Source organism: Streptomyces sp. NPDC006384 (assembly GCF_042870695.1).
Classification (GTDB): domain Bacteria; phylum Actinomycetota; class Actinomycetes; order Streptomycetales; family Streptomycetaceae; genus Streptomyces.
This window is the reverse complement of record NZ_JBIAHR010000011.1, coordinates 168,645-267,215: the sequence shown is the minus strand read 5'-3', so window position 1 is coordinate 267,215 and position 98,571 is coordinate 168,645. Positions and strand designations below refer to the sequence as shown.

The window sequence follows — 98,571 nt, the reverse complement described above, 5'->3', positions numbered from 1 at the left end:
GTCGGGGTGGTCCTCGCCCAGCACCCGCACCCGCACCCGCAGCGTCCGCTCGAACAGCGGGATGGCCCGCGCCAGATCACCCGCCGCGCGGTAGGCGCCGGCGAGGTTGTTGCGGGAGGACAGGGTGTCGGGGTGGTCCTCGCCCAGCACCCGCACCCGCACCCGCAGCGTCCGCTCGAACAGCGGGATGGCCCGCGCCAGGTCCCCGGCCGATTCGTAGGCGCCGGCGAGGTTGTTGCGGGAGGACAGGGTGTCGGGATGGTCCTCGCCCAGCACCCGCACCGCATCGTCCAGCGTCCGCTCGAACAGCGGGATGGCCCGCGCCAGGTCCCCGGCCGACTGGTAGGCGTAGGCGAGGTTGTTGCGGGAGGTCAGGGTGTCGGGGTGGTCCTCGCCCAGCACCCGCACCCGCACCCGCAGCGTCCGCTCGAACAGCGGGATGGCCCGCGCCAGATCACCCGCCGCGCGGTAGGCCTCGGCGAGGTTGTTGCGGGAGGTCAGGGTGTCGGGGTGGTCTTCGCCCAGGACTCGTAGGCAGGTGGTGTGTGCGCGGTCGAGGTAGGTAATGGCACGGCGGAGTGTTCCCTGGTCTTTGAGGAAACCGCCGGCGTAGCTGAGCAGGCGGGCCGTGGTGTGGGTGTCGGTGTCGGTGTCGGCGTGGCGGGCGAGGGCGTCGACGTGGGGCAGCAGTTCCCGCCACAGCGGCCAGTTGGCCGGGTTGTTCCAGTCCCGTGGCAGGACGGTGTGCAGACGGCCGGTGGCGTGCTGGCGGGCCTGCTCGATCTGTTCGGGGGTGCGGTGGGGGTGGCCGGGCTCGGGGGTGCGGGCGACGGCCTGGACCAGACGGTGCACCGACACCGTGCCCGCGGCCGGGTCGACGGTGAGCATCCCGTACGCCGACAGCACCCCTACCCCCTCCCACATCCCGCCCCCGCCATCCCCACCATCCCCGCTGTCCTGGCTGTCCTGGCTGTTCTGGTCTGGGTCTGTCGCGGGGAGGAGGGCGGTGGGGATGTGGTCGGGGGCGAACCAGGCCAGCACGCGCAGCAGGCCGGCCGCCTCGGGCTGGATCTGGGAGACACGGTCCAAGGTGACGTCCCAGATCCGGGCGATGGTCCGCTCCGCAGGGGTGTTCACCGCGCCCCGGCCCAGCATCCGGCCCGGCTGCCGGGCGAGGAGCTCACGGTAGGCGCGGGGGGTGATGAACGGGTTCTGCGCGAGGTAGGCGCCCGCCTGCTCCACGGCCAGCGGAAGATGCCCGAGTTCCTCGCACAGACCGGCGGCACCGCTCATGTCCCGGCCCGGGTGATCAGCCACGGCGATGCGTGTCAGCAGCTTCAGCGAGTCCTCGGGATCGAGGACGTCCAGACGTACCACGGTCGAGGCCCCCGCCGCGCTCCAGCCGGTGGTGAGACGGGAAGTGATCAGAAACCGGCCGCCACGCGCCCGGCCGACCAGAGCGGCGATGTCGGCGGGGTCTTGCACATTGTCCAGAACAACGAGCCAGCCGGTGTGGCAGGCCAGCCACTGCAGGCCCCACTCGGCAAGGGCTTCCACCGGCAGGACACGGGCCAGGAGAGGCTGCAGGGCGACGGCCAGGTCGGCCAGCCCCTGCTGCACACCGGCCGGACTGTCCGCGGTGAACCAGCGCACCGGCACATACCCGTGCGCACGCGTCGCAGCCCAGTGAGCGGCCAGGGTGCTCTTCCCGATCCCGCCCAGCCCCGACACCGCCTGCACCAACGCCACCCCCACCCCCTCCAACGCCGCATCCAACTCCCCCAGCTCACCACCACGCCCCACAAACAAACCAGGATGGAAGGGGTGAGCGTCGAGGCCTGCGCGTGCCGGTACCTCGGTTGGTGGGTGGGCTTCGGGGGGCAGGTTGAGGGTGATGGAGTTGTCGATTCCGGTGACGGCCTTTGCTCCGTGGGTAGCGGTCGCGTTTCCGCTGCCTGTCACCTCCTGCCAGGTGCCGGCCGCAGGATCCGCGGAGACCGGGCTGCCGCCCGCGCCGGCATCGGCGACGCGCACCTCTTCACCGCCAGCATCGTCGCGCGGCGCGGACACGGCGACGCCTGGGCCGGGTCTGCCGTCGCTGCGTCCGCGCCGAAACCACCGGACCATGCCGCCCCGCCTCTCGTCCATGCTGTGTCTTCCCGCCAGCCCGTCGGCCCTCGGGTGGTTGCCGCGTCCTACCGGTTGTCGTTGACGATGCCGGTGACGGCGCTGGAGCCCGCTCCGGTGGCCTCCGCGTTTCCGGTGTGGGCTGCCCGTGCCGGGCCCCGGCGGCCGGGACCGGTGTTCTTCACGCCGGTGACCGCGCTGCCCCCGTCCTGGGCGACCGCGGTGCCCGTCGCGAACGCTGAGTCACCAGCCGTGGCGGCGGCGAACGCCACCAGCTCCCGCAGTTCGGTCACCGCGCGCTGCCGGCCTTCCTCGTCGAGGCCTTCGAGCAGTGCCTCGAACCGGCCCGCCCACACGCCCTCCTGCCGCAGCCGCAGTGCTGCGGCGTCACCGGATCCGGAGGTCGCGGGAAGGAGGGTCTGCGCGGTCGCCTCCAGCCGCTCCAATTCCGCTGCGGCCCGCGTGCTGTCCCCGCGGCCGAAGATCTCTGCGACGCGGCGCCTCAGCCCCGTCCACGCGTCCGTCCCTGCCGCCTGCACTACTGCGCTGCCCCCTGCCGCGGCCAGCGCCGTCAATCCCTCAGCCAGCACAACCCACACCCCTCGCTCACGACGTTCCAGCCGCCCGGTTGGCGGCCCGGACACCATCACAGCGTTTCTTCTGTCAACACGCGGCACAAACAGCAAGAGTTCCCGCATCCGATCCGCCTCCCCGCTCATGTGAATGAAGGACGCTCCACCCTTCGCTGTGCGGAGGAGACCATTCCGGACATGGCAGGGCTGACAGCACCTCACAATGAGGCCCTGCCAATACGTCACAGGGCGAGAAAGGGGCCGGTATGCCGGCATGGGTGAAGTACACGGTGATCCTGGCTGCGGTGGTGGGGATCGTCTCGACTCCGCTGGTCTGGCTGCTCAACGGCCCGGACACCGGGCAGATGGTCGGCGCTGTGGTGCAGGCGGCGACCGGGGTGGCCGCCCTGGTCTGGGCGGTGATGCAGCAGCCGCAGACGGCATCCGAGCAGTCGGCCATCGACACCGGGGATGCCCGGGCCACCGGCGGCGGCGATGCCAACACCGGCAAGCGCCGCTCCGGCGCAACAGGCGGCGGCCCTGCCCGGGCGGAGCGCACCGGCAACGCCACGGCGAACGGCCCCGGCAGCAGGGCCAACACCGGCATCGACAACAGCTGAGCCACCCCGTTACAAGCCGCGCCCCCGACCGCCGACCGTGGGGCAGGTGTGCTCGCTGGTGACGTGCGCACGCCTCGGGGCGGGCTTGAACCATGGTGCGCCGCGGCCCGTCTACGACGGACCCATGACCGGCGTCACCGCACCACACGAGAGGCACACCGTGGCACGACCTGAACGGCACCACAACCACGAAAGTGCTGGCGATAGCGCTGCCGGACACCTCGAACATCACCCGCCCGCAGGCACCGCAGCGCCGGGCGCCCCAGGCGGACAGAACCCCTACCGAGCCGATGTCGTCACGTCGGCAGCACAGCCTGTCAACGGCCATGTGGTTCTCCCCAGAGTGTGAGGTCTCACGAGATCTTGGACAGTTTGGCCCCAGAAGATGCTGGACGTCACCGGTAGATGCTGGACAGCCGCTACTTCCTCGTGCGCGCGACCGCCTTGAACTGCCTGATCGGCTTGTCGCTGGTGCGGGCGTGGGTGGACAGTTCGACGTCGCCGTCCAAGACACGGAAGACGGTGTCCTCGATGAGGATGGTCACGGCTTTCCCGACGTGAGCCCGGCCGATCCGCAGACGCTGGCCGCCAACCATCACCACGCCGTCCGCGGGCACTTTACGCTGAGCCTTCAGTGCCTGCGCCGACGGCGGGATGATCGCGGTGCGCGGGCTGCGAGCTCCACTGATCTGGGCTCGTTGCTCCGGTGGGATGGGCGCGGGCAGCGTCTTGACCACGCGGCCGTCGGCGATGACGTGCATCAGCTGGCCGTCGAACCGCAGGGTGACCTGCTGTCCGGCGAGCTGGGCCGCGAGCTTGACGCGCTGCCCGCCCAGTCCGACGTCACCGTCCCGGCCGACCAGCCGGTCGACCTCAACCACGAGCGGGGCCCGCGGCGCGTCGGGCAGGGCGGGCGCCGCTGGTTCGGGGCCGGCGATCCGTCCGCCGCGCTGCACCAGCGCCTTCAGGTCGGCCGCGGTGAACTGGGAGGTGCGGGTGCGGGCGAGTTCGCCGTCGATGAAGACGTGGATGCTGCGCTCGTCGGCCCAGACGGTGGCGGTGCGTCCGCCCAGCGCGGCGGGGAACTTCAGCTGCTGGCCAGAAGGCAGACACAGCCTGCCGATCGGCGAGATGAGCGCCTCGAACTCCACTGCCCTGATGTGGGATTCATCGACGGGCAACCGCGGTGAGGGCAACAGCGCGGACAGCTGCAGCGCCAGCAGCTCGGCCGTCGCAGGCGTTGCCTCGTCCTGCGGTTCGGGCAGGTGGACCTCGTGCCGGTCCCGTTTCGGGTCTTTGGCCGTGGGGCGGAACACGGTGGCGGGCACGGCCATGTCGAGGGCCTGGTGCGGCCGGCTGTGGTTGTAGCCGTGCACCCAGGCGTCGATGGCGGCCTGGGCTGTTGCCTGGTCCGCGAACGGGCCGACGTGGTCGAGCAGTTCGCGCCGCAGAGACTTATGGAACCTCTCGATCTTCCCGGTGGTGGTCGGTGATCGGGGTTTGGTCAGTCGGGCGGTGATGCCGTTCTCCCGGCAGATCCGCTCGAAGAGGACCTCGGCCGGGACTGGCTTGGTGAAGCGGCCAGTGAACTGCTTGCCGTTGTCGGTCAGCACTTCCGACGGCACCCCGTAGGTGGTCATAGCCTCGGCAAAGGCGGTGCACACCGCGCGGCCGGACGGCTCGGCGACCACCTTGGCGATCACGATGAACCGTGAGTGGTCGTCGATGCCGGTGACCAGCTTGCACTCGCGCCCGCTTGCCAGGAACACCCCGCCCATGATGTCCAGCTGCCACAGCTGCATCGGGGCGTCGCGCTGCCAGCGGCGGTAGACGCGGCGATGGTTCTGCTCCTGGTGGTTGATCAGTCCGTGTCGGGTCAGGATCCGGTGCACGGTGGACCGGCCGGGCACTGGCACCAGCCCGCGCCGGCCCAGCTCGTGGACGATCCGGCGGGCGCCCCAGCGGGGGTAGGAGCGGCGCAGTTCGCAGACCAGGGCCTCGACTTCGGCAGGCACCTGGTGCGGCGAGACGTGCGGTCGGCGCGACTTGTCCACCAGAGCGTCCAGCCCGCCAGTGTGGTATCGCTCGACCCAGGTGTACACCGACTGTCGCGACGCACCGAACTGACGGGCCACCTGCACGACCGGCGCCCCGTCCAGCACCTGGAGCACCGCCCGGTAGCGGTGCTCGGCCATCCACCGCCGGTCGTCCACCGGTTCCGGCTCACGCGTTTCCGTCATGGAAGGACCAACGAGTCACGGTCGTCCAGGATGTGCCGAGACCGTCAAATATGCCGCGGGACCGTCCAGCATCAACCGGGACAGAACTGTCCAACAACCCGTGGGACTTCACACTCTGGGGAGAACCACATGGCCGTTGACACCCGGGATCTCGGGTTCATGTCCTCTCCGCGCGAGCGGAGGTGAGCCGGTACCGCGGTCCCGGTCGCTGGTTCTTCGCCTGTCCTCTCCGCGCGAGCGGAGGTGAGCCGGCCCACTCTCACGCCGCCCGGCCTGCCAGGTTGTTCTCTCCGCGCGAGCGGAGGTGAGCCGGACGTGCCGTACGCGCTCGGGCTGATGGCCGCGTCCTCTCCGCGCGAGCGGAGGTGAGCCGCAGACCGACGACGCGATCCCGACCGCCGTCCGGTCCTCTCCGCGCGAGCGGAGGTGAGCCGCAGACCGACGACGCGATCCCGACCGCCGTCCGGTCCTCTCCGCGCGAGCGGAGGTGAGCCGCGGGCCTGGCAGTCGTTCAGGACGCTGCTGTAGTCCTCTCCGCGCGAGCGGAGGTGAGCCGCGCATGATCGAGGGCGCGTGGGTGGTCGCTGAGTCCTCTCTGCGCGAGCGGAGGTGAGCCGATGACGGGCAGGTTGTACTTCTCCACGATGGCGTCCTCTCCGCGCGAGCGGAGGTGAGCTGCACTACGTAGACCCGGGTCTCGGTGCTCGGATGTCCTCTCCGCGCGAGCGGAGGTGAGCCGGGTCCCCGCCCTCGGGGATGCCGTACTTGTCCGTCCTCTCCGCGCGAGCGGAGGTGAGCCGCCGGCTTTCGACCTGATCAAGTCCGGGGTCGGGTCCTCTCCGCGCGAGCGGAGGTGAGCCGGAGGACGGGGCGATCACCCGGATCTCGGTCCAGTCTTCTCCGCTCGAGCGGAGGTGAGCCGATCACGAGGGCTTCGCGGCACGGGTCGGTGTTGTCCTCTCCGCGCGAGCGGAGGTGAGCCGGCCGTCATCATCGACGCGTGGTCCTGGCTGAAGTCCTCTCTGCGCGAGCGGAGGTGAGCCACCTCGTCCCCCTCCAGCTCATAGACGGTCCGCGTCCTCTCTGCGCGAGCGGAGGTGAGCCGATGAGCGTCGTCGCGTTCTGCAGCGTGGCGATGTCCTCTCCGCGCGAGCGGAGATGAGCCGCAGGACGAAGTCGCGGGCTTCGAGTGGACGATGTGCTCTCCGCGCGAGCGGAGATGAGCCGGCGGACCCCTGGACCAGGGGAACTGCACGTAGCCCTCTCTGCGCGAGCGGAGGTGAGCCGGACGTCCAGACGGTCATGGACCACGACCGCGGGTCCTCTCCGCGCGAGCGGAGGTAAGCCGGCGGTGGTGGTGGCGTCACCGCGGGCGCTGCCGTCCTCTCCGCGCGAGCGGAGGTGATCCGTCGGCTGTGGGACGGTCGCCTCGCGGCGTGTTGCCCTCTCCGCGCAAGCGGAGGTGAGCCTTCCGCCGGTCGATGCTCCCCGGCGAGATGACGTCCTTTCCGCGGAGGTGAGTCGCTGTGCCCGTCTTCGGCCGTGAGGGTAGCGCCGTCCTCTCCGCACGAGCGGAAGTGAGCCGTCGCTGCTGATGGGGTTGCCCGTCGGCGCGATGTCCTCTCTGCGCGAGCGGAGGTGAGCCGATCGTGAGGGGCGGGACCCAGGAGACTGCCACGTCCTCTCCGCGCGAGTGGAGGTGAGCCGGGGTCCCAGTACCTCGACCTGCCGTTCCCGATGTCCTCTCCGCGCGAACGGAGGTGAACCGACGCGGATCTGCGCCGCGGCCGAGGAGCTGGCGTAGTGGCTACGACGGACTTGATCGCGATTCGTATGTCCTGCGAACGATCAAGGTGGTCGTGGCGAAATGGCCTAGTGTCTCTTGAGGGCGAAGCAGCGCAGGGCGGCGAACTCGGTCTCGATGCCGGGTGTTGCGGCGTGGTGCTCCTCACCCGTGTGGAAGGAGCCCGCTCCCGGCTCCGGGATGTCCATCAGCTGTTCGGTGCAGCCGGAGACGGACTGTCCGGGGTGCTGTCGGGGCCGGTTCCCAAGGGGCGGCGTCCGTCCGGGCGAAGCGCTGCTTGGGGTGTGGTGGGGGTGGTGGGCAGGTGTTCGGCGGCGAGCTGGGCACGCGGAGCGCGCTCAGCAGCGGTGGTGGGGTGTGTACAGCCTTTCGTGTAACTCGGTTTTCGGTGGTCAGGCTCGGGTTGCGGTGAGGCGGCCGTCGAAGGCGATGTCGAACGCGTTCAAAGCGGGCTTCCAGCGGCGAGTCCAGCGTGCCTGGCCCTTGCCGGTGGGGTCGAGGCTCACGATCGCGAGGTAGACGCACTTCAGGGCGGCGGCCTCGCTGGGGAAGTGGCCGCAGGCGCGGACGGCCTTGCGGATGCGGGCGTTGACGGACTCGATCGCGTTGGTCGTGCAGATGATCTTGCGGATCTCGACGTCGAACTGGAGGAACCGTGTGGTGGCGGCGTCCTCGGTCGGCGCCGTGTAGACGGGCTTGAGGTCGGCGGCGAGTTTCGCCCAGTCCTGCCGGCCCGCGTAGGAGAACGAGTTCCTCAGGAGATGAACGACGCAGGTTTGCACGATCGTCTCAGGCCAGACGTTGTTCACCGCGTCCGGCAGGCCGGTCAGCCCGTCACACACCAGCATCAGCACGTCACGGGTGCCGCGGTTCTTGATCTCGGTGAGGACCTGCTGCCAGAACTTGGCGCCCTCGCCGCCGTCGCCGATCCACAGGCCCAGGATGTCGCGGCGGCCCTCGGCGGTGACCGCGAGCGCGACGTAGACCGGCCGGTTCGCGACCTGCCCGTCCCGCACCTTCACATGGATCGCGTCGATGAACACCACCGGGTAGACCGGATCCAGCGGCCGGCTCTGCCATTCCGCCATACCCGCCATCACGCTGTCCGTGATCGTGGAGATCGTCGACTTCGATACCTCGACGCCGTAGATCTCGGCCAGGTGGGCGCTGCTCTCGCCGTGGGTGAGACCCTTGGCCGACAGCGACAGGACGATCTCGTCGATCCCGCCCAGCCTGCGCTGCCGCTTCTTCACCAGCTGCGGCTCGAAACTGCCCGTCCGGTCCCGCGGCACCTGGATCCGCACCGGCCCCGCGTCGGTGTTCACGGTCTTCTCACCGTGCCCGTTGCGGTAGTTCTCCCGCCCGCCCTCACGGCGTTCGCCCCGCTCGTGCCCCAGGTGTGCGGTCAGCTCACCCTCCAGGGCCGACTCCAGGAACACCTTCGTCAGCTGCTGCAGCAGACCGTTCTCACCCGACAGCTCCAGCCCCCGCTCGCGGGCCTGCTCCATCAGCCGGCCCACCAGCTCCATGTCCAGCCCCGCCGGCACCACAGCCGACTCACCCGCCTCCGACGGCTCCGCCGCCAGCTGGCTCTCGTTCGTCACGGTGGTCATCAACTCTCCCTGTAAGGACGGGAGTTACACGGACTACCGTACAGACCCGGAGCCTGCGACAGCCTCTGCAGGTGCGGGCGGAGGTTCCGAAACCCGCGGCGGACCCTTGCGGGGGTGAGCCGGGCGGGCTCGGTCGGCTTCTCCCAGGGGCGGCGGAGGTCGGCGGCGGCCTCCCGGGTGAGCCTGAGCTGGGTATGAGCAGCGATCACGAGCCACGTCCACCGGTCTGCGGCCTCGGGGCTGCGAAGCTTTGGGCGGGTCCAGCCGAGGGTCTGCTTGATCATGCGGAAGGTGTGTTCCAGATCGAACCTGCGCAGGAACGCCTGCCAGCGCAGATCGACGCCTTGGCTGGTCATGCCGGTCTTCGAGGACCACAGCCAGACGGGCAGCGGGTCCTGACCTCCGGGCAGGTGATCGACCTTGAGGCGGATCAGCGTGCCCTCGATGACGGGGAGTTCGCCGGTGTGGTCAATCCACGCCGAGCGGGTGGTCAGCCGAGGGTGCAGACGGTCGAAGGCCATGGCCTGGGCGGTGCCGTAGCGGTCGGTGACCTGCACCGACTCCGCGTCGGGCTCGCCCCAGGTCTCCGGCTTGGCGAACCGGAACTCGCCGCCATGCTTAGGAGGGTGCCCGCCACGAGGGTGAGCCCGATAGAACTCCTCACGTGAGGGCGCCGGCCGCCGCATCACCCGGTCCGTACGCATCCGCCCCAGCACCTCGACCGGCAGACCGTGAAGGAGATAGGCCATGCGCGGGGCGTCATAGCCGGCGTCGAAGACCACCAAGACGTCCGGGTCTCCCGGCTCCCACTGACCACCGTCGATCAGGTCGGTAACTACGCGGCGGACCTGGGCCGCGGTGACCTCGGCTACATCGTCGTCCGGACCGAGGCGAACCGCATCCAGCAGCTGACACCACGAGGTGCGGCCGGTCTCCAGCGCGGCCACGAACGAGTACGGCCAGCCGGGAATGAACTGGTCGCTGGAGCGGCCCGAGCGGCCGTAGACATGGCAGAACAAGCGGTCTGGGCTGCACGGAGCGTCCGGCCGCAGCCAGTTGGTCACGTCGACCGCGAGGACGAGCCGGTTGTCGGCGGCCTTGGGCTGCGGCAGCACCGCCAACGCGCGCCGCAGCCGGTCGGCATCGATCCGGCCGCAGTTCAACGCGTCATACAACGCGCCGTGCCCACGACGGTGCTCGGCCAGAAGTGTCAGGTCGACCGGCGAGGTCACGGGCCCGTTGGCGCAGAGCATCGCGTCCGTGAGCTCGAACAGGGTGCCACCGCGCCGAGTCAGGCACGCGTACAGGTCTTCCCGGAAGTGTGACGTGAAGTCGAACGCGCCCTGCCGGGCATCCTGATCCAGCACACTCACCTCTGCGGCCTTCGCATGAAAGGGACTATGAACGGCTCATCCAGCACTCCGAGACGCTGATCACCTGGGCCGCCATCACTCTCATGACCAGGCGCCTCGCCCGGAAAGCCACCATCCCCAGCTGGCCAGGGAAACCGGCGCCGGCCAGCTGATCACCCAGACCGCCTACGCGCAGCCGGGCTGCTCGGACAACCATTCCGTTGCCGCGTCCAGGACGGGATCTTTGCTCCCTCCGCGTCCAAGGTTGTCGACGACTGGCTGGTCAGGCGGTATGGGGCTGTCGTATGCATGCCCCGTGCGGTCGGCGTCCTTCAGTTCTGTCAGGCTGAGAATGGCCCCGTCGGACAGTCGGTGTTGTACGTTGCCGGTGGGGACGCCTGTGGTCTCCTCGCCGAAGGATCGCGTATAAGGGCGCCCGCGGAAGGCCACGGTCACCGCCTCCCCGGAACTGCCAGTGGAACGGCTGGTGAGTACCGCAACAGGGGCTGATCCGCCGCCTACTGGAGGACTTGTTCCCCAGCCGGTGGAATCACCGTCCAGACGAGGGCTGCCCTTCTCAATGGACCACACCGTCTTCTTGCCGTCCGCATCGACGAACGACCCGACGTCGCCATCACCGAGGATCGGTCCCACGACGGCAAGCATCGGCCACATGTTGCCACCGAGGTTGCGGCGCAGGTCGATCACCCAGCCACAAGCGTTCGGACGATCAGCCTTCGCCACGGCATCTCGCCCCTCCCGCACGTACTGCTGATAGACCGTCTCAGATCCCTGCACCCCGGGGAGCGACAGATACCCCATGCGGCCGGCCAATGCCCGCCCTTCCACAGGGTTGCGAACCTGCTCGTCCCCGTGCGACTCTTTCGCCCTCTTCGGGTCGAAGAAGCTGCTGTGCCCGTCTCCCAATCTGCCCAGGGCCGTCTCAATGACCCGATAAGTATCGCTAGGACGCTGCGCGCTGCCGGCTTCGGTAAATGCTGTTCGCCGTATCTCATCCCAGTCGACATTGTCGCGGCGAAGTGCCTTGTCCTCCATGACGGTCAACGCGGTGGAGAGGTAGGACCGGGCCTTGTCAGACATTGCCGCCCCCGGAGTCGACGCTTCGTCCCCCGAGCATCCAACCCCAGCAGCGAGAACACACACCAACCCAGCAGCCCTTAAACGCGGCAAACGCCCCCGAACCATGTGCCCTCCCAGTCAGCCAAACCAGTCGATCTATTGGTGACCCTAACCTCGATTGGGAGGACGACGACACGCAGGCCGCCGCCGAAGCGGCCCTGCTGCACTTCTCCAGCCCACGCGACGCCGCGACCATCGCCGCGTTCCTGCGCACCCGGGTGTACCGGCCGGAGTCGCTGGTGTGGCTGGAGGGCTACCAGGCCCTGCTGCGGTGGCGGGCTGAGAGCCTGTTCCCAATCGGTCGTCACACGCACGCCCGGGTCCAGGATGTCGTCCTCGAGTCCGCTGTTCGGGGTTCGCCGAGTGCGGGACGTACAGGGCCCAGCCGGCGGCACCGAGCTGCCACAGTTCGGTGGTCAGCGCAACGCCGATGTCGACCTCGTCAGGCGTGAAGCCGGTGATGTCGAGCAGCAGGCCGTCCAGTGGGCCGCCGATCAGTTGGGCGTAGTGCCAGTCGGGGCGCGGGCCGGGCTCGTCCGTGGCCGGCGCCGTAAAACCAAGATCGCCAGGGTCATCGTCCCCGTGTTCCTGGAGCCCAACGAGGACCCGACCGACATGGTCGCCAGCGCCAGCTTCCGCCCCCTTGTAGCGGTCCTCCAAGGCCTCCGCAGTCATGATGAACGACTCTCTGAGCAGCTTGCCTCCCGTGCTCTCAGCAGCGGGAAGCGCAAGGTGCACGTCCGGCGCGATGAAGAAGGGCGGATCGTCGGGGTCGGCGGCGGAGGCGAGGACCAGGAGCAGGAGCAGGACGAGACTGCCGTCGCCGCCGAAGCCGCCCTGCTTCACTTTTCCACGCCCCCGGGACGCCGCGACCATCGCCGCCTTCCTCCGCACCCGGGTCTACCGGCCGGAGTCCCTGGTCTGGCTGGAGGGCTACCAGGCCCTGCTCCACTGGCGCCGGGAGAACGAGATCACCGGCCTCTACGCCGTCCCCTACGCCGTCGAGGTCGAAGTCGGGGTCACGAAAAGATTTTCCGCTTGGCCGCTGGGTCCACCAGCAGCGGAAGGCGCTGCGGGCAGAGGAGCTGGAGGAACGGCGCAAACTGCTGCTGGACGCGCCGGAGGCCGGGATGGTGTGGGAGCCGGGCGAGGAGACGTGGGAGAGGAAGCTCGCCGCGCTCCGGTCCTACCACCGGGCCACCGGGCACCTCGCTCCCCGGCAGGACGCCGTGTGGGGCGAGGGCGAGGCGATGGTGCCCATCGGACAGTACATGGCCAACCTGCGCCGCAAGGGCGGTCTCGGGAAGGACCCGAAGCGGGCGGAAGATCGCGCGCAGCAGCTGGCCGCGATCGACCCGGACTGGAACTGCCCCTGGCCGCTCAACTGGCAGCGGCACTACCGCGTGCTCGCCGACCTGGTCGACGCCGACGGCCACCTGCCCTACATCGCGCCGGGCGTCACCTTCGAGGGCGACGACATCGGCACCTGGCGGTGGCGGCAGCAGGAACCGGGCACCTGGGCACAGCTCATGCCCGAGCAGCGGGAGCGGCTGACCGCGCTGGGCGTACAGGGCGCCACCCTCCCCGTGACGGCCGCCGCCCCGGCGGAGCTCCGTCCGGCGCTGGCCACAGCCCTCAAGGGGCCGAAGAAAGCAGGGAGCAAGGCCGAGGCGGCGTTCCAGCGGGGCCTGGCAGCCCTGGCGCAGTGGGTGGAGAAGGAAGGACAGCGGTCCGTCCCGCGCGGCGCGGTCGTGGAGGTCGCGGTCGACGGCGAGGCGGAGCCGGTGAAGCTTGGTGTGTGGCTCTCGAACACCAAGTCGAGGCGCGACAAGCTCACCTCCGAGCAGCGCGCCGCCCTCGCGGCGCTGGGCATGGAATGGGCTGGCGCGGTGCCAGCCATCGACGCCGCCCCAGAGCCGCCCGTCCCACAGTCCGCGCCCGCGCCTCTAGCAGGCCTGGCACCGACGGACGCGGAAGCGCCCGTGCCAGAGCAGCGCGACGCAGACGACGCAGAGGCGGACAATGAGCGTGAAGCCGATGCGGCCCGCAGCCTGGTGCGCATGAAGCGCCTCACCGAACTGACCCGGAAGTACACCAAGGCCGAACTGCTGCGCATGGCCTACGCGGGCGGCCTGGTACGCCACAACTCCCCCGAGCAGTGGCACAAGGACGAGATCGCTTCCACCGTCGTGGACCAGGAGCTCAGGGCCGCCGCCCGGTCCGCAGCTGCCCACCCTCCTGCCCCGCCGAAGCGGCCGCCGGTACGGCACCACCATGACGAATGCGACACGGTGCAGTACGAGGGCGGCGCCTGCACCTGCGACCTCATTGAGCAGTACGGACCGCCCTCCGAACGGGACGACTACTGAGATGCCTTCCGGCCGCTTCCCCCACCGGACCCCGGGCCTGCGCAGTCGCTTGCGCTCCTCCGCGGGCCAGACTCGCGCTTCACTCGCCCGCTGACCTGGGCCTACACACCTCGTGCTGTGTTGAACTTGATCACACGGCGTCACTGTTGGATCACAGGTGTGGTATCACTTTGATCGTTTACAGGTCTGCGGGCGGGGAGAAACACGATGCTGCATGCGATGCCGGGCGACGCCCGGTGGGAGTTCCGGATACTCGGACCGCTCGAGGTTCGGCTCGACGGACAGGTGTGGGAGGTGTCAGCGCCGCGCCTGAGATCGGTGCTCGGTGCGCTGCTGTTACGTGCGGACGAGGTGGTCCCCGTCTCCTACCTGGTCGACAGCGTCTGGGAAGCGGACCCGCCCGCCGATCCGCCTGGTCAGATCGCCACCTGTGTTTCCCAGCTCCGCCGTAAGTTCGAGCAGGCTGGTGCCGGGCAGGACCTGATTCTCACGCAGCGGCCCGGATACCGACTCTCCACGGAGCGAGTGCGACTTGACACCCTCGACTTCCATTCGCTACGGGAGGAGGCGCGCCGGTGCGATGAGGACGGCGATCCCAGGCGTGCCCTGTCACGGCTGAAGACGGCGCTCTCGCTGTGGCGTGGGCCTGTGTTGTCCGGGATCCCATGCCGGGCATGGCAGCCAGCGGTCCGCCGATGGGAGGAGGAGCACATCGCCGCCCGGGAGACCTGCTCGGACATCCAGCTCAGCCTTGGCTTGTACGAGGACCTTGTCACCGAACTATCAGGATTTGTCCAGCAGTACCCGCTTTTGGAACGCCCACGGGCCCAGTTGATGCGTGGCCTGTTCCGCTCCGGGCGGCAGTCCGACGCGCTGCAGCTCTACCACGACACGGCCGACCTGCTGCGGGAGGAACTCGCCGTGCAGCCGGGCAAGGAGCTGCGGGATCTGCACAAGCGGATGCTGCAAGGCGACGATCCGGGTGCGGAACATGGACCCGAGGCCGCGGCCTTAATTCCCTGGCACCGTCCCGAATCGCCCAGTCGGATGACCCCCACCCGGCACGAGCACGCTCCGGGCCCACGTACAGCGCGGGCCGGTACCCCATGCCAGCTTCCGGGCGACCTGGCCGAGTTCGTCGGACGCGAGGACGAGATCGGCACGATGACCGAATGGCTCGTTCCTGGCCAGGACACTGCACCGGTTGCGGTGGTGGTGGGCCCCGGCGGCACAGGCAAGACCGCCCTCGCCGTCCACGTAGCCCACCGGCTGAGATCTGTCTTCACCGACGGGCAACTGTACGTCGACCTGCACGGTACGGACAGTCATCCGGTCACGGCCGAGGAGACTCTCGCCCGCTTCCTGCGCGAACTCGGCCTGTCGGGCGCCTCCATACCCAGCTCGCTCGACGAATGCGCCGTGCTGTTTCGTACTCTGCTCGCCGACCGTCACATGCTCCTCGTCATGGACAACGCAGGGGATGCAGACCAGATCGTCCCCCTGTTGCCCGGCACGGGAAGTTGCGGCGTGGTCATCACCAGCCGAGCCCGGCTCACCACCGTACCCAACACCCGAGTCCTGGAATTGGGGGTTTTCGGGCAACAACAGGCGTATGCCCTACTCAACCGGCTGGTCGGAGAGGAACGGCTGTCCGCGGAGCACGCCGTCGCCGCCCAGCTGATCGAGTACTGCGGCAGGCTGCCGCTCGCGGTGCGCATCGTGGCGGCCAAGCTGGCCTCGCGGCCGCACTGGACACTACGCAAAGCCGCTTCCCGCCTGGCCGACGAGCGCCGCAGACTCGACGAACTCACCCATGAGAACCTTGAGGTGCGCAGCAGTCTCGAGCTGTCGCACCAGGGGCTCAGCCTCGCCGCGCGCACACTGCTGCGACGTCTGTCTTTGCTGGCGACGTCCGACTTCTCGGACTGGATATGCGCCCCGCTCATGGACCTGCCCCTGCATGACGCCGAGGATGCTCTCGAGGAATTGCTGGACGCCCGGCTGATCGACGTAATCAGCCCGGCGGCTAGCCCGCAGCCCCGCTACCGTCTGCACGATTTGGTGAGGTTGTTCGCCCTGGAACGCTTGGCCGAAGCGGAGCCCCAGGCAGAGCAAGCTGCGGCCGTCTACCGTTCGGCCGCTACCACTCTGGCCATGGCCTCCTTGGCCCACCGCACGGTGTGTGGTGGGGACTTCACCGTGGTGCACAGTTCGACACACGAGTGGCCGGCCTCCATCGACGTGGTCGAGCACATGGCCTCCGACCCGATGCGATGGTACGAGTCCGACCGGGCAACCATCACCGCGCTGTGCCTGCAGACGGCCGAATGGGGGGAGGACGAGCTCGCTTGGGACCTCGCCGCCACCTCACGGTGTCTGTTCAGCGTCCGCTTCCACTTCGACGACTGGCGGCTCACCCACGAGAGCGCCCTCAAGGTGGTGCGCCGCCAGGGCAACCGCCGGGGCGAGGCGGCCCTGCTGCTGGGACTGGGCGACCTGTATCTGACCAAGCGCCGCTACGACCGCGCGATTCCGTTGCTGGAGAAGTCGTGCCAGCTTTTCCAGGAGGTCGGGGACCGGCACGGATATGCCCTCGCACTGCGCAAGGCCGCCTGCGCCGACCGGATCGGCGGCCGCATCGAACTGGCGCTGGCTCGCTGGCAGGAATGCCTGCCGGTCCTCGAGGAATTCGGCGATCTCGAGGCTCAGGCTCAGGTGCTGCGCTGGACCGCGCAGACCCAGCTGGAGCTGGGCAGAAAACAGCAGGCAGAAACGTATCTGCGCGCGGCGGAGGTAATCGTGGCGTCCTTCAGCAGCCGCAGTGCGGCCCAGGTCCGGTTCAGCCTGGCGGAGATGGACCTGGCGCGCGGTGAACTCGACCGCGCGGCGCACGGGTACGCGGAGAGCCTCGTCGCGGCGACCACGCTCGGTGACCTCAGCGGCCGCTGCGTCGCCCTCCTCGGACTCGGAACGGTCGACGTCCGGCGCGGAGCGCTCAAAGAGGGTGAGAGACGGCTTGGACAGGCCCTCAGTCTTGCACGGGACATCCAGGACCCGCTGCTCGAATCGGAGGTGCTGCTTGCTCTGGCGCGGGCACATCAAGCCGCCGGGGACGGTGACGGTGCAGCGGCCCTCTTGAATGAGGGCGCCGAACTTTGCCGCCTGATGGGCGCGCCGACCCGTCACGAGACTTTTCTGCGTGCTCGTGCTGCGCTCGGTGCTCAGCCAGTAGATTCGGCGGGCAGCCGCGTGCTATAGGTGGCGCTGCCCTCCCTTGCACGGAGCACCACGGTCCGGCTGTTTAGATCCGACCGGGCGCTGCGGAGGTCCTGCGCGCGGCGGCCGAACCCTACGGTCCGGCCGTCGGGACAGGCCGGACCGTAGGGGCTGGTCTCGACCTGGAGGGTGCGTTCCTCGCTCCATCCGCGCATCCGGAATTCCCCCCGGCCCAGGTGTTCCAGCGAGCAGAACGGTCTGCCGGCCAGCAGCAGCCTGGGGGTGCCACCGTGATCCGCGATCTCCGCCGTGACGATCCCCCGGTGCGGGCCGCGTGGGAGATGGTGCCCTGGTTGCTCCCAGTTGACGAAGGTCTCCGGCATGGGAAAACGGCAGAGGTACGGGCGCAGCCGCTTGGGGGTCAGCGGGACCTCGGGTCGTCGTACGAGAGCGGCCGACAGCGACAGCATCTCGCGGAACGGTGCAGGAAAGAGCGCCCCCAAGGCTGGTGTGTAGCACAGGTCGACGATGAGCTGGACCGCGGCGTAGGGTTCCTGGTTCACGAGTGCGTGCACTCGCCACGAGGCGGTGAACCAGGGCGTCCCCGGTTGCCAGGCATGGTTTCCGTCGACGAAGACCGCCCGGACCCGCTCACCTCCGGTGATCGGCATGTGCACTCGGCACAGACCCCAGGGCGGGCCCATCTTGGCCGACTGCAGATCGGTGACTCTGACCCCAGGGGGCAGTTCCACGAGCCGCACGCTCCGCGGCGGGCCCGGGAGTGCCCGCAGCACCTTGCGCACGGCCGGCAGGTGCGCGAGCCACTTGGTCGCGCTGAAGTCCTGCAGCCCCGGGCCGCCCGCATCCGTGCGATGCGGATCCCCTCCGATGCTGTACAGAGGGAGGACCCGCCGCCCTCGGACCGCGGACAGCGGGGCGCCGCACCGATCGGCGAACGCGGCGAGTTCGGCCCGCAGGTGGTCCGCGTCATACCCTCCCTCCAGCTTCACGCAGTCGGGCAGTCCCCGGCCCTGGGGATCGTAGATCCGCTTCGTCCCGCTCATGCCGCTCAGCCGAACTGGTCGAAGCAGAGCTTCACGACCATCCCCGTCACCACCACGAGCAGTACGGTGCGCACAAAACCCGACCCTCGCTTCAATGCCGTCCGCGCGCCCAGCATGGCACCGGCGATGTTGCAGAGGGCCATCCCGGCGCCCAGGAGCCAGAGCACCTGCCCCTGGGCGGCGAACACGGTGAGGGCGCCGAGGTTGGTGCCCACGTTCACCACCTTGGCCAGCGCGGAGCTCTGGAGGAACTCCAGGGACAGGAGACTGGTGAACATCATGATGAGGAAGGTGCCGGTGCCGGGCCCGAACACGCCGTCGTAGAAACCGATACCGCAGCCAGCCACCGCGATGACGGCCAGCTTGCGGCGCCGGCCGACGGGTTCGGACTGCTGTACGGCTCCAAAACCCGGGCGGATGGTGACGAAGGCAGCCACCGCGATTAACAACGCCATGATGACCGGCCGAAACCAGGCCGCGGGCAGGCTGGACGCGGACAGCGCTCCGAATCCGGCTGCGGGAACGGCCAGCGCCGCGGCCGGGAAGGCGATGGTGCGGTCCAATTTCGTCTGGCGCGCGTACGTCACCGCAGCCACTGTCGTCCCCGTGATGGCGGTGAGCTTGTTCGTCCCGAGCGCTACCGACGGCGGCAGCTGCGGGAATGCCATCATCAGGGCAGGAATGAGCACCAGCCCGCCGCCCCCGACCACAGCATCAACCCACCCGGCGGCCGCCGCAGCGGTCAGCAGGGTTGTCACACCTACGGCATCCAAGGCCATCTTCCTGTTCTCTTGCTCGACCTGGCCGGCTATATCCGGGCCCCGGAAGAGGGGCGGCGCGATGCGCTTCCGCGACTGATGTCAGAACACGCCGGAGATCTTGCGCAGTTCGGGCAGCACACGGTTGCGGAGCATCATGCGCTCGGTCCATCGCGGTACCGACCTCAAGGAGTAGCACCGGCGCAGCCACCGGTCCGCTCCGTCGAAGCGGGGGGTGAAGGCGGAACGACCGTGTGCGGCGATGTGGTTGTCCACCACGACGAGGTCACCGGGAGCGAGTACGAGCTCCCGGCAGACCTGCTCCAGTGCCTCGGACAGCGCCCTCAGCGCGGCGGTCGCCTCGTCGTCGGGACCGGTCGTGGTGTGCGAGTTGAAGCGCATGAACAGATGAGACTCGTGTCCGAACAGAACCGGGTGCGGTCCCGACATGGGGCGAGGTCCCACGATGTTGCGGGCGAAAGATGTGGGATAGGCACTCTGGAAGACGGGCCGGCGCAGGACGTCCCGCTGCCCAGGCGTCAGCAGCTCGTACGCCTCGCGGACGGACGCCACCCGAGTGGCGGCGACCGCATCGTGATCCTGTCGCAGGCACAGCAGTCCCAGGAAGTCCGGACGCAGTGGGTGGTGGACGTTCTCCGTATGGAAGTCGAAGGCCACCGAACCGCTGTTCTCGATCCGCTGTTCCTCACCCGGGACAGGGTGCACCTCGTGGATGAGAGCGCCGCCCTTCTCGTCCTCGTATCCGATCAGCGTGCCGAACAGATCGGCGACGAGCGTCATAAGGCCGGTCGTCGTGTGGCCCACCAGCTGGGGGCCGCCATGCTCCTGGGGAGTGCTGGGAAGCTCACCCACGGGCAGCCCACGGACCAGAAAGAAGCCCTGCGTCGATGAGCCCGAGGCGAAGTCGAGCAACGCTGCGCGCAGGCCCTGAGGTATGTCCAGCAGCAGATCCGCGAGATCTGTGGTTCCGGCCCCCTCGAGCGCTGCGGCACGGGCCGCCAGATCTCCCATGGTGACTGCTTCGAGCTCCTGCAGCTGGTACTCGTTCTGCAGCATTTTCACATTCATCGGATGCTCCTCGCCGGACGGCTCGACTGCCCGGTTTTCCGGGCAGGTCAGACAGTAGGAGCCCCCGATGCCCGATCAATGTCAGGTTTCTGTCCGCTCGATGCTCGGCAGCAACATCGCCCTCCCGTAGCTTGCCGCAGCAAGTTCAGTCGGTTCCGCCGTCCTGCGTCCTGCTCCAAGGGTGGGTGGAGCAGGACATCCTCCGCTGCTCCACCCGCCGCGGAGGGGAGCCGACTCATTAAAGGAGGTAGAGGTGTCAGTCCTGTTTCACGGCGGTCCCGTACGTGAGCGAGTCTCTGACCGGGCCTTCCGGGTCCTCGCGGCGATGCGGGAACTGGGGAGCGGTCCCCATGCGCTGAGCACCATCGTCGGCAGAACCACTCTCAGCCGGTCCACCGTGCAGCGCCTGATGCATTCCGGGATGAAAAACGGAGTCATCTGGCAACCCCGCCACGGTCACTACGCGCTCATTGAGCAGCCCGACGGCCGGAAGGCACCGCTGGGCAGGCTGGTCCCCGCGCTTCCGGCGGCCCAGCAGGCACTCGGCTTCCTCAGCGAGCGGACCGGCCATTGCGCGGGGTTGCACGCCACGGTCCTTACGGACGAGCCCGTCCAGCTGTGCGTCGCCCGGGTAACGGCTCCGGGCGACGCTGCCACGCACCCGGTGATCGGCCAGCCTTGGCCGCTCGAGGCCAACGCCGCAGGGCAGGTGATCTCCGCGTACCTCGACCGCCAACATCCGCATCCGCGAGCGGGCGAGACCATCCGTCTGCGCGGCTGGGCCGCATCCCCGGGTCCTGGGCCGGGGACGAAGATGCTGGCCATGCCCATCCTCCGATTCGGCATCCCGTTGGGGGCCATGAGCCTCACCGGGGACGCCGATCGCCTCGAGGCCGGGCTGCTCGCTCATGTCACCGAGCTCAGGCGCGCGACTGCCCAGCTCTGGACACCGGAAGGACCCTTCGGGCAGGCGACACGGCTCAGTAGACGTAACGCGTCCAGCCCTGGCCAGGGACATAGACCTCATGTCCCGAACGGTTGACGTAGGCAGTTCCACACCCGACCGTCAGAGTGCCCGTACCGGTGGTGGCACCACTGGTCTTCTGGCTTGTGTAACCCGTGGTGGTGACGCATTCCACCCAGGCCCGCACCTGCCGCCCGCACGGATTGCTAGTGACCCTGACGGTCAGCGTCCTCCCGGACACCGAACCGGAAGCGCTGGTCACACAGCTGGGGTCCGGCGGCAGCGCCGCGCTCGCGGTGGGCACCAACCCCGGCAGACCAGCGCAGGCGATCAACGCCGCGATTCCGGTCACCGCGCTCTTCAAGGCCCGTTTCATGTTGCGCATGCGATTCCTCCAGAGTTTCTCGGGGCACGTTCCCCGCGCCGTACCTTCCCTAGTGATCAAAGCGGGTGGCCGGAGGGCCGGCCAGCATCACTGGGGCAACGGGTCAAGTGGTGACTCAATGACACCCGCCGCAACTGCCGGGACTACGAGCGACTCCCCCAGCACGCCGAAGCCACCTGAATTGGGCGTTCACCACCCTCATGGCCCGGCGCCTGGCCCGGAAAGCCGGTCCAGGTGTTTGTAAAAGGCGCGCACGAGACGGGCGCGGTTCTGGAACGCAGCGCGCGGTGCCCTCGATCGGCACGGACAGCCGGCCTTCTGCCTCGCGCAGGACGACGTCGGCGAGCGCCCGGGAGCTGCTGTCCTTCGGCAGCTGGGCGGCACGGCGGCGAACGTCGGAGGCGACGGCGCGCGCGTGGCCGGTGAGATGGAGGGCGATCTGCTCGTAGTCGCGTTCGGCCAGCGCCTCCGGGCCGGTCCACGCCAGGACGGCCTTCACCAGGCACTCGTACGGCTCGCGGTCGAGCGGGAGGCCGGCTTCGATCAGCCCCTCCGGGTCGTACAGGACCGTGTGCGTGCTGGTGTGCATGGCAGGCCTCGCTGCTGGGGCGTCGTCGCGCGGGTGGCCGGCGGTCACCGCTGGTGGTCCGTCGGTGCTGTCGACGCTACGCACCTGTGGTCCGGGCGCTCAACGAAGTTGCGGAGAATTGCGGGACTTCACTCCAGGGCGTCGATCGCGGCCTGGATGAGGGCGCGGGCGGCGTCTCCGTAGACGGCCATCTCTGCGAGGCCGGCGAACGCCCTGACGTAGTCGGCGAGCTCGCGTGGCTGTGTCACCTTGATCTCCGCTGTCAGCGTCTCCACCACGGCCATGGTGTCGTCGTGGACGTAGAAGGCTTCCAGCGGCCACACGGTGCGCTGCGCGGTGAACGGGATGATCCCCAGCGAGACGGAGGCGAGCGGCATCACGGCCAGGAGGTGGCGCAGCTGCCCGCGCATCGCGTCGGGTTCTGCGGTGCGGAAGCGCAGGACGGACTCCTCCGGCCTCAGCTTCCGGCCGGTGACGGTGACGCCGCCTGAACACTCCGGACCCGCCGGGCGCCGCGGCCGCCCGCTACTCGGTGGCGTGCTCAGGGTCCGGCAGTTGGGGCGGGAAGTGGCGCTCCAGGATTTCCACCCACCGGTGCAGGACCACGAAGCCGGTGGTGTCGGCCTGCGCCTGGACCAGCTCGGTCAGGGCGTCGACGAACGGCTGGGCGGGGCTGTCCGGCGGCAGGGTTTCGGCAGCCTGCTTCAGCCGCTCGTGCACGGTCGGGAAGAGCTCCTTGGCCCACTCGTCCTGTTCCTTGATACGCCGGGAGCCTGCCTCCAAGCTGATCTGCATGACGGTCCACTCCGGACAGTCGGAGGTGTGCCAGATCTCGTACGGCGTGCCGCCCGCGACGCGGACGTTCTCCCGGGCGGGGCCCGCTGTGCAGTCCGGGCACAGTTCGCCCGGCGTCTCCGCGAAACCGTCCTTCATCTCTCGCTCCCTCCGCCTGGAAGGTCACGAGCCTGCCACGGAAGATCACGCGGTGACCAGGGCTTTGCCGCGAGGCCTTCTCGCGAGGCAGGGCAGGGGTGGCCTTGCGCGGGGTCGGTCGTCCAGGGTGGGGCGATGAGCGCACTGCGACCCGGTGACATCACCGACGAGATGATCCAGGCCATGGACGCGGCCAAGCGGCAGGGACTGCAGAAGGATCTGCGCGCCCTCGCCGCCAACATCCGCGCCGACGTCGAAGGCCGCTACGACAGCGCGGAGCCCGGGTGGCGCTCGGGTGTCGAGTGGACGCTGCTGTGGATCGAGAACACCGCCGCCCAGCTGACCGGGGCAGGCCGGGCGCCGGGGCCGGCGGCCGGGATCAGGGCGTGTCGCCGGAGTAGTAGAAGCGGCAGCTCACTCCCGGGCCGGCGGCCGGGCGCGGGTCGTCGGGGAGCGGGTCGTACAGCGCCCGGCCGCCGGGCCACCGCCCCAGCTCGGTCATCAGGGCGACGCCGTCGCCTACCTCTTCCGGCCGCCAGCCCGTGATGTCGAGCAGCAGGCCGTCCAGCGGGCCGCCGACCAGCGCGGCGTACGTCTGGTGCGGCAGCGGGCCCGGGTTGGGGTCGCTGTGGTCGCGTCCGTACACCCGGCCGCGCAGCAGCTGCTCGTCACCATCGTTCATCCGGCCAGCCTCCCAGCCGCCACCGACAGCGGGACAGAGCCGGCGGGCCCGGCCTGGGTGGAGGCCGGGCCCGCTGTGCTCACCGCGGCTTGGGCAGCGACAGCCTCCGCCGCTCCTCACCATGGCCGACGACCCGCCACACCGGCCGGTCAGCCCCGACGTGGGTGAGCTGGTGCAAGGTCGTCGTCGCCACGGTCATCTGATGGTTGCGGCGGGCACGGTCGTGGAAGGCGGCCTCCCTCGTGTCCGGGGCCGCACGGCGCGGCGCCGGGGCGAAGACGAACAACACCAACGGGAAGCGCCGGTCCACGTGCGGCCCGGCGTAGGACTCCTGCCAGTGGTTGCGCGGGGGGCGGGCGGCGTTGCCGCGCCCGGACGCCGGTGCGTTGCGGTAGGCGTCGTACCGCTCCAGCTTGGCGATCAGACGGGCGTAGGACATGGTGCGGTCGATCTCCACGAACGTACTGGAGCCGTCGGCCAGGAGCGCCACGGCGTCGGGCACGAGGTTCCCGGCCGGGGTGGGGTGGGCGACTTCCACCCGCCAGTCGGCATGGTGGGCCATCTCCGCCTGGTGGAAGGCGATGACGGTGTCGACCAGGGCGAGGCCGTGCTCGCGCAAGCCCGTCTTGCTGGCCGCGATGCGCTTGCCCGTCGCCCGGCCGGCCGTCGGCGCGAGCTCACCGGAGGCGGCGGCTTCGGCGAGACCCGCCGGGGTGCAGTACCAGTAGCTCTGCTGGGCGCGGTGGGTCCAGCCGACCAGGGCCGGGGATTCAGCGAGCAGGTTGCGCAGCGCGCGGCGGACATGGTCGGTGCCCTGCTGGTGTGGCAGGAGCAGCGCCTTGAGCTGGCGGGGTGTGGCCAGGCGCAGCTGGGCGAGGGTGAGCAGGACCTCGCCGCGGAGGTCCGCGCCGGCCTTCGTCGCGGCGGCCTTCCGGGGCCGGGACGCTTCTCCAGGTACATCAGTAATAGGAGAAGAGAAGTTGCAACCGGCCGGAGCAGGCGAATCGGGGGTCTGATCAGCAACAACCATCAGTCGGCGGCTGGAAGCTGCGGGGCTGGGAGCGGGGCTTGCCGCGGGGCTTGTCGTAGGGCTCGCCGTCGCAGCGGGGTCCGCCGGGGCCGGCGGGGTGTGCGGGTCGGGTGCGGTGGTCATCGCGTCCTCGGGTTTCTCCGGCCTGCGGGCCGGGGCGGCAGTCGTCCGGCCCGCGCGCGGATCTGCGCACGGGCCGGAGCCACCGTGTGAAGCCACCCCTTGTCCGCGGTCTGACCGCCGCCGACACTGGGCGCCCGATTCCTCCTTGACCGCACCTTGCAGTCCGGTTTTATCCGTGACCGGAGTCACGTCGGCACCGTGTCCCGGAGCGCGGTCTCTGTCCACAGGGCCGAAGTTCGAGGGTGTCTTCGAGGCCGCCGCAATCAGCAGGGGCGGCACGAACGTGAGGAGCACCCATGCCCGAGAACACCGTCGCCACGCCGCTCGCCCCGATGGAGCCGGACGACGTCGCTGACGCCTTCGCCTACATCCGGGCGCTGCAGGCCGACGACATCGACACCGCCTGCGCGGTCGCCGACGACACGGGCCCGGAGCTGCGCCGGCTGCTCCTGGACGTCGCCGCGCGCATCTTCATCCCGGTCACCGCCGTGGACGACTGCGACGGGGAGCCGTGTGCGCACTCCTTCCTGGCAGCGGCACTCGGGCGACTGCTCCTGGAGGTCCTGTGCCACGCCGACGGCGCCTGCCTGGCTTTCCCGCCGGGCATCGCCCAGACCATCGTCCGCTTCACCGAGAACATCCTCACCGAGGAACACAGCGACGTCGCCGACGCCCTGCGACAGCTGGAGGCCGCGGGGATGAAGCAGGCGATGGAGGCGCACCGCACCACCGCATAGCCGCACCTCCGGGATGGCGGTGGTGCGGTCCAGCGCGCACCCCTGGCGCACCACCGCACCATCGCGGTGCGTTCCACCGCACCACCGCACCGCACGGGGCGCGCGCCACGGCCGGGCGGGCTCCTCTATCACACACCCCCTTGACCGCGACCTGATCGCAAGCCGAAACCGGCGATGTCAAGACATCTCAGGGGGTTAAGAAGTCAAGCTGATGGCTTTGCAGCCGAGTCACCGGGGCCAGCCTGCTGTGTCATGGTGGCGTCCAGTTGCTCGATCGACCAGGGTGAAGACGGTCAGAGCGGCTGTCGACGCGGCCCCCGTCGCCAGGGCATCCGCCACGTATCGGCCCAGGTCCGGCCGCATGATGTCCACGATCCCGAACAGTACGAAAAACCCAGTGAGGGACGCCGCGACAGCAGCCCGCCAGCAGCGGTGATACGCGATGAACCACTGGGCCAGGCCCAGGCCGATCAGGGGGGCCGGGGACAACTGCGGCTCGTCCATGGCGGCGAGCACCCCATATCCCAGTCCGCTGACTATCCAGCAGGCGGCGCTCAGGAGTGCTGCCTCGCTCCAGGACACGGGCCGCTTCACTTGTGCCGTCCGTGCCGTGCGACGACGGCGCCACCGGCCCGACGGCGTGCCCGCCGCTGGGACACGCCTGCCGCGGTCACCGAGAAGAGCAGGAGTGGCCCGGCAGCCCAGTAGAGCACGGCCATCGGCCAGGCGGGCTGCTTGCCGACCAGCATGGTCGTCATCTTGGCAGCCATACCGATACCCAGCAGTACATAGCCGAGACCCCAGGCCCGGGCCACCCATACGGGACCCCCGATCGGCTGCGGCGGCCGGTGCGGCCGGAGAACAGACAGTCCGCCCAACCACGCGCAGCCCAGCGCCAGTACCGTCATGAACACTCCCCCGGCCGTGTCCAACGCGTCGGTCTGTATCCCGAGCATCCGCGCCCCACTCTTCTCATGTCACGCGCCCCTGAAGCCAAGGTCCGCCCCGGTCAGCATGATCGCAGTCCGGGCGCAACGCCTCACCTGCAAGGCTCGGCAGATAGCTGAAGCGCTGCCTTCCGGTATCCGGCAATGTGGGTGGCTCGGACGACGGTCACTCAGGCGTTTGGAGGAGTGGCGGGAAGGCGCGCTGTTCGTCGAAGTGCTGCCGGATCTGGAGGCAGTTATGGAGCTGACCGAGGAAGCGGTTGGAGCCCATCGTCGCCCGGCGCACCGGAGTGGGCTCCACTCGGTGAAACCCATCGGGTGGAGCCCACTGAGTGGAGCCCACTCGATGTTCTGCATCCGGTGGCGATGCGCGGCATCGGGTGGACTCCACTCGGTGGACGGTGCCCGGCACCGTCACCACAGCCAGGCGGTGGAGTGCCGCACCCGGGACAGGGCGCGGGCATCCCGGTGCGCGGCGGCGTTACCGACCCGGTTCTGCCGGGAGCGGGGCCGGCGCGAGTTCGCGGCGGCGAGGCGTCGCTTGGCGGCTTCCTGGAGTCGCTTTCGCTGCTTGCGCAGCTCCGCCTTCTTCTCGGCCTTCGACTTCGGCTTCCGGGGGCGCTTCCAGATCGGCTGCCATCCCAGGGGCTCGTCGAGCTCGGGCTCCTGGTCCTCGTCGAGCGCGGCGGTCATCTGCTCGCGTGCGGCACGTCTCCCGTCCACAGCCTTCCCTGCCGCTCGTAGCTCTAGTGATCACCGTCGCGGTGCTTGTGCTCCTGCTCCTGGGCGGGTTCGTTCTCTACCTGGCATGGCAGCACCCTTCCCTGGCCGGCCCGATAGGCGCTGCAGCCGCTGCGATCACCGTGCCCCTCACCCTCCTGGGCATCGTCCTCGCGCTGACGAAGCGGTGACCAGACCTTCCGTCGTCCTCCGGGCCGGCGGGCGGGGCCAGGGCGTGCGAGGCGGTTCAGTCGGCCTGGAGGACCTCGCTGCGCGGGGCCGCCGGGGACCAGATCGGCGCCCTGCTGGGCATGACCGGAGACACCGCGCGCAAGAAGTTCTCCCTGCCCACCCGTCGCACCGGCCAGCACTCGGTGCCCGTCGTGCTGCCGCCCTCCTCGGCAGGCCCCGCTCCCGCGGCCGACACCGCCGGCCCCACAGCGCCCGGACGGCGCCGACGCCGGCGCAGGCAGCCACTCACCCCCGCCCCCGCACCGGTGCCCCGCGCGGCCCGCCACCGGCGGCCGGGACCTGGCCACCGTCCTCAGCCTCCAGCGCGCCTCCGGGCTCAGCCTGCGCGCGCTGGCCGGCCGCACCAGCCTCTCCCCCAGCTTCCCCTCCCGCGCCATGTCCAGCGAGCGCTTCCCCTCCTGGAAACACGCCTGCTCGATCGCACGCGCCTGCGGTGCCGACCCCGAGGTGTTACGCCGGGTCTGGGAATCGTCCAACGCCCGCCGCGACAACCAGCCCTGCCCCTCCACCCTCGCTGCGCTTCCTGCACCTGCGCGCCAGCAGCCCCGCCCCCAACGCCATCGCCGTCGCCAGCCGCTGGGTCCTCACCACCGGCACCGTCGCCTCCCTCCTCGAAGCCACCGTCCTGCCACCCCGCGACGTCCTGCACACCTTCGTCCAACTCCTGGGCGGCGACACCGACCACTTCAACCAGCTCCTGGACAACGCCCACCACGAAGCCGAACACGACACAGCCCTCCAGCAGCCACCCACCCCCGCCACCGACGAGCCACCCTCACCGAAGCCCTCCGCCAACGCACCCTCCCGCCCACCACCATCACCCCCCTCGGAAGGCATGACACACCGACGGCCTCGGCACGGGGCTGTGGGCCCACCAGAGAGAAGGCGCGGACCGGGCGGCTGCCGGTCAGCAGCGTCCGGCTCGATCCACTGCTACAGGCCACCCGCTTCCTTGACCGGTATACCGGTCAAGACCCCTTCCCTCCCGACGGGACCAGCCACCTTCCGCAGCCGCAGGGCGAGACCGCCGCGGGCGGCGGCCTCATGCCCGCTCTGTCGCCATCTGGCCATGACCGACCCATTGGCTCCCTCACAGACGGTGCCGTTGCCCGCGTTCACCCGCCACACGCCGGCAGCGTTCTGTCCCTCAGGGCCCATGCTGAGGCTCCTTCAGCCATGTTCACGTCGACGAGTCATTCGGGACCGCCCGTCACCCACCCCGCCGCACAGCCCACGTACACAGCCGCCCGCATCGCAGCGGAAACGGCAGGGGGAACACGCAGCCCTGATTCCGCCGGGCCATACCGCGTAGACTGAGTCAACCGAAACCAACAAGATCGGAACCCCCACCCCTTGCCAAGACCCTCCAGTAAAGTAATGGCAAAGCTCTGACAACAGAGCAGGTCAGGAAGGGTTCTCTCCGCGCGAGCGGAGGTGAGCCGGATCGTCGCATGCTGAGTGACGACGAGACCGAGTTCTCTCCGCGCGAGCGGAGGTGAGCCGATGGTCGGGTCGCCGGCGATCAGGGAGACGCCGTTCTCTCCGCGCGAGCGGAGGTGAGCCGGATGTGGTGGCGGGGGTCGATTTCCAGGGAGCGTTCTCTCCGCGCGAGCGGAGGTGAGCCGACCGGCTCCAACTCTCGGTAGCGGCCGGACTCGTTCTCTCCGCGCGAGCGGAGGTGAGCCGGCGTGGGCCGAAGCGGACGAGCTTGCGCTCCTGTTCTCTCCGCGCGAGCGGAGGTGAGCCGCCGGGGTCGAACGTCTTGATGCGGACGCGTTGGTTCTCTCCGCGCGAGCGGAGGTGAGCCGCCTGAGGCATGCCCGGAGTGCGGCAGCCCCGTGTTCTCTCCGCGCGAGCGGAGGTGAGCCGGGACATCGTGACCGCGGCCGTGCCGGTCCCGGGTTCTCTCCGCGCGAGCGGAGGTGAGCCGGCGAACGCTGCCGCCAAGGCCGCCAACAATGCGTCCTCTCCGCGCGAGCGGAGGTGAGCCGAACCACGACGGCTGGGTCGACGGGCAGAAGGGGTCCTCTCCGCGCGAGCGGAGGTGAGCCGCCGCTGCCCGGCCTCGTACACCTCCATGTAGGGTCCTCTCCGCGCGAGCGGAGGTGAGCCGCCGCGGGAGCGCTGGATGACGACGTGGGCGCCGTCCTCTCCGCGCGAGCGGAGGTGAGCCGTTGTAGCCGATCCCGGCCCAGCCCTTCGCCTGGTCCTCTCCGCGCGAGCGGAGGTGAGCCGCGTCTGGGTGCCGCGCCTGCTTCTTCACCGAGGTCCTCTCCGCGCGAGCGGAGGTGAGCCGGCACGCCAGGGCTGAGTCTCCAACCTGATGGGGTCCTCTCCGCGCGAGCGGAGGTGAGCCGCATTTCGTCGACTACTCCATTGCGAGTGTCGTGTCCTCTCCGCGCGAGCGGAGGTGAGCCGGCCGTTGCCGACGCGCAGAAGGAGGCTGCGAAGTCCTCTCCGCGCGAGCGGAGGTGAGCCGCTCCCCCGCCACGGCCCCGCCCTCCGGTTTCAGTCCTCTCCGCGCGAGCGGAGGTGAGCCGTTGCCGCATGACCACCACCAGCAGCGCCCCGGGTCCTCTCCGCGCGAGCGGAGGTGAGCCGTTCCGGACAGCGGCACCCATGCGGGACAGCGCGTCCTCTCCGCGCGAGCGGAGGTGAGCCGCGAGGCTGCGGCTGCGGGCGAGCCCGTGGGCGGTCCTCTCCGCGCGAGCGGAGGTGAGCCGGCCCTCATCGCGAACAACGGGCTGGTCGACACGTCCTCTCCGCGCGAGCGGAGGTGAGCCGGCAGGGCGGGCTCGGTTGTCGGCCCTGGATGGGGCCTCTCCGCGCGAGCAGAGGTGAGCCGTTAAAACCGGCGGCGCACCCCACGGGGGTCGCGTCCTCTCCGCGCGAGCGGAGGTGAGCCGCAGCCCCGGGACGGCCTGGGGAGCCCAGGTACGGTCCTCTCCGCGCGAGCGGAGGTGAGCCGGACATGACATGCCCAAGGACTCGGGTCTTACCGTCCTCTCCGCGCGAGCGGAGGTCAAGTGGGGGAAGGAACCGGCGCAGACGAAGCATTCTTCCTGCTCAGAGCCCATTGTCAGTGCCCTCTGGTAGCAGTATCGCCGTGACGAATCAGCAAGGAATTGCCGTGCCTTGTGCCTGTCCTGATCCCAGGCTCTGGGGGAAGGAGCGCGGTCTCGAGCGCGCGTACCCAGTGATGTGCCATCTCCTGGACGTTGCCGCGGTCTTCGGCGTTCTGTGGGATGTGCTGCTGTCCGCCGCGGCTCGGGAGAGGTTTGCCGAGCAGTTGGCTCTGGATGTGAAGGACTGCCGAGCGGTGCTGTCGTTCTGGGCGGGTCTTCATGATCTTGGGAAGATCACGCCGGTCTTCCAGGCGCAGGTGCCGTCGCTGTTCGACAAGGTGCGCACCGATGCGGCTTATCTTTTCGCGCCGGGTGCCGAACGGGAGCGGGGGTTCCGTCACGAGATGGCGACGCACTGGTCGCTTGCCTCGCTGCTGGCGGAGGAGGGGTATCCGACGCGGCGGGGGACGACCGGTGTGGGCGGGGCGAAGGCTCCGGCGGCTCATTGGGTGGGGCAGCTGCTGGGCGGCCACCACGGGGTGTTCGGGGCGAAGGTGCCGGCGGCGCAGTTGCGGCTGCCGAGCCAGTATCAGCCGGGGCTGGGGGAGGCCGGCTGGGCGGAGCAGCGGCGGTTGCACTTCGAGGAGCTGCGGCGGGTGACCGGCGGGGAGGCCGTGCCGGGTGGTGTCCTGTCCGCGGACATGGCTGTGGTGCTGACGGGTCTGGTGGTCACGGCTGACTGGCTGGCCAGCCAGATCGGTGCCATCAAGCAGGTGCGGCCGGCCGACGGTGCCTGGCAGGGGACGCCTGCACAGGTCGACGCCCACTGGCAGCGGACAAGCGCTGCCGCGTCGGCGCTGGTGGCTGAGGCGCAGTTGGGCCGGGCCACGTTCGAGGCGGAGAGCTTCGGGGAGATGTTTCCGTTCTCTCCGAACCCGCTGCAGGGCGATCTCGTCGAGCATCTGCCGGGCCTGGTCGCCGAGGGCGGGGCGGGTCTGGTGCTGATGACGGCGCCCACGGGGGACGGGAAGACGGAGGCGGCCTTGTATGCCGCGTCGGTCCTGGGGCCGGCGGCGGGTGCCCGCGGAATGTATGTGGCGCTGCCGACGATGGCCACGGCGGACGCGATGTACAAGCGGGTGAGGAAGTTCGCCGAGTCCTCGCTCGGCGGGGAGCGCGCGCTCACCCTGCTGCATTCCATGGCCTGGCTGAACCCCTTGTACGGGCAGGCCGCCCAGGACGCCGCGGCCACGGCGGTCGGCCGCGGCCAGGCGGGTGAGGTCAGTGCGGACGCGGCGACGGCGGTGACGGCGGACGCCTGGCTGCGCGGGGCGAGGCACGGCTTTCTCGCTCCGCTCTCCGTGGGCACGATCGACCAGGCGCTGCGCGGGGTGTTGCCGCTTCGGTACAACGTGCTGCCGTTGTTCGGGTTGCACGAGAAGGTCTTCGTCGTCGACGAGGCCCACGCGTACGGCCCGTGGATGCACAAGCTGCTGCTCACCCTGCTGGAGTGGCTCGGGGCGATGCGCTCGCCGGTGGTACTGCTGTCGGCCACGCTGACCGGCAGCACTGCCGCGTCGCTGGTCAACGCCTACCGCCGCGGTGCGGGCTTCCTGGAGCCTGCCGCCATCGCCCCGTGCTACCCGGGCTGGCTGTACGCGAGCGCGGTCACCGGAGAGGTCTCGGCCCCCCGCCCGACCAGCAGCGGTCGTCCCCGCACCCTCGACGTGAGGGTGCGCCGGGTGGCTTGGGACGTCGCTGTGAAGCCGACGGATCCACCGCAGGCCGGAGGCCGCCGGGAGGCTCTTCGTGAGGAACTGCGGCCGGTCGCGGAGGCGGGCGGGACGGCTCTGGTCTGCTGCACGACGGTCCCCGAGGCGCAGGCCACCTACCGGGACCTGTGCGCCGCTTTCCCCGATCTCGCGGGGCAGGAAGGCGGGATCCGGCTGCTCCACTCCCGCTTTCCGGCGAACGACCGTCAGCGGATCACCGCCGACTGTGAAGCCGCCTACGGAAAGCCGCGGGCGGATCAGCCACCGACGGTACGGCCGGCGTCGATCCTCGTGGCCACGCAGGTGGTGGAGCAATCCCTCGATCTCGACTTCGACCTGGTCGTCAGCGACCTCGCCCCGCTGGCCCAGCTGCTGCAGCGCGCGGGCCGCGGCCGCCGCCACCGCCGGGGCCCCGGCGGGCGGCCGGTGTGGGCACAGGCCGAGGACCGGCCGAAGCTGGTCGTCCTCGACCCCTTCCGCCGCCCGCAGAAGTCGGACAAGCCGGCGACCTGGGGGTCGGTGTACGACGCAAGCCTGCTGATCCGCACCTCGCTGCTGCTCACCGAACGGGCCGCGGACGGCATCGTGGTGCCGGACGGCGTGCAGGAACTCGTGGACGCCGTCTACGCGCCGGACTTCGTCGACGGACTCGACGCGGCGGTGGAGCGGGAGCTGAAGTCCCTGGACGTGGAGCGTCTGGCGTCCGAGATGGCGGAGACCGACCTCGCCGCCATGGTGGGGATCAGCGGCCCCGGCAACATCGAGGGGCAGTTGCATCTCATCAGCCGGCGGCTCGAAGGCGTCACGGAGGAGCTGCTCACCACACGGCTGGGAGCGGACACCGGCCGGGTGCTGTGCGCGTACGTGCAGGAGGACGGATCCCTCACACTCGCCCGCGACGGCAGCGGCGGTCCGGTGCCCGGTCTGGACGGCAGGCCCCTGAGCCGGGACGACGTGGCCGCCGTCGCCGCCCACACCGCGCCGGTGCCCGGCAAGTGGGTCCGGGAGGGCGCCGATGCCGAGAGGGATCATCCTGCCCCGTGGAAGAAGATCTCGACGCTGCGGGATGTCGTCCTGCTCCCCATGCGCGAGGTCAAGGACGGACTGTGGACGTGTCCTCGCGGCGCGCACACGATTGGCGTTTCAGCAGCAGGACTTGAGCAATTTTGACCGACTGTCGATCTTGCCTGACCGATCGCCGGTCCGCTCTTCTCAGAGCAGCTACCTTCCTCTACCGTCAGACATGCCGCTCCAGCAGGTCGGACACAGTGCACACCTGGCCATTGCTGGAGCGGACCACCCGCTCTCGCGGGCAGGGGGGACACCTCGTCACGTCTCTCAGAGCCGCTACGGGGTCACCCCCGCTTCACACGGGGCCCTGTCCCATTCTGCCTTCCGTCTGGAGACCTATGCGGCCGACAATGAACATCCTTCACGAACCCTTCATCCCCGTCCGCTGGGCCCCGCACGCCGAGCAGCAGCCAGGTGCCGAAGAGTTGCCCTCCAAGGTCGGCCTGCTGGAGCTGCTGCTGCGCAGTCACGACATCGAGTGTCTGGCCATCGCGGAGGCGCCGGCGCATTCGGCGTTCCTGCGGGTCCTGTACGCCCTCACCAGCCGCGTGACGGGACTGGACGAGGCGAGGACCGGGCCGGACGACTGGCTGGAGCGGCGGGAGGAGCTCCTGGCGGAAGGCATGCTCCCGGAGGACAGGATCAAGGCGTACGCCGAGACCTACCGTGACCGGTTCTTCCTCTTCGACACGAGCCCGGACGGCCGCCCCTGGATGCAGGACCCGCGGCTGGTGCAGCAGTGCGACGCGGCAAGCACGGCCGGGGTGAACAAGCTGGTGGTGACCAGGCCGTCGGGCAACAACCACTCCTGGTGGAAGCACAGCCTGGACACCCGCCCCGAACCGCTGTCCGCGTCCGAAGCCCTGCTCAACCTGCTGACCTGGCACTACTACGGCCCGTCCGGACGCTGCTCGTCCCGGGAGGTCGGCGGGGCGAAGAGCGCCAGCGCCACGGCAGGCCCTCTGCGGTCGGCGCTGTCGTACCACCCGGAGGGCGCCACGCTCTTCGAGACGCTGCTGGCCGGTCTGGTTCCGCCGGAGGAGAGTGTCGACCCGGAGCAGGACCGGTGCCCGTGGGAGTGGGACGAGCTTCCCGACCCCGAGGGTCCGCCGGCCGCCCTGACCGGGACGTGCTCGCGTCTGACCGCCGCCTCGATGCACGCCCTGCTCCTGGTGCCCGACGAGGACGACCCCTCCCTGGTGCGGGACGCCTACATCACCTGGGCGTACCGCAAGGGCCGCGGTGCCCGGCCGGAGGACGACTACCTGATCTGGCAGATCAGCAAGCAGGGCAACGTCTATCCGCGGCCGGCGGACTCGCAGCGGGCGCTGTGGCGGGACCTGGACGCGCTGCTGCTGATCGACCCGCCCGGCGTCGCGCAGCCGCGGCGGCCGAAGGTGTTCGAGTGGGCCGTCGAACTGCCGTTGGACCTGCGCGTGCATGCTCTGGGCTTCGAGCAGGACGGTCAGGCCAAGGACACCCAGTTCGTCGATTCCGTGACGCCGCCGGTCCTTGCCTTCGCCGAGAAGCGCTCGGCCCGCAGCAAGCCCGCCGTCGGCCGGCTGCGTGCGACGGGCGAGCGGTTCGGCAACCGCCTGGACCGCGCCCTGCGCCGGGCCTGGCGGACCTATGTGAACGATCCGAAGGACAGCGCGGAAGCCTGGGCCCAGGAGGGCGCCGCCCGGTACTGGCCCGCGGCGGAAGCCGAGTTCTGGAACCGGTTCCGTCTGCTGGACCGGACCGGGACCGCCCTGGACGCAGGCCTCGACGCCGACACGGCCCGCAAGGTGTTCCTCGGCCTCGCGATCCTCGCCTTCGACGAGGTCACCACCTCGGTGACACGCACCCAGCGCGGGGCCCGGGCCGTGGAGGAGGCCCGCGTCGAACTGTTCGGCGATTCCCGTTCCCGCAAGCCCGGCAAGGGCTCTGCGGCATGAACCAGCCTGCTGACCCGAAGGAGATCCCGGTGACCACACAGGCCCCGCCCACCGCCGCAGTTCCGGCTCCCCGCTCCGGTGAGGAGCCCACCCGCCTCGACCGCTACCGCGCCTTCACGCGGGCCGTGCTGGCGAAGTGCGAGGGCGACCCGGGTGCGCGAAGCGCGCTGCGGTCCGGCGTACGCAAGGATCTGGACTCGGTGCCGCGCATGCACCAGGTGATCGCCCATCTGGTGCCGCAGGACGTGTCCGAGGACACCCAGCGGGCGTACTACGCCGTTGCCGCGATGATCGCCGAGCAGGCACGCCGCGGAGGTGATGCCACCGACGCCGACGAGACCACGGCCGGGCAGGAAGCCGCCCAGGCCGTAAAGGCGGCAGAGACGGCAGAGACGGCGGCCGCCGCCCAGGAGGCCGAAAGGGAGCGGAAGTACGGCTCGAGTCTCGGCACAGCCTTCGCGCTGGCGGTCGTCCGCAGCCCCGGCCACGAGCGCACGATGCGGCGCGGCACCGCGGAGAGCCGGCTGAACCTGCTGTGCAAGCAGGGCCTTCCGGGTCTGCACCGGCACCTTCCGGCCTCGGTCCGCTACCTGCGCTCGCTGGACGTGCCCGTCGACTGGGCACGGCTGCTGCAGGATCTCGTCGACTGGCGGCGGCACTCCGGCCGGGTCGCCCGCCGTTGGCTGCAGGACTTCTACCGCCGCCTCCACGAGGAGGAGCGCCGCCTGCGCGAACAGGCCGACGCCGAGGAGCCGCCGACCGGTACCGACGCCTGATCCGGCCCCGCCCCGGGCGGTTCGCTCCAGCCCCGGCCGCCGCACCACCACTCGTCATCCACACTCTTTCTCGAGGAGTTCTCGTGTCCCAGAAGCCGTCCGCCCGTTTCCTCTGCGCTCACGTCCTGCAGACCGTTCCGTACGCCTGTTTGAATCGAGACGACACCAACTCGGTCAAGACCGTCCAGTACGGCGGCGTCCTGCGCACCCGCGTGTCCAGCCAGTGCTGGAAGCGGGCGATCCGCGTGGACTTCGAGCAGCGCGTCGGCCAGACCGCGCTGCGCACCCGCCGGATCGGGGAGCGAGTGAGCCGCCTGCTGAGCGAGGAGCGCGGCTGGCCCGCGGAGCTGGCCGCGCGGGCCGGCGGGCACCTGGCGGCCGCCAGCGGCATCAAGTTCGAGCTGGAGGAGAAGGAGAAGCAGGTGCAGGCCAACAAGGTGATCGGCAACGCCATGGTCTACGTGCCGCAGACCGCCGTCGCCGAGCTCGCCGACCTGGCCGAGGAGATGCGGGCCGAGCTCGAGGCCGCGAAGGACATCAAGAAGACCACCGACAAGAGCATCGTGCCCAAGGAGCGGGTGACGGCGATCCTGCGGTCCCGCAACGGCGTCATCAACCTCTTCGGCCGCATGCTCGCCGAGGTCGACAACGCCGGTGTGGACGGCGCCGTCCAGGTCGCGCACGCCATGACGACGCACCAGACCGACGTCGAGATCGACTACTTCTCCGCCGTCGACGACGTCACCGCCGACTGGAACGACTCCAGCGGCAGCGCCCACATGGGCCACGCCGAGTTCAGCGCGGGCACCTTCTACCGGTACGCCACCGTGGACCTGGAGGAACTCGCCGCCAACCTCGACGGCGACCTGGCGGCGGCCCGCGAGCTGGCCGAGGCGTTCCTGCAGTCCTTCGTCGCGTCCCTGCCCCAGGCGAAGAAGAACTCCACCGCCCCGCACACCGTGCCGGACCTGATCCACCTCACGGTCCGCTCCGACCGCCCCCTCTCCCTCGCCGCGGCCTTCGAGAAGCCCGTGCAGGCGGCCGGCGACGGCGGCTACGCGGCCACCTCCCGCGACACCCTGTCCGCCTACGCACAGGCCGTGAACTCCTTCATGGGCACCACCGGCATCCTGCAGTCCGGCTGGACCGGCCTCGACCCCAAGGGCCACACCGGCCTCGGCAAGCGCCACGCCTCCCTGAACGACCTGATCGGCTCCGCCGTCCGCACCGCGTTCACCACCACCGCCTCCGGGGCCGCCGCGTGAGCTCGACCACCGTCCCCGCGCAGGACACCACCGCCGGGGCCGACGCGCAGGCGCCGGCCCCGGCGGTGCCGGGACTGCTGCTGCACTGCGCCGGTCCCCTGCAGTCCTGGGGCCACCACAGCCACTTCAACCAGCGCGACACGGCCGCCTTCCCCACCCGCTCCGGCGTCCTCGGCCTGCTCGCCGCAGCACTCGGCCGCGGCCGCGAGGAGCCCGTCGACGACCTGGCGCGGCTCGGTCTCACCGTGCGCGTGGACCGGCCCGGGGTCCTCCTGCGCGACCTGCACACCGTCGGCGGCGGCCTGCCCGCCGCTGCCACGGTCACCACCGCCCAGGGCAAGAAGCGCTCCGGGGACACCACCACACTGCTGTCCCACCGCTACTACCTCGCCGACGCCGCCTTCACCGTCGCCGTTACCAGCCCCACCGAGACCGGCCTGCTCGCCCAGTGCGAGAGCGCCCTGCGCACCCCGCGCTGGCCCCTGTTCCTGGGCCGGCGCGCCTGCCCGCCCACCGGCCCCCTCCTCCTCGCCCTGGTCGACGACTGCCTGCACCACCTGGTGCGTCTCCCCCTCGCCGCACCGGCGCCCCGGACCGGCAGCACCACCAGAGCCGTCGACTTCCTCTCCGACAGCCCGCTCGACCGGCTGCCGCTGCCCGACGGCGTCCACGCCTGCGACCCGGCAGAAGCCGCCCACCCGTCGACAAGCCTCAACGACCAGCCCGTCACCTTCCACCCCACCCGGCGCAGCTACCGGGCCCGGCCCCTGTACCGCCGCACGGTCACCCCGCCCGCCGACCAGTGGGGCGGTCTCGGCACGGGCTACCTCCAGGCCCTCGGCCAGTACGCGAACCGCCACTTGAACACCAGCGAGGGGAGCCGTCCATGAACGACGTCTGGCTGACCCGGATCGTCCCTCATGCCGCCTCCCGCGACGCCCGTCGCGACCTCGGCAACGCCGTCGGGCTGCACCGCCGGCTCATGTCCCTCTTTCCCGACGAGGCCGGCCCCGACCCACGGGCGGCACTGGGCGTTCTGCACCGCGTGGAAGACTCCCCCGCCGGCCCGTACATCCTCATGCAGTCCCGCCACCAGCCCGACCTCGGCCGGCTCCCCGACAACTACGGCACAGCGGCCGTCCGGGAGATCGGCCCGCTCCTCAGCGCGCTCCGCTCCGGCGCGAACATCCACTTCCGCTGTATCGCCAGTCCGGTCCGCAAGCCCGGGGCCAGCACCCGCGCCCTCTACCACCTGCCCGCCGTCGTCCCACTCGCCGGCGCCCACGCCGACGAGTGGTGGATACGGCAGGCCGACACCGCCGGTCTGAAGGTGCTGACCCTGCACTCCCAGCCCCTCGACAGCGCCACCGGCATCCGCGGCCAACGCGGCGCCGACCAGCAGCGCATCCGCCACGCCCGCACCCGCTTCGACGGCACCGCCGCCGTCATCGATCCCGACCGGCTCCGGGCGAAACTGACCGACGGCATCGGGCGCGGCAAGGCCTACGGCTGCGGCCTGCTCACCATCGCCCCCGCCCTAACCCGCGAAGGCGGCACCCGAGCATGACCGCGCCTCCCTCCCCCGCCGGCCGCCGCAGACTCGCCGCCCCCACGGTGGCCATGCTGCCCCGCTTCGCGGACTCCCTGTCGTTCCTCTACCTGGATGTCGTCCGCGTCCTGCAGGACGACACCGGAGTGCTGGCCGAAGTAACCAGCGACCGGCGGGGCAGGGAGACCGTCCACCTGCCGACCGCCGCCCTCAGCTGCGTACTCCTGGGCCCCGGCACCTCCATCACCGCCCGGGCCCTGGCCACCCTGGCCCGTCACGGCACCACCGTGGTCGTCACCGGTTCGGGCGGCGTCCGCTGCTACGCCGCAACCCAGCCGGACTCCCTCACCACCGTCTGGCTCGAGCGCCAGGCCCGTTCATGGGCCGACGACAACCAGCGGCTCGCCGTCGCCACCGCCATGTACGAACGGCGCTTCGGCACAGGCTCCGTGCCGCCCGGCACCTCGCTGGCCCAGCTTCGCGGCATGGAAGGACAGCGCGTCAAGGCGCAGTACAGACTCCTCGCCCAGCAGTACAAGATCGGCCGCTTCCGCCGCAGCTACGACCCCGCACAGTGGGACACCCAGGACCCCGTCAACCTCGCCCTCTCCTCCGCGAACACCTGCCTCTACGGCATCGTCCACGCAGCCGTACTCGCCCTGGGCTGCTCACCCGCCCTGGGGTTCGTCCACAGCGGGAACCAGCAGGCCTTCGTCTATGACATCGCCGACCTCTACAAGGCCGAGCTGACCATCCCGCTGGCCTTCTCCCTCAACGCCTCGACCGACCCGGAGGCGGAAGCACGCCGCTCCTTCCGCAACGGTCTGCGCCTCTTCCGGCTCCTGCCGCGCATCGTCCACGACATCCAGTCCCTCCTCGACCCGGACGGCGACCGCGAGGAACCCGACCCCGAGGAGGAACTCGTCGATCTCTGGGACCCCGTGGCCGGTGCCATCCCCGGCGGCACCAACCACGGCGGAGTCTCATGACATCCCTCAACCGGAAGGCACGGCGCCCATGGCCTCGATGACCGTCCTCGCCACCACAGCCGTCCCCGACCACCTCCGCGGCGCCCTCACCCGATGGCTCCTCGAGGTCACCCCCGAGCTCTACGTGGGCACCATCTCCGCCCGCGTACGCGACGAACTCTGGGCCTCCGTCACCGCCTGCGTCGGCAACGGCACCGCCGTCCTCGCCTACCCCAGCAACAACGAACAAGGCTTCGAACTCCGCACAGCCGGAAAACAACGCCGCACCCCGCTCGACTTCGACGGCCTCACCCTCGTCGCATTCCGAAAGGAAGGTCAAGAAACAGCAAACCCCCTCTAACATTGCAGGTCGGAAAGGGTCCTCTCTGCGCGAGCGGAGGTGAGCCGGATGCCTCGGTGGTGTCCCACACCGGCCCGGCGTCCTCTCTGCGCGAGCGGAGGTGAGCCGGTGCCTGTGATCCATCCAGTCCCCGACGCGCCGTCCTCTCTGCGCGAGCGGAGGTGAGCCGACTGCAACCAGGGCGAGCAGCAACGTGGCGAGGTCCTCTCTGCGCGAGCGGAGGTGAGCCGGCGCTCACCGAGGACGCCCAGTCGATGCTGCGGTCCTCTCTGCGCGAGCGGAGGTGAGCCGGAACCGATACCCGTGGCCCTGTCGATCTCCCTGTCCTCTCTGCGCGAGCGGAGGTGAGCCGTTCATGGACGCCCTCAACTCCGGCGCCCTGCCGTTCTCTCTGCGCGAGCGGAGGTGAGCCGACGCGCGTGTTGGGCCTGGCGGCCTCGTCCGGGTCCTCTCTGCGCGAGCGGAGGTGAGCCGGTGGTCAAGGGCAGCGAGGGTGATGGCTCGGCGTCCTCTCTGCGCGAGCGGAGGTGAGCCGGACCACTGGTCCCTGCTGCTCTATGTCGAGGAGTCCTCTCTGCGCGAGCGGAGGTGAGCCGCCGTGCAGCGGATCCTCTCGAAACTGGTCAGCGTCCTCTCTGCGCGAGCGGAGGTGAGCCGAACCCCAACCGATCCCCGAACCGGCGCAGAACGTCCTCTCTGCGCGAGCGGAGGTGAGCCGGAGCTGGAGCCGGCGGCTGCCGAGCTGCAGCGGTCCTCTCTGCGCGAGCGGAGGTGAGCCGTACGGGCAGGGTGTGCAGATCGCGTCCCTGACGTCCTCTCTGCGCGAGCGGAGGTGAGCCGGCGACGGTGGCGGCGTTGGCGGCGGTGGTGGCGTCCTCTCTGCGCGAGCGGAGGTGAGCCGCCGCGGGTGTTGATACCCCCAGCCACCAGCGTGTCCTCTCTGCGCGAGCGGAGGTGAGCCGGAGGAGGACGCACACCGCTACGCCGCAGCGAGGTCCTCTCTGCGCGAGCGGAGGTGAGCCGCCGTCCGCAAGATCATCACCTGCAACGCCGAACACGCCAGCCTCTCCGTCTGCCTCACCAGCCCCTCCATGCGGGCCGGGTTCATCACCACTTCACGACGGGCCGGGAAGCGCGAAGAGAAGATCCGGGAACAGTCCGACCACGCCGAGAACAGCCCCGCCTTCTGGGGCTACATTCGGTCACGTCCGCTGGAGTGGTGTATCGACGGCCACTCGGTGATCTCGTTCTGAGGCTATGCGGTGAGTTCGGTGGGCAGGGCGGTGTCGTCGGTTTCTGACTCGATCGGGTGGAGTCGGGCCTTGGCGAGGAGGTCGCGGCCCATGTAGCGGCGGGCCTCGGTCCACTCGTCGTTCTGCTCGGCCAGGACCGCGCCTACGAGCCGGATCACAGCGGTGCGGTCGGGGAAGACGCCGACCACGTCGGTGCGGCTGAGGGCACCTCCCGCGGCGCAGCCGTGGAGGAGGATCTCCTTGTTCAGTCGCTCCTGCGGGTTGTTCGACCAGATCTGCCGCCAGATCTCCCGCGGGAAGGCGGTGAAGGCCGGCAGGTCGTGCTGGGCGGCGTCCAGGTGGGCCGCCGCCTTGGGGAACTTGGCCTCCAGGGCGTCCAGGACGTGGGTCATCTGGGCCTTCACCGCGTCGGTGTCGGGCTGTTCGAACACGGTCCGCAGCAGCGTGGCCACCCACGGCTGGGCCGACTTCGGCACCTGGCTCAGCAAGTTCCTCGCGATGGGGGTACCGCCCGCGCCCGTTCAGGGTGTGGGGGAGGGTGCGGCAGCGCTGCCAGGAGGCGCCGGGCAGCACCGCGCCGATCACATCGACGAGGCCGGCGTGGGCGTCGGAGATGACGGGCTGGACGCCTGACAGGCCGCGGGCGATCAGGGAACGCAGGAAGGCGAGCCGGCCGGCGCCGTTCTCGGCGGTGGCGACGTCCAGGCCGAGGATCTCGCGGTGGCCGTTGGCGTTGACGCCGGCCGCGATCAGCGCGTGCACGTTGACGATGCGGCCGCCCTCGCGGACCTTCTGGGGCAGCGCGTCGACCCGGACGAAGGAGTACGGTCCGGCGTCCAGGGGCCGGTTGCGGAAGGCGGCGACCTGCTCGTCCAGGTGCTTGGCCATCGCGCTGACCTGGGACTTCGACAGCTGGGTGACGCCCAGGGGCTCGGCGAGCTTCTCGACCCGGCGGGTGGAGACACCAAGGAGGCAGGCGGTGGCGACCACCGAGATCAGGGCCTGTTCGGCCCGGCGGCGGCGTTCCAGGAGCCAGTGCGGGAAGTAGCTGCCGGACCGCAGCTTGGGAACGGCCAGCTCGACCGTGCCGGCCCGGGTGTCCCACTCCCGCGGGCGACAGCCGTTGCGGTGGTTGACGCGTTCGTCGCTGACCTGCCCGTATTCGGCGTTGCAGAGGGCATCGGCCTCCGCGGACATGAGGGCGTCGGCGAACGCTTTGATCATCGCGCGCAGCAGGTCGGGACTCGCCGCGGCGAGGTTCTCCTCGGCGAGGGCGTGCAGGGGCAGACTGTCGGGTGCGGTCATCGTGCTGATCTCCTTCGAGCTTCGACATCTCGAAGATCAGCCGGTGGCCGTTCTCATATCCGGACCCTCACTCCGACGCCGGGCCAAACGCCTGGATCAGGTGGGAACCCGTACACCACTTCCCAGGACATAACCCCTCATACCGAAATGATCGGTGAGAGGGTGCGACAGCGGCGGTGTCCGGCGGCGCGGGACACGGTCACGGGGTCGCTACGGGCTGCGGGAGACGGCCCTCGGGCAGGGCATCGAGGCCGGGAGCGGACAGGTGCAGCACTTCGTAGTGTTCGGTCGCCTCCTCGTCGGCCACGGAGGTGTCCGCCCACAGCGCGAAACGCATCAACTGCCAGTGGTGGGGATCCAGAGCCAGGACGGCGGTGTGCACGCCGTCGAGGCGGGCAAGGTCCCGCAGCCGTACGGTCTCCCGCTCGATCAGAGTCGCCAGGCCCAGACCGGTGCCGTCCCGGTCCTGGTCGGCCGGCACCGGAGTGAGGCGTCGCGAGGCCGCTCTGGGGAGGGTGCTCCGGGCGGGACCGGCATGGCAGGCAATGCCTGCCCAATGGTGGACGGCGGGCCGGCCGAAGTCTCGGAGGATGTTCTGGAAACCGCCACCGGCAAGGAAGTGAGTCATCGCTCCCGTGTCGTTCCAGAGGTAGAACGGGGCGTACTGGTTGACCGGGGAGCCGTTGAGGCCGCGCTCCCGGACCACATACGCCTTGAGACCCAGACCCGGGCGGTCGTCGAGTAGATGGCCTCCGATGGCCACGCGCCTGCGGATGATGGCCATGTCGTAGTCGGCGGGCAGGGTGATCTCGTACTGCTTGGCGTACATGGCGGGCAGGCCTTTCGGTCAACGGGAGCCGCAGGTGCGGAGGAGCAGGTATCGGAAGCGGTTCAGGGGCAGGTGATGACCTGGCCGGCCCAGGAGAGACCACCGCCGAAGGCGAGGAGCAGGACCGGGGCACCCGAAGGCAGTTCGCCGTTCTCGGTGAGCTTGGAAAGGGCGAGCGGGACCGAGGCGGCGGATGTGTTGCCGGACTCGACGACATCATGGGCGACCACTGCCTGAGCGGAGAGGTCGAGTTGGCGCACCACCGCGTCGATGATGCGCAGGTTCGCCTGGTGGGTGACGACTCCAGCCAGGTCGTTCAAGGTGAGACCGGCACGCTCGCAGGCGTCGCGGGCGACGGCGGGGAGTTCGCCGGTGGCCCAGCGGAACACGGTCTGGCCTTCCTGCGCGAAGTACGGGTGCCAGTCGCCGGCGAGACGGACGGCGTCGCCTCGGGCGGGGTCGGAGCCCCAGACCACTGGTCCGATCCCGGGGGCACCAGTGGCGCCGAGCACGGCGGCGCCCGCACCGTCGCCGAGAAGGACGCAGGTGCGGCGGTCGGACCAGTCGGTGACATCGGACATCTTCTCGGCGCCGATGACCAGGGCGTGCCGGGCCGCGCCCGCACGGATCGCGTGGTCGGCGCAGGCCAGGGCGGTGCAGAAGCCGGCACAGCCGTTGTTGAGGTCGAAGGCGACGGGGGCGGGCAGACCGAGGCGGGCGGCGACCTGGGCGGCGATCGAGGGACAGCGGTCGACGGCTGTGCAGGTCGCGACGGTGATCAGCCCGATCTCAGCGGGCTGCAGGCCCGCGGCGGCCAGAGCCTTGCCAGCGGCCGCCGTGGCCATGTCGGTCACCGATTCACCGGCGTCGGCGATGCGGCGGCTGACGATGCCGGTACGGCGCCTGATCCACTCGTCACTGGTGTCCACCATTGCGGAGAGCTCGTCGTTGGTGAGCACGCGGGCCGGTTGGTAGTGGCCCATGGCGGTGATGCGGCTTCCGGATGGGGTCGAACGCACAGTTCTCCTCCTCGACTGGGACGGCCGACCGCAATATAGCAACCGATCGGTCGGACGCTAAAAGGAGGCGGCTCCGCTACGATGACGGCATGAGCCCTCGCAACTCCGCAGCCGAAGCCCACCGGACTCGGGAGCGCATCGTGGCGCGCGGTATCGCACTCTCCTCCGTCAACGGCCTGGAAGGGCTCACCATCGGCCGCCTGGCCGCAGACCTCGGCATGAGCAAGGCGGGAGTGCTCGGGCACTTCGGCACCAAGGAGGCACTGCAGCTGGCGACTCTCGAGGGCGCCGCGGCGGAGTTCTCGCGTCTGGTGTGGGAGCCCGCGGCGGCCGCCGAGCCCGGCCTTCCCCGCCTGCGGGCCATATGCGACGCCTGGATCGCCTACCTCGAGACCGAGCACGAGATCTTTCCCGGCGGCTGCCTCTTCACCACGGCCTCAATCGAGTTCGACGCCCGCGGAGGGCCCGTCCGTGACGCTCTGGCGCGGTTGTCCCTGGTCTGGCGGCGCCGCCTCGCGGCCGAGGTACGCTCGGCCACGGCAACGGGAGACCTGCCCGCCGACACGGACCCGGACCAGGTGGCGTACGAACTCGTCGGGCTCTACATGGCCCTCAACCAGGAGATCCAGCTCTTCGCTGCCCCGACGGCCGCCGACCGCACCCGTAAGGCGCTCGACCGGCTGCTCGCGCGGCCCGGGCAGGCACAGACGGGATGAGCCGGACCGCACGCACCGGTGCGGTCCGGGCGGGGATGCGGCCCGCCTGCTGTCAGGGCCCGCAGTACGGACTGTGCAGGGTGGGCGCGGGCCGCGCTGCTGCGGTAGACGGTCCCGCGACGCTCGTACACACCACCCGATGACGCGGGGCCTTCCCAGGTGTCGCCGTCGGCGCGACGGGAAGCACATGCCCCTCGATCCCACGGTGCACGCCCTCTCCCCCGAAGCCCCTCCCCTGGCACCACGAGGGGCGACGGCCGAACCCGGGGCTCAGGCATCGTGACACACGATGCCCGGTTTCGACGGTCCAGTACTCAGGCGCGCGAGACGCCCTCTCCGGGAATGCCCGACCCTGGACGACGACGAACCCGGCACTGCCGGCAATCGTGTCGGAGAGCTGCACGTCCGGTGGGGTACCTGCTGCGGAAGCGAGGCCAGGGACCGAGCCGGTATTCGCTGCCTTCGTCGGCTCGGCCGCCAGTCCCACGGCCACCGCCACCGCCGGGCCGGTCAGCGAGGATCCACCCACAGCGCTGCGGCAACCGCGCTGATGTCGCCCGCCGCCGTGGCGAGGGCGACGCCCATCCGGTGTTTACGCCCTTCTTCCGACACAACCCATGCGTAGGACACCAGTGGTGACCCGACTGGCACCGCTCGAAGCAACCTCGCCGTGAGCGAAGCCGTTACCGCCCCCGGACGCAAACCTCCCAGGAGCCTGCCGGCCGCGTTCCCGGGACAGTCGAGCGCCCCCCACACCAGCTCCGCCCGCAGGTTGCCTGCCGAGTCTGCGAGCGCCGGCCCGGCAGCCCAAGCGGAAGCCACCAGATCCCGCCCCGGAACGACTTCGCAATGTTGGCGCAGTCCGGTGTCAGGCGTGCGCCTCGGTCCACATCCGAAGCAGTCCACGGCCTCTTCCCAAGGAGCCGCGCGGTATGCCTCGGTCGCCGCAGATGCTTCGTTCCAGGAGGGTGGCTTCGGAACGTCGAGCTCCAGCTCGTCGGGAACGGCCACCGCGAGTACTCCCTCCGCACCGGTCAGCACGGAGCCACCCTCGGCCGTCCTATGGAGCTCTACCGGTACCTCTACCGGCGTGGGCCGGCGCAGGTCCACCCGCACGGTTGCCGTCGTCGCCCGCGTCGCGAGCACCCCCGCTATGTATCCCCCGAACGCCACCCCGGGGTACCCCCGGACATGGCCAGGCACCGTGACCGTCTCAATGTCCGTCATGATGACACTCCACCACACCTCCACCCGGCAACCGCAGGAGCACGGCGTCTCCGGGATGGATTCCTCCCTGCTGTGCAGTGCTCGCGCGCCGACAGGTGACCCTCCCCCGCTGGCTCGTCCACCGGGGCAACCGGCGCCTGCGTTACCGCGGCACCATCGCGAACAACACCTGGCTCCACCACCGGGCCGCCGCCCTCAACCTCCGCCGCCTGATCAACCTCGGCCTCACCCGCACCCACCACACCTGGCACCTCGACATGGCCACCGGATGACCAAAGGGGCTGTCCGGCATCCGGCCGGACAGCCCCTCACCAAGATCTTCATCAATCTTCTAGTCCGGGTGAGCCCACCGGTGTGGCCGCACAGAAGAAAGGCCCCTCGGCAGTTCACGGATGTCCAGAGCCTGTCTGACCACGGCCACCGGGCGGGCTTGCAGAGCCAGGGGAAACACCCCATGCCGCTGAGCCAGGCTGGGACTGGCAGCCTCCGCGCATGCCGATGAGGGCTGCGGACAGTTCTGCGAGCCGTCTGACGGACCTGGTTCCTCCGGGACGTCGTCGTCGCTGGTACCACCGGTGTGCCGGACGAAGCGATCGAAGCCCACGGCTGCCGGACGGGAAGGACGGGCCGCGTTCCCGCCGGGCAGGACATGGAATGCGAAGGCCGTGGAAGGTGCCGTCGCGGAGCATCGTGGAGAGCACGTCACTCCGTCGCTCCGCCCGGGCCCTCGATCAGTTGTGCTCCTCGTCGATGGTGACGGCGACCCCGTCCTTCACCTGGACAGCGACAACGACATTGCCCTTCCTGGCCGCGGCTTCGAGCTCCTTCTCGGTACACGGCGTGACAGTCTCCGCATCACCGCAGATCCAACCCGCGCCGTTGATGACGGTGTCCTCGGAGGTGACGAACGCACGCTCGCTGCCGTCGCGGCTGAGGGAGTACTTGCCCGGAGCCATGTACCCGAGCGTGCCGGAGAAGAGCCCCGACCTCTCACCCTCGCCCATACCGCTGCCGGCGCCGGTGCCGCTGCTGGTGCGGTCCTCGATGATGCTGACAGCCACTCCGTCCCTGACGTCGACCGTCGCTCCGACCCCCTTCCTGGCCGCGGCTTCGAGCTCCTCCTCGGTACACGGCGTGGCGGCCTGGCCGTCCGCGTCACCGCAGATCCTGCCCGCGCCCTCGATGTCGGTGTCCTCGGAAGTGAAGAACGCCCGCTCCGCGCCGTCCGCGTCCGTGACGGTGTACTTGCCGGGAGCGAGGTAGGAGACCGTGCCGGCCCACCTGCCCGACACCTTGCCGCTCTCCGAGCCCTTCTCACCCGACGGGGACCCGCTGCCGGTACCGGTACCGGTACCACTCCCGCCGTCGCCGGACTTCCCCTCGGCAGCCGAACCCGAGGCCGAGGCCCCGGTCGGCTTGCCGCCGTCCTCCGCGTCCTCTCCCTGACAGGCGGTCAGCAGCATCGTCGTGGCCACCAGGGCCGCGGCGGCGAGGACGGACTTACGGCGGTGCGTGCGAAACATGACAGGACTCCCCCTGCTGACGGTGATGTGGCCGGGCCTGGCTGGTCATTCCGGCTGGCCTCTCCTTGCCGATCACCATCCTGAACGGTGCGGCGCTCCCCTGGGAAGCGCGGTTACGGTCTCATGACACTCCTGTCGTGATCACGGGACGCCGCTCCTGCGTTCCCGAGCGGTGCGGCCCTGGTGGTTCCGGCTCCGGCGCGCTCAGCCGCGTACGGGCAGCTGCAGAGCGAAGCGGCGGACGGCATCGGTGAAGGCGTCCGGATCATCGAAGTCGCGAGATGTCCTGCCCGCGGGATCAGCTCGACGCGGGCGTGCGGATGAGCGCGGGCGAAGTCCGGTTCGCCGGACCGGAAGACGGTGTCCTTCTCGCCGTTCAGGATGAGCACGGGAGCCGCCACATGACGCATCGCACCAGCGTCGAAGCGGCCCAGCACCTCGCCCCAGGCGGCCGGCAGAGTGTGGAAGGCGTAGCCGGAGAGGATGGTCGCCTCCACCACCTCGGGTGGGTAGAGCCGGCGCAGCAACCGGTCGTTCCACCGGGCCAGTCGGTCCGCCGGTATGCGGGGGACGAGTCCGGCGATCCACCGGTACGGTGTTGCCCACGGGCCCCGGGTCGAGGCGCTGGCCCCGGCCAGGACCAGTCCCAGCAGCCGCTCGGGGCAGCGCCGTGCGAACTCCAGCGAGGCGTATCCGCCGAGCGAGTGCCCGACGACCAGTGCCGGTCCGCAGCCGAGCGAGTCCACCGCGGAAGCGATGATCTCCGTCGCCGCGTCCAGGCTCCAGGGTTGGGCAGAGCGGGTGCCGTGGCCCGGCAGGTCGACAGCGGCTGTCGGGAAGTCCTCTTGCAGTGCGGCGAGTTGCGGGCTCCACTGTCCCGCGCTGAACCGTGTTCCGTGTACGAAGACGATGGGCGGTGCGCCCGCTGCCGTCATGAGTCCCCCACACACATCGGTGCTCTCCCCGGAGCGACTCTACCGGCGGGCCGTCCTGCGGGAGATGACGGCCTGCCGGGCGCAAGGAGGGGACGGCGATGACGCAGACGTGGAGTGCGGCTCAGCTCTCCGCGCTTTCTCTGCGGCCGCGCAGCCGTCGGCGCAGTCCGCCGAGCATGGGCATGGTCAGGCCGGTGAAGAGGAACAGGACGGTGAGGCCGCTCAGTGCCGGGCTCACCGTCTCCTCGACGTCGAGGGACCACGGGTGGCCGAGGGCGTGGAAGACGATGTACGACCCCTTGGACAGCGTGTATCCGACGCCCAGGGCGGCCGCGACGGAACACAGGGTGAAGCCGGCGCCGGTCCAGGGGCGGGTGGTCCGGCTGCGGCGGGTGGTCCGGCCGTACATGAAAGCGAGCTCGCCGCAGGTGACCAGGACGTAGAAGAGGTAGACGAGCAGGTAGGCGGCCACGGACGGGTGGTCGGCGTACGCCGTGGTGAACTCGACGTCCTCGTCGTTCGCCGCGACGAAGAGCGGGATCATGACGGCCAGTTCGACGGCGGCCGCGAACAGCCGCTGGTACATGGCGGTTCGCAGGTACTCCGGGCGGTAGGCCAGGTCCACCATGGTGATCTGCAGTGATGCGCACCAGAGGATGGCACGGACGTGTGCCACCAGCTTGCCCGCGTTGTCCAGGCCGGTGATCTGCTCGGCCGCCCGGGCGACCGCGGGTATCGCGAAGAAGACCCCCACGGTGCACACGCCGAACGCCACGGCGATCAGCCAGGTGAACACGCGTGGGTTGTGCAGGGCTCTCCCGAGCGGGTCATCGCCATCCTGCGCGACGCGCTGCCGGCGGGCAGCGTCCTGGTCCTGTCGCACGCCACGGGCGACTTCGCCGCCTGCAGCACGGCGCAGGCCGTCTACGACAGGGCCGCCACCCCTCTCACCCTGCGGTCCCGCGCCGAGATCGAGCGGTTCTTCGACGGCTTCGAGCTGGTCGAACCCGGCCTGGTGCAAGTCCCGTTGTGGCGGCCGGACACGCCGCCGACGGCGGAGACGGCCGGGGTCGGCATCTACGGGGCTGTGGCCCGCAGGACCGGCTGAGCGGCGTCCGCGGCTCGCTGCACGCCGTCGGCTGGCCCGGACGCGACGACGGCCGAGGCGGCGGCGCGTTTCCCTGTCCGTACGGCGCATCGGCCTTCGGTGTGCCGCGGGAGGGCCGGCTGGGTATAGTCGGGGGTACTTCTTACTCAGGCACAGGGGCCCCACCGCTTGCGGTGGGGCCCCTGTTTTTGTGCCGTCAGGCGACCTGGAGATTGGGCTGGGTCCCGGCCTCGGGGGGGACCGTGCGGTAGGCCGGGAGGCGGAGGTTGGGCAGGTCGCCGGCCTTGATCCTGGCGATGGCCGAGCGGAAGGCGGCTTCCATGTCCTGGTGGCTGGCGTACTTGGCGGCCAGGGGGTGGAGCCGGTAGGAGTTGCCCCGGCCGCGGCTGCCGTCCTCGTTCGTCGGGCGCAGGACGATGTTCAGCTCGCACAGCGGTGCGATGAGGTTGCTGACAGCCTGCGGGGTGACGCGGTACTCGGCGGCCATGTCCTTCTGCCGGACGGGGAGGTGGCCGCCGAAGTCGCTCCGGTACAGCAGGTACTGCAGGAATTTGACCGTGGCCCCGGAGACGGGCAGGGCCCAGATTCGTTCGGCCACGACGGGCGACATGACCTCAGCCATCGGTGTCCCTTCTTTCTTCGGCCCGGTGGGGCGGGCGGTGGACGGTTGTCACCCGGTACGCCTTCCCGTTCCGTAGGGCGGGTGCTGGGTGAAGTCCAGGTCCAGTTCCTCCTGGTGGACGTCGGGTCCGATGCCGTGGGGGAAGGCCTCGGGGTTCCGGTCGTGCTGTGCGGCGAGCTGCTCGAGGACCTCGTGCTGGGAGTTGCTGTTGCCGTGGAACCACAGGCGGACGTTGAGCTGGATGGTGCCGTTGCCGAGCTGCTCGACCCACTTGTAGCCGACCAGTGCCTTGATGGCGCGGTTGACGGTGGAGCGGGTGATGCGTTTGCCGCCCTTGCGCCTGGCCAGCTCGTTGAGGCCGTCGGTGATCTCCTGCTGGGTGTAGCGGGCGATGCCGGTGCCGCGCTGCTGGCCGCCTGCGACGTAGAGGAACACGCACAGCTGTGACTTGGTGATGGAGTTGGCCACGGCGAGCTGGGCCAGGAGCTGGGTGAACCAGTTGGACGCCAGGCTGTAGCCGGCGTCGCCCGCCATGTCGTGGACGGCGGTGTGGCCGGCCTCGTACTCGAAGGTGACGTTCTTGAGCTTGCGGCGGCTGCGGGGGTCGTCGTTCCGGGCGACTTCGCCCAGTTGCTCTCCGAGGACCTGCAGGAGGTCGTCGAAGCCCCCGTCACCCGATGAGACGTCAGCGACCGGGCGGGGCCGTCGGTGTGATGGCGGATCGGCTGTCACAGGACCTCCTTCGTTACTCAGGCGCTCCAGAGACTAACCGAAAAATCAAGCAGGGTTTGTCTTTTGGTCGGGTGGCGTGCCGTCCGGGGGCGGGATGAGCGGGCCTGGCGCCGGGGTGCTCCGAAAGTCAAGCAGTACTTGATTTTCAAGGCATCCTGTTCCCAGGAAATCAACTGCTGCTTGAGTTCGCGTGTCGTGATGGCGGCACATCTTGTTCGAGTGCGAGGGGCTGCCGAGGGGTGTTCCCGAGACTGGCGCACGCCTGTGACCTGCGGTTTCACCAGCCGTGGTGAGCCTTCAGGAAAATCAACCACAGCTTGATTTCTGACCTGGAATGTGACCGCCACATTGACATTTCACGTCCCCAAATGTGTCCCCGGGGACACCATGGGGATGACAAAACCGCAGGTCAGCAGGGGTGTGGCGGCGGCGGCCTCTTCTTAAAGAGCGCGGAGGTCCGCAGGACCGGTTCCCCTCCGTGGTGCTCTTCGCCCTGATGCCTGACCCACGAACTCCCCTCGTCACCTGCACCACCGAACGGAAGCCCGACGCACGGATCCGTGCCCACCGGCGGGCGGAGGTACCTCAGCCACCCACGTCGCCCAGCCACGCTGCTTCGGTTGAACCGTCACGGTCGGTACCACCTCGATACGGTCCCGTCGACCGGACGGCTGTCGGCTCTCCCCTGTCACCGGACAAGAGCGACCGTCCGACACCGCGCCGAGGACGTACGACAGGCGTCTCGAAGCACCGGTATGGCCTCGGCCCCGGGCCGCGGTGTCCACGGGGCCGTGGCCCGCAGGAGCGGCTGAGCGGCGTCCGGCAGCGGCGGTACCGCCGGAGAAAGAGTGCTGGGGAGACAGTCGCCTGCCCGTCGATGTCCGGAGACGCGGGCTGTCATGTACGTGAGGTCAATGAGGAGCGATCCCGGGATCGCTCCTCATTGACCTCACGTACATGAGTTCTGCTCCGGGAGCCGTTCAGGTGGCGCGACGCAGGGGGACGACGACGTCCTCACCCGTGCACTTCGCACTGAGCCTGTAGTAGCTGATGTGCGCGAGCCGCTCGGATTCCTCGAGCCATCCGGCCTCCACGACCTGGCGCCGGGTGCGGGAGAAGACGGTCGGGGACATGCCGACGAGCTCGGCGAGCTTGGCGCCGGTCTCGATGACGGCACCGGCGCGGTCGGTGGGGTGCATCGCGTAGAGCATGACGACCAGACGCTGGTTGGCGGTCATGCCGGCCGTGCGGTGCAGGACGTCCAGGAGCTTGCGCTTGTCGTCGTTGTTCACTGGACCTCCCACAGCGAAGGAGACGTGTTGTCGAAACCGGGGATGTCCGGTGGGTTGCATGTCTTGATCGCTTCCCGTTGCTCGATGCCGGTCCCGTGGAAGGCGATGTACGGGCTGATCCGGTAGAGCCTGTAGTTCCCGATGCGTCCGCGCTCGATCAGGATGCGCCGTTTGAGCAGCTTCCGGTTGATCTTGCCGACGGCATCCGCGGTCATCCCCACCTTCTTGGCGATGTCCGCGCCGGTCGCCCTCAGCGGTGCCATGCCCTGAGGGGAGACTCCGATCCACCACAGCACCATGAACTTCTGGCTCGGGGTGAATTCCCTGCTCTCGGTGATCGCTTCGACCCTGGCCTTGTCCACCTGGATGTGCTCGCCCGAGAAGGCGTAGGGCGCGTAGGGGATGGCCTCGCCGGTGTCGGCATCGACCAGTCTGCGTACTGCTCCCAACAGGCCCTCCCGGGATCGGACACTGCCTCGACGTCGATGAGCGGCGACCTCAGGGCCGACCAGATGAACTTAACGTACATGAGCGTGGAGTTCATCTGGTCCGCCTCCAGGACGTGGCGCTCCACCCCGTATCGATGCGCCGCCGAAGCCGTCCCCCGGGGAAATCAGTGTCTGCTCATGTACGTGACGTCAATCTGGGCAGATCCTGCAGACGTGGTCACGGTTCTCAGAACATGGGCACAACGGTTTCCAGAACTCCTTGCCCTGCTCTCAGGAACCGGGTGCACGATGCCCAGAACCGGCTGCCAGATCGTCAGAACCGTGTGCCGGAAGGTGTTTTTGCAGGTCAGGGCGTTTTTTCGCTGCGCGCCCTCTCTTACAGCAGTACAGGCTGTCGTCTGCGGCGGACCGCGCCCGCACACCGTGCTCCCCCGAGCAGTCGCGCGAGGCTCCGCTCAGCCCTTCCCTGTGCGGCGTCCAGGAGGGTGACCACTGTCCGCCTGTCGACGAAATGCCTGCTTCCCCTTCCCCGTCCTCAGCCGCCGAAAGCACGCCACGACGCGGCCGCAGCCGACGGATCACCCGCCACGTGTGTCTCCATCGGCCCGTGCCGGTCTCAGCCACGCCTTCCTCGACACCCTCGACGAGCCGCGGCCGCCCGCGCACCCGCGGGCCCCGTCGGCGCTCCGGAGGCCCCCTGGGGCCGACGGCGCGCCGACCCGTGGGCGCGGAGAGCCGCCCCCGTCCGCGGTACAGGGCTGTCAACCGGCGAACCGTGCGATCCACGGGTACGTCCCTGGTGACGACGGTCCCGTGGCCGAGGCCGGGCGGGTGCGGTGGTCAGTCGGTGGCGGAGGGCTCGTCGCAGGTGAGTGTGCGGGACTCTTCGAGTCCCTCGAGGAGCCAGGCACGGTCGTGGGCGATCTGTTCTTCGCCTGTGCTCCAGAGGTCGGGGCCGCTCTCGTGGCGGGGGACGACGACGAGGGCGTGGTCACCGGGCCGGAGGCGGGGCGAGGCGTCGTGGTCCATCAGGAAGGTGACCCGGTCGGGTCCCGTCCGGGGCTTGTGGCGGCGTGTGACGGCGAGTTCGATCCGGTCGTGCGCGGTGCCGGGCTCGGGAACGACCCGGGTGACCGTGCCCTCGGCGATCAGCCGGGCGCAGGCCACGTACCCGCCGGCACTGACCTTGGCGTCGGCGGTGTCACCGGTCGGACCCGTCCCGGCCCGGTCCGTGGCGAGGAGCCACGTCAGCCCGGAGACCGCGCAGAGGACAAGGGCCGCCACGAGGCCGCCCGCCGCGACGGCCCGGCCGCGACGCGCCCGCCGGGGCGGCCCGGACCGCTGCGGGTGTCCGGCCGGGCTCCCGCCAGGGGACCGCGTCGGCTCCTGGGCGGTGAGCGCGTCGGCGAGGGAGGAGAGTTCCCGGCGGAGCGCGGCGAGGTCGGCGCGGGCCGCGCGGTACTCGGTCACGCGGTCGGCGTCGGAGTACGCCGGGCGGGGCATCGGTTCGTCCAGGATCGCGGCCATCAACGGGTCCGGCTCGCCGTGGCCGTCGTTCCCTGTGTGTTCGGCGGTCATGTCATACCACCTCGTCCTCGTGGAGCCGTTCGCGCAGGGCACGGACGGCGGTGTGCAGCCGGCTCTTGACCGTGCCCTCGGGGATGCCGAGCTGCTGGGCGATCGTCCGGACGGAGAGGTCGGCGTAGAAACGCAGGACGAGGACCTGGCGCTGGGGCTCGGGCAGTTCGTCCAGGCCCTGGGCTACGGCGAGGGAGAGCAGCCGGGTGTCCTCGCCGGAGGAGGGTTCTCCTTGCCGCAGCGAGGCCAGTCGCTCGCCTAGGCGTTCTCGGCGGTGCCTGGCGCGGTGCCAGTCCATGGCGAGATTGGAGGCGACGACGGCGGCCCACGCGGAGACGTTGCGCGGCGCCTCCTGGCCGCCGGCCGCCCGCTCCAGCAGCCGCAGGCGGACCTGCTGCACTCCGTCCGCAAGGTCCGCCTGCGGCACTCCACCGAGGGCGAGCACCGCCCGTACCCGGTGTTCCTGGGCCGCGTCCAGCGGATCGTCGGCGCCGTGGTCCGTCTCCCGGCTGCGGCTCGTTCTTCTGCGGAGCAACGGCCCTCCCCTCCCGCCTCTCCCCCATACGTCTGCTCTATGACGCGGCAGCCGTGCGGAACGTTCGGTGCGGGCGGGGTGTCACCAGTCGACGTGCGTCTCGATCCAGCGGTCCAGTGCCGCCGTGTCGTCCTCGGGCGGCAGGTCGGGGGCGTGACCGAGGGGGGAAGCGGCGACCTGCAGATGGGTGAGGTGGCCGTACGGGCCGTTGTCCGTGTGCGGCCCCACGATCACGGCATGGGTGGCGGTGCGCCATATGTGGTGAGGCATCGGCGGGCCCGTCATCACGGCCGCGTCGCTGATGACGGTCCGCTCCGGAGCTGTCCCGAGGTGGGCGGTGACGGCCTCCGCCGCCCGGTCGAGCGCCTCGGTGCAGGCCTCCACCGAGGACGGACGCTGGACGGTCCAGCCCGGGGCACGGCCCCACTTGTCCACGAGCCTGTCCAGCCAGGGCATGTTGACGAGACGCTCGTCGTGCGGGTCGACGGGGTACAGCTCCCCGAACGCCAGGAAGTACCGCGCTGTCGGATCTCCGAAAGGGGTGTCGCCCTCGGTGCACAGCGGATGCCCGAAGCCCGTGCGGTAGGAGTCCGTCAGACAACTGTGTTCCCAGGTCCAGCCCCGGGCGTCCATGACGGCGTCGAGCGCGTCGTCATCGTCCGCGGGCGCCGGTTGCTGGGGCAGGGACAGGAACTCTGCCGCGGCGGCCGGGGTCAGGGGACAGAGTGCCAGTGCGTGTACCAGAGTTGACATGGAGGCAGGCTAACCGGCCCTGACAAAGTCTCCGGGCGTGGCGGTGGGCGGGCGGACAGGCGGTGGGGTTGCGGCTTTGTGCCGCCCGCCGTTGTCGCCGCGATCAGCGGCGGGCGGCACCGGGGACCGACCGCCGGGCCGCTCGGGCGGGGCGGCGGGACCGGCCCCTGCCGCGCTGTGCCGCACCTCACCGCCGCGATCGTCGGGCACGCTCTGGCCGTCGTCGGGTGCCGGGCGGTGGCGCCGGTAATGGCGGGCTGCCCGGGCGCGGTTTCCGCAGGACGGCTTGCACCATTCCTGCCGTCCGTGGGTCTTGACGAAGTAGCGCACGCAGCGGGGGGCGGTGCAGGCGCGCAGGCGCTCATGCTGCGGGCCGCTCAGGAAGTCGATGGCGGCGCGGGCCAGGGCTGCCACGAGCCGGGTCGCCGGGTCGTTCTCCGGCGACCGCAGACGGGTGGTGGGCGGTCCTTCCGGCGGCCAGTGCAGTTGCGGAACGACCGGTTCGCGTGCGGCGACGGCGTTGAGGTGGGCTATCGCCCGGTCGGCCGGCATCAGCCGGCGCGCGTCCGCCGGACTGGGGGGCGCGGGGCTGACCGTTCGCGCGAACAGCGCGCGGACCGCGCGCCGCAGTTCGGTGATCTCGCTCCTGAGGTCTTCGTCCGCCACGACCTCCCCCGGCACGGCATGGGCGGCCAGGAGGTCGGCCTGGTCCTGGATCCAGCGGGCCGTTCCGTCCACCGTGGCGAGGTCGTCGGCGACACCGCCGTCTCCGTCGTGGCGGATCGTGCTCGCCAACTCCAGTGCCAGCCAGCGTTCCATCGGTGTCTCCTTCGGCCTGCGCCGACCACTTGATCACACGCCTGCACACACTCTAAAGTCCCTAACGGTTGAATCATATTTACCGTTAGACAGGGAAGTGCCCGAAGGCTCCGTCCCGGTGGGGGCGGCGGCCGGGCCGCCCATGAGGGGGATGGATCATGACAGTGCTGCTTGCCCAGATCAGCGACCTGCACCTGGACGGCAGTCAGAGGGCGACCCGGCGCGCCGAACGCGTCATGGACCACCTGCGCGCCCTGCCGCGCCCGGTCGACGCGCTGCTGGTCACCGGGGACATCGCCGACCACGGCACGGAGGCGGAGTACGAGGAAGCGGCGCGCATCCTCGAGGCCCCCTTCCCGGTGTTCACCTGCCCCGGCAACCACGACGCGCGCCCGGCCTACCGCAAGGCCCTGCTCGGAGAAGCTCCCGACCCGGGCCCGGTCAACCGGATCCACCACGTCGCCGGGACCGCCGTCCTGATGTGCGACTCCACCATCCCCGGCCGCGACGAGGGGCGTCTCGACGACCGGACACTCGACTGGATCGACACCCGGCTCGCAGGTCTGTCGCCGGACACCCCGGCACTGATCGCCTTCCACCAGCCCCCGGTCGAGCTCCACCACCCCCTGCCCGACTCCTGCATGCTCGAGCAGCCCGAGCGACTGGCCGCCCTGCTCGACGCGTACCCCCAGGTCGTCGCCGTGCTGACCGGACACGCCCACACGGCGGCCGCCTCGGTCTTCGCCGCCCGCCCCCTGATCGTCGGGCCGGCCGTCACCTGGACCCTGCGGATGTCCTGGGAGGGCGACCGCCCCGCCGACCGCGACCAGCCGCCCGGCCTCGCCTTCCACGTTCTGGGCGACGACCGGCGTCTGACCACCCACTACCGCGTCGTGCTCTGACCCGGTCCGCCCCCGGAGACATCGTGGTCCATCCGTTCGCCGTCATGGGATTCCTGACGGCACTGCTTCCGCTGGTCGCCACCCCGGGGGCCAGCCTGGCCCTTCTGGTCCAGCACGTCACCGGTGACGGCCGCCGCCGGGCTCTTCCCGTCGCCCTCGGCACGGTCACCGGCCTGTACATCCACGCCGTGCTCGCCGTGGCCGGGCTGTCGGCTCTGGTCATGCACTCCAGCCAGGCGTTCACGGCCGTCAGGCTCGTCGGCGCGGCCTATCTCATCGGCCTGGGCATCTGGACATGGCGCTCCGCCGCACGTCCGGCGCGGCCGGCGCGCCCGGCGCGCTCTCCGGCCCGCCGGTCTCTGCCGGAGAAGGTGGATTCTCTCTACCTCCAGGCGCTGCTCGCCAACGTCCTCAACCCGAAGGCGGCCTCGGTCTACCTGACCCTGGTGCCCCAGTTCATCGCGCCGGAGGACTCCTTCGCGGGCCAGGTCCTCGTCCTCGCCACCGCTCACGCGCTGCTGATGGCGGTCTGGCTCTCCGGCTGGACCCTCCTGATCCGGCGGGCCTCGCGTGCGCTGCGCAAGCCCCGCTTCAGACGGACGGTCGCCAGGATCACCTCCGTGACGCTGCTCGCCCTCGGCGTCCGGTCGGCCACGGCGCAGGGCGGCGGTGCGGCGTGACGCGCGACGAGCTCGCCGGGATGCTCGGTGAGCGGACGACGGCATGCGGACCCGCACGCGACGCGTTGACCGCCGGCGGGACCTTCGTCGTCTGGGACGGCCTGGTTCCTGCCGGCCACCTGGCACACATCTACCGGACGCGGCTCCGTGTCACCCAAAAGCGCGGCCGGCCGACGCTGGCCCTCGCCGACACCGTCGACATCCTTTCCCGCGCGGGAGAAGAGCCTCTCCGCATCGGGCGCATCGACGCGGCCGACAGGTCCTGGACGTTCATGCTCTTCCTCGACGCCACCGCCACCGCGGTACTGGCCTGCACCGGCGTCGCGAGGTGACGGCGGGCGAGGGGCCGGGGCGGGCTACAGGTCGATGTCGATCCGTTCGATGTCGGTGAATTCCACGCCGAGGCCGGGGGCGCGTGTGTTGTTGTTGCGGAAGTACATCTCGGCGAGGCCCTCGGCCGCGATGCGCTGGAGCTGCTGTTCGGTGGCGCCGGCGTCGCGGGCGGCGAAGAGGCGGTCCGCCCACTGAGGGGTGAGGGCCTGGGTGATGTCGCGGATGCGGGCGTCGTCGCTGGTGCCCGGTGCGGCGGTGAAACCGAAGCGGGCGCGGGCGGACAGGACCAGGCCGTCGGTGGTGGCGGCCTTCCGCTTGGCCCGTTCCCGCACTTTGGGCTGCCAGCGTTTCCTGACCTCGCGTTCCATGCGGTCGCGCAGGTCGCGGCGGGGGCGGTGGAGCTGACCCTTGACGTAGCGCTCCACGGTGCGCTGGGAGATCCCGAGGAGCCGGGCGGCCGCTCTGGTTCCCTTGAGCTGCTTGACCAGGTATTTCATCTGGGCCTGGGCGCTCTTGGGGAGGGGGCGGGTGAAGGCGCCCTCCAGTGAGCGGTCCAGGCCGTCCCCGACCGGGTCCGTCATCGTCGGCTACTCCCCTTCCCCGGCGGCCGGGTCGGTCTTGATGAGGTTGGCGACGTTGAAGACGCCGCCGTGTTCCTCGAACTGTTCCTCGGCCCACAGGACGGTCCGGGTGCCCTGGTGCTTGACCATTCCCGGTGAGACGCCGAGCCGGAACGTGCCCGGTGCCGGCTTGCCGTCGGGGGTGTGCGGCAGGACGTCCAGCGGGGACGGGCCGGGCGAGGGGTAGACGATGGCGTCGGTGCCGATCGCGACCGGGTAGAGGTCGGCCGCCGCGGCGGTCCTCATCAGCTTGCGGTGGATGCCGATGCGCTGGTTCGCCAGGACGGCGGCCCGGATGTCCGGGCGCCAGGTCTCCCGGGCGAGGGCCGGCCACGGTTCGTAGTACGGCACCTGGCCCCGGTTGCGCTGGCGGAGCTTGCCGATGCCGCCCTTGGCCGTCGCCTTGATGGCGCCCGCCAGCAGCATCATCGTCGTGTCCCCGTGCCGGGAACGGGCCACCGCGTCCAGGAACTCCTGGCCGGTCAGGTCGGTGGTGACGCCGAGGTCGGCCATGGTCGCCACGTACGCGTCGCGCAGGTGCTTGTACCAGGGGTCCAGGTAGCGGCCGGTGCGGGTGCGCACGTACGCCTCGACCGGCGCGACGTCGAAGCCGAGCTCCTGGGCGTAGGCGACGGTGGGGGTGGCGTACCAGGCCGGGCCGGTGGGGCGGTCGCCCTTGGGGGTGAAGGGGCTGGGGAGCCGGTCGCCGTCGACCGTGCGGCCGCCGAGCCGGACGCGGGAGAGGTCGACGTGGCTCAGGTCGACCAGCCAGGAGCCGGGCAGGGACGCGTCGAAGGGCGGGTTGCCGGTGAGGTGGGTGGGGCCGTTCAGGCCGACCGTGAGTCCGTTGGCGGCCGCCGCGAAGGACATGTTGACGTCGATGGCGACCAGGTAGCGGTGCGCGCACTCCTCGTCGGTCAGCGGCCGGCACCAGTCGTACGGTTCCTCCATCAGCATCTCGGCCGGGGTGCGCAGGTGGTGCCGGGCGAACCTGCCCTTGAGGACGGGGTGTTCGTCGGGGACCTCGCACTCCACCACGTCGTGCACGGCGGTGAGGGCGTCGTCGTTGAAGGCCTGCCTGAACTCGCCGGTGACGGGGTCCTTCTCCGCGCGGGTCGGGGGGCGCAGCGCGGTCATCAGCTCCAGGCCGGTGACGGCCGCGGTGCCGCGGGGTGTCATCACGCGTTCCGCGTACGTGCCCAGGTACCGGGCGAGGTCGGCCGGGTGCATCGTCGGCAGCCGGGGGTCGTCCTTCCGGTCCCATTCGCGGACGTCCAGGGCGTTCCAGGACGGGATGCACAGCTGGACGCAGTTGCGCTTCGCTCCTTCGGCGGGGCGGTAGATCCGTGCCCACGGGCCGAATCCGCGCTGGGTGAGCTTCCAGCCCGCCCTGGTGAGCTGTCCGACCGCCTTGTGGCCGTCCGGGAGGCGTCCGGCGTGCCGCTCGTCCTCGGTCAGGGTGGCGGGCAGCCCGTAGCGTTCCAGTGCGGCCGGGGTGAGGACGAGGAGCGGGTCGGCGTCGCGGCCGTTGCGGTGCAGGCGTGCCTGGCCGAGCCTGGCCTCGGCCAGGGTCCACTCGACGAGGGCCGGGAGGGTTCTGGCGGGTACGTCCAGGACCAGGCCGCCCACGCAGTACGCGAGGACCTCGCCGTCGTCGGCGGCGTCGACCACGGCGAGGGGGCCGTTCTCGAAGCGCTGGTCGGCGGATGTCGGGGGGGTGCGGGGGGCCGGCTTCTTCGGCGTGGCCGGTGGCTTCTGCTGCTTCTGCTGTTGCTGCTTCTGCGGCTTCGGGTGCTCCGGTGCGGCTGCGTGCCGGGGCGGTGGCGTCGGGGCCGCGGCCGGGGCCGGTGGTTCGGCGTCGGTGGTCTCGGGGGCGGGGGCCGGGGGTGTCTCCGGTGCCGGGGCCGGTGCGGGGCGGGTTTCCGGGGGGAACCGCGCGGCGAGTCCTTCGAGCAGCCTGGCGTAGGCGGCGCGCTGCGGCGGCCGCGGTGCGGTCCTGCCCGATTCCCAGTTCCCGACCGCTTCCCGGCGGGTGCCCAGGGCCGCCGCGATCTGGGCCTGGCTCAGTCCGGCGGCCTCCCGCAGCCGCCTGCGCTCGGGGACCGGCGGCAGGTCGTCCTGGGCCACCTGCTCCAGGAGCGCGTCGACGGCGCTGAACAGTTCGTTCTCAGCGGTCACAGGGTCCACCTCCGGCACCACCCTATCCCGATCGCGCATCGAAACGCGCATCGAAGCGCGCATTCTTTCGCCGGTGGCTCGCTCTTCGGTCGCGTTCCGTGCGAGCGCGGTCGACGGCCCGGCCCGGCTCGGTTCGGCCGATCAGGTCGTCGGGTGCCTCGGGTATATCGGGTGCGTCGGCGGAGGAACAGCTCCGTCTGCGGGAGCGGTGGTGCCCGGCGACGAGGACGCCACTCCCCCGCCGCCTTCGTCCGGCGGTGCTGTCAGCCGGTCGGCCGGCTCAGCAGGGGGACCACGACCTGGCGCGCGGTGGCTGCTTCGCCCAGGCGGAAGAACTTCACCTGGCCCATGGTGTGGGTGCACTCCAGGTAGCCGGCCGCCTCCAGCTCGCGGCGCGCCCGGGAGAAGTGCGGTGCGGGGACGCCGATCAGCTCGGCCAGCTCGGCCGCGGTGCGCTCGACGCTGCTGTCCAGACCGCCCAGGATCGCGTAGGTCATCAGCACGTTCTGCTTGAGGTGCGACAGATCGCTGATGCGCGCCTGCAGGGCCTCGAGCTCTGGATAGGGACTGTTGCGTGCCATGGTCAGGCCCTTCGTCGCTGCGCCGGGCGGCCCGGCAGGGTCGGCAGGTGGTAGGCGGCCGCCTCTTCGGACTGTTCCCGTCCGGAGAGGCTGGAGACGATGTGCGGAGTCACCCGGTACCTGATGGTCCGCCCGATCACGTCGGCCACCAGAAGCATCTTGTGCTCGGCCAGCTTCTTCGCCATTCTCCTCGTCGCCTGGGGGGTCAGCCCGAGGTAGTCGGCAGCCTCCCTCGCCGTGGCGCCGCCCTTGCCGTTGTACGTCATGATCCCGCAGTAGAAGAACAGCCGGAACTCGTTGCCCGTGATCCCCGAATCGGCCGAGAGCATGGCGAGAACCCGCTCGAAACTGAACTGTCCGTGCCGGCCGCCGAAGGCGTAGGACCGGCGAGGGACGTCCTCGTCCTGCTCCAGCAGCTCATGGACCTCACCGGTCGCGATGTTGACCAGCGCACGGCTGCGTCCACTGCGCCCCTGATTCGGCACCTGCTGACCCCCGACCTGGCTTGTCTCTGACGCCAGCGACATTACCAGTGACGACATGTCGTGTGGGGTAATCGAAGGAACCCGACGTTTCCTTCGCGTACCCCTGCCGTCATGTCGCCGACGGTCGTCGAGCGAACCTCGAGATTCCTTCGATGACCATAGGCGACATGACCACTGACGACATGTATCGGCATCCCAGGATGCCTATATAGGCACCTCAGGATGCCGATATAGGCATCCTGAGGTGCCGATCGAGCACGCGTTTTCGCAGGTCAGAGCGGCGCGGGGGCTGCGCACTCTCTGTGCGGCAGGAAGGAACCAGAGGAACTCTCCGTACGGGAGGCCCTGCGGTACTCGCGCAAGCGCTCCGTTCCTCGGGGTGCCCCCTGAGCGGGGATGTGCACCGGAGGCCCGGGGGACTTGCTGCATCCGGGCAGTCACAAGGCGTGGCGGAGGTCGTGGGTGGTGACGGGGACACACGCGCGCCTGTCCACTTGGCTGCCGGTATCGCCGTGGTTGCCTTTCGTCGGCCGAGGTGGGTCAGGGGTGCCGTGAGTGCCGAGGGTCTCCCCTGTCGGGCGGTAGGTGATTACGGCGTAATCACCGGTGGAGGTGGGCCGGGTGGAGGAGGAAGCCGCCGACAATCTGCCTAACTAACGTGTCGGTACTTCTGTCGATCATGAACGTTAGTATGGTGTCCCCATGAATTCGCCAGTCGCATCCGGCGACCGTGAGAAGGTCGTCTCCAAGCTGCCGGGATGGCTCCGGCAGAAGCTCAAGGTCAGAGCCGCTCAGTACGGCATCGAGATCCAGTCGGCGGTCGAGCAGGGCATCAGGGACTGGTGTGCCCTGGCCTCCGCTCCTGCCGCCGTCGACACCTCCGGCGCCGATTCCTTCTCCACGTTCCTGCCTCCGGGGCAGTGGGAGGAGTTCCGGCAGACCGCGGCCGACCGTCGTGTCTCTCTGATCCAGGGCCTCGCCCAGTCGGTCCAGCTGTGGCTCGACGCCAACCCCGCCCCGGAGGTCGGACGGCCGGAGACCACGCGCCGCATCATCGTCTGCAACCAGAAGGGCGGTGTGGGCAAGACCGCCATCACCGCCGGACTCGGCGAGGCCCTCGCCGAGGACTCCGACACCCTGTACCCGGTGCGGATCGCCAGGGCGTTGACCAAGGCCCTGCGCGCGAGCGGGACCGACGGCGGGGACGGGAGCGACGAGGCCGGTCCCGGGGACAGCGCGCTCGACATCGAGAACCTGCCCGGGCCGGGGCTGCGAGTGCTCCTGGTCGACTTCGACCCCCAGTGCCACCTCACCAACCAGCTCGGCGCCACTCCCCTGCCGATGAGCGGCGACAGCCTCACCAACCACATGGCCGGCGACCCCAAGGGCGACCTGCGGGACCTCGTCGTCTCCATCGACGACGACGTCTTCGGCGGCCGGCTCCACCTCCTGCCCGCCTGCAACGACGCCTTCCTCCTCGACGTACGCCTGTCGGCCGTACGTGCCAGGGAAGCCGCCTTCGAGAGGGCGCTCGCTCCCCTCGAGAGTGATTACGACGTAATCATCGTCGACTGCCCGCCCAGCCTCGGGCTCAGCATGGACGCCGCCGCGTACTACGGGCGTCGCCGTGACGGGGAGAAGCCCGGACAGTCCGGCGCCCTGATCGTCGTGCAGGCCGAGGACAGCTCGGCGGACGCCTTCGAGCTGCTGACGACCCAGATCGACGACCTGCGGAACGACCTCCAGGTCGACATCGACTACCTCGGCATCGTCGTCAACCTCTACGACTCCCGCCGGGGTTACATCGCCACCTCCTCGCTGCAGGGGTGGGTCGACATAAAGGATCCTCGCGTCATCGGGCTCATCGGAGACCTCAAGGAACAGAAGGAAGCCGTCCGGGTGAAGAGGCCGCTGCTGTCCTACGCGCCCAAGTCGCAGCAGGCCGTCGGCATGCGCGCGTTGGCGAGGGAGGTCCTGTGAGCAAGGCCGACCAGCTGGGGGCCGGACGGTTCGGCGGGGGAGTACGTACCGTCAGCGCACGCCGCCAGGCCGTCGCCGCGGCCACCGGAGTCCCCACCGACGGTGTCGCTCCCCCCACGGAACTCCCCGTCGACCGCGTCAGTCTGAACCCGGACAACCCCCGCACCAGCCTCGGTGATCTCACCGACCTCGCCGGGAGCCTGAAGACGCACGGGCAGAAGCAGGCGATCACGGTCATGAACCGCGACGCCTATCTCAGGGCCAACCCGGACCAGGAGGCGAACCTCGAACCGGACACCGCCTACGTCGTCGTCGACGGCAGCACCCGCCTCGCCGCCGCGCGCGAAGCCGGGCTCGCCACCGTCAAGGTCATGGTCAACGACGACCAGGGGGCGACACCGGACGAGCTTCTCGAGTCCGCGCTAGTCGCCAACATCCACCGGGAGGACCTCGAGGAGCTCGACGAGGCTCGCGCTCTGCAACGGCTTCTGGCGATCCACGGGAGCCAGCGTGCTCTGGCCAAGCGCCTGCACCGTTCCCAGGGCTGGGTGTCGCAGCGTCTCGCACTGCTCAACCTGACCCCCGAACTCCAGAGCCGCATCGGTGAGGAACCCATCGACCTGCTGCGCGCGGTGGGCAACAGGCCGGCCGACCAGCAGGCGGCGGCCCTGGAGGAACTGAAGGAACAGCGCGCTCTCAAGGAGGCCGCGGCACGGGCTTCCCGGGCCGGCGGGAACCAGGAGGCGTCGCCGCGGGCGTCGGCGGCGGATGCCGGGGGCCCGGGTGAGGGTGAGGGTGATTACGGCGTAATCACCGACGGGAGCACGGGCGGCGGTGCGGGCGGTGGTGAGAGCGGTGTCGTCAGCGGCGGGAGCGCGGGCAGTGGTGATTACGGCGTAATCACCGGCGGGGATACGCGTGGTGGTGATTACGGCGTAATCACCGGTGGGGGAGAGCGCGGGGGTGATTACGGCGTAATCACCCGTGACGGAGGCGGGGCGAAGGGCGGTGCGGCGGCCCCGGAGGTGATCCCGGAGCCGCGCGCGGATGCTCTTCCGCCGAAGCCTGCGGCCGGCAACGGCCGGGGCACGGGCACGGCGCAGGGCGCCCGAGTCGTCCCGTACGACCAGCCCGGGGCGCTCGCCATGCTGCTGGACGCGAAGGTGGGCAACGACGACCTGTTCTTCGACCTGCTCCGGTTCCTGGGGACGAAGGCGCTGGAACGAGACTCCGTCCGGCTGGGCAAGCTGGCCCGCGCCCTCGCCGAGCAGGCCGACGCCCGGGGGGAATGAGCCGGTGGAACGGCTCCCGCTCAGGTGCTCGGGCGGTCTTCCACGGGGGCGAGTTCGGCGATCAGGTCCTCGACCAGGGTCTTGATCTCGTCGCGGATGGGGCGGACGGCTTCGACGCCCTGGCCGGCGGGGTCGGGGAGCTTCCAGTCGAGGTAGCGCTTGCCGGGGAAGACGGGGCAGGTGTCGCCGCAGCCCATGGTGATGCAGACGTCCGACGCGCGGACCGCGTCGGCGGTGAGGACCTTCGGCGTCTCCTCGGAGATGTCGATGCCGGCCTCGGCCATCGCCTGGACGGCAGCCGGGTTGACCTCGGCTGCCGGGGCGGAACCGGCGGAGCGGACCTCGATGCGGTCGCCGGCCAGGTGGGTGAGCCAGGCGGCGGCCATCTGGGAGCGCCCGGCGTTGTGGACGCAGACGAACAGGACGGACGGCTTGTCGGCCATGGGAGCGTTCTCTCTCGTCGCAGGGCGGGCCCGGCCCACCGCTGACTTCAGTACCCGCTGATGTCAGTAGGTGATGATGTCAGCGGATGATGATGTGACAGTATCAGCGCATGCTGACTTCAGTCGATCCTGATGTGATCCGGGCGCTGGGCGATCCGCTCCGCCTGAAGATCGTGACCCTGCTGGCACGCGAGACGCTCTGCACGACCCATCTGGTCGAGGAGACCGGAGCCAAGCAGACGAACTTGTCCAACCACATGAAGGTGCTGCGCGAGGCCGGGATCGTGGAGACCGAGCCGTGCGGCCGTTTCACCTACTACCGGCTCAGGCCCGAGGTCCTGGCCGGGCTGTCCGAGCAGTTCGCCCGGCTTGCCGCCTCCGCCCGCGGTGCCGCGGAGAACAGGAGGGCCTGCCCGTGACCTCCGCCGAGCCCACCACCTCCGCTCCGGCCGGGAGCGGGGACACCTCGCTCGTCAGGAAACTCTCCACCCTCGACCGCTACCTCGCGGTGTGGATCCTGCTGGCCATGGCCGTCGGCCTGGGCCTGGGGCGGCTCGTCCCGGGGATGGACGGCGCGCTGGCGAAGATCGAGATCGGCGGGATCTCGCTGCCGATCGCGCTCGGGCTGCTGGTCATGATGTACCCGGTCCTGGCCAAGGTCCGCTACGACAGGCTGGACGCCGTCACCGGTGACCGGAAGCTGATGATCTCCTCTCTGGTCATCAACTGGCTCATCGGACCCGCGGTGATGTTCGCGCTGGCGTGGATCTTCCTGCCGGACCTGCCCGAGTACCGCACCGGGCTGATCGTCGTGGGCCTGGCCCGCTGCATCGCCATGGTCATCATCTGGAACGACCTCGCGTGCGGCGACCGGGAGGCCGCGGCCGTGCTCGTCGCGCTGAACTCCGTCTTCCAGGTCCTCGCGTTCGGGCTGCTGGGCTGGTTCTACCTCGACCTGCTGCCGCGCCGGCTGGGCCTCGGTGACGGCCAGGGCCTGGACGTGTCCGTCTGGCACATCGCGCTGAACGTCGTCGTCTTCCTCGGTGTCCCGCTGCTGGCCGGCTTCCTCACCCGCCGCATCGGCGAGCGGAGGATGGGCCGTACCGGCTACGAGGCGAAGTTCCTGCCGAAGATCGGACCGTGGGCGCTGTACGGGCTGCTGTTCACGATCATCGTCCTGTTCGCCCTGCAGGGGGAGACGATCACCTCGCAGCCGCTGGACGTGGTGCGGATCGCGCTGCCGCTGCTGGTCTACTTCGCGGTCATGTTCTTCGGGACCTTCCTGCTCGGCAAGGGCCTGGGTCTGGCCTACGACCGCACGGCGACGCTGGCGTTCACGGCGGCGGGCAACAACTTCGAGCTGGCCATCGCGGTCGCCATTGCCACCTTCGGCGTCACCTCCGGGCAGGCGCTGTCCGGCGTGGTCGGCCCGCTCATCGAGGTCCCGGTGCTGATCGGCCTGGTCCACGTCGCGCTGGCCTGGCGCCGGAAGTTCGCCGCCGACGCGGTGACGACGGTGCCGTGACGCCGGCGCGGTGACGACGGTGCCGTGACGCGGCACGTGGACGTGGTGGTGACCGGCGGTGGCCAGGAAGAGCTCGCCGCCGGCGCGATCGCCCGACCGTACTGACGGTCAGGCGACGACGGGGCTGCGGCGCTCGACCAGTACGACGTCGCGCCAGGCTCCGTGGTGGCGTCCGATCCGCTCCCGCGTGCCGATGACACGGAAGCCGGCGCGCCGGTGGACCGCGAGGCTCGCGGTGTTCTCGGGGAAGATCCCGGCCTGGATGGTCCAGATGCCGGCCTGCTCGGTGGAGGCGATCAGTGCCTCGAGCAGGGCGGAGGCGATGCCGCGGCCGCGGGCTGCGGGGTGGACGTAGACGGAGTGCTCGACCACGCCCGCGTACGCGCACCGGTCCGAGACCCTGCTCACCGCCACCCAGCCCAGCACCCTGCCCCGCTCGTCGACGGCGGCGAAGCGATGCCCGGGCAGCTTCGCGGCGTCGAACGCCTCCCAGGACGGCGGGCTGGTCTCGAAGGTGGCGTTGCCCTCGTCGATGCCCGCCTGGTAGATCGCCAGCACCTGCTCGGCGTGCTCCGCCGCCAGCGGCACGACCACCGCGCTCGACGCCCCGCTCACCGTGCCTCCTTGCCCCGTCCCGGTCCGGCCGCAGCCGGCATCGTCAGCAGCTTACCCATCGCGGCGAGCACCGACGGCTCGACCCTGTAGTACACCCAGGTGCCGCGCCGCTCGGAGGTGAGCAGGCCGGCCTCCTTCAGCTTCTTCAGGTGGTGGGAGACGGTGGGCTGGGAGACGCCGACGTCGGAGATGTCGCACACGCACGCCTCGCCGCCCTCGTGGGAGGCCACGGCGGAGAACAGCCGCAGGCGGACCGGGTCACCGAGCGCCTTGAACATCCGCGCGGCGCTCTCGGCCTCCTCGGCGGTCATCGGACGCTCGGTCAGTGGCGGGCAGCACGGCACCACCGTCCGGCCGGCGGCGGGCTCGGACAGGGGCAGCACCTTCGCGTTCGACATACGCCTATGTTGACATACGTCGAACTAGCGGGGTGGGGGAGCGGTGATTACGCCGTAATCACCGCGGGGGAGTGCGGGCGGGTGTGATTACGGCGTAATCACCGGCAGTGGCACGAGCGAGGGGGTGATTACGCCGTAATCACCCGTGGGGTGCGCGTGGGGAGTCGCGCCCGAGAGGTGAAGTCACCTCCTTGGATAGACGCTTATCTATGTTGACGTACATCGATACAGGTGCGATGCTGGCCGCGTAAGTCATCGATGGATGTCTAAACAACGCTAGGAGTCGCCGTGAACGCGCCCGTCACCACCGAGCTGCCCGTCGTCGTGATCGGGGCCGGTCCCGTCGGTCTGGCCGCCGCCGTCCACCTGGCCGACCGGGGCATCGAGCCTCTGGTCCTGGAGGCCGGGCCCACCGCCGGCACCGCGGTGCGCGAGTGGGCGCACGTACGCCTGTTCTCCACCTGGGGGGAGGTCGTCGACCCCGCCGCCGAGAAGCTCCTCGCTCCCACCGGCTGGACACGGCCCGACCCTGCGGCGTACCCGTCCGGCGGCGACTGGGCCGAGCAGTATCTGCAGCCCCTCGCCGACGTCCTCGGCGACCGCGTCCGCTACGGTGCGCGCGTCACCGGTGTCTCCCGGGCCGGCCGGGACCGGATCGTGGACGCCGGCCGCGAGCAGCAGCCGTTCGTCGTGCACGTCGAGTACGCCGGCGGCCGTGAGGAGCGCGTCCTCGCCCGGGCTGTGATCGATGCCTCCGGTACCTGGGCCACGCCCGGACCGGCCGGTGGCAGTGGTCTTGCCGCGCTCGGCGAGAAGGCCGCCGCGGACCGGATCACCTACCGCGTCCCGGACCTGACGGACCCTGCCGTCCGCGCCCGGTACGCCGGCAGGCGCACCGCCGTCATCGGCTCCGGCGCCTCCGCCTTCACCGCCCTCGCCCTCCTCGCCGGCCTCGCGAAGACCGGCGGCGGTGCGGGCACGAAGGCGGTGTGGCTCCTGCGCCGGGGCATCACCGGCTCCACCTTCGGCGGTGGGGAGGCCGACCAGCTCCCGGCGCGCGGCGCCCTGGGCCTGGCCGCGAAGGCCGCCGTGGAGGAGGGCCACGCGGACGCGGTCACCGGCTTCCGCACCGAGGCCGTCGAGCGAGCCGCCGACGGCCGCCTGGTCCTGGCCGGCGAGGACGGGCGCCGCCTGGACCCGGTCGACGAGGTGATCGTGCTGACCGGCTTCCGCCCCGACCTGTCCTTCCTCGGCGAGCTGCGCCTCGGCCTCGACGAGCGCCTCCAGGCCCCCGTCGAGCTGGCGCCGCTGATCGACCCCAACCAGCACTCCTGCGGCACCGTCTACCCGCACGGCCACCGCGAGCTGTCCCACCCCGAGCAGGGGGTGTACCTGGTCGGCATGAAGTCCTACGGCCGTGCCCCGACCTTCCTGGCGATGACCGGCTACGAGCAGGTCCGTTCCGTCGCCGCCGCGATCGCCGGTGATCTGGAGTCCGCCGACCGCGTCGAACTCTCCCTCCCCGAGACCGGAGTCTGCGGCGGCGCCGGCCTCTTCGACGCCCCCGACGACCAGGAGGCCGACGGCGGCGGCTGCTGCGCGCCGGCGGCCGCCCCGGTCGCCCCGGCCGCCCCGGTCGCCGGCGATGAGACCCCGGCGGGTGGCTGCTGCGGTTCGTGAGCGGTCTCGGAGGCGGGGTGAATCCGCGCCCGGCCCCCGAAGTCCCCTCGGGGACGTGCGGGTCAGCCGCCCTGGCCGGCGCTTCCGACCGGGCCGACCTCCACCGGGGAGCCGGAGCCGTCCGTCACGGGCAGTGCGGCGGAGCCCGGCCGGTCGAGGGTGACCGACCTCGTCTCGTCCGGCAGGGTCACCAGCAGGCCCGCGGTGCGGATACCGGAGCCGCCCGAGACGTTGGCCGGGTAGGTGATGCCGAGGGCCGCCGGCTCACCGTCCTCAAGGAGGACCGCGCCGCCCTGCTCGCCCGTGCGCTTCGCGGACAACGTCCCCGACTCGGTCCCCGACTCGGTGTGCAGGCCGACGCCCGCGTGACCCGAGAGCGTGCAGTCCCGGCCGCCGGCGGGGATGCCGGTCATGTCCGGCGCGGGCGCGTTCAGCCGGTGGCGGCCGGCGGCTGCCTCTCGAGCCGACGCCAGATCTCCTCGTAGACCGACTCGCCCCGCTGCTCGGACAGGTCCAGCGAGGCGAGTACGGAGGGCACGGCGATGCTGGGGAACAGATGACGCAGCAGCACGGTGGTCCTGGTCTGCAGGTCCCGGTAGTCGCTGACGGTCTGGGACATGGACTGCACACCGGCGAAGGTGCCCACCACGACGTCGGCGGTCACGGACGGCACGACGTGGGGGAGCAGTTCGCCCTGGGCCTGCGCCTTCTCCAGCAGCTGCCGGCAGACGCCGCTCCAGCGCAGGAAGGGACCGCTGCGGTCGAGGCCCTCCGCGTACTGGTCCATGGTCAGCCGGACGCCCGCGCGCACCATCGGGTCGGACTGCAGGCGGTAGGCGTGCAGCAGCACCACGTCCGCGAGCTCCTGCAGTTTGCAGGGACGGTCGTCGATGGTGAACCGCTGGTCCTGTTCGTGGAGCACGCCCTGGGCCAGCTGTTCCTTCGATCCGAAGTGGAAGTAGAGGGCCCCCTTGGTCACGCCGGCGGCGCTGAGGATCTCGGCGATGGTCGCGGCCCGGTAACCGCGTTCCTCGAAGACCCTCGCCGCCGCCTCGAGGATGATCCTGCGCGTACGGATGGCGCGGTCCTGCTTCACCACTGTGCGGTCCTCCCGGTCCTTGACGATCGCTTCGACGGACGGAGCCCGGAGCGACGCCGCGAAAAAACCGTCCGGTACGTATCTTATCGTCGGCGTCCTGGGCGGCCTCAAGGGTTCCGGTGAAGAGGGGGTGCAAGAGGGGAGGAGGGGACGCAAGAGGGGGTGTCGACGGATCCCGTGACGGACTCGTCCGGGGCCTCGCGGCGGTTGGTGGCAGCTCCGGCGGTCACCTGCCCGCCGGCCGGGCTCCGGAGTGGGGGAGGCGGCGGGACGACAGAAACAGACTGACTGGTCTGCTTTCTGGAGTGATATGCCCTTTATGTTACTCGGAGTGATGGGCGCGACTCGCTGTCGGGAGCCGGGTCGCGTCCCGGTCGCCGCTGCCTCACCGTGCCGTGCCGGCATCGGTGAGGCACTGCCTCGGCGCGGCAACTCCGTTGAAGGAAAGGCACTTCACGTCGGCTTCACCGCTGCCCGGGGGCGGTCGGCGCCGACGGGCGGACGCCTCGCGGGTCTGAAGGTTTCTCCTTTCTCATTGACAAACCAACCATGCTGTTTTTTTAATCGTGTCCTAGCCTGCGTCATCGAACGCCGTCCGGGCGATCAAGGGGCGGCCCTCGCGGCATGGGTCCGCACGCAACCGGCGTGGGGTCCGAGGGGGAGAAGCACAGTGGACATCGAAGTTCTGGGAGCGCTGTCCGTACGCGAGCACGGCGTCTCGATCACACCGACGGCTCCGAAACCGCGCCGGGTACTGGCCCTGCTCGCCCTGCACGCCGACCGGGTGGTCCCGGTCTCCTCCCTGATCGAGGAACTGTGGGGCGACGAACCGCCGCGCAGCGCCCGCACCACCCTGCAGACGTACGTCCTCCAACTGCGCGACCTCATCGGCGAGGCACTGGCCAAGGCCGGTGAGGGAGCTGTCACCGCCAAGGACATCCTGGTCACCCTCCCCGGCGGCTACCGCCTGGAGACCCGCGGCGGCCGGGTCGACTTCCGCGAGTTCGAGCAGCAGGCCGATGCGGGCTATCGGGCCATGGACGCCGAGGACTTCACCGCCGCCGCGCGGCGGCTGCGGGAGGCACTGTCGCTGTGGACCGGCTCCGCGCTCGCCGACGTGACCGCCGGCAACCGGATCGGCCTGGAGGTCGAGCGCCTGGAGGAGGCCCGGCTGTGTGCGCTGGACCGGCGCATCGAGGCGGATCTGCGGCTCGGCCGCCACCGCGAGCTGCTGTCCGAGCTGACCGTCCTCGTCAGCCGGCACCGGATGCACGAGAGTCTGCACGGCCAGTTCATGCTGGCCCTGCACCGCTCCGGCCGGCGCGGGGAGGCGCTCAACGTCTACCAGCGGCTGCGCACCACCCTCGTACGCGAACTGGGCCTGGAGCCGTCGGCGACGATCAGCCGGCTGCAGCGCTCCATCCTGAGGGCCGGCCCGGAGCCCGTGGCGGCCCGCGGCCCGGAGACCGGCGGGCGGGCTGTGATCCGGGTGGGCGGGCCGTGATCCGGGTGGGCTGACCCCGCCCGGCGGCCGGCCGGCCGCCGGAACATACCGCCCCGAGCGGCGAAGAGTTGACCGGCGGACGCGCAACAGGCCGGCAGAAGCGGAAGGTTCGGACAATGGAGATCGCACAAACGCTCGCGCTCGTCGCGGCCACGGTGACCACCGGGCTGGTCAGCGGGCTGTTCTACGGATTCGCCATATCGGTGATGCCGGCACTGCGCGGCGGGGACGACCGCACGTTCATCGACGTGATGCAGCGGATCAACGTGGCCATCCTCAACGGGTGGTTCCTCCTCGGCTACATCGGAGCCCTCGTGTTCACCGCACTCGCGGCCGGGCTGCAGTTCGGCGGCGGGGACCGGGACGCGATGGTGCCCACCGTCTCGGCGCTCGTCTGCTACATCGCCTCGTTGACGGTCACCGGCCGGGTGAACATCCCGCTCAACAACGCCCTGGCGGCGGCGGGAGCACCGGGCAGGATCACGCAGCCCCGTGCCGTGCGGGAGGAGTTCGAAGGGCCGTGGGTGCGGGCGAACGTGGTGCGCACCGTGCTGTGCACCGCCGCCACCGGGCTGCTGTGCTGGGCCCTCGTAGTGCACGGCGGGAGCTGAGCGGCCGGCGGCCGAACGGCCGGACGCCTCAACGGCCGGCGGGCTGCACGGCCGACAGCGCCTCCGTACGGCCGTGCAGCCTGGCCGCGTACGCCGCGCAGCCCAGGGCCGCAGTGCTGAGCAGCGTACGGACGATGTTGACGGCCGCCCAGGTGCCCTCGAAGGTGTCGACGAGGGAGAAGTCCCGCACCTCTGCGGGGTCACCGAGGCCGGCGAGCCGGTCGTTGAGCGGGATCTCGACGCCCACCGTGAGGATCAGGACGGCCAGGTACAGCACGGCGGCCAGGCCCGCCCACAGGGCGACGCCCCTGTGTCCCCGGCGGAACTCGAGGAACGCCGCGGCGCCCGCCGCGAGGAGCGCGCCGAGAAAGACGAGGGCGAACAGGCCGTTGCCGTCGATCTCCGCGTTGAACTGCTGCATCGCGGCCACGTAGGTGCGGTCGTCGGTCCCGGCGAGACCGGGCATCACCGAGATGTCGTACGCGAAGAACAGGCCGGCCATGAGGCCGAGCAGGACGACCGACACGAGGTGCAGCACCCCGGCGGCCCTGCCCGGACGGGCGGCCGGCCGCGACGGTGTCCGCGGCCGTGTCTGCGGCTGTGTCTGCGGCCGTGTCTGCGGTGCGGGAGCGCCGGGGGGACCGTACTGCTGCGGGTACGGAGCGGCTGTCATCGGTACGACCTCGCTTCGGTCTGATGTCCACATATCGTGTCGAGGCGCGCTGTCCCCCGAGGATAGGCGGGCGCCCTCGGCCGCCGCGGCCCGCGAAACGGTTCCGGGCCGGCTTTCACGAGCGGTCCTCGAGCCGTCGTCGAGCGGAGTCCGGGCGGCGTCCGGGGGACCGGTCCGGCGTCGTCAGCCGAGCGCCTCGAGCAGCTCGCGTTCGTGCCGCGCGCTGAGGCCTGCGCGCCTCTCCCGGTCCAGCCCCTGCTCGCGTTCCCAGCGCAGTGTGTCGGCCAGCATCCGCGCCGGGGGCCGGTGACGCAGCCCCGCGGCGCGCGCCGCGGACCCGTCCCGGGCCGACCACCCTTCCCAGCCCGGCTCGACCAGCCACATCGGCAGCGACTCGGGCCCCATGTACTGGGCCACCTCGTGGGCGAGCAGCCACGCCGAGCCGGCGGTGACCACCGGACCGGTGTGCCCGCCGACGGCGCGGGACAGTTTGATCCACTCTTCGAACGGGACGACCGGGCCGACGGCGTCGTAGGTGCCGGTGGTGCCCGTCTCCGCGGCGTCGAGCAGCCAGGAGGTGAGGTCCCGTACGTCGACCACCTGGGTGGGCATGGCCGGGGTGTCGGGAACCAGCATCGGCCCCCGCGGATCACGCGCGGCGCGGGCGACCCAGTAGCCGGAGCGCCCGCTGTGATCGCCCGGGCCGCCGATGAGCCCGGCTCGTGCGATCAGGAGGCGGTCGCCCACGGCGGCCGTCGACGCCTGTTCGCAGGCGACCTTCGCCTCGCCGTACAGCTCGCGGCCGACCTCGCTCCGGTCGGTCGGGGCGAGCAGGGGCGCGGACTCGTCCGCTCCCGGCGTGGCGTGGGAGGCGTAGGCGTTGCCGGATGAGACGTACACCCAGTGCCCGGCCCTGCCGCCCAGCGCGTCGAGCGCACCACGGACGAAGCCCGGCTGCCATGACACCTCGACGACCGCGTCCCACCTGCGGTCGAGCAGAGGGGCGTACGCCGACGGATCGCGCCGGTCGGCGGCGACCAGCGTCGCTCCGTCCGCGACCTCCCCGCTCTCGCCGCGCGCGAGGCAGGTCACCCGATGGCCGCGCTCGACCGCCTGCCGCGACAGCTCTCGGCCCACCCATGCCGTTCCGCCCAGAACCAGGATCTCCACACCCGCACACAAGCACCGGGACCACCGCGCGCCCAAGCGGATTGGCCGACAGCAGATGACCGGCCGCCGGACCCGCGCCGGGACCGGGAAGCCGGAAACTTTCCAGAACAAATTTTGCAAAAATACTTTTGGGAAATCCCCGGGCCGTTCTACCCTCCCGCCATGGTCAGCGAAGAGCACAAACGCGTACTCGATCCCGAGCGGGACGCGGCAGCCCTGAAGGCCCTCACCCACCCTCTGCGGATCCGGCTGCTCGGGATGCTGCGGCAGGACGGCCCGGCCACCGCGAGCGAACTCGCGGTCAGAACGGGGGAGTCGTCCGCTTCCACCAGCTACCACCTGCGGGTCCTGGCGAAGCACGCGTTCGTCGCCGAGGCCGAGCACCGTGACGGGCGGGAGCGCCGCTGGAAGGCCGTGCACGCGGTGACCTCCTGGAGCAACAAGGCGATGGCGGCCGCACCGGGCAGCCACGCCTGGGTCGGCCTGGCGCGCAGAACCCAGATCGAGCACCTGGAAGCGTCCCTCGCCCGGCACGAGGCCGATCTCGCCGACGGGCGGCTGGGCCAGGAGTGGGTGGAGCCGTCCGGCATCACCGACCTGATGCCCCGTCTGACCCCGGAGTCGCTCACCGAGCTCTGGGAGGTGCTCGACCGGAAGCTGAAGGAACTGACCACCCGTGACGTGGACGACCCCCGCGCAGCGCAGGTCGTCCTCCTCACCGCCGGACTGCCCCTGGCACCGCGCGGCCCCGGCACCGAGGCGGACACCTCTCCCCCCGCGGGGACAGAGACCGAGGACGCGTCGTGACCGGCCCGCTGGACACACGCGCCGCACGCCGCCGCTACCTCACGGTCTGCGTGCTGTTCTGGCTGCCCCTCGGGCTGAGCATCGCCCCTCTGATCCTGCTGTTCACCGAGCGCGGCATGGCCATGGCGGCCATCGCGGGCTTCCTCGCCGCGCACTCCCTCACCGCCGCCGCGCTGGAACTGCCCACCGGAGGACTGTCCGACGTCCTCGGCCGCCGCACCGTTCTGGCCTGCGCCGGCCTGCTGAACCTGACCGCCTTGGCCCTCGTGGGCCTGGGCACCGCTCCCTGGCTGCTCGGCCTCGGCATGGCCCTGATGGGCGCGGGCCGTGCCCTGTCCAGCGGCCCGGCCGAAGCCTGGTACGTCGACACCGTCCAGGCGCACTCCGGCCCCGACGCCGAACTGCGCACCGGGCTGGCCCGCGGCGGCTTCGCGACCTCCGCCGCGCTCGCGACCGGCACCCTGCTCGGCGGCGCCCTTCCCTGGCTGCTCGGACTCGGCCCCGACCTCGGCGCCCGGCTCGGCGAGTCGACGTCCGGGCTGGTACTGCCCCTCTCCGTTCCGATGCTGCTGGGCTCGGCGGTCGAGATCGCCTTCGTGCTGTACGTCCTGACCGCTCTGCGGGAGCCGCCCCGGCCGGCAGCCACCCTGCGCGGCGTACTCCACGGCATCCCGGTCACTGTCATGGGCGGACTGCGCCTCGGGTGCCGGGACGCGCTGGTCCGGCGGGTGCTCCTCAGCGCGGGGGCCGCGGGCGGAGCCCTGGCCGCGACCGAACTGCTCACGCCCGGCAGGGCCGCGGCCCTCACGGGCGCGTCGGAGTCGGGAGCGGTGCTTTTCGCCGCACTCGCCTGCGCCGGATTCGTCTGCGCGGCCATCGGCAGCCACCTTGCACCGTGGACCGCCCGGCTTGCGGGCGGCGGCGAACGTGCGGTCATGGCCTGCCTCGGCGCGAGCGCGAGCGGTCTGCTCCTGCTCGGCGCCACCGCGGCGTTCACCGGAGCCGGTTCCACGGTCCTCGCCGCCGTCGGCTACGGCCTGGTCTACCTGGGGCTCGGCGCGGCGGGGCCGAGCGAGAACGCTCTTCTGCACCGCCGCGTCACAAGCTCGGGCCGGGCCACCGCGCTGTCCGTCCAGTCCCTCGCCCAGCAACTGGTGGGAGCCCTCACCGGCTTGGCCATCGGCCTCCTTCCGCCGGGCCCGCCGCCCTGGCTGCTGGGAGGCACCGTACTGCTCGCAGGAGCACTCCTGTGGACCCACCGCGGTGCGGCCACGCCCCTCTCAGGCCGTGGGTCCCTTGCTTCGGTGGATCGATGAGGTGTCGAGTGCTTCAAGGGGGGTGGCCCTGACCGGGTGGGGTCAGTGTCTGCGGCCGCTGTGCAGTTCCAGCTGTTCAGCCTCGAAGCGCGTACGGAAGTCGCGGTCGTGCGAGACCGCGACCACCGCCCCCGGGTACGCCGCGAGCGCCGCCTGAAGGTCCTCGGCCAGGTCGGGTGCGATGTGGTTGGTCGGTTCGTCGAGGACGAGGAGGTCGGCGGGCCGGGTCACCAGGGTCGCGATCTGCAGCCGCCGCTGCTGTCCCACGGACAGGGCGGCGACGGGGACGTGCAGATCCTGTTCGCGGAACAGGCCCAGGGACAGGAGCTGTTCGGCGTACTCGTCCGGCGGCCCGGGCCGTCCGGCGGCGTACGCGGTGAGCAGCGGCAGCCGTGTGGTGTGGACGGGCAGTTCCTGGGCGAGGTAGCCGATCCGGGCAGGGCGGCGCACCGTGCCCGCGTCCGGCTCCAGGTCGCCCGCCAGGACGCGGAGCAGCGTCGACTTGCCCGCGCCGTTCTCGCCCGTGACCAGGAGGCGCCCTTGGGGCTCGATCGTCAGGAGCCCGTCCAGGCGCAGCCGTTCCCTGACCCGTATGCCGTCGAGTTCGGCGAGGGTGCCCTGAGCCGGGCCGCCGGTTGCCGACGGCGGTGCCGTGGTGAACCGCAGCGGTTCCGGAGGCTTCGCCACCGGGTTGCGGCGCAGCCGGTCCAGGCGCTCCCGCACCGAGCGCACCTGCCCGCCGAGCTTCGCCTCGCTGGAGCGGCGGTGCTTGCCGAAACCCTGTTTCGGGTCGCGGCCGGTGATGGCCAGCCGCCTGCCGGCGGCCTCCAGCAGCTCCTGCGCGCGGGCCACCTCCTCGGCCCAGTCCGCGTACCGCTGCTCAGCTCCGCGCCGGGCGGCGGCCTTCGCGGCGCGGTAGCCGGCCCACCCGTCGCCGTACCGGCGCACGGTGCGCTCGTCCCGGTCGACCTCGAGGATCGTGGTGGCGATGCGTTCCAGGAAGCCGCGGTCGTGAGTGACCGCGACGACGGTGCCGCGGTGTGCGCGCAGGTGTTCCTCCAGCCGGCGCACGGCGGCGGTGTCGAGGTGGTTCGTCGGTTCGTCCAGGAGCAGCAGTTCGGGGGCGGCGGCCAGGGTGCAGGCGAGTGCGAGGCGCGCCTGCTCGCCGCCGGACAGCGAGCCGAGTGGGCGTTCCCGGGTGATCCGGGCCAGTCCGAGCCCGTGCATGGCGGCGTCCACACGGGCGTCCGCCTCGTATCCGCCGCGTTCCTCGTATGCGGTCAGCAGTTCGCCGTACGCGGCAAGCTCCTCGTCCGACGCGTCGGCGAGGGTCTCCTCCGCCGTGCGGAGCCTTCGTTCCAGGGGTCCCGGTAGTTCTCGCGGAAAAACAACGCTAAGAGCTCATAGGGGTTAGTGTTCTGCGCCGGAGATCTGTCGGCAGTAACGGGCGAGGGATTTGAGGATCTCCTCGGCGGTCTTGGTCCAGATGAACGGCTCGGGGTCTGCGTTCCAGTCCATGACCCGGGCGCGGAAACCGGCTTTGAGGGTCTGGATGTTCTTGTGCGCGCCGCGGCTGATCTCGCCCGCGTGAGTGAGGGCTTTACGGGGCTGGTCGGTCTCGTCGGCAGCTCGCAGATGCGGTTCAGTCCGGATTCGAGCCGTCGATGTCCAGATCATCGGACACTTCGAGGAGTCGGGCCGCGAGGCTGTCGGCCCACTCCACGGCCCAGGTACGAAGAGCGGTGATGGTGGCCCCGTCCAGGCCGTAGGCGGCGAAGGCTTCGTCGTCGGTCCACTCGGCGCCCGTGAGGTTCGATTGCAGATCCTCGCGCTCGAAGCGGCCACGGGCGTGGCGGCGGCCGAACTCCTCGAGTTCGGCATTGGTCCAGCGGCGGGAGGCCGCGAACACGTCGATCAGGTCGCGGGGCGCTCCGCGGTCGGCGAGGGCGCGGACCTTGGTCCCGATCACGTCCTCCTCCGCGAGGACGGGCCCGTACGGGCTCTGGGCGACCGGCCGCCAGAAGATCTCCTTGAGGATGTCGACCTCGCATTCCTGCCCCGTGGCCGGGTCGGTCACGGTGAAGCGGGCGGACAGCGGGGCGGTCTCCAGTGCATGCACCTGCCACCCCCGTGCTTCGAGACCGCTACGGAGCGTGGCCGCGATATCGGCCATGGGCGCCGGGTTCTCTGTGGCGACATCAAGGTCCTGGCTGGGGCGGTTGACGAGGCGGTGCGCCCGCACCGCATATCCGCCGGTGAGGACCAGGGGATACGGCGAGCCGAGGGCGATCACGTCCGCCAAGAGCCGTGTGTGCAGCTCCGGCATGTCCGTCACGCGGCTGCCCGGGTGCGGGAGGCGAGCTGGGGGAAGGCGTCTTCCCACACGGTGCGCACGGTGCGACCGACGAGGGTGCGCAGAACCGGCCACATCTGGAGGAGCAGATCCCGGTCGAGATACCGGGGCAGATCGTCGCGCAGGCCCTCGTGCAGGACGGTGCGGTACAGGCCCATGCGCTGGCGAGGCTTGCTCAGGTCGTAGGAGGTCATCCCGGACCAAGCCATGTGCAGCGGTAGCTCCACGACCCCCTGGGTCTGGCCGCGCAACTCGTCCAGCGACTCCGGCAGACGCCGCCGGAACTTCTCCCGGTACAGCGCCAGGTCCTCGGCGACCACTCCCGAGAGGTCGCTCGGCGTGGGTGTGAGGTGTTGTGGGCTGGAGGACATGACTCCATTATGGCGACCGGAGAAGTAGGGCGGGGCATGATGTGCGAGCTGGCGTCCGGAGTGAGCCGAGGCGGATCCTGCCGGTGAGCTGGTTGCGCAGTCTCTTCTGCCCTGAGCAGCAGGGATGGGCTGTCGGCGTGACGCTCGTTTGACGCTCTGGACGCCGCAAGCAGGGCAAAGAGGCGAGAAAGCGGCTTTGACCTGGTTTTTTCCCTGACTCGCTCAGGCCGACACCTTTTCGATGACGCACCACGTGGAGTGCGTGGCGATCTTGGAGCCGGTGAAGAAGGGCACCTGACCTGCGGGTTCACCGTACCGGGTCGGCTCTCGACGTGTTCTGTCGTACACAACAGGTGGGGCGGGGTACACCCGCCCCACCTGCGGTTCTCCGCTGCCGAGACGCGCGCGAGAGCTGTCGTGGGCCGACTCGCCGAAAATCTTGACGCTCGTACGACGCTGGAAATGACGGCAGGCGGGAGGACCTGCGGCTCCGACGCGGGTGCTCTCACCCGCCAGGAGCGGCGCCCCTGTATGAGGGCTTGAGAGCCCCGGCCACTGGCGACTGCTTCTGATTACGTAGAGTGATGCCTGGGGCCACTGAGGCTTTTGACAGGGCACGGGCTTTCGGCCGGGTGGTGTTTCACAGGTGCGCTCGATCACGAGAGGGATGTGGGTGCACGCTCGTCGGACGAGGCCCGGAGAGGAGCGCGGACGCATGAGCGAGCCTGTGCACGAGGCAGCCGGCGTTCCGCGGCCGCCCATGCAGGTCGAGGCGATCCACTCGGCCCGCGCGGGTCGCGCCGGACCTTGTCGGGCCGACGGGGCGGTGTCCGGTGTGCCGTGCGTGCCGCCCGTCAGCGGGCCACAGGCAGGGTACCCAGGCGTTCCCTGACAGCCGCCAGCACCGCGCTCTGTTGCTGGACCAGGTAGAAGTGACCACCGGGCAGGATCCGCAGGTCGAACCCGACGGTGGTGTGGCTGGCCCAGCCGTTCATGTCCTCGGTCTTCACGCGTGGATCGCTGTCCCCCGCCAGGGCGAGGACGGGGCAGGTCAGGCGGGCGGGCGTGGTCCGCAGGTAGGTTTCGACGGCCTGGTAGTCGCCGCGGACGGCGGGGAGGATCATGCGGAGGATCTCCTCGTCGTCCAGCAGCCCGGAGTCCGTGCCGCTCAGCTCGCGGAGTTCCGCGACCACCCCTTCGTCCGACCGGTTGCGGATGTCGTCCGCGCGGTACAGGTGGGGCGCGCGGCGGCTGGACACGATGAGCGCGGAGACCGGTGTACCCGCGGCCTGGAGGCGGTCCGCGACCTCGAAGGCGACGAGCGACCCCATGCTGTGCCCGAACAGGGCCAGCGGCCGGCCGTCCGCCGTGTCGGCCAGCCGGTCCGCGATCCGTTCGGCGAGCACGGTGATATCGGTGACCACCGGCTCGGAGCGCCGGTCCTGACGGCCCGGGTACTGGACCGACAGGACGTCGACGCCCGGGGAGAGCGCGCGGGCCATGGGGTAGTAGAAGCTGGCCGAGCCGCCGGCGTGCGGGAAGCACACCAGGCGTGCCGCGGCGCCCGGAGCGGGATGGAAGCTCCTGAGCCAGATGTCCTCGTAGGAGGGCGTGGGGGCCATGTGAGGAGGGCCTTTCGGAGAGGTGTGGGGCGGCGCGGCGGTGACGGCGCGCCCGGTCCGGGCCTTTCGTGAACCTGACGGGCGGACCGGCGCGCTCGTGTATCGGCGCCCGGCGGGCGGGAGAGCGCGCGCCGGGCGCCGATACCGGATCAGCCGGAGACCCGGACCGGCAGCCGTCGGGGGCAGATGATCTGCATCGGGTTCTCGAACTCGACGCCGGCCGCGTGGTCGACGGTGATCTCGTCGAAGCGGTCGAACAGTGCGTTCAGCGCGATGCCGACCTCGAGCCGGGCCAGCGGGGCGCCGAGGCAGAAGTGGATGCCCTGCCCGAAGGCGATGTGCCCGCCGGTGTCGCGGTGGATGTCGAAGCGGTCCGGGTCCGTGAAGCGCTCGGTGTCCCGGTTGGCGGCGCCGATCCACAGGGTCACCAGCTCGCCCTTGCCGATCCGCTGTCCTCGGATCTCGGTCTCGGCAGTGGTCACCCGCGCCATCCTGGAGAACGGGGGATACAGGCGCATCAGCTCCTCGACCGCGCCGGGCACCAGCGCTCGGTCGGCGCGGACGGCGGCGAGTTCCTCGGGGTGGCGGTCGAAGGTGAGGACCGCGTTGCCGATCATCGCCATGGAGGCCGCGTGGCCGGCGAACAGCGTGAGGCCGACCAGGCCGAGCAGGTCGACGTCCCGCAGCGGCTCACCGTCGACGACGGCGTGGGCCAGGCCGGTGAGCATGTCGTCGGCCGGGTTCCGCCGGCGCCTGTGGACATGACCGAGGATGTACTCGTTCATCTCCCGGATGGCGGGCGCCACCTCGGACTCCATCACCTTCGGCGGCACGGTCGCCGCGTCGAGGGCGCCCAGTGCGTCGCCCCACGCCCGGTACATCGGCACGTCCTCGGGCGGCAGCCCGAGCATCTCCGCGACCACGATGATCGGCAGGGGATAGGCCACCGCCTCGATCAGGTCGAAGCCGTCCGATCCGGACAGCCGGTCGAGGAGGGACTCGGTGGTGCGGGCGATCCGCTCCGAGAGACCCGCCACCGCACGCGGGGTGAACGACTGGTTGACGGCGCGCCGCAGCCTGCGGTGGTGCGGCGGGTCGTTGGTGACCAGGTTCCCGGTGAGGAACAGGTCGAGATCGGGCTGCGGTTCGTTGAACAGCCGCACCGTGTCCGAGGAGAACGTCTTCGGGTCGGTGAGAACGCGGGTGATGTCGGCGTGGCGGAACAACTGCCACCCGTACTCGTCGTCGTGGTGGACCGAGTGCTGTCCCTGCATCCGACGGAACCAGGAGAACAGCGTCTCCACGGGCTCGGCCGCGGATTCCCGCACCGGCATGACTACCTCCTGCTTCGTGGTCCGCTGGTGTGTCGTCACAGGCCGACGAAGGACCGGTAGACCTTGCGGTCGACCGCCGGCAGAGCCACGCGCAGACCGCTCTGCGCCTGCGTCGTCGCCCCGGGCGTCGGCGACAGCGTCGGCGAACCGGCGGCGCGGAGCCCGGACTCGATGGCGCCGTCCATGTAGCCGATCCAGCCGAGAGCGAGGTCGTCGGCGCAGAACCTCACCTGGCCGAAGGGCCTGTTCATCGCCTTGTGCAGCCGGGTCAGCTGGTACGGCCGGCGGAACGCGGGTCCACCGCGGGAGAACTCCTCCGCCTCCCAGTCCGACACGGTGTGGTCGCGCAGCGTCGCCGACGGCACGATACGCCGCACCGCCGCCTCGACCGCGGCGCGGCTGCTCACGTCCAGGGTGTCGTCCACGCTGAAGGCGACGACGGGGGCGTCGTCGTTCAGCCGCCCGATGATGACGAACGGAGCGGTCTCCGGCGCCTCGGCGATGAACCGGTCGGTGGGCGTGGTCAGATCCAGGAAGAGCTTGCGCTGGCGCGGCACGCCGTACCCCTGGGCGGTGGCGTCCTGGTGGGCCTGCGGCAGCGCCGGGCTGAAGGCGATGTCCTTCCACACGTTGACCGGCACCGCCATGATGACCTCGGCCGCAGTGTAGGCGGCCCCCGCCCGGGTCACCACCTTCACCCCTCCGGACTGCTGGGTGACGGAGGCGACCGGGGAGTTGAGCTTCAGGTCCGGCCGGCCGTCCGCCAGGATCGCGCTGGCCAGGGCGATGGTGCCCTGTGCCAGACGATAGGTGTTGACGCCGGAGAAGCCCGTGTAGTTCCAGCCGGCCAGTGCCCACCACTGGGCCAGCTGCAGCATCGATCCGCGCGAGGTGGGTGACCCGTACAGCCCCGTCGTGCCGGTCATCCGCATCTCGTCCTCCGGCGAGTAGGCCAGCTGGTTCAGCCGGTCACGCAGGGAGAATCGGTCCAGCGGAGTGATCAGGTCCTCGCGGGTGAACGGCGCGTAGGGTTTGGGGAAGTACTCGGCCGAGCCGTCGAAGAACGGCGCGAACAGCTCTCCCTGCCGGGTGTACGCCGTGACCGGGTCGGTCTCGAGGAACCCGCCCGGGGTCGGCATGAGCACGCGTTCGGGACCCTGGTCCGCCACGATCGTCAGGTTGTAGCGGGATATCTCCTGCCACACGTGCGGCTGCAGCGGGTCGACCCAGGCGCCGCCGCGCTCGATCTCCCAGCCGTTGAACGTGTCGGTCCAGGTGCGCCCGCCGATGCGGCCCCGCGCCTCGAGGACGAGGACCTTGCACCCCTTCTTCCGCGATTCGCGGGCCGCGGTGAGACCGGCGAGGCCGGCCCCGACGACGATGGTGTCGTACGCGGTCCGGGCCGTGTGATCCGCCCCCTCGGCGGCTTCGGCCGCGGCGGGCACTCCCGCGCCGAGCGCGGTTCCCGCGATGGCCAGGCCGCTCGTTCTGAGGAGATTCCTCCGCGAGAGGAAGACGCGGGACGCGGCCCTTTTCGTCATGTCGTGATCGTTGAGCAAGAGTTTTCCCCCGTGGGCTCTGTTCCAGAAAGATGAATCGTTTCTGTGGACAATCGGGCAGGACCGGGACCGGGCAGTGAGACCCGTGACGCAATTCCCGGCCCTGCTCGCGCGGAATACGGAAAAGGATCAGGCGGACGGCTTGCGGAACTGCTTGATCATCGCCGCGTAGCTGTCCTCGGCGTTGCCGTCGGCAACCGCACGCCGGGCGAGCTCCAGGAAGAACTTCGGCAGTTCGGTGCTGACGCCGAGCGCCTGGCTCTCCTCGAGCAGGTGCTGCATGCCGCCCACGTGGACGTTGACGGTCGCGTCCGTCGCCGGGAACGTGTCCTCGTCGATCTGCTCCGCGTACGCGGTGACGTAGTCGGCGGTCACGTTGATCGCGGTGGTCGCCATCTCCGCGAACGTGGTGGCCTTGACGTGGGCCGTGCCCAGCAACGCTGCGGCGTGCAGGAAGCTGTTGAGGACGCCCCACATGATGCTCAGCACCGACATGTCGTAGAGAGCGGACAGGCCGTGGTCCTCGTCGAGGTAGACCGTGCCGGTCTCGCCGAGCGTCTGGAGGGTGGCCTGGTGCTTCTCGAAGGCCGTCTTGGAGCCGGCGTACAGCAGGGTCGCCTCGGCGGTGCCGATGGCCTGCGGCATCGCCAGGATCGCGCCGTCGATGTAGTCGGCGCCGAGCTTGGCCGCCCACTCGGCGGTCTGCCGCGCCTGGGTGGAGCTCGCCGTGGTCAGGTTGACCACGGTCTTGCCGGCCAGGGAGGAGCCGACCGGGTCCAGCACTCCGTGCACGGCGTCGTAGTCCGAGACGCAGACGACGACGAGCGGGCTCGCCTCGACGGCGCTCGCGGCCGAGTCGGCGAGGGTGGCGCCGTCGGCGACGAGCCGGTCGGCCTTGCCGGCCGAACGGTTCCAGACGGTGGTCGGGTGGCCCTTGGCCACGAAGGCCGCGGCGAGCGCCTGGCCCATCAGGCCCAGGCCGATGACGGTGACCGGGGATGCGGCAGGGGGAAGGATGGTCACGGGTGTGTCTCCGTAGTTCGGGCGGCGGGCGCCGCGATGTGTGTTCGGTGGTGCGGGGGAGCCGGCGGCGGCCCCGTGCCCGCGTCCTCGGTTCAGGCCTGCTCGGCCTCGGCGTCCCACGGGCCACTGACGCCGAAGGGGTTGTCCACGACGTAGCGCCAGTAACCGTCCTCGCCCTGGCGCAGCACGTCGATGGCCACGCCCTCGAGCTGCTCGGGCTCGCCGTTCTCGTCGAGCGCCTCCATCTGCCACTCGACGACGAGCATCGCGGTGTCGCCCACCACCAGCTGCTGGCGGACGGTCGCCTCCACGGAGGGCTTGCGCTTGGCCAGGAATTCGACCACGTAATCGTGCCGGGCCTGTCCGTAGAGCGGGAATCCGGGCTCCCACACTCCGACCGCGTCGTCGGTGTACATCGCGTTGACCGCCTCCGCGTCGCCGGAGTTGAAGGCTATTCCGAAAGCCTCCTGGTGCTTGTCGACGTCGGACACCAGCATGTACTGACTGTCACTCACGACGCTTCTTCTCCATTCGTTCCTGCGGCATTCTCTTATGCGGCAACGGAACAGATTTGTTGGGGAGTTCTTCGGATTGCCCCGGACGCTATCAGCGGCCGCTCCCCGATCCGGTCTCCTGCCGGTAATCGCGCCCGGACGTGCGGGGGCGTGCCTCGATTACCGGGGAAAGACCGCCCGACGGCGGCTGCCGTCGGGGACGTGCCTCCGCTACGGGCGGGCTGCCGGGCCGGCGGCCCGGTCCACCGCCTCCTGGATCTCCGGGGAGACCAGCGCCGCCGACGGGTCCAGGAGGAACGCCACGCGCGCGTAGGCGACGAGCAGCCGCCCGTCCCCCGACGCCGCGTCCAGCAGGCGGTCCAGGTAGGCGTACTCGGCCAGTTGGTTCTCGGTCGGCTCACCGCCCACGCCGGGGAAGGCGAGATCGGCGCCGGTCGTCAGCTCCCACACGTGGTCGACGGCCCGGGCCGCGAGGTCCGCGAGGTAGGCCCGCGGGTTCACGGGCGCCGGCCGGGAGACGTGGTCGCGCAGCACGGTGGCGCCCAGCGCCGACACCGTCATGCCCTGCCCGTAGACCGGATTGAAGCTGCACACGGCGTCGCCGATGACGAGCAGCCCGTCGGGGAACGCGTCCATCCGCTCGTAACGGCGTCGCAGGTTCGCCGGGAACCGGTAGCACAGCGGCTCGCCGAGCGTCTCCTGGTCGTGCACCACGTCGTGGATGTCGGGGGCGGCCAGCGACTTCAGGAAGTCGTGGAAGCCTGCGGTGTCGCGGGGCGGGTACTCGCCGGCGACGCCGTAACCGGTCACGACGGCGCAGCCGTCCTCGATCTTGGCGCAGAGAGCACCCCGCGGCACGGCCGCCGAGCCGCTGACGTCGATGGAGACCTCGTCCGGCATCCGGTCCGCGGAGAGCCGGTAGTACTGCGTGGTGTAGCCGACGTTGACGGTGAGCTGTTCCTCCTCGACCGCCGGATAGCCGAGTTCCGCCAGCCACCCCGGGGTACGGGTGCGCCGCCCGGTCGCGTCGACGACCAGGTCGGCGGTCAGGTCGCGGTGGGCGCCGCCCTCCATGACCCGGACGCCGGCCACGGTGGAGCGGTCGGGCGAGGTCAGCAGCTCCGTGGCCTCGGTGCGCTCCAGGAAGGTCACGCCGGCGAGCGAGCGCACCCGCCGGCGCACCCGTCGCTCCAGGTGCGGCCGGCTGACCGAGAGCAGCGGCAGCCCGGAGCGGGGCTTGGGCATATGGGTGCCTTTGACGACCCACCGGACGTCGGCGGTGCCGTCGCCGACCACCGCGCCGCCCGCGGTGAGTTCCTCGGTGATGCCCGGGAGCAGGTCCTCCAGCGCGAGCAGGCCCGCGGCCAGCAGGTTGTGCAGGTGCCCGCCGTGCGGGACGCCCCGCCGGGTCTCGCTGTGCCCCCTGCCGATGTCGTCCCCGGCCAGGTCGTCGCGGTCGATCACCACGACGTCGGCGTAGTGGTCCGCCAGCACGTGCGCGGCCAGCAGACCCGCCATGCTCGCACCCAGCACGATCACTCGTTCGCGACCAGTGTTCTCCATGGTGGTGTTGTTCACCCTCTCTGTGCGTCCTGAAGGGGCCCGCGGGGCGGGAACCAGCCCGCGCGGACGAAGAAGTCCACGTACTTGTCGAAGAGGGCCCGGTCGACCGGCGGGCAGGTGATGCCGCTGCCGCGCAGGGCCAGCTCGGTCTCCGAGACGTCGATGGGCGGGTAGGTGGTGGTGCCGCGCCCGGCGTTCATGCCCTCGAACGAGTCCAGCAGGGGGACGACGGCGTTCTTCCGGTCCCGGCGGACCCGGGCCGACCAGGTGCCCCAGTCGAGTTCGGGAAGGTCGTAGCCGAAGGAACGCAGGTGGCGGACGAACTCGGTGAACGACTGGTCCTGCCGGTTGTAGAGGTGGAAGGTCCGGTCGGCGGTGTCCTCCCGCGTCGCGAGGTGGGTGATCGCCGCGCTGACGTAGTCCACCGGCACCATGTGGAGCACCCCGGCGAGACTGCCGGGGACCGCTCCGCTCTCCAGCAGGCCCTTGAGGCTGAGCCAGACGAAGTCCTTCGTCTGGCAGGCGCCGGTACGGCTGTCGCCGCACACGACGTCCACGCGGTAGACCGAGACGGGCAGTCCGCGGCTCCGTCCGAGCTCGATGACCTGCTCGGCCACCCACTTGCTCTGCAGGTACCCGTTGTGCAGCAGGTGTCCTGGCCCGGTGGGCGCGTCCACGGTGGCCGGTGCCGCGTCGGGGCCGGGGGCGGGGAACACGCCGGTGGTCGAGACGTAGTGCACCGGGACCGTCCGGTGGGCCGCGGCGAGCCGGAGCACCTCGTGGGTGCCGCCCACGTTGCCCGCGGCGAGTTCGGTGTACGGCCGCACCCAGCTGACCGTCGCGCCGGCGTGGTAGACCACGTCGACCCGGTGGGCGAGGTCGTCGAACGCGGCCTCGTCCAGGCCGAGCCGCGGGGCGGTCAGGTCCCCGAGGACGACGGAGATCCGCGCCGGGACGATGTCGTCCCGGACCTGGTACCACTCCAGGTTCTCGTACAGCCGGCGGGTCGCGTCGGCCCGGTCGTCGCCCCGCACCAGGCAGTGCACGGTGGCCGTGGTGGACCGCATCAGGTCGCGGAGCAGGAAGGCGCCGAGGAACCCGGTGGCGCCGGTGAGCAGGATCTCGCGGGGATCGTCGGCCACCCGGCTGACCTCACCGGCCGGCCGTACGTCCTCGTCGAGGCGCACCTCCGCGGCGAGGTCGACGCCGGCGGCCGCGGACGCCCCCGCGGTCGCGGCGGAGAGCAGGGCGCCCAGGTGTTCCACCAGCTCCTCGGGGGTGGGACGCTCGAAGATCAGCGACGGGGGCAGCTTCAGGCCGGTGGCCTCGGAGAGTCGGTTCCGCAGCTCCACCGAGGTGAGCGAGTCGAACCCGAGGTCGGAGAAGCGCCGGTGGCCGTCGACCGCCCGGGCCGCGGAGTGACCGAGGACGAGCGCCGCCTCGCGGTGGACGAACTCCGCCACGATCTCCCGGCGCCGGGCCGGGGACAGCTCCGCCAGGGCCTCCGGCCGGAGTTCGGGCCCGGCTCCTCCAGGGGCCGCGCCGTCGTCCCGGACCAGGCTGCGCAGCAGCAGCGGCGCCCGCCGGACGTCGGCACGCAGCGCGGTCCGGTCGACCGGGGTGACCACCAGGGCGGGCCGGCCCGCGTCGAGCGCGAGGTCCAGCATCTCGGGCCCGGTCTCCTCGGTGATCGCAAGGAGGCCGGAGCGGGCGATCCGGTCGAGTTCGGCGCGGGTCAGGTGCCCGCTCATGCCGCGCTCCTGCTCCCACAGGCCCCAGGCCAGCGAGGTCGCCGGCAGGCCGAGACCGGACCGATGGGCGGCCAGCGCGTCGAGGAAGGTGTTGGCGGCGGCGTAGGCGGCCTGGGCGGTGCCGCCGATGACGCCCGCCACGGACGAGAACAGGACGAAGCGGTCCAGATCGCGGTCGCGGGTGAGTTCGTGCAGGTTCCACGCGGCGTGGACCTTGGGCCGCAGGACGGCGGCCAGCCGGTCCGGGGTCAGGTCCTGGATCAGGCCGTCGTCGAGCACACCGGCGGCGTGCACGACCCCGGTGAGCGGGTGCTCGTCGGCGACGGTACCGAGCAGCGCGGCGAGCGCGTCCCGGTCGGCGAGGTCGCAGGCGGCCACGCGCACCCGGGCCCCGAGCCCGGTGAGTTCCGCGGCCAGTTCGGCCGCTCCGTCCGCCTCCGGTCCGCGTCGGCCGACCAGGAGCAGCCGGGACACGCCGTGGGCCCGGACCAGGTGCCGGGCGAACAGCCCGCCGAGCGCGCCGGTGCCTCCGGTGATCAGGACGGTGCCGTCGGTACGCCACGGAGCCCCGCGACGAGACGCTGCGTCAGCTTCGCGCGCGGCTGTGTCGTGCCCGGCTGTGTCCTGCGCGGGCGTGGCGGTCGCGGAGGCGCCGGTTGCGGGTACGTCGGTTGCGGGTACGTCGGTGACGCCGGGTACGAGCACACCGCCGGCGCGGACGGCGGCCTGGGGGTGACCCGACGCCAGGACCCCCGGCACGGCTGCCGCCGACCGGGGGTCCTCGTCCATGTCGATCAGGACGATCCGGCCGGGCGCCTCGGACTGCGCCGAGCGCAACAGGCCCCACAGAGGCGCGGCGACGAGGTCCGACACGCCGGTCCCGGCGTCGTCCACGGCCACGGCCCCACGGGTGAGGACGACCAGCGGAGTGTCGGCGGCGCGGTCGTCCGCGAGCCACGTCCGCACCAGCGCCAGCACCCGCTGTGCGGCGTCCTGGGCCCGCTGCGGCACATCACCGCCCGGGCGGAACGCCAGGGGGACGAGAAGGGCGTCGTACGGCGCGCCCGTGCCCAGCGCGGCCAGGACGTCCGCCACGTCGCCGAAGGGCGTGCCGGCGGCGGGCCACGGCAGGCCTGCCGTCATCGGGGTGTCGCTCCCGACCAGGCTCAGTGAGGCCGACGCCGAAGGGGCGGTCGGGACGGGCGGGTCGAACGGCGTCCAGCCGACGCGGAGGATCGACTCCCGGGCGGTGGGCGGCGCCGCCGGTGGCGCGGTGGCCGGTGCGGGCTCCAGCCAGTACCGCTCCCGCTGGAACGGGTAGGTCGGCAGGTCCACCGTGGACGCGCCGGCTCCGGCGAGGACGGCCCGCCAGTCGACGGATGCCCCGGCGGACCACAGCCCGCCGAGCGCCGTGAGCGCGTCGTGCACCTCGGTCCCCCCGTCGCGCACCGCGGCCACCGGGGTGATCGGCGAGGCCTCGGCGACCAGTGCGGACAGGACGGTGGCCGGGCCGAGTTCCAGGGTGACGGTGACGTTCTGGCCGACGAGGGTGCGGACCGCGTCGTGGAAGCGCACCGGCTGCCGCACCTGGTCGACCCAGTACTCCGGAGAACGGAGCTGCTCCTCGGAGGCGAGCCGGCCGGTGAGCGTCGACACGAGCGGAACGGCCGGCGCGTTCAGCGAGACCTTTCGCATCACCCGGCCGAATTCCTCGAGCATCGGGTCCATGAGCGGCGAGTGGAAGGCATGGCTGACCGTCAGCTCCTTGACGCGGCGCCCCCACGAGCGGACGGTGCGGGTGATCTCCTCGACCGCGTCGCGATCGCCGGACACGACCGTCGCCACCGGTCCGTTGACCGCGGCGATCGTCAGGGCTCCGTCCGCGTGCCCGAGCAGAGGAGTGATCTCGTCCTCGGTGGCCTGCAGGGCGGCCATCGCACCACCCTCCGGCAGGGCCTGCATGAGCCGGCCCCGCGCGGCGACCACGGCGGCCGCGTCGGGCAGCGACAGCACCCCGGCCACATGGGCGGCGGACACCTCGCCGATCGAATGCCCGACCAGGAAGTCCGGGGTGACCCCCCATGCCTCGTACAGCCGGTACAGGGCCACTTCCATCGCGAACAGCGCGGGCTGGGCGTAACCCGTGCCGCTCAGCCGGTCCTCGTCGCCGAGCGCCTCGCGCAGCGGGACGTCCAGGTACGGGTCCAGTTCCGCGCACACCGCGTCGAAGGCCTCGGCGTACACCGGGAACTCCTCGTACAGCCGACTGCCCATGGCCGCCCGCTGGGCCCCCTGGCCGGTGAAGAGGAATCCGATTCTTCCCTTCCCGGGCGGCACTTCGGTGCTGCGGGCGCCGTCCTCGGCCAGCGGGCGGAGCGCCTCGCGCAGCGAGTCCGGGTCCGAGCCGACGACCACGGCCCGGTGCGGCAGCGCCGCCCGCGTGGTGGCCGCCGAGTGGACCAGGTCCACGGCGGCCAGGTCGGGATGGTCGGCGAGGAACGCCGTCAGGCTGCGCGCCTGGGCGGACAGCGCCGTCCGGCTCCTGGCCGACAACGGCAGCGGCAGCAGCGTGGGAATCCGCGCCGGGGCGGCGGCGGGCGCCCGCTCCCCGAGTCCGTGTTCCTCGGGCTCCTGTTCCTCGGGCGCCTGCTCGAGGATGAGATGAGCGTTGGTGCCGCTGACACCGAACGCAGACACGGCGGCGCGGCGCGGCCGACCGGTCTCCGGCCACGGGCGGTGCTCGGTGAGCAGCTCGATCGCACCGGTGGACCAGTCGGCCAAGGGGGTCGGCTCGTCGACGTGCAGGGTCCGCGGCAAGGCGGCGTGCCGCAGCGCCTGCACCATCTTGATCACACCGCCGACGCCTGCCGCCGCGACCGAGTGCCCGATGTTGGACTTCAAGGACCCAAGGAACAAAGGAAGTTCGGGCGTGTGCGCATCGCCGTAGGCGGCCAGCAGCGCCTGGGCCTCGATGGGGTCGCCGAGCCGGGTGCCGGTGCCGTGGGCCTCGACGACGTCCACGTCGCAGGCGTCGAGGCGGGCGCCGGTGAGCGCGGTCCGGATGACCCGCTCCTGTGCGGGGCCGCTGGGGGCGGTGAGCCCGTTGGAGGAGCCGTCGGAGTTGACCGCCGACGACCGTAGGACGGCCAGCACCCGGTGCCCGTCCCGCACGGCGTCCTCGAGCCGTTCGAGCAGGACCAGGCCGACGCCCTCCGACCAGCTCGTGCCGTCGGCGGCGGCGGCGAAGGACTTGCACCGGCCGTCGGGCGCCAGGCCGCGCTGCCGCGAGAAGTCGACGAATCCGCCGGGGGACCCGGAGACCGTCACACCGCCGGCGAGGGCCAGACGGGACTCGCCGGTGCGCAGCGACTGCGCGGCGAGGTGCACGGCGACCAGGGACGACGAGCACGCCGTGTCCACGGTCATGGAGGGACCCTCGAAACCGAAGGAGTACGAGAGCCGGCCGGACACGACGCTGCCGAGCTTGCTCGTCAGGAGGTAGCCCTCGAGCTCCCGCGGACCGGCGAGTCCCAGGTAGGACTGTTCCACGGCGCCGACGAAGACGCCGACGTCGGCGCCCCTGAGAGAGGTCGGATCGATCCTCGAGTGCTCGAAGGTCTCCCAGGCGGTCTCCAGGAGAACCCGCTGCTGGGGGTCCATCGCGAGCGCCTCGCGGGGTGAGATGCCGAAGAAGTCGGCGTCGAAGTCGGTGGCTCCGTCGAGGAATCCGCCTTCCCGTGTGTAGGTGGTGCCCGGGACGTCCGGATCCGGGTCGTAGAGCGAGTCGATGTCCCAGCCGCGGTCGGCGGGGAACTCGGTGATGCCGTCCCGGCCTTCGGCGACGAGTTGCCACAGGTCGTCGGCCGAGCGGACGCCGCCGGGGTAGCGGCAGGCCATGCCGACGATCGCGATCGGCTCGGTCCGGCCGGATTCCAGTTCCGCGATGCGCCGGCGGGCCTTCCGCAGGTCTGCGGTGACCCATTTCAGGTAGTCAGCGAGCTTTTTCTCATCCGCCATGAGGGGAGTTACCCGTTCCAGGAGTCGGGAGTCAGTGCTGGGAGCGGCCGAACTCGTTGTCGATGAGGTCGAGGAGTTCGTCGGTCGATGCGAAGACGAGGGAGTCCGCGGGGTCCTCGTGGGCCACGTCGCCCGGTTGTGTGCCGGTCTCCAGCCACCGTGACAGCAGGGTCTGCAGCCGGACCGTGATCTCGTCCCGGTCGTCGCCGGGGCCGCTGCCGTCCTGGCCCGCGAGCACCTGCTCCAGCGCGTCCAGGGCGGCGATCGCGGCCGACCGCGGCGGCGCCGCCTCGTCGGGGGCGACGAGGGTGAGCAGGAACGCGGCAAGCCGCGAGGGCGTCGGGTGGTCGAACACCGCGGTGGCCGGAAGCCGGGCGCCGGTGGCGGTGTTGAGCCGGTTGCGCATCTCGACGGCGGTGAGAGAGTCGAAGCCGAGCTCCCGGAACGGCCGCTCGGGGTCGACGGCCTCCAGGGCGCTCAGGCCCAGGACCGCAGCCACCCTGTCACGGACCAGGTCGAGGGCGAACTCCATGCGCTCGGGAGCGGTCATCCCGGACAGCCGCTGCGCCAACGGCACCTCGGCGTCGGCGTCCTGGTCCGCCGGTCGGCTCCGGGCGGGGACCACGTCCCGCAGCAGCGGGTGGATCCGGTCGAGCCCTCGCAGGACGTCCGGGTCGAAGGCCGTGGCGACCACCGCGGGCCGACCCGAGGAGAGAGCCCTGTCGAGGAGGTCCAGGCCCTGCTTCACGCCGGTCGGGACGAAGCCGTCGCGGGCGAACCGGACACGGTCGGGATCGCCCAGGCCCTGGTTGATGCCGCCGTCGACGTCCCACAGTCCCCAGGCGAGCGACGTCGCGGGCAGGCCGAGGGCCCACCGGTGCTGGGCGAGCCCGTCGAGGTAGGCGTTGGCGGCGGCGTAGTTGCCCTGGCCGGGGCCTCCGAAGAGCCCGACGGTCGAGGAGAACAGCACGAACGCCGACAGGTCCGCTTCGCGCGTCAGCTCGTGGAGATGCCGGGCACCGTCGGCCTTGGGGCCGAGCACGGTGTCGAACTGCCGCGGCGTCATCGCGGTCAGCAGAGCGTTGTCCAGCACTCCCGCCGCGTGCACGACGCCGGTCAGCGGCCGGTCGGCGGGGATGCCGTCCAGCAACGCGGCGAGGGCGTCCCGGTCGGCGAGATCGCAGGCGGCGATCCGTACCGTCGCGCCGAGTCCGGTCAGTTCCGCGTCCAGGGTGTCGGCTCCGGGCGCGTCGGCACCGGTTCGGCCGACCAGCAGGAGGTCCCTGATGCCGTGCTCGGTGACGAGGTGGCGGGCGACGGCGGCGCCCAGGACGCCGGTACCGCCGGTGACGAGGACCGTGCCGTCCGGGTTCCATACCGGGCCGTTTGCCCCGCGGCGTCCGGCCGAGGGGCGTACCCGGCCCAGCCGGGGCACCATGACCTGCCCGGACCGCACGGCGGCCTGCGGCTCGTCGGCCGACAGGTCGGCCCCGAGGGCCGCGGCCACCGGCTCCGCGTCGTCGGCGTCGGTGTCCACGAGCAGGATCCGGCCGGGCGCCTCCGACTGGGCGGAGCGCACCAGCCCCCAGACGGCCGCGGCGACCGGGTCCGGCAACTCGGTGTCCGCCGTGGCGACGGCTCCCCGGGTGACGAGGACCAGGCAGACGCCGGCGAAACGCTCGTCGGCCAGCCACTCCCGAAGGAGCTCCGCGGTGCGCCGGGTCAGCCGGTGCGGCGTGTCGGCCGGCTGCGCCTCCGGGGCGCCCTCCGGGTGGACGGTCAGCGGTACCACGAGGGTGTGCACCGCGTTCCCCGCGTCGAGCGCCTGTCCGAAGGCCGCCAGGTCCTCGTACGAGGGGACGCCGTCCGCCGTGCCGGCGAACCGGCCCAGGCGCGCCCAGGCGGTGACGCGGGCGGACGGACGGACGACGTCCGCGAGCCACTGGACCTGGTGGAGCGCGCCGAGCGGCTCCGGCCCGCCGAACGCCACGCCCGCGCCGGCCGCCGCTTCCGCCGAGGGCTCCAGCCAGTACCGCTCGCGCTGGAAGGGGTACGTGGGCAGGGCGACCCTGCGCACCGCGGTGCCGGTGAAGAACGCCTGCCAGTCGACCGGGACGCCCCGGGTGTGCAGGACCGCGAGCGCGCGCATCAGCGTCCGCGGCTCCGGCTGCAGGCGGCGCATGACGGGCACCGCGACCGCGTTTTCCGCACCGGCGGCGGCCATCGCGGAGAGGACCCCGTCCGGACCCAGCTCCAGCAGCGTGGTCACGCCTTCGGCCTCCAGGGCGCGCACCGCGTCGAGGAACCGGACCGGACGGCGGATCTGCTGCACCCAGTACTCGGGCGAGGACCAGCCGTCACCGGGGTCCACCTGACCGGTCACCGTGGACACGATCCCGGTCTTGGGCCGATGGAAGGTGAGTTGTTCGGCGATGCCCCGGAACTCGTCGAGTATCGGATCCATCCGGGGCGAGTGCGAGGCGCGCAGGATCGGCAGCACCTTGACCGACCGGCCGCGCTCCTTCCAGATTGCCGCGACGCCGTGGACGGCGTCCTCGTCGCCGGAGACCACGACCGCCTGCGGGCCGTTGACCGTGCCGATCACCGCGCGTCCCTCGGCGTCGAGGGTCTCGCGGACCTCCTCCTCGGTCGCCTCGACGGCTATCATGGCGCCGCCCTCCGGCAGGGACCGCATGAGGCGTCCGCGGGCCGTCACCAGGACGGCGGCGTCGGACAGCGACAGGACGCCCGCGAGGTGGGCGGCGATCAGCTCGCCGGTCGAGTGGCCGACCAGGTAGTCCGGGTGCACGCCCCACGTCTCGAAGAGGCGGAAGAGCGCCACTCCGACGGCGAAGAGGGCGGCGAGGGTGTAGTCGATCTGGTCGAGTTCGTCGCCGGACTCGATCACTTCGCGCAGCGGGCGTGGAAGGTGCTCGTCGAGTGCCGCGCAGACCTCGTCGAAGGCCGCGGCGAAAGGCGGGAAGGTCTCGGCCAGTTCGTGAGCCATGCCCACCCGCTGGGCGCCTCCGCCGGTGAACATGAAGGCGATCCGGCCCTCGTCCTTGACGTCGGTGACGGTGCCCGAGTCCCCGGCGGCCAGGGCGGCGAGCCCTTCGAGCAGCTCGTCCCGGCCGGCCGCGAGGGCCACCGCGCGGTGCCGCATGGCGGTGCGGGTGGTGGCCAGCGAGTAGGACAGGTCGGCGAGGCCGAGTCCGGGGTGTTCGGCGAGCAGTCCGGCGATCCGCCCGGCCTGAGCCGTGAGCGCCTGCGGCGAGCGGGCCGAGAGCAGGAACGGCAGGACCGGCGCCGGGGGCACGGCCGTCGGCGTGGTCGCCGGCTCCCCGGAAGATTCCCCGTCCGCCGGTTCCGGCGCCTGCTCGACGATGACGTGTGCGTTGGTGCCGCTGAACCCGAAGGCGGAGACCGCGGCCCGGCGCGGCCGGTCCGCTTCCGGCCAGTCCTGTGCCTCGGTGAGCAGGGCCAGCGCGCCGGAGCCCCAGTCGACGTGCGGGGTCGGCTCCTCGGCGTGCAGACTCCTGGGCATCACGCCGTGGCGGATGGCCTGGACGGTCTTGATGATGCCGCCGACGCCCGCGGCCGCCTGGGTGTGGCCGATGTTCGACTTGAGGGACCCCAGCCGCAGCGGCCGGTCCGCAGGCCGCCCCTTGCCGTAGGTGGCGAGCAGGGCGTTCGCCTCGATCGGGTCACCGAGAGGCGTACCGGTGCCGTGCGCCTCGACGAGGTCGACGTCGGCGGCGGTCAGTCCGGCGGAGGCGAGGGCCTGGTGGATCACCCGTTCCTGGGCGGGCCCGTTGGGAGCGCTGAGTCCGTTGCTCGCGCCGTCCTGGTTGGCCGCCGATCCGGTGATCACTGCGAGCACCTCGTGGCCGTTGCGCAGGGCGTCGGACAACCGCTCCACCAGCAGGATCCCGGCGCCCTCGGCCCATCCGGTGCCGTCGGCGGACGCGGCGAACGACTTGCAGCGCCCGTCGGCCGACAGGCCGCGCAACCGGGAGAACTCCACGAACGCCTGCGGCGTGGACATCACGGTCACCCCGCCGGCGAGGGCCAGGTCGCACTCCCCGCGGCGCAGCGCCGCCGCCGCGAGGTGGACGGCGACCAACGACGAGGAGCAGGCGGTGTCGACGGTGACCGCGGGGCCCTCCAGGCCGAAGACGTACGCCAGCCGGCCCGAGGCGACGCTGCCGGCGCTCCCGCTGTAGAGGTAGCCCTCGAACTCCTCGGGCGGTAGGAAGGGGCGTGATCCGTAGTCGTGGTACATCGACCCGATGAACACGCCGGTCCGGCTGCCCGACACGGCGTCGGCGGGAATGCCGGCGCGCTCGAAGCTCTCCCAGGCCGTCTCCAGCAGCAGGCGCTGCTGGGGATCGGTGGCCAGGGCCTCGCGCGGAGACATGCCGAAGAACTCGGGGTCGAACCGGTCCGCGTCGTGCAGGAATCCGCCCTGGTCCGTGTACGACGTGCCCACGGTGGCGGGGTCGGGGTCGTAGAGCGCCTCGAGCGGCCAGCCGCGGTGCTCGGGGAACGGGCTGACCGCGTCCACGCCGTCGGCGACCATCCGCCACAGACGTTCGGGCGAGTCCGCGCCGCCGGGGTACCGGCACGCCATCCCGATGATCGCGACGGGCTCCCGGTCCCTCTCCTCGATCTCCCGCAGCCGTCTGCGGCTGGCCTGGGCATCGGCGACAGCGCGCTTGAGGTACTGGCGGAGCTGGTTCTCGTCAGTGCTCACGCTCAGCTCCCGGTATCCGGCCGGGAGAGACGC

At 70.9% G+C, this 98,571-nt stretch carries 73 protein-coding genes, 12 pseudogenes and 2 CRISPR repeat arrays; of the genes and pseudogenes, 31 read left to right on the top strand and 54 right to left on the bottom strand.

Features of this window, described 5'->3' with window-relative positions; translation table 11 throughout:
- Window positions 1-1,749, bottom strand: a 1,749-nt coding sequence (locus tag ACFYOJ_RS17950) for a tetratricopeptide repeat protein (protein ID WP_388597236.1), incomplete at its 3' end; no start/stop codon positions are given.
- 446 nt (window positions 1,750-2,195) lie between these two features.
- The gene (locus ACFYOJ_RS17945) at window positions 2,196-2,717 is read right to left on the bottom strand and encodes a hypothetical protein (protein ID WP_356553027.1); all 522 of its coding nucleotides are present in this window, start codon (window positions 2,715-2,717) and stop codon (window positions 2,196-2,198) included.
- 248 nt (window positions 2,718-2,965) lie between these two features.
- On the opposite strand from ACFYOJ_RS17945, the gene ACFYOJ_RS17940 reads away from it, so the two are divergent.
- Window positions 2,966-3,319, top strand: coding sequence for a hypothetical protein (locus tag ACFYOJ_RS17940; protein ID WP_356553029.1), 354 nt, complete (start codon window positions 2,966-2,968; stop codon window positions 3,317-3,319).
- Window positions 3,320-3,738: 419 nt separating this feature from the next.
- Here the strand turns inward: ACFYOJ_RS17940 and ACFYOJ_RS17935 are convergent, their stop codons facing one another.
- From ACFYOJ_RS17935 to ACFYOJ_RS17920, 4 genes and pseudogenes are all read right to left on the bottom strand, one after another.
- Window positions 3,739-5,559 (bottom strand): IS481 family transposase, encoded by a 1,821-nt coding sequence (locus tag ACFYOJ_RS17935; RefSeq protein ID WP_356553030.1) that lies wholly within the window; start codon window positions 5,557-5,559, stop codon window positions 3,739-3,741.
- Window positions 5,560-7,755: 2,196 nt separating this feature from the next.
- A complete protein-coding gene (locus ACFYOJ_RS17930; protein ID WP_356553253.1) occupies window positions 7,756-8,892 on the bottom strand; it encodes an IS256 family transposase in 1,137 nt (378 codons plus the stop codon).
- A gap of 131 nt (window positions 8,893-9,023) precedes the next feature.
- Window positions 9,024-10,343, bottom strand: a pseudogene (locus tag ACFYOJ_RS17925) (NF041680 family putative transposase); the annotation flags it as partial.
- A gap of 171 nt (window positions 10,344-10,514) precedes the next feature.
- Entirely contained in the window at window positions 10,515-11,429 is a 915-nt protein-coding gene (locus ACFYOJ_RS17920; protein ID WP_356553032.1) for a S41 family peptidase, read from the bottom strand.
- Window positions 11,430-12,023: 594 nt separating this feature from the next.
- On the opposite strand from ACFYOJ_RS17920, the pseudogene ACFYOJ_RS17915 reads away from it, so the two are divergent.
- Window positions 12,024-13,837 (top strand): annotated as a pseudogene (locus ACFYOJ_RS17915) (Helicase associated domain protein); the annotation flags it as partial.
- Between the two features lie 207 nt (window positions 13,838-14,044).
- Complete coding sequence (locus ACFYOJ_RS17910) at window positions 14,045-17,095, top strand: BTAD domain-containing putative transcriptional regulator (protein WP_356553036.1); 3,051 nt, start codon at window positions 14,045-14,047, stop codon at window positions 17,093-17,095.
- On the opposite strand, the gene ACFYOJ_RS17905 is transcribed toward ACFYOJ_RS17910, so the two are convergent.
- The 3 genes from ACFYOJ_RS17905 to ACFYOJ_RS17895 form a co-directional block, all read right to left on the bottom strand.
- Window positions 17,059-18,117: a hypothetical protein gene (locus ACFYOJ_RS17905; protein WP_356553038.1), complete on the bottom strand. Its 1,059-nt coding sequence runs from the start codon at window positions 18,115-18,117 to the stop codon at window positions 17,059-17,061. The two genes, ACFYOJ_RS17910 and ACFYOJ_RS17905, sit on opposite strands and share 37 nt — an antisense overlap.
- Window positions 18,118-18,122: 5 nt before the next feature.
- Window positions 18,123-18,896, bottom strand: a complete 774-nt coding sequence (locus ACFYOJ_RS17900) for a TSUP family transporter (protein ID WP_356553040.1) — start codon at window positions 18,894-18,896, stop codon at window positions 18,123-18,125.
- Window positions 18,897-18,977: 81 nt separating this feature from the next.
- Window positions 18,978-19,964, bottom strand: a complete 987-nt coding sequence (locus ACFYOJ_RS17895) for a TauD/TfdA family dioxygenase (RefSeq protein ID WP_356553042.1) — start codon at window positions 19,962-19,964, stop codon at window positions 18,978-18,980.
- A 253-nt stretch (window positions 19,965-20,217) separates the two neighbouring features.
- On the opposite strand from ACFYOJ_RS17895, the gene ACFYOJ_RS17890 reads away from it, so the two are divergent.
- On the top strand, window positions 20,218-21,006 hold the full coding sequence (locus tag ACFYOJ_RS17890; protein ID WP_356553044.1) for a hypothetical protein: 789 nt from the start codon (window positions 20,218-20,220) through the stop codon (window positions 21,004-21,006).
- A 505-nt stretch (window positions 21,007-21,511) separates the two neighbouring features.
- On the opposite strand, the pseudogene ACFYOJ_RS17885 reads toward ACFYOJ_RS17890, so the two are convergent.
- The 5 genes and pseudogenes from ACFYOJ_RS17885 to ACFYOJ_RS17865 all read right to left on the bottom strand — a co-directional run bounded on the left by ACFYOJ_RS17885 (window position 21,512) and on the right by ACFYOJ_RS17865 (window position 24,547).
- Window positions 21,512-21,902, bottom strand: a pseudogene (locus ACFYOJ_RS17885) (DUF6415 family natural product biosynthesis protein).
- 128 nt (window positions 21,903-22,030) lie between these two features.
- A pseudogene (locus tag ACFYOJ_RS17880) lies at window positions 22,031-22,354 on the bottom strand (Scr1 family TA system antitoxin-like transcriptional regulator); the annotation flags it as partial.
- Between the two features lie 73 nt (window positions 22,355-22,427).
- Window positions 22,428-22,835, bottom strand: a complete 408-nt coding sequence (locus tag ACFYOJ_RS17875; protein ID WP_356553046.1) for a hypothetical protein — start codon at window positions 22,833-22,835, stop codon at window positions 22,428-22,430.
- Between the two features lie 379 nt (window positions 22,836-23,214).
- Window positions 23,215-23,517: a hypothetical protein gene (locus ACFYOJ_RS17870; protein ID WP_356553048.1), complete on the bottom strand. Its 303-nt coding sequence runs from the start codon at window positions 23,515-23,517 to the stop codon at window positions 23,215-23,217.
- Window positions 23,518-23,596: 79 nt separating this feature from the next.
- A complete protein-coding gene (locus tag ACFYOJ_RS17865) occupies window positions 23,597-24,547 on the bottom strand; it encodes a replication-relaxation family protein (RefSeq protein WP_356553049.1) in 951 nt (316 codons plus the stop codon).
- Window positions 24,548-24,966: 419 nt separating this feature from the next.
- Between ACFYOJ_RS17865 and ACFYOJ_RS17860 the strand changes: the two genes are divergently transcribed.
- A complete protein-coding gene (locus ACFYOJ_RS17860; RefSeq protein ID WP_356553051.1) occupies window positions 24,967-25,407 on the top strand; it encodes a hypothetical protein in 441 nt (146 codons plus the stop codon).
- A gap of 228 nt (window positions 25,408-25,635) precedes the next feature.
- Here the strand turns inward: ACFYOJ_RS17860 and ACFYOJ_RS17855 are convergent, their stop codons facing one another.
- The 3 genes from ACFYOJ_RS17855 to ACFYOJ_RS17845 form a co-directional block, all read right to left on the bottom strand.
- Window positions 25,636-25,911: a hypothetical protein gene (locus ACFYOJ_RS17855; protein ID WP_356553053.1), complete on the bottom strand. Its 276-nt coding sequence runs from the start codon at window positions 25,909-25,911 to the stop codon at window positions 25,636-25,638.
- Between the two features lie 86 nt (window positions 25,912-25,997).
- Complete coding sequence (locus ACFYOJ_RS17850; protein WP_356553055.1) at window positions 25,998-26,177, bottom strand: hypothetical protein; 180 nt, start codon at window positions 26,175-26,177, stop codon at window positions 25,998-26,000.
- A gap of 591 nt (window positions 26,178-26,768) precedes the next feature.
- Window positions 26,769-27,047, bottom strand: coding sequence for a hypothetical protein (locus ACFYOJ_RS17845; protein ID WP_356553254.1), 279 nt, complete (start codon window positions 27,045-27,047; stop codon window positions 26,769-26,771).
- Between the two features lie 71 nt (window positions 27,048-27,118).
- Here ACFYOJ_RS17845 and ACFYOJ_RS17840 point away from each other — a divergent pair, with 71 nt between their 5' ends.
- The 11 genes from ACFYOJ_RS17840 (at window position 27,119) to ACFYOJ_RS17790 (ending at window position 41,343) form a co-directional block, all read left to right on the top strand.
- Entirely contained in the window at window positions 27,119-27,265 is a 147-nt protein-coding gene (locus tag ACFYOJ_RS17840; RefSeq protein ID WP_356553057.1) for a hypothetical protein, read from the top strand.
- A gap of 340 nt (window positions 27,266-27,605) precedes the next feature.
- The gene (locus ACFYOJ_RS17835) at window positions 27,606-28,643 is read left to right on the top strand and encodes a helix-turn-helix domain-containing protein (protein WP_356553256.1); all 1,038 of its coding nucleotides are present in this window, start codon (window positions 27,606-27,608) and stop codon (window positions 28,641-28,643) included.
- A gap of 96 nt (window positions 28,644-28,739) precedes the next feature.
- Window positions 28,740-30,349: a CRISPR direct-repeat array (repeat unit 23 nt; unit sequence GTCCTCTCCGCGCGAGCGGAGGT).
- A gap of 83 nt (window positions 30,350-30,432) precedes the next feature.
- The gene (locus ACFYOJ_RS17830; protein ID WP_388597229.1) at window positions 30,433-33,333 is read left to right on the top strand and encodes a CRISPR-associated endonuclease Cas3''; all 2,901 of its coding nucleotides are present in this window, start codon (window positions 30,433-30,435) and stop codon (window positions 33,331-33,333) included.
- 251 nt (window positions 33,334-33,584) lie between these two features.
- Window positions 33,585-35,171 carry a type I-E CRISPR-associated protein Cse1/CasA gene (casA, locus tag ACFYOJ_RS17825; protein WP_356553061.1) on the top strand — a complete coding sequence of 529 codons (1,587 nt, stop codon included), beginning with the start codon at window positions 33,585-33,587 and terminating at the stop codon, window positions 35,169-35,171.
- A complete protein-coding gene (gene casB / locus ACFYOJ_RS17820) occupies window positions 35,168-35,947 on the top strand; it encodes a type I-E CRISPR-associated protein Cse2/CasB (protein ID WP_356553063.1) in 780 nt (259 codons plus the stop codon). Before casA ends, casB begins: the two co-directional genes overlap by 4 nt.
- 83 nt (window positions 35,948-36,030) lie before the next feature.
- Window positions 36,031-37,212: a type I-E CRISPR-associated protein Cas7/Cse4/CasC gene (gene cas7e, locus ACFYOJ_RS17815; RefSeq protein ID WP_356553065.1), complete on the top strand. Its 1,182-nt coding sequence runs from the start codon at window positions 36,031-36,033 to the stop codon at window positions 37,210-37,212.
- Window positions 37,213-37,277: 65 nt separating this feature from the next.
- The gene (cas5e, locus tag ACFYOJ_RS17810; protein WP_356553258.1) at window positions 37,278-38,102 is read left to right on the top strand and encodes a type I-E CRISPR-associated protein Cas5/CasD; all 825 of its coding nucleotides are present in this window, start codon (window positions 37,278-37,280) and stop codon (window positions 38,100-38,102) included.
- Window positions 38,099-38,779 (top strand): type I-E CRISPR-associated protein Cas6/Cse3/CasE, encoded by a 681-nt coding sequence (cas6e, locus tag ACFYOJ_RS17805; RefSeq protein WP_356553067.1) that lies wholly within the window; start codon window positions 38,099-38,101, stop codon window positions 38,777-38,779. Before cas5e ends, cas6e begins: the two co-directional genes overlap by 4 nt.
- Window positions 38,776-39,750: a type I-E CRISPR-associated endonuclease Cas1e gene (cas1e, locus tag ACFYOJ_RS17800; protein WP_356553069.1), complete on the top strand. Its 975-nt coding sequence runs from the start codon at window positions 38,776-38,778 to the stop codon at window positions 39,748-39,750. The genes cas6e and cas1e overlap by 4 nt, the downstream gene beginning before the upstream one ends.
- 28 nt (window positions 39,751-39,778) lie before the next feature.
- Complete coding sequence (gene cas2e / locus ACFYOJ_RS17795) at window positions 39,779-40,090, top strand: type I-E CRISPR-associated endoribonuclease Cas2e (RefSeq protein ID WP_356553071.1); 312 nt, start codon at window positions 39,779-39,781, stop codon at window positions 40,088-40,090.
- 18 nt (window positions 40,091-40,108) lie between these two features.
- A CRISPR array of direct repeats spans window positions 40,109-41,113; the repeat unit is 29 nt; unit sequence GTCCTCTCTGCGCGAGCGGAGGTGAGCCG.
- A gap of 68 nt (window positions 41,114-41,181) precedes the next feature.
- Window positions 41,182-41,343, top strand: coding sequence for a hypothetical protein (locus tag ACFYOJ_RS17790; protein ID WP_356553072.1), 162 nt, complete (start codon window positions 41,182-41,184; stop codon window positions 41,341-41,343).
- 2 nt (window positions 41,344-41,345) lie between these two features.
- Here the strand turns inward: ACFYOJ_RS17790 and ACFYOJ_RS17785 are convergent.
- The 3 genes and pseudogenes from ACFYOJ_RS17785 to ACFYOJ_RS17775 all read right to left on the bottom strand — a co-directional run bounded on the left by ACFYOJ_RS17785 (window position 41,346) and on the right by ACFYOJ_RS17775 (window position 44,496).
- A pseudogene (locus tag ACFYOJ_RS17785) lies at window positions 41,346-42,648 on the bottom strand (IS256 family transposase).
- A gap of 199 nt (window positions 42,649-42,847) precedes the next feature.
- A complete protein-coding gene (locus ACFYOJ_RS17780) occupies window positions 42,848-43,477 on the bottom strand; it encodes a DUF4865 family protein (protein WP_356553073.1) in 630 nt (209 codons plus the stop codon).
- Between the two features lie 62 nt (window positions 43,478-43,539).
- Entirely contained in the window at window positions 43,540-44,496 is a 957-nt protein-coding gene (locus tag ACFYOJ_RS17775) for a beta-ketoacyl-ACP synthase III (RefSeq protein WP_356553075.1), read from the bottom strand.
- Window positions 44,497-44,585: 89 nt separating this feature from the next.
- Between ACFYOJ_RS17775 and ACFYOJ_RS17770 the strand changes: the two genes are divergently transcribed.
- Window positions 44,586-45,212 carry a TetR/AcrR family transcriptional regulator gene (locus tag ACFYOJ_RS17770; RefSeq protein ID WP_356553077.1) on the top strand — a complete coding sequence of 209 codons (627 nt, stop codon included), beginning with the start codon at window positions 44,586-44,588 and terminating at the stop codon, window positions 45,210-45,212.
- A gap of 1,337 nt (window positions 45,213-46,549) precedes the next feature.
- Window positions 46,550-46,711: pseudogene (locus ACFYOJ_RS17765) on the top strand (IS5/IS1182 family transposase); the annotation flags it as partial.
- A gap of 459 nt (window positions 46,712-47,170) precedes the next feature.
- Here ACFYOJ_RS17765 and ACFYOJ_RS17760 read toward each other — a convergent pair.
- From ACFYOJ_RS17760 to ACFYOJ_RS17750, 3 genes and pseudogenes are all read right to left on the bottom strand, one after another.
- Window positions 47,171-47,902, bottom strand: coding sequence for a hypothetical protein (locus tag ACFYOJ_RS17760; RefSeq protein ID WP_356553078.1), 732 nt, complete (start codon window positions 47,900-47,902; stop codon window positions 47,171-47,173).
- A gap of 264 nt (window positions 47,903-48,166) precedes the next feature.
- A pseudogene (locus ACFYOJ_RS17755) lies at window positions 48,167-48,897 on the bottom strand (alpha/beta fold hydrolase).
- Between the two features lie 121 nt (window positions 48,898-49,018).
- Entirely contained in the window at window positions 49,019-49,693 is a 675-nt protein-coding gene (locus ACFYOJ_RS17750; RefSeq protein ID WP_356553080.1) for a hypothetical protein, read from the bottom strand.
- Between the two features lie 21 nt (window positions 49,694-49,714).
- On the opposite strand from ACFYOJ_RS17750, the pseudogene ACFYOJ_RS17745 reads away from it, so the two are divergent.
- Window positions 49,715-50,005: pseudogene (locus tag ACFYOJ_RS17745) on the top strand (SAM-dependent methyltransferase); the annotation flags it as partial.
- 196 nt (window positions 50,006-50,201) lie between these two features.
- On the opposite strand, the gene ACFYOJ_RS17740 reads toward ACFYOJ_RS17745, so the two are convergent.
- The 8 genes and pseudogenes from ACFYOJ_RS17740 to ACFYOJ_RS17705 form a co-directional block, all read right to left on the bottom strand.
- Window positions 50,202-50,627 carry a hypothetical protein gene (locus ACFYOJ_RS17740; RefSeq protein WP_356553082.1) on the bottom strand — a complete coding sequence of 142 codons (426 nt, stop codon included), beginning with the start codon at window positions 50,625-50,627 and terminating at the stop codon, window positions 50,202-50,204.
- Window positions 50,628-50,675: 48 nt separating this feature from the next.
- Window positions 50,676-51,359, bottom strand: coding sequence for a hypothetical protein (locus ACFYOJ_RS17735; protein ID WP_356553083.1), 684 nt, complete (start codon window positions 51,357-51,359; stop codon window positions 50,676-50,678).
- 980 nt (window positions 51,360-52,339) lie between these two features.
- Window positions 52,340-52,651 (bottom strand): replication initiation protein, RepL2, encoded by a 312-nt coding sequence (locus ACFYOJ_RS17730; protein ID WP_234847083.1) that lies wholly within the window; start codon window positions 52,649-52,651, stop codon window positions 52,340-52,342.
- On the bottom strand, window positions 52,648-53,100 hold the full coding sequence (locus tag ACFYOJ_RS17725) for a MarR family transcriptional regulator (protein ID WP_356553085.1): 453 nt from the start codon (window positions 53,098-53,100) through the stop codon (window positions 52,648-52,650). Before ACFYOJ_RS17725 ends, ACFYOJ_RS17730 begins: the two co-directional genes overlap by 4 nt.
- Before the next feature lie 840 nt (window positions 53,101-53,940).
- Window positions 53,941-54,678 (bottom strand): hypothetical protein, encoded by a 738-nt coding sequence (locus tag ACFYOJ_RS17720; RefSeq protein WP_356553087.1) that lies wholly within the window; start codon window positions 54,676-54,678, stop codon window positions 53,941-53,943.
- Between the two features lies 1 nt (window position 54,679).
- The gene (locus ACFYOJ_RS17715; RefSeq protein ID WP_356553088.1) at window positions 54,680-55,213 is read right to left on the bottom strand and encodes a sigma-70 family RNA polymerase sigma factor; all 534 of its coding nucleotides are present in this window, start codon (window positions 55,211-55,213) and stop codon (window positions 54,680-54,682) included.
- 81 nt (window positions 55,214-55,294) lie between these two features.
- The gene (locus tag ACFYOJ_RS17710) at window positions 55,295-55,966 is read right to left on the bottom strand and encodes a hypothetical protein (protein ID WP_356553090.1); all 672 of its coding nucleotides are present in this window, start codon (window positions 55,964-55,966) and stop codon (window positions 55,295-55,297) included.
- A 228-nt stretch (window positions 55,967-56,194) separates the two neighbouring features.
- Window positions 56,195-56,785, bottom strand: a pseudogene (locus ACFYOJ_RS17705) (CGNR zinc finger domain-containing protein); the annotation flags it as partial.
- 158 nt (window positions 56,786-56,943) lie between these two features.
- Between ACFYOJ_RS17705 and ACFYOJ_RS17700 the strand changes: the two are divergent.
- Genes ACFYOJ_RS17700 through ACFYOJ_RS17690 form a run of 3 tightly spaced genes read left to right on the top strand, consistent with a single transcriptional unit; the run spans window position 56,944 to window position 58,699 of the window.
- The gene (locus tag ACFYOJ_RS17700; RefSeq protein WP_356553091.1) at window positions 56,944-57,687 is read left to right on the top strand and encodes a phosphodiesterase; all 744 of its coding nucleotides are present in this window, start codon (window positions 56,944-56,946) and stop codon (window positions 57,685-57,687) included.
- 23 nt (window positions 57,688-57,710) lie between these two features.
- A complete protein-coding gene (locus ACFYOJ_RS17695) occupies window positions 57,711-58,367 on the top strand; it encodes a LysE family translocator (RefSeq protein WP_356553093.1) in 657 nt (218 codons plus the stop codon).
- Window positions 58,364-58,699, top strand: a complete 336-nt coding sequence (locus ACFYOJ_RS17690) for a hypothetical protein (protein ID WP_356553094.1) — start codon at window positions 58,364-58,366, stop codon at window positions 58,697-58,699. The genes ACFYOJ_RS17695 and ACFYOJ_RS17690 overlap by 4 nt, the downstream gene beginning before the upstream one ends.
- A gap of 24 nt (window positions 58,700-58,723) precedes the next feature.
- On the opposite strand, the gene tpg is transcribed toward ACFYOJ_RS17690, so the two are convergent.
- From tpg to ACFYOJ_RS17670, 4 genes are all read right to left on the bottom strand, one after another.
- Window positions 58,724-59,281, bottom strand: coding sequence for a telomere-protecting terminal protein Tpg (gene tpg / locus ACFYOJ_RS17685; RefSeq protein ID WP_356553095.1), 558 nt, complete (start codon window positions 59,279-59,281; stop codon window positions 58,724-58,726).
- Between the two features lie 6 nt (window positions 59,282-59,287).
- A complete protein-coding gene (tap, locus tag ACFYOJ_RS17680; protein WP_356553096.1) occupies window positions 59,288-61,498 on the bottom strand; it encodes a telomere-associated protein Tap in 2,211 nt (736 codons plus the stop codon).
- Between the two features lie 263 nt (window positions 61,499-61,761).
- Window positions 61,762-62,079, bottom strand: a complete 318-nt coding sequence (locus ACFYOJ_RS17675; protein ID WP_356553097.1) for a hypothetical protein — start codon at window positions 62,077-62,079, stop codon at window positions 61,762-61,764.
- A gap of 2 nt (window positions 62,080-62,081) precedes the next feature.
- Window positions 62,082-62,621 (bottom strand): helix-turn-helix domain-containing protein, encoded by a 540-nt coding sequence (locus tag ACFYOJ_RS17670; protein ID WP_356553098.1) that lies wholly within the window; start codon window positions 62,619-62,621, stop codon window positions 62,082-62,084.
- A gap of 645 nt (window positions 62,622-63,266) precedes the next feature.
- Here ACFYOJ_RS17670 and ACFYOJ_RS17665 point away from each other — a divergent pair.
- On the top strand, window positions 63,267-64,544 hold the full coding sequence (locus tag ACFYOJ_RS17665) for an AAA family ATPase (protein WP_356553100.1): 1,278 nt from the start codon (window positions 63,267-63,269) through the stop codon (window positions 64,542-64,544).
- A complete protein-coding gene (locus tag ACFYOJ_RS17660) occupies window positions 64,541-65,836 on the top strand; it encodes a ParB/RepB/Spo0J family partition protein (RefSeq protein ID WP_356553101.1) in 1,296 nt (431 codons plus the stop codon). Before ACFYOJ_RS17665 ends, ACFYOJ_RS17660 begins: the two co-directional genes overlap by 4 nt.
- 20 nt (window positions 65,837-65,856) lie before the next feature.
- On the opposite strand, the gene ACFYOJ_RS17655 is transcribed toward ACFYOJ_RS17660, so the two are convergent.
- The gene (locus ACFYOJ_RS17655) at window positions 65,857-66,279 is read right to left on the bottom strand and encodes an arsenate reductase ArsC (protein WP_356553102.1); all 423 of its coding nucleotides are present in this window, start codon (window positions 66,277-66,279) and stop codon (window positions 65,857-65,859) included.
- 110 nt (window positions 66,280-66,389) lie between these two features.
- On the opposite strand from ACFYOJ_RS17655, the gene ACFYOJ_RS17650 reads away from it, so the two are divergent.
- Together ACFYOJ_RS17650 and arsB are read left to right on the top strand one after the other, a co-directional pair.
- On the top strand, window positions 66,390-66,698 hold the full coding sequence (locus ACFYOJ_RS17650; RefSeq protein WP_356553104.1) for a metalloregulator ArsR/SmtB family transcription factor: 309 nt from the start codon (window positions 66,390-66,392) through the stop codon (window positions 66,696-66,698).
- Window positions 66,695-67,804: an ACR3 family arsenite efflux transporter gene (gene arsB / locus ACFYOJ_RS17645; protein ID WP_356553106.1), complete on the top strand. Its 1,110-nt coding sequence runs from the start codon at window positions 66,695-66,697 to the stop codon at window positions 67,802-67,804. Before ACFYOJ_RS17650 ends, arsB begins: the two co-directional genes overlap by 4 nt.
- A gap of 108 nt (window positions 67,805-67,912) precedes the next feature.
- Here arsB and ACFYOJ_RS17640 read toward each other — a convergent pair whose 3' ends face one another.
- Window positions 67,913-68,419: an N-acetyltransferase family protein gene (locus ACFYOJ_RS17640; protein WP_356553107.1), complete on the bottom strand. Its 507-nt coding sequence runs from the start codon at window positions 68,417-68,419 to the stop codon at window positions 67,913-67,915.
- On the bottom strand, window positions 68,416-68,817 hold the full coding sequence (locus ACFYOJ_RS17635) for a metalloregulator ArsR/SmtB family transcription factor (protein WP_356553109.1): 402 nt from the start codon (window positions 68,815-68,817) through the stop codon (window positions 68,416-68,418). The genes ACFYOJ_RS17640 and ACFYOJ_RS17635 overlap by 4 nt, the downstream gene beginning before the upstream one ends.
- A gap of 288 nt (window positions 68,818-69,105) precedes the next feature.
- Between ACFYOJ_RS17635 and ACFYOJ_RS17630 the strand changes: the two genes are divergently transcribed.
- Window positions 69,106-70,497 carry an FAD-dependent oxidoreductase gene (locus tag ACFYOJ_RS17630; protein ID WP_356553111.1) on the top strand — a complete coding sequence of 464 codons (1,392 nt, stop codon included), beginning with the start codon at window positions 69,106-69,108 and terminating at the stop codon, window positions 70,495-70,497.
- Between the two features lie 62 nt (window positions 70,498-70,559).
- Here the strand turns inward: ACFYOJ_RS17630 and ACFYOJ_RS17625 are convergent.
- Together ACFYOJ_RS17625 and ACFYOJ_RS17620 are read right to left on the bottom strand one after the other, a co-directional pair.
- A pseudogene (locus ACFYOJ_RS17625) lies at window positions 70,560-70,895 on the bottom strand (DUF4232 domain-containing protein); the annotation flags it as partial.
- A gap of 32 nt (window positions 70,896-70,927) precedes the next feature.
- Window positions 70,928-71,596 carry a ScbR family autoregulator-binding transcription factor gene (locus tag ACFYOJ_RS17620; RefSeq protein WP_356553113.1) on the bottom strand — a complete coding sequence of 223 codons (669 nt, stop codon included), beginning with the start codon at window positions 71,594-71,596 and terminating at the stop codon, window positions 70,928-70,930.
- 670 nt (window positions 71,597-72,266) lie between these two features.
- Between ACFYOJ_RS17620 and ACFYOJ_RS17615 the strand changes: the two genes are divergently transcribed.
- Window positions 72,267-73,100 (top strand): AfsR/SARP family transcriptional regulator, encoded by an 834-nt coding sequence (locus tag ACFYOJ_RS17615; RefSeq protein WP_356553114.1) that lies wholly within the window; start codon window positions 72,267-72,269, stop codon window positions 73,098-73,100.
- Window positions 73,101-73,216: 116 nt separating this feature from the next.
- Entirely contained in the window at window positions 73,217-73,711 is a 495-nt protein-coding gene (locus ACFYOJ_RS17610; protein WP_356553116.1) for a DUF1772 domain-containing protein, read from the top strand.
- A gap of 28 nt (window positions 73,712-73,739) precedes the next feature.
- On the opposite strand, the gene ACFYOJ_RS17605 is transcribed toward ACFYOJ_RS17610, so the two are convergent.
- Together ACFYOJ_RS17605 and ACFYOJ_RS17600 are read right to left on the bottom strand one after the other, a co-directional pair.
- On the bottom strand, window positions 73,740-74,249 hold the full coding sequence (locus ACFYOJ_RS17605) for a DUF1772 domain-containing protein (protein WP_356553118.1): 510 nt from the start codon (window positions 74,247-74,249) through the stop codon (window positions 73,740-73,742).
- 318 nt (window positions 74,250-74,567) lie between these two features.
- Entirely contained in the window at window positions 74,568-75,554 is a 987-nt protein-coding gene (locus ACFYOJ_RS17600) for an NAD-dependent epimerase/dehydratase family protein (protein WP_356553119.1), read from the bottom strand.
- Between the two features lie 162 nt (window positions 75,555-75,716).
- On the opposite strand from ACFYOJ_RS17600, the gene ACFYOJ_RS17595 reads away from it, so the two are divergent.
- Window positions 75,717-76,361 (top strand): helix-turn-helix domain-containing protein, encoded by a 645-nt coding sequence (locus ACFYOJ_RS17595; protein WP_356553121.1) that lies wholly within the window; start codon window positions 75,717-75,719, stop codon window positions 76,359-76,361.
- Window positions 76,358-77,677: an MFS transporter gene (locus tag ACFYOJ_RS17590; RefSeq protein ID WP_356553122.1), complete on the top strand. Its 1,320-nt coding sequence runs from the start codon at window positions 76,358-76,360 to the stop codon at window positions 77,675-77,677. Before ACFYOJ_RS17595 ends, ACFYOJ_RS17590 begins: the two co-directional genes overlap by 4 nt.
- Window positions 77,678-77,719: 42 nt before the next feature.
- On the opposite strand, the pseudogene ACFYOJ_RS17585 reads toward ACFYOJ_RS17590, so the two are convergent.
- From ACFYOJ_RS17585 to ACFYOJ_RS17530, 12 genes and pseudogenes are all read right to left on the bottom strand, one after another.
- A pseudogene (locus tag ACFYOJ_RS17585) lies at window positions 77,720-79,039 on the bottom strand (ATP-binding cassette domain-containing protein); the annotation flags it as partial.
- Between the two features lie 48 nt (window positions 79,040-79,087).
- Window positions 79,088-79,354 carry a hypothetical protein gene (locus ACFYOJ_RS17580; RefSeq protein ID WP_356553124.1) on the bottom strand — a complete coding sequence of 89 codons (267 nt, stop codon included), beginning with the start codon at window positions 79,352-79,354 and terminating at the stop codon, window positions 79,088-79,090.
- Window positions 79,320-80,003, bottom strand: a complete 684-nt coding sequence (locus ACFYOJ_RS17575; RefSeq protein ID WP_356553260.1) for a nucleotidyl transferase AbiEii/AbiGii toxin family protein — start codon at window positions 80,001-80,003, stop codon at window positions 79,320-79,322. The genes ACFYOJ_RS17580 and ACFYOJ_RS17575 overlap by 35 nt, the downstream gene beginning before the upstream one ends.
- 5 nt (window positions 80,004-80,008) lie before the next feature.
- Complete coding sequence (locus ACFYOJ_RS17570) at window positions 80,009-80,401, bottom strand: hypothetical protein (protein ID WP_356553125.1); 393 nt, start codon at window positions 80,399-80,401, stop codon at window positions 80,009-80,011.
- Between the two features lie 854 nt (window positions 80,402-81,255).
- On the bottom strand, window positions 81,256-82,023 hold the full coding sequence (locus tag ACFYOJ_RS17565) for an alpha/beta fold hydrolase (RefSeq protein ID WP_356553126.1): 768 nt from the start codon (window positions 82,021-82,023) through the stop codon (window positions 81,256-81,258).
- Between the two features lie 149 nt (window positions 82,024-82,172).
- Window positions 82,173-83,357: a cytochrome P450 gene (locus ACFYOJ_RS17560; RefSeq protein ID WP_356553128.1), complete on the bottom strand. Its 1,185-nt coding sequence runs from the start codon at window positions 83,355-83,357 to the stop codon at window positions 82,173-82,175.
- Window positions 83,358-83,392: 35 nt separating this feature from the next.
- Window positions 83,393-84,898 carry an NAD(P)/FAD-dependent oxidoreductase gene (locus ACFYOJ_RS17555; protein ID WP_356553129.1) on the bottom strand — a complete coding sequence of 502 codons (1,506 nt, stop codon included), beginning with the start codon at window positions 84,896-84,898 and terminating at the stop codon, window positions 83,393-83,395.
- Between the two features lie 147 nt (window positions 84,899-85,045).
- The gene (locus tag ACFYOJ_RS17550) at window positions 85,046-85,885 is read right to left on the bottom strand and encodes an NAD(P)-dependent oxidoreductase (protein ID WP_388597245.1); all 840 of its coding nucleotides are present in this window, start codon (window positions 85,883-85,885) and stop codon (window positions 85,046-85,048) included.
- Between the two features lie 146 nt (window positions 85,886-86,031).
- Window positions 86,032-86,454: a DUF4440 domain-containing protein gene (locus ACFYOJ_RS17545; protein ID WP_356553132.1), complete on the bottom strand. Its 423-nt coding sequence runs from the start codon at window positions 86,452-86,454 to the stop codon at window positions 86,032-86,034.
- A 210-nt stretch (window positions 86,455-86,664) separates the two neighbouring features.
- On the bottom strand, window positions 86,665-88,017 hold the full coding sequence (locus ACFYOJ_RS17540) for an FAD-dependent monooxygenase (protein WP_356553133.1): 1,353 nt from the start codon (window positions 88,015-88,017) through the stop codon (window positions 86,665-86,667).
- 11 nt (window positions 88,018-88,028) lie between these two features.
- Window positions 88,029-93,785, bottom strand: a complete 5,757-nt coding sequence (locus ACFYOJ_RS17535; protein ID WP_356553135.1) for a thioester reductase domain-containing protein — start codon at window positions 93,783-93,785, stop codon at window positions 88,029-88,031.
- Between the two features lie 31 nt (window positions 93,786-93,816).
- Window positions 93,817-98,496 (bottom strand): annotated as a pseudogene (locus tag ACFYOJ_RS17530) (SDR family NAD(P)-dependent oxidoreductase); the annotation flags it as partial.
- Window positions 98,497-98,571: the final 75 nt, after the last annotated feature.

Bases quoted from the DNA above. Each gene is read 5' to 3' on its own strand.
- ACFYOJ_RS17940 (WP_356553029.1), top strand. From the start codon at position 2,966: ATGCCGGCATGGGTGAAGTACACGGTGATCCTGGCTGCGGTGGTGGGG.
- ACFYOJ_RS17935 (WP_356553030.1), bottom strand. From the start codon at position 5,559: ATGACGGAAACGCGTGAGCCGGAACCGGTGGACGACCGGCGGTGGATG.
- ACFYOJ_RS17930 (WP_356553253.1), bottom strand. From the start codon at position 8,892: ATGGAGCTGGTGGGCCGGCTGATGGAGCAGGCCCGCGAGCGGGGGCTG.
- ACFYOJ_RS17920 (WP_356553032.1), bottom strand. From the start codon at position 11,429: ATGTCTGACAAGGCCCGGTCCTACCTCTCCACCGCGTTGACCGTCATG.
- ACFYOJ_RS17910 (WP_356553036.1), top strand. From the start codon at position 14,045: ATGCTGCATGCGATGCCGGGCGACGCCCGGTGGGAGTTCCGGATACTC.
- ACFYOJ_RS17905 (WP_356553038.1), bottom strand. From the start codon at position 18,117: ATGAGCGGGACGAAGCGGATCTACGATCCCCAGGGCCGGGGACTGCCC.
- ACFYOJ_RS17900 (WP_356553040.1), bottom strand. From the start codon at position 18,896: ATGGCCTTGGATGCCGTAGGTGTGACAACCCTGCTGACCGCTGCGGCG.
- ACFYOJ_RS17895 (WP_356553042.1), bottom strand. From the start codon at position 19,964: ATGAATGTGAAAATGCTGCAGAACGAGTACCAGCTGCAGGAGCTCGAA.
- ACFYOJ_RS17875 (WP_356553046.1), bottom strand. From the start codon at position 22,835: ATGAAGGACGGTTTCGCGGAGACGCCGGGCGAACTGTGCCCGGACTGC.
- ACFYOJ_RS17870 (WP_356553048.1), bottom strand. From the start codon at position 23,517: ATGAACGATGGTGACGAGCAGCTGCTGCGCGGCCGGGTGTACGGACGC.
- ACFYOJ_RS17865 (WP_356553049.1), bottom strand. From the start codon at position 24,547: ATGGTTGTTGCTGATCAGACCCCCGATTCGCCTGCTCCGGCCGGTTGC.
- ACFYOJ_RS17860 (WP_356553051.1), top strand. From the start codon at position 24,967: ATGCCCGAGAACACCGTCGCCACGCCGCTCGCCCCGATGGAGCCGGAC.
- ACFYOJ_RS17855 (WP_356553053.1), bottom strand. From the start codon at position 25,911: ATGGACGAGCCGCAGTTGTCCCCGGCCCCCCTGATCGGCCTGGGCCTG.
- ACFYOJ_RS17850 (WP_356553055.1), bottom strand. From the start codon at position 26,177: ATGGCTGCCAAGATGACGACCATGCTGGTCGGCAAGCAGCCCGCCTGG.
- ACFYOJ_RS17845 (WP_356553254.1), bottom strand. From the start codon at position 27,047: ATGACCGCCGCGCTCGACGAGGACCAGGAGCCCGAGCTCGACGAGCCC.
- casA (WP_356553061.1), top strand. From the start codon at position 33,585: ATGAACATCCTTCACGAACCCTTCATCCCCGTCCGCTGGGCCCCGCAC.
- casB (WP_356553063.1), top strand. From the start codon at position 35,168: ATGAACCAGCCTGCTGACCCGAAGGAGATCCCGGTGACCACACAGGCC.
- cas6e (WP_356553067.1), top strand. From the start codon at position 38,099: ATGAACGACGTCTGGCTGACCCGGATCGTCCCTCATGCCGCCTCCCGC.
- cas1e (WP_356553069.1), top strand. From the start codon at position 38,776: ATGACCGCGCCTCCCTCCCCCGCCGGCCGCCGCAGACTCGCCGCCCCC.
- cas2e (WP_356553071.1), top strand. From the start codon at position 39,779: ATGGCCTCGATGACCGTCCTCGCCACCACAGCCGTCCCCGACCACCTC.
- ACFYOJ_RS17790 (WP_356553072.1), top strand. From the start codon at position 41,182: ATGCGGGCCGGGTTCATCACCACTTCACGACGGGCCGGGAAGCGCGAA.
- ACFYOJ_RS17780 (WP_356553073.1), bottom strand. From the start codon at position 43,477: ATGTACGCCAAGCAGTACGAGATCACCCTGCCCGCCGACTACGACATG.
- ACFYOJ_RS17770 (WP_356553077.1), top strand. From the start codon at position 44,586: ATGAGCCCTCGCAACTCCGCAGCCGAAGCCCACCGGACTCGGGAGCGC.
- ACFYOJ_RS17760 (WP_356553078.1), bottom strand. From the start codon at position 47,902: ATGCTGCTGACCGCCTGTCAGGGAGAGGACGCGGAGGACGGCGGCAAG.
- ACFYOJ_RS17740 (WP_356553082.1), bottom strand. From the start codon at position 50,627: ATGGCTGAGGTCATGTCGCCCGTCGTGGCCGAACGAATCTGGGCCCTG.
- ACFYOJ_RS17720 (WP_356553087.1), bottom strand. From the start codon at position 54,678: ATGACCGCCGAACACACAGGGAACGACGGCCACGGCGAGCCGGACCCG.
- ACFYOJ_RS17710 (WP_356553090.1), bottom strand. From the start codon at position 55,966: ATGTCAACTCTGGTACACGCACTGGCACTCTGTCCCCTGACCCCGGCC.
- ACFYOJ_RS17700 (WP_356553091.1), top strand. From the start codon at position 56,944: ATGACAGTGCTGCTTGCCCAGATCAGCGACCTGCACCTGGACGGCAGT.
- tpg (WP_356553095.1), bottom strand. From the start codon at position 59,281: ATGACGGACCCGGTCGGGGACGGCCTGGACCGCTCACTGGAGGGCGCC.
- ACFYOJ_RS17675 (WP_356553097.1), bottom strand. From the start codon at position 62,079: ATGGCACGCAACAGTCCCTATCCAGAGCTCGAGGCCCTGCAGGCGCGC.
- ACFYOJ_RS17670 (WP_356553098.1), bottom strand. From the start codon at position 62,621: ATGTCGTCACTGGTAATGTCGCTGGCGTCAGAGACAAGCCAGGTCGGG.
- ACFYOJ_RS17665 (WP_356553100.1), top strand. From the start codon at position 63,267: ATGAATTCGCCAGTCGCATCCGGCGACCGTGAGAAGGTCGTCTCCAAG.
- ACFYOJ_RS17655 (WP_356553102.1), bottom strand. From the start codon at position 66,279: ATGGCCGACAAGCCGTCCGTCCTGTTCGTCTGCGTCCACAACGCCGGG.
- ACFYOJ_RS17650 (WP_356553104.1), top strand. From the start codon at position 66,390: ATGCTGACTTCAGTCGATCCTGATGTGATCCGGGCGCTGGGCGATCCG.
- ACFYOJ_RS17635 (WP_356553109.1), bottom strand. From the start codon at position 68,817: ATGTCGAACGCGAAGGTGCTGCCCCTGTCCGAGCCCGCCGCCGGCCGG.
- ACFYOJ_RS17610 (WP_356553116.1), top strand. From the start codon at position 73,217: ATGGAGATCGCACAAACGCTCGCGCTCGTCGCGGCCACGGTGACCACC.
- ACFYOJ_RS17595 (WP_356553121.1), top strand. From the start codon at position 75,717: ATGGTCAGCGAAGAGCACAAACGCGTACTCGATCCCGAGCGGGACGCG.
- ACFYOJ_RS17580 (WP_356553124.1), bottom strand. From the start codon at position 79,354: ATGATCTGGACATCGACGGCTCGAATCCGGACTGAACCGCATCTGCGA.
- ACFYOJ_RS17575 (WP_356553260.1), bottom strand. From the start codon at position 80,003: ATGCCGGAGCTGCACACACGGCTCTTGGCGGACGTGATCGCCCTCGGC.
- ACFYOJ_RS17570 (WP_356553125.1), bottom strand. From the start codon at position 80,401: ATGTCCTCCAGCCCACAACACCTCACACCCACGCCGAGCGACCTCTCG.
- ACFYOJ_RS17565 (WP_356553126.1), bottom strand. From the start codon at position 82,023: ATGGCCCCCACGCCCTCCTACGAGGACATCTGGCTCAGGAGCTTCCAT.
- ACFYOJ_RS17560 (WP_356553128.1), bottom strand. From the start codon at position 83,357: ATGCCGGTGCGGGAATCCGCGGCCGAGCCCGTGGAGACGCTGTTCTCC.
- ACFYOJ_RS17555 (WP_356553129.1), bottom strand. From the start codon at position 84,898: ATGACGAAAAGGGCCGCGTCCCGCGTCTTCCTCTCGCGGAGGAATCTC.
- ACFYOJ_RS17550 (WP_388597245.1), bottom strand. From the start codon at position 85,885: ATGGGCCAGGCGCTCGCCGCGGCCTTCGTGGCCAAGGGCCACCCGACC.
- ACFYOJ_RS17540 (WP_356553133.1), bottom strand. From the start codon at position 88,017: ATGGAGAACACTGGTCGCGAACGAGTGATCGTGCTGGGTGCGAGCATG.
- ACFYOJ_RS17535 (WP_356553135.1), bottom strand. From the start codon at position 93,785: ATGGCGGATGAGAAAAAGCTCGCTGACTACCTGAAATGGGTCACCGCA.